Origin of the sequence: Neisseria sp. P0019.S002, assembly GCF_051957155.1 — a bacterium.
Taxonomy (GTDB): Bacteria; Pseudomonadota; Gammaproteobacteria; order Burkholderiales; family Neisseriaceae; genus Neisseria; species Neisseria perflava.
Window position 1 is genome coordinate 1 of record NZ_JBQCWS010000004.1, and the last position, 113,669, is coordinate 113,669.

The window sequence follows — 113,669 nt, forward strand, 5'->3', positions numbered from 1 at the left end:
GGCCGCCCAGCCTGCCGTGAAAAAATAACCTGACGGACGATCGTGCCGTATACGCCGCCCCGAGGCCGAACTGCTTGCCGGTTCGGGATGACGGGCGGCTTTGTTTGGGCAGTGGCAATAAAACTTGAACCAGTGGAGACTTTACATTGGGTGAAGGGATAAACGGATAGGGTACCTCTTGTTGGATAGAGATATAAAAGATAAAGGGAAGAAAGATATGTACTTAAAAACATTTGACGGAAAACGGAATAGGGCAACTGCAGAGGGGCTACTCATTGGTGCAGCTGTTGGTTGCGATGCTGTTGGTTTCGATATTGGCGACGGCGGCATTGACTGCCTATCGGGAGTCAGTCCGCTCGGCCAACTTGCGTGCGGCTCATGCCGCCCTGCTGGAAAATGCGCGCTTTATGGAGCAGTTCTACACAAAAAAGGGCAGCTTTAAGCTGACGTCGACGAAGTGGCCGGAACTGCCGGTGAAGGAGGCGGGCGGTTTCTGTATCAGGATGAGCGGTCAGGCTAAGGGCATCCTGGAGGGTAAGTTTACCTTGAAGGCGGTGGCGCTGGATAGGGAAGCGGAGCCGAGGGTGCTGCGTTTGAACGAGTCGCTGACGGCGGTGGTATGCGGGAAGATGAAGGGGAAGGGCAGCTGTACGGACGGTGAGGAGATATTTAGGGGCAATGATGCGGAGTGTAAGCCTTTTATGGGGTGACAATAGGGTGGAAAGGAGATAAGAGAGTAAAAAGGACGTGCACAGGCACGTCCTTTGGGGAGAGGGGAGTTTAATTGTTCCTGCCAACACAACCAACCTCAGTTAGCTTTAGCTAAGGAAGGAGATGAAATATTTAGTCTTGTCAGATTGGTACACTATAAATTTTCAGACGGTCCTTTGTTATAATCCTCTCTTTACCTGAATATAAAACAGGCCGTCTTATGGAAGTCATCCAATACCCAAATTCCCCCTTCAAACTCCACCAACCCTTTCCGCCCGCAGGCGACCAGCCCACCGCCATTGCCGGCCTGCTCGAAGGACTTTCAGACGGCCTTGCCTACCAAACCCTTCTCGGCGTAACCGGTTCGGGCAAAACCTACACCATGGCGAACGTAATTGCGCAAAGTGGCCGCCCCGCCATCATCATGGCGCACAACAAAACCCTTGCCGCCCAGCTCTATGCCGAAATGCGCGAGTTTTTCCCCGAAAACGCGGTGGAATATTTTGTGTCTTATTATGACTATTACCAGCCCGAAGCCTATGTGCCCAGCCGCGATTTGTTCATCGAAAAAGACAGCGCGATCAACGAACACATCGAACAGATGCGCCTTTCCGCCACCAAAAACCTGATGACGCGCGACGACGTGATTATCGTTGCCACCGTGTCCGCCATTTACGGTATCGGTGACCCAACCGAATATCAACAAATGGTATTGTCCGTCAAAGAAGGCGACACCATTGAGCAGCGCGATATCATCGCCACGCTCGTTTCCATGCAGTACGAACGCGGCGATTTGGACTTCAAACGCGGCAGTTTCCGCGTGCGCGGCGACGTGATTGACGTGTACCCCGCCGAAAGCTCCGAAAACGCCTTGCGCATCAGCCTGTTCGATGACGAAATCGACCGCCTCGATATGTTCGACCCGCTTTCAGGCAGCCTGCACCAACGCGTCGGCCGCTATACTGTCTTCCCGTCCAGCCACTACGTTACCCCACGCAACACCGTATTGCGCGCCTGCGAGTCCATCAAAGAAGAATTGCGCGAACGCATCGAATTTTTTGCCCGTGAACAACGCCCCGTTGAACAACAGCGCATCGAACAGCGTACCCGCTTCGACCTCGAAATGCTCTACGAAATGGGCTTTTGCAAAGGCATCGAAAACTACTCCCGCCACTTCTCCGGCAAAAAAGAAGGCGAACCGCCGCCCACGCTGATGGACTACCTGCCCGACAACGCCATCATGTTCATCGACGAAAGCCACGTTACCGTCACTCAAATCGGCGGTATGTACAAAGGCGACGCATCGCGCAAGCAAAACCTCGTCGACTACGGCTTCCGCCTGCCTTCCGCCCGCGACAACCGTCCGCTCAAATTCCACGAATTTGAAAAAGTCATGCCGCAAACCATCTTCGTTTCCGCCACCCCCGCCAAATACGAAGAAGAACACGCCGGACAAGTGGTCGAACAAGTCGTCCGCCCCACAGGGCTGGTCGATCCCCAAATCATCATCCGCCCCGTCGCCACCCAAGTTGATGATTTAATGAGCGAAATCAATGACCGCATCCAAAAAGGCGAACGCGTACTCGTTACCACCCTCACCAAACGCATGGCGGAGCAACTCACCGATTATTACAGCGAACTCGGCATCAAAGTGCGCTACCTGCACAGCGACATCGACACCGTCGAGCGCGTTGAAATCATTAGAGATTTACGGCTCGGATTGTTTGATGTACTCGTCGGCATCAACCTGTTGCGCGAAGGCTTGGACATCCCCGAAGTCTCCCTCGTCGCCATCCTCGACGCAGACAAAGAAGGCTTCCTGCGCTCCCACCGCAGCCTGATTCAAACCATAGGCCGTGCCGCGCGTAACGTGAACGGCGTCGCCATCCTGTACGCCGACAAAATCACCGACTCCATGAAAGCCGCCATCGATGAGACCGAACGTCGCCGCGAAAAACAAATTAAATTCAATGAAGAACACGGCATCGTACCGCAACAGATTAAAAAACAGGTTAAAGACATTATCGACGGCGTGTACCACGAAGAAGACAGCGGCAAAGGTCGTCTGAAAGGCAAAAACAAGGTTAAAGTCGGCGAAATCCACAATGAAGAAGACGCAATTAAAGAAATCGCCAAACTGGAAAAAGCCATGCAGCAGGCGGCTAGGGATTTGCAGTTTGAAGAAGCGGCAGTGTTAAGGGATAGGATTCGGGGGATTAAGGAAGGGTTGTTGTTTGGTGCGGAGTGAGATTATTATACTAGTTACGAATATTTAATAAATTTTAATGGGTTATTAAAATGAGTTCTAATGGAATTACATCACTAACAAAAGAGCAAGTGCAACATATCCGCGAATTTTGGCAGGGCGACTCATCTTTTATTGGCTATCCTGATGCAGAGCGCGATACAACTCATAATAGTTGGTTTGACAATTTGTTAGTACAGCCAAAATGGTTTAAAAAAGCAATTTCCCCTAAAACAACAGTTACTGTTGCTAGAAAAGGGGCTGGTAAATCAGCTGCAAGGTTAACCAGCATACAAAACCGTAAACAGGACTTTTCTACATTAATTGTTGAAGTGTCGGCCGATGAACTTGCCTCATTACATTCAGAACGTTTGAAAGAGGCATCAGGGCGAGGTTATGGTGCCGTTGCAGATTGGATACAGATATATGCGGATCTTATTTGTCGCAAACTTGCGCAAGGAATGAGTGGTCAGTTACTTGTTGGTGATGATGAGGCTATTTTACGTGCTTGGGCGAAAATTAAGGGGGTCACAGAAAGAGATTTTGGTGAACGGATTATAGACGTTTTGAAAACCATTATTCCATGGGTAAATAAAGTGTCTACTGAAAATTCAGAACAAGAAAAGTATAGCCCTGATAGATTTAATCGTATCATGCAAGCAACAAAATTCGTATTATATGTCGATGATTTCGATAATTTACAAGAAGAAGGTAACACTACTAGCATTCGATTAATTAGAGATGCAGTTGAAGCTGCTGATAGAATAACACATGATAATAAAGATGCAGAAGTACATTTATTTATGAGACAAGATTTATGGCTAAGTCTAAATCCAGGTTGGCATTATGCTGATAAAATAAGTGGAGTAATGTCTCTGAATTGGGATTTTTCTGAGTTAAAAGAATGGTTTCGTCAAAGATTGAGGCTTGCAATTGGATTGGCATTAGAAATTAGTCCTGCATTAATTAAAGTACCATTTAATGATATGTGGCATGTCTTTTTTGAACCTGAGGTAACTCTAAAAAATAAAGAGACAAGTGATTCATTTAGTTACATTGTTCGAAGAACAATGTATACACCTCGTAGCCTTGGCAACCTGATTAAGCATGCCTTAGATGCGGCCGAAAAACTACCAGTTTCTAATACTGAAGTCTACGAAGCTGAGTGGAGTTATTCAATAGACCAACTTGAATTCTTAAAGACGGAATTTCGATCTTTGTGTAAAGGTTTAGATATTTGCCTTCAATCTTTTACAGGAAAACCTTTGGAATGGAAGGCATCTGATTTATATCGGCACTTAAAAGGTTTAATTGGTAATGGGCAGGTAAAACTAAAGGATGGTGTTTTACATGATGCTAATGAAGCGGTTGCCCTTGCGCGTTTTCTTTTTAGAATTGGTTTTTTAGAAGTGCGTTACCCTGAAGAAGGTAGATTTGAAGTGCGTGATGTAATGAGGCATCCAGATCATTGGAAAAGTGTCCGAACTGATGATGCAGTACGATGGGCTGTCAGAAGTGCTTTTTTTAATGGTCTAAAATCTCATCGCGGATATTAAGCAAGTGTAGCAAACCGTAGCCTACACCCCCTCCAACCGCGTGCGTGGCTGCGCCACTCACCCTACCTGCGAACGGCACAAACTTTAAAAACGATGTGTAGGGTGTGTGCGGTACGTACGCACGCGTTCTTTGCCGTTCAAACCATTGTTTCAAACTTTCAGACAACCTCAAACGTTCTCTGAAAACCTCTTAGCGTAAAGGCCGTCTGAAATCCAGTTTTCAGACGGCCTTATTGTTTATATTGCTTTAAAATCTAACAGTCAAACTCGGCAATCACCGGCGCATGGTCGCTGGGGCGTTCTTGGGCGCGGGTTTCTAGGTCGACTGTGACGTCGGTAAGGGTGGCGGCGAGTTCGGGGCTGGTGAGGATATGGTCGATGCGCAGGCCGAGTTTGCGTTGGAACATGGCGCCGCGGTAGTCGAACCAGGTGTAGAACGCGCCTTCGGGGTGGACTTTGCGCAGGCTGTCGGTCAGGCCGAGGTCGAGTAGGTTTTTAAACCATTGTCTTTCGATGGAGGAGCAATGGATTTTCTCGTGCCATTTTTCGGGGTCGTAGCAGTCGGCATCGGCCGGGGCGATGTTGAAGTCGCCGAGCAGGACGAGTTTGGGGTGGACGGCCATTTCTGCGCGGACAAACTCGGTCAATGCGGCAAACCATTGTTCTTTGTATTGGAATTTTGGGCTGTCCAGGGCTTCGCCGTTGACGCAATAGACGTTGATGACGCGCACGCCGTTGATGGTGGCGGCGATGACGCGGCGTTGCGGGTCGTCGGGGAGGGCGGGAAGGCCGCAATGTACGTCTTGCGGTTCGTGGCGGCTGATGATGGCGACGCCGTTGTAGGTTTTTTGGCCGCTCCAGACGCAGTGCCAGCCCATCATTTGCAGGGCGGCGGCCGGGAATTTGTCTTGGTCGAGTTTGAGTTCTTGTAAGGCGAGTATGTCGGCTTGGTGGTCGGCCAGCCAGTTTTGTACTTGGGGCAGGCGGACGTTGAGGGAATTGACGTTCCAAGTGGCGATTTTCATGATGTTTCCGTGTGTGCTGTTGGGTGGGAAGGCGGCGGATTGCGCCTGTGGGCATGGGCGGTATTGTATAGCGGATTGGTTTATTTTTCGATATGGGCTGAAAGTGGCAGGCCGTCTGAAAGCTGATGTTTCAGACGGCCTTGATGTTGTGATGTGGAATCATTTATTTATTCGGCTTGGTCTTTGAGCGTGCGCAGGGTATTGAGGATGGTGGTGGCTTCTTCGGAGATGAGGCGGTATTCGATGATGCGGTGGTAGCGCGTGAAATCGATGATGCCTTCGGTGCGCAGGCGTGCGAGGTGGTTGGCAATGCCGGTCGGGGAGGAGTCGAGCGCTCGTGCCAGTTCGGTAATACTGCGGTCGCCGTCAAGCAGCAGAAAAAGAATGGCCATACGTTCGGGGTTGGCAATCAGTTTGAGAATGGTAGAGAGACGCTTGATTTCCATATTATTGTTCCTTTTGTCTGTTATATGAATGCTTGATTTAGGTTAAATTTGGATGATTGTAGTTTTTATTAAGATTAACCTTATAATTCAAATTCTTACCTTGCAGTGTACACGGTTTTGTAAAATTTGAGGGCATTGTTTTGCAATTTTTTTGTTCATTTTCGATATTTTGCTTCGGTTGCGAAAATGGATTGAAAAGAGACAAAAAGGCCGTCTGAAATGTTCCGTTGCAGATGATTTTGCTGACGGATGTTTCAGACGGCCTTTGATTTGGCTTTAAGTTGTTTTTTCTTTTATGTTTGTTTGGAATCAGTTGATTGATTGTTTTTAAACAAACAACAAGATTTTATGATTCTATGCTTAGGACTACACGCCAAGGCTTGTCAGACGCTTGGATGTGTTGTCGAAATGCGACTACTTTTTCTTCCAGCCTGCGGTCATGGCGAAGGTAATGGGGTCGTAGTATTTCGGCAGCTTGGACGGAATGCCGACATCGTTACGGTACACGACGCGGTAGCGGTCAGCGAACCAGTTTGGAACGATGGTGTATTGGTGGCGTATCAGTCGGTCGAGCGCGCGCGAGGTGGTTTGCAGCTCTTGGCGGTTGGTAAAGCTGTTGAAATGGGTCAGCAGTTTTTCGACCGCAGGATGACAGACGCCGGATAGGTTGCGGCTGCCTTCGGTTTTGGCGGCGGCGCAGCTGAAGTAGTCGTATTGCTCGTTGCCGGGGCTTTCGCTGTTGCCGTAGTAGCCGGTGGTCACGTCAAAATCGAAGTCGTTCATGCGTTTTTGGTACACGGCGGAATCGGCGGTGCGCACGTTCATGGTAATGCCGATTTTGGCAAGGTCGCGCTGCCATTTGGCGGTAATGCGTTCGTAGTTTTTGCTTGGGGCGAGGAATTCAAAGGTCAGCGGTCTGCCTTGTTTGTCGACTGCTTTGCCGTTTTTGTATTGATAGCCGCCTTTTTCAAGCAGGGCGCGTGCTTTGAGCAGATTCGGGCGCACGCCCAGTTTGGGATCGGTAACCGGCGGCATAGGGACGTCTTGATCCAATACGCCGTCGGGCAGCTTGGTGCCCAATGATTTGAGCAATGCGGTTTCTGCACGGTCGGGCTTGCCGGTTGCGGCCATGGTGCTGTTGGTGAAGAAGCTGTCGGTGCGGCGGTATGCGCCGTAGAAGATGCGGCTGTTGACGCTTTCGTAGTCGAAGCTTTCAATCAAGGCGCGGCGGACGTAAATATTGTCCAAAGGCTTGTGGCGCATATTGATGACGAAGCCTTGCATGCCGGCTGTGCTGTTTTGTACCCATTCGTGTTTGGACAGATTACGTTTTTTGAGGACTTCGTCGGAGTAGGCGCGCGCCCAGTTGCGGGCGACGTTTTCTTGTACGAAGTCATATTGGCCGCCTTTCAGACCTTCGATGCGGACAACTTCGTCTTTGACGTATTTGATGCGGATGTGGTCGTAGTTGTAGCGGCCTTTACGCACGGGCAGATTTTGCGCCCAGTAGTTTTTGTCGCGGACAAACTCGCTGATGCGGCCGTTTTCAGCTTTGGCAAAACGGTAGGGGCCGGAGCCGATGGGCAGGCTGTTGGGCGCGGCGGCCAGGCCTTTGGGATAGCTTTTATGCGAGAAGACGGGCAGGCTGCCGAGAATCATGTGTAATTCTGAGTTGCGCTGTTTGAAGCGGAACACGACGGTGCGGTCGTTGGGCGTTTCTACTTTGGCCACGTCGCTCCAGTAGAAGTGGTACATGGGGGCGGCGGCTTTGTCTTTGGTCAGGATGTTAAATGAAGCGGCAACGTCTTTCGCCAAAACGGGGTCGCCGTTGTGGAATTTGGCTTTGGAGTTGATTTTGAAGGTAACGGAAAGGCCGTCCGGCGCCAGGGCGATGTCTTCGGCAATCAGCCCGTAAACGACGTAAGGTTCATCCATGCTTTGCTCGGTCAGGGTGTCGAGCGTCAGCATACTGATGCCGTATTCGTGGTTGCCTTTGAGGGTAAAGGGGTTGAGCGTGTCAAAAGCACCGAGGAAAGGCGTGGTAAATGAGCCACCTTTTGGGGCGTTGGGATTGACGTATTCGAAAGCGGTGAAGTTGGCCGGATATTTGGGTGGTTGGCCAAGGCCTACGCCGTGGGCGGCGAAGGCGGCAGATGGAATCAAACCGAGCAGAGAGAGTAGGGTTGGTGTTTTCATCTATTTTTCCTTATAGGTCGAATGTAGTATTCAGTAGTGTGCCGATTATAGCAAAGGCCATCTGAAACTTGATATTTTTGGTTTCAGACGGCGTCAGGTTTAAGAGGATTGCTTTTTCGTATGGGCGCCGAACTCGGCCAGCGTCATGTTCAAGGTTTCCAAGCAGGGCTGCATGATGTGGTCAACCGTTTGATTGACCTTGTCTTTGTTGAGCGTTTGCGGACGGTAGACGAAGAGTTTGAACAGCTCTGCCAAGTCGATGGACTCCGCACCCATTTTCAAGACCCAGCCCTGACGGCCGGAATAGACATATCCGTGCCGCGCCAGTTTTTCCAAAAGCTCGCCCAATTCGTCAAAGCCCATATTGATATGCCGTCTGAACTCCTGCACCGGCAATGCCTTGCCGTTTTGTTGGGCAGAATCGAGCAACAGCAGGATTTTCAATACATCATCAAAGCGGCCGCGCGCATCCAGACTGCGGCGGAACGCTTCGCCGCGCCAGTAGGACAGGGACGAGGTCAAAACTGCGCCGCCCAATACCAGCGTCCATAATAGGTTGAGCCACAACAGGAAAAACGGTACCGCGGCAAATGCGCCGTAAATCGATTTGTAGCCGTCAAAGTTGCCCATGTACCACGCGAACAAAAAGCGTGCCGTTTCCAAGCAAAACGCCGTTACGGCCGCGCCGACCAAGGCATGGCTTGCCGGTACGAAACGGTTGGGCACAAAGCGGTATAAGCCCCACAGCAGCACCGTAATAAATGAAACCGTAGTGATAACCCTCAGCCATTCCGAGCCGCCCACTACTTGCACCTGACCGATCACGACCGACAAGCCCACGCCCAAAGACAAAGGCCCAAACGTCAGCAACGCCCAATACACCAAAAACTGCATCATCCAAGGCCGTTGCGAATTGACGCGCCAAATCCGGTTGAACGCATTGTCTATCGTCCGAATCAGCATCAGCGAGGTTACGACCAACATCACACTGCCGATGGCCGTCAGCTTGGTGGCCTTATCGCGGAACGCATTGATGTAGTCAAACACCATGTCCGCGCCCTGCGGAACGATGGTGCGGTTGATAAAAGAGACAAATTCCCCCGACCATTGGTCGAAAACGGGGAAGGCCGACGCGATGACGACCATCACCGTCAACACGGGCACCAAAGCCAAAAGCGTTGTAAACGTCATGCTTGCCGCTACCTGCGGCACGCGCTCTTCATCAAAACGGCGCACGACAAACCAAGCGAACGCCACGCCTTTACTCTTTAAAAAACCTTGCCACCATTGCGAAAACGGCATAACCTTTTCCCACTTTTAAATTGAAATTTCTTCTTTTCAGACGGCCTGAGTATTTAAAAGGCCGTCTGAAACCTGACAGCATTGTAACGGAAACCCCAAATGAACCCAAATCCCCTGAAAATCCTCGTCCTCTTTTATTCCCAAAACGGCAGCACGCGCAACCTTGCCCGCCAAATCGCACGCGGTATCGAAAGCGTGGACGGTTGCGAAGCCGTATTGCGTACCGTTCCCAAAGTTTCCACCGTTTGCGAAGCCGTTGAAAAAGCCATTCCTGACGAAGGTGCGCCATACGCGACTGCCGACGACCTCAAAAATTGCGCCGGCCTTGCGCTCGGCAGCCCGACACGTTTCGGCAATATGGCTGCCGCGATGAAATACTTTATCGACGGCACCATTCCCCTTTGGCTCGGCGCAGAACTCGTCGGCAAACCTGCCACCGTATTCACCAGCACATCTTCGCTGCACGGCGGCCAGGAAAGCACCCTGCTGACCATGATGCTGCCTCTGTTGCACCACGGCATGTTCATCAGTGGCATCCCGTATACCGAGTCCGCGCTCAGCAATACCCAAAGCGGCGGCACGCCTTATGGCGCAAGTCATGTTTCCGGCCATGACAGCAAGCCGGCATTGACTGCTGAAGAAAACGATATTGCCTTCGCACAAGGTAAACGTTTGGCAGAATTGGCACGAAAATTGGCAGACTGATAAAAAGATTAAGGCCGTCTGAAAACCTGATAATATGGGTTTCAGATGGCCTTTTAGTTAATTATGATTAGTCTTAAAGAAATATTTTTAATTAAACAAATGACTTAGAAAATAGTGGTTAGAACATAGTTTCATCGGACTACATCTTTTTGATAGAATCTGCCACCAAATTGAAACATCAGCTAATTGGAGAGGCTATGTCACTACCTGTATTTCCCTATGGCAAATTAAGCTTTGCCGTCAGTCTGGCGCTGTGTTCGGCGTATTCTTTCGCAACCGAAGTAGAAAATACCCAGCTGCAAGAACGTGTCGATTTACCGACAGTTACCGTCCAAGGTGTCGGAAAACAGACTACTTCCAACTACACTATTCCCGCTTCCTCCGCCGCGACAGGCATCCGCCTGACCCAGCGCGAAACGCCGCAGTCCCTGTCTGTCGTTACCGAAAAACAAATGGACGACCAAGGTTTGGATACCTTGCAGGACGTGTTGAAACAAACACCGGGCGTGTTCCACAGCAAAATGGGCAACAACGTCTCCGGCCACAGCCAATTTATTTCGCGCAGTCAGGCGATTGACAGCATTTCCGTGGACGGCGCGCCCAAATTCCTTTACGACGGTAAAGCCATCCGCCGCGGCACCAACAATCTGGACAGCACATTGTACGAACAAGTCGTCGTCGTGCGCGGCGCAAGCGGTTTGTCCAACGGCGGTATGGGCGAGCCGGGCGGTACGGTTGCTTTGGAACGCAAAAAACCGACTGCCAAGCCAGCCATCAGTGTGGAAGCCGGTGTCGGTTCGTGGAAACACTACCGCTTCGTCCTTGATGCCAATCAGCCTTTGAATGCAGACAATACCTTGCGCGGCCGCGCTATTTTGGTCAGCGACCATGGCGGCGATTACCTGCCGAACACTTCGCGCCACAATCACACTTTCTACGGTACGTTGTCTTACGATATCACGCCGCAAACCCAATGGCGCCTCGGTACGGAAATACACCGTTTCCGCAACAACGGCAGCTCGCGTTTCAGCTATCTGACCGCAGCAGGTTCGCGCCGTACTGGATTCATACCGTTTGAGTCTTCGCCGCGCAGTAATTCGTCCGCACGCTGGGCATATGGCAAAGACACCAGTGCCGAAGTGTTCACTTCCCTCAGCCATGAGTTTGACAACGGCTGGAAACTGACAGGCGATTACAGCCATGTTTCGGGTAAAAACGACATCGTTTCAGGCATTGCCGGTACTTTTGTCATTAATTCCGATTACTCCGCGCTCTTTACGTCTGACCGCGATCGCAGCAAATATCGCGACCAAGATTTCTCCCTGACTTTGGATGGTCACTATCCTGCATTGGGTCGCTCGCACGAGTTCAATGTCGGCATCAGCCATCAGGACAACAAAGAAAACCTATCTTTCTATGAAGAAGGCGAATCGATGATTCCTGATTTGCGTAAATTTGACGGTAACATCGCCAAACCCGATATGCCGTATCTGCGCAATGGTTTTTCACGCATGAAAAACTTGTCGGTTTACGGCTCGACCCGTTTCAAACTGACCGACAAGCTCGCCTTTATCGGCGGCAGCCGTTTTGTGGATTGGCGTTACCGTTACAGCACCAGCCGTAACAAATTCGCACACAGCAGCCACAAACAAAACGTTTTCATTCCTTATTTGGGCGTAACCTACGACATCGGCGACAATCTGACCGCCTATGCGTCTTACACCACCATTTTCCGTCCGCAAGTGCGTTACCTGACCAAAGACGGCGCAGCGCTCAAACCGCAACGCGGCAAAACCTACGAGACCGGTTTGAAAGCCTCATGGTTTGAAGGCCGTCTGAATGCTTCCGCCTCCGTCTTTATGAACAAACGCGACCATTTGGGCGTTGTCGCAGGCAAATTCGCGAATGGCGAGGAATACTACCGCGCAGCCGACAACACCACAACAAAAGGCGTGGAACTCTCTGTCGGCGGCCGCCTGAGCGATAAATGGCTGCTGAATGCGTCTTATGCACGTTCCAAAATCAAAGACAGCGAAGGTGTTCAACTGCATCCGTCTTACCCGGTTCATTTGTTCAAACTCTTTACCGCGTATGACGTGACCGACCGTTTGAACCTGGGTGCCAACGTCAACTGGCAAAGCCGCAGCCACACGCTGGATGAATACCCTGCAGACATCAATCCGGCTGCCGCGGCCGCGTTGACCCAACGTCCGTACGCAACGCTGGACTTGACCGGTCATTACAAAATCGGCAAATCCACCCGCATCAGTTTGGACTTTGAAAACGTCTTTAACAAACGCTATCGCACCATGCCGGATATTCACGTTTACGGCACGCCGCGTAGTGTGACTGCAACGGTTAAACACACGTTTTAATTGAAAAGAAAAGTAGGACAGGCCGTCTGAAAACCTGAATGATCGGGTTTTCAGACGGCCTGAATATTTCTAACATATTGTTTTTATGTCGAACCTGACTAAAAATTGCTCGGGATCTTGAGCAAAGAAATCAAAATGACAAACGCAAAAAAGACCGGAACATATCCGGTCTTTTTAATGGTTTCGCACTTACGCTTGGTAACCTTTCGCTTCGGCAAGAAGGGCCAGCAATTCTTCAGTCGTATCCCAACCGATGCAGGCATCCGTAATACTTTGACCGTAAATTTCAGGCTTATCCTGACGGCCTTCAACCAAGTGGCTTTCCACCATCACGCCCATGATGTTTTCTTCACCGGCTTTCAGCTGCGCCGCAACATCGCGCGCCACATCCATTTGTTTGCGGAAGTCTTTACGGCTGTTGGCATGGCTGCAGTCCACCATCAGTTTGCTGCTCACGCCGGCTTTTTGAAGCTGCGCAACCGCATCTTTAACGTATTCCGCACTGTAATTAGGCTCTTTACCGCCACGCAAAATCGCATGGCAGTCAGGGTTGCCACTGGTGTGGACAATCGCGGAATGACCGGCTTTGGTTACAGACAAGAAGTGGTGCGGATGATTGGCGGCGCCGATAGCGTCGATGGCGATTTTCAGATTGCCGTCCGTACCGTTTTTAAAGCCGACAGGGCAGGAGAGGCCGCTGGCCAATTCGCGGTGTACCTGGCTTTCAGTCGTACGCGCACCAATCGCGCCCCAAGAAATCAGGTCGGCATAGTATTGCGGCGTAATCATGTCCAAGAATTCAGTCGAAGCAGGCATGCCCATTTCGTTCAAAGTCAGCAACAACTGACGCGCTTGGCGCAGGCCGTAGTTGATGTCAAACGTACCGTCCAAGTGCGGATCGTTAATCAGGCCTTTCCAGCCAACGGTTGTACGCGGTTTCTCAAAATACACGCGCATCACAATCAGCAGCTCTTTCTCATATTTTTTGCGCAAGGGCAGCAATTTTTGCGCATATTCAACCGCTGCCTTAGTATCGTGAATCGAGCATGGGCCGATAATGACCAATAAACGGTTGTCGCGGCCGTGAACCAAATCCGAAATCTCATGACGTGTTTTATAAACCAAATTGGCAACCTGAGGCGTAACAGGCAGCTCATACAAATGTGCGATTGGAGGGAGTAACTCTTTGACTTCTTTTATCTTAATATCGTCGGTAGGGTGGTGTTGGGACATGATGGGCTCTCTTGTTTATTTCTGATACAGGTTACAGGTTTTAGCAGAATTAAACAAGGCTTAGTTTTTTGTTTTAGCAATTTTATTCTAAAATTTCTTTATTTTAATTATTTTATAGAATTTAAAATTAGTTTGTTTATAAAAATTAATATTTAATGCTATTTAAAAATTTCATTTATATAATAAAGGGTTTTGAGTTTTTATCAAAATACAGGCCGTCTGAAAATTTCAGACGGCCTGAAGTCTTACATAGACCAAAAAATTGAGAAGCGTGGAGACTATCGGTATTGTTCCAGCAAGGGCGAAGAAAAAGGAGTCCAATACACGCCTTTAAGGCCGCTTTCAACCAATTTGTCATTCAACCAAGTGTTACAAGTATTGAATAAATGATAGCGTCCTTTGGCTTCGTAAAAAGCATCGTTAGACTGATGATGGATTCCTTTTAGCAAGATGGGTTGCCCATTTTCTTGTTGAAAACCGGCCAAGAGCGATTTTGTTAAATTCCTGTATTGCTCAGGCGTGACTAAAAATTTGACGACGTGGCTATTTTCTCGTGGTTCAAAAGGATAATAAGTAACATGAATCAGCGTACGGTTCAGCCCGCTTAATGCACCTAAAGCATTGGAGAACGTCAAATCTTTCCACTCAGGTGTGTATAAATAAAAATTGCGTTCCCCCCAGCCTAAACCGATATGCGTTATTTGAGGATCAGCAGTGAGCGTGTCTTTTGGATTGACGACATCCGACCAATCAAAAATATCATTCTTCAGCGGCATTACTACATCAGTATGTACTCCGTTACTGACTAAAAATAAAGTAATTTCTCCTTTGGGTTGCTCTTCATTAAGCGGCAATGAAGCCATCATCCAAGCAGACAAAAAATACAATAGGGCAAAAATAGGGATAATCAGCGCTATTTTGCCGATTTTCTTAAGGATGTGAAGGAAGGAGCGCATTCGTTTTTTTAAAGGCAATTAAATTTGAAGGTGTGTATTTTCCATTAAATTTGTACTTTTTTCATTAGAAATGAATAGATGGTATCTTGCGACTAATGATAAAAATGGTTGTTTAATTTAAATAAAAGAAAGGTCGTCTGAAAATATTCAGACGGCCTTTTTCCAATTAAAACGGGATACCAAATCTCATCTCAATCTATGTTGCGAACGATTATTTTGTAGAGCTGCTGACTTGCTTCATCCAGGCAAACAGGTCGTCTAAGTCATAATCGCCGCCGTGGCCGACATCCCAAGGCAGGGCGTAGTCGACGGTTTGGCCGCTGTTTTGCAGTTTGGCGGCTAAGACGGCGGAGACTGCCAGTGAGGTGTCGCGGTCGTTGGTGCCGACACGGATGCGCCAGTTTTGCGGCAGGTTTACGCCTGGTTTGCCGATGTAGTTGAGCGGGTTCATGATTTTGATGGTTTCTTCATCTGCGATTTCGGCGTTGGAGGCGGTGTTGTGTTGCATGGAGAACGCGGTGAAGTGGCGTTTGTCGACGGTATTGGTGCCGAAGAGTTGGTTTTCGCCTGCGCTCAAATCTACGCCATCAAAGGCCGGCGGTGTTTTTTGGCGGCCGGCGGCTTTGGCGTAGGCATCGAAATCGACGGAGACGACTTTGCTTTTGCGGACGGTCAGCCAAGTGCGGTCGCTCAGGTCTTTGCCTGCATCAAGTTGGGCTTGTGCGGATTTGGCAATTAAACCGGCAATATGGTTTTTAAAGCTGCCGTTGCCTTGGACATCCAGCGTCAGGGGTTTGCCTTCGGGGGATTTCAGGTTCAGGCTGTTGAGGTATGCAGGGTATAGGGGTTTGAGGAGGTCGGACAGTTTTTTCTCTTCATCGGTTAGTGTGCCTGCGACCAGCTCGCGTTTGACGCGGTAGTCAAGCATGGAAATGTTCATTTTTTTGTAGTCGTTGATACCATTGAACTGCCATTCGTAAGCCATGTCGGCATGGTCCAAATCGGTAATCGGGCAGTAGGCGGATACGGCGAAAACTTTGTCGCTGCCGTCTGCCGCGCCTAAGGCTTTGAGGTGGTTTTCATAATCTTTTTGGTCGGCTGTTGCGCCTAAGAGGGCGGACATCGCGCCGCCTGCGCTTGTGCCGTTGGAAATGATTTTTTCGGCATCGCCGGGCATGACTTTGTCGTTGGCTTTCAGGTAACGGACGGCGGCTTTCAAATCGATAATGGCGGCAGGTGCTTTGCCGGTGGGTTCTGTTCGGCCGCGTGCGCCAGGGGAGGCGACGACGTAGCCTTTGGAGAGGGCAATCAGGGCGGCGTTGGGCGATTTTTGGCCGTCTTCAGGCTCGCCGCGTTTGCCTTCTAAAGCGGGTTTGCCCGGTTCGGCCGGCATATAGCCGCCGATTTGGTTGGGCAGGAAAATCGGTGCGGTTTCGGCGTTGAAACCGTCTATCTCGCCGCCGTTGTAATAGGCTTCGGGTACATAAATATTGATGATTTCGTAACGGGTATCGACAGGATTGCGGACGTAAACCACGCCTTCGTAAGCGCGGAATTTGACGGTTTGACCGTTCACTTCGATGCTTTGTTCGGTGTATTTTTGTTTGGAGAAGTCTAGGTCGTAGGTGTCTGCGGTTTTGACGGAAGCGCAGGCGCTCAATCCCAGCGCGACAGAAACGGATAAGAGGGTTTTGTTTAGGGCGTTCATCATCATGCTTTCTGAAGAGGTGTGAACGGATATGATAACGAATACTCAGGTCGTCTGAAACGCCAAGTCGGGTTTCAGACGGCCTGATCTCTTTGTAACGTTATGTAGTGTTGTACGTTACGTTGTAAAGTAATATTGGCTTAAATCTCATCTATTTGATAAATATGAATTTAATAAGACATTATGCCTTAAAAAATCTATTTATCCGGTATCTGTAAAAGTGTAAATCTGTCTTGTAAATCAGTAAGCAGGTGTGGCGGTATTTATGCTTGATTCGCGGATTCAACGTACTTGTCAGAATGTTTTGCTCAATTCGACAAACATTCTAGATTTGCCGTATTCGTAGAACTTGTCGTTGCTCCATGTTTTGTTGTGGGCAATGGTCAGGCGCGGGGTGATGCCTTTGAAATGGAGGGCGCGGTGCCATACGCTCAGGGAGACGGAGGCTTCTTTGTCGCGGCGGTTTTGTTCGTTGCTGAAGAAGCCGGGGGCTTGGTAACGGCGTTGGGCGGCGCTTAGGCGTAGGACGGTGGAGAGGCCTTTGGGCCATTCTTGTCCCCATGTGGTGCGCAGGGCGTAGCGGTTGAAGCTGTCGCCTTTGTCGTCGCGGTTGCGTTCGCGGTAGAGGTCGATACCGGCTACCCAGTATTGGCGCGCGTTGCGGTAGTACACGATGGAGTTGCTGAGTAGTTGGCTGGTGTTGTCGGAGTGCTCGCGGCGGCTGTTTTTCAGACGGCCTGCTTCAAATACGCTGAGGGTTTGCAGCTTGGGTTGCCACCAATGGTTGTAGTGGAGGCGTGCGCCGTTGGTGTAGGTGTAGGGGTCGTTGCCGTAGAAGCGGCGTTCGTGGAACGGGGTAATGCCGATATCGTTGCGCTGGTCGGCATAGCCGAGGCCTGCGGAGAAGCGTGTGGTGAGGTCGTTGTAGTTGGTGTGTTTGGGATAGATTTTGCCGTAATGGTCTGCGCCTACCGTGGCATAGAAGCCGCGGGGCAGCGACCATTTTTTTTCTGCGCCGATTTGGTAATGGACTGCGGTGGCATCGATGGGTTCGGGGAATGTCCAGCCTCGGAAGCAGTTGTCGTCGGGATAGGCAAGGTGCACGGCGCGGCATTGTTCATCGCTCAGGTGGTTGCCCAGACGGCGCTGGCCGGGAGCTTGGTTGATGTTTTGTTCGCGCGTGATGTTCAAGCCGGCGTTGAATTGCCATGAGTCGCGTTCGCGCAGGGCTTTGCGGTAGGTTTCGATGCGTTCTTGCAAGGCAGAGGGGAGGGATTCGGTTTGCAGTTTGTCAAACTGGTCGGCCGCGGCTTCGTTTTGTTTGTCTTCAAATAAGGCGGTTGCAAGCTGCCAGCGGACGGCAGAAGCGTCGGGTTGCTCGGCGATAAAGCGGCGGTAATGGCCGACGGCTTCGGCGGCGCGCCCTTCGGATTGGGCAAGCAAACCTTTGGCATAGCGCGCCATGGCGCGGTCGTGTTCTGGCCATTGTTCGTAAATGGGCAAAACGGCTTTGATGCCGGGGATGTTGTGGGCGACGACGGCGGAATACATGGCGCGTGCCAGTAATTCGGTGTTGGCAAGCAGGGTGTCGGCATCGACGTTGATGATTTTTTCAGACGGCCTGTTTGTCTGCTCGGCAGTGATGTTGTGCGTTTCAGGTTGCTGGGGTTCGGCTGTGTTGACTTGAAGCTCGGGTTTCACATCAGGTGGTACATCGGCGGCGTGAAGGGAAAGGGGAAGGATGGCGAGGAGGAGCAGACGTTTTTTCATGGCAATGTTTGGAATGTTATCGGTATAAGTGGGCAGATTGTACAATGTTTTGAGTCGGAAATTTTGCAAACCGATTGCCATTTTATCTGATAAAGACGACAAAAGGCCGTCTGAAACCCGATGGGATTTCAGACGGCCTTTGTTTGCGAGTCGGATTTAGTTTTTGTCCAAATCTAAATCGGCTTTGTATTCGATACGACCTTGGCCTTTGTCTTCGATGGAAACGTCCAGCTCTTGTTTGCCGCGTTTGAATTTCAGATCGGCATCGTCGTGTTTGATTTCAGACTCAACCACATGGAAACCTTTGCTGCGCGCGTGGGCGATCACTTTTTTGGCCAAGGAAGGAATGGAATTGCGTTGGCCGGAAAGTTCGGCTTCGTATTCAAATTCGCCGTTGCCTTGATGATCGGCTTTGATGGTATGCGCGCCATCCGGACGGTAGATTTCGGAAGGTAGCGGGGAGGCGAATGCCGTGGCGGAGAAAAGAGCCAAAATGCCGGTGGCCAGTAACGATTTTGCTTTGGTCATCGGTTTTCCTTTCTGAAAAGGGTTTTGAGAACGACATCATCTTATCGGCAGGTATGAGGGGCGACAAGCGGATAAACCTGATTTTACGCGCGGCTACATGATTTGTTTGGAGGGCGTTGATTCTTTGCTTTGGGCTGGTGTTTGCTTGCAGAAAAATGCTGCTGGAAAGACTTAGCCGAGGTGGAATAATTCGCCGCCGTGCGCCTTCAGCCATTGTTTGGCTTGGTCGACATGCGGCGTGAGCGAGTGGGTCAGAGTCCAAAACGCAGGGCTGTGGTCGGGATGGCGCAGGTGTGCGAGTTCGTGCAGGCAGACGTAGTCGGCGACATATTCGGGTGCGCCGATAAGCCGCCAGTTGAGGCGGATGCCGGTAGTGTGGCGGCAAACGCCCCAGAAGGTTTTGGCGTTGGAAAGGGAAATGGCACTCGGGGTCAGGCGTGTGGTTCGGATATGGCCTTCGAGGCGCGGCAGCAGATACTCGTGTGCACGTTCGTGCAGGAAGCGGCGCAAATGGGTGAGTTGGGCGGCGGTTTCTTTTTCGGGCAACAGGATTTCAGACGGCCTGATTTGGATGTGGTTTGCTGCGTGGAAGGACAAGGCCGTCTGAACGCCTTGATACCAAATCCATTCGGGAAGCGAGTCGGTAGGTGTTTGTCGGGCCGGTGTTTTGTTTAGAGTACGGCGCAGGATGGCTTCGTTGTCGTTCAGCCATTGGATAAAGGTGTGCTGGGTAACAAACGGAGGGATATTGATGCTGACAGTATCGGGGGAAACGGGGCGCAAGATGAGATTTTTCTTGGCACTGCGTTTGAGCTGGATATGAATAGTGAGGCCGTCTGAAAGGGTGTGGCTATGGAGGTGAGGCATGATATTGAGGGAAAGATTGGACGATATGAAAAGGGCGGGCATAGCGGCCCACCCGATGGAATGATTTATTTGGTTTTGGGCGCGAACGGGCCTTGTCCGGTAATCAGGGGCTGTTGGCTTTCGATCCATTGCTCGCATTGGGCCATGAGTTCGGCTTCATTGCCGTTGTTGTGGGCAATGGGTTTGCCGATGATGACGCTGACCATGCCGGGGTATTTGAGGAAGGAATTTCGCGGCCAAAACTCGCCGCTGTTGAGCGCGACGGGGATAATGTCCATCTCGAACATTTTTGCCATGCGTGCGCCGCCGAGTTTGTAGCGGCCTTTTTCGCCGGGCGGCAGACGTGTGCCTTCGGGGAAAATGGTAATCCAATAGCCTTCGTTTTTACGCGCAAGGCCTTGTTCTAAGAGTTGTTTGTTGGCTTCGCGGCTGTTGCTGCGGTCGATGCCGATGGTTTTAACCAGCTTCAAGCCCCAGCCGAAGAAAGGGATTTTGAAGAGTTCGCGTTTGGCAACATAGACTTGCGGCGGAAAAATCTCTTGCAGGGCGAGGGTTTCCCAGCCGCTTTGGTGTTTGGCGCAAATGATGGCAGGGCGGTCGGGAATGTTTTCCGCGCCGCTTAAGGTGTAGTTCAAACCGATGATGTGCTTGAGCGACCAGTTGAGGATGCGCACCCAAACTTGCGCCATTTTGTGTGCACCGCCTTGGAAGGGCAGGGCAAGCAGCATAAAGGGGAACAGTAAAATAATGCTAGAGGAAAGGATGAACCAGTAAATCAGGTTACGGATAATCAGCATATCGGGGAAAAGTCAGTCGTTTGAAGGCCGTCTGAACACCGTTGTCGGCAGTTTTCAGACGGCCTTGTCGTTTATAGGATGGCTTGCGCGGCTTCTTCGATTTGTGTGTTTTCACGCATGATGTATTGCGAGAAAGCGAGTAGGTTGTCGAAGACTTGGGTGTGTTCGGGCAGGTCTTGTTCGTGTTTGGCCAGCGTTTTTTTGCCTTTGCCGGTCAGGACGAGCGCGGATTTGCCGCCTGCGGCATCAATGGCTTGCAGGTCGCGCAGGCTGTCGCCGACCAGCCAGGTTTCGGCGGCATTGGCCTTGAAGCGTTCGATAATGTCGATAATCATGCCGGGCTTGGGTTTGCGGCATTCGCAGTTGTCGGCAGCAGTGTGCGGGCAAAACCAAATGCCGTCGATGGTGCCGCCTGCTTGAACGGCAAGGCGGTGCATTTTAGCGTGCATTTCAGTCAGGTCTTGCACGGTAAAGTATTTGCGGCCGATACCGGATTGGTTGGTAGCCACGGCGATGGTGTAGCCTGCCTGCGTTAAAAAGGCGATGGCATCCATGCTGCCTTCGATGGGAATCCATTCGTCAACGGATTTGACGAAATCGTCGCGGTCTTGGTTGATGACGCCGTCGCGGTCGAGGATGATGAGTTTCATGGTGTTCCTAAATATTGTTTTCAGACGGCCTTCAACATATTGAGAGTCTGGTCGATATGATGCGTTAAGGTGGGATTATAGGTTAATGCCTGCATAGGAGAGGTAATTTTGTGTTTTCCCTGTTGTTTGAGAGAAACCGCTTGAGTGATGGCTTGTGCCAGTGTTTCTGGGTTTTGACGTGAGAAAAAGAAGCCTGCATTTTTGTTCATGACTTCGGTACATGCCATATTGTCGGAGAAAACAACTCGGGTTCCGCACAAAATAGATTCTATGCCAACCAGTCCGAATGGTTCGTATAGTGATGCCATGATAGTGAAGTCAGCAGCTCGGTAAAGTTCAGGCATATTTTTGCAGAAACCAAGCTCAATGACGTTGTTTATCGGACGAGGTAAGGGCGATCCGGCAACAGCCAGTTTGATGGGTAAATCGGTATGCTCGAAAAATTCTGCTAATAAATCCAAACCTTTTCGGGTGTGTCCGGTTGATGGAAATAGGAAAATAGTTTCGTCGTCTTTAAATCCGTATCTCGCACGAGTTGCAGGAATTTCTTCCGGTTTGGTGTAGAAGCGTGCAGTATCGGCAGGTGGATGGATAACACGGATTTTTTCAGAAGGCACTCCATAGAGGTTGATCAACTCGTGTTGCATTAGGTGTGAATGCGCCATGATCAATTTTGCTGTTGAGTAGTTGGTACGGTTACGCCGAATGATGAGTCTATCAAGTAAGTTTGGGGTTTTACCTATGTTGTGCAGGTAACCTAAGTGTGTACCGCCGCAGACAAAGATATCAGCATAATCACTGGGATTGCAGGCAATAAGGGGAATATTTCTGTTTTGCCGAAGCTTGGCCAATTGCATACTGAAGAAAAAAGGGCGCAACTTTTTTGGAATCTTTTTTTGATTGACGTGATGCGTATCAACTTGGCGGTATTCAGGAACCGTTGTATCGATTTGTGCAGCAAAGACTGTAGGTTTGAGGCCGTGTGCGCTTAAACCACGGACAAGGTCAAAGGTGTAGCTTTCCATACCGCCACCTGGACGGAAGCAGTTAATAGCAATGTCAATAGAATAGTTCGGCTTCATTGTGTGGATTCTTTCGAATATTTTTCTGCTTTCAAACTGCTTTGCCATTTTTCAAAGGCCGTCTGAAAAACGGGTGTCAGTTTGGCGAAGGTTTCCGGGGTGTTTTTGACGTGGTAGAAGCCGCCGAGCGAGGGCGTGTCGAGGGCGAGGACGTAGTCTTCCATAAATGCGCCGTAGCCGTCTTCTTCGTCGGTGTAGTAGAACTCGGTAAACCGGTGGCCGAGTTCGGTAAAGTCATCCGCCGTTAATGCGCCGTCCATGTGTTTGAGCAGGAAGTGCCGTCCGCTGATTTTGCCTGCAGTCATGGCGGCGAAGTCGGCTGCGGTTTCGGGGGCGGTTTGCCAGACGGGGTTGACGAGGCCTACCTGTGCCGCCCACTGCCAGTACATGCCGATGTGGGTAGCGGCGTTTTCGGGCGGGAGCTGGTCGGGATAGTCTTCGTCGAGATGGAAACGGATATTGTCGTACATGGACGGTGTTCGTTGGGGGAAAGAGGGTATTGTAGCGGAAAATAATGAATTAGGCCGTCTGAAAGAGGGTGTTTCAGACGGCCTTAAGGGAATTTAACCTTTAAATACGGGAACAAGCTCCATTTGGCTCAGTATTTGGGCGGCAATGTTGATGATGCCGAAGAGGAAGACCCAAACCATCAGCCAGAATCCGCCGTAAACTTTGTAGTTTTTGCCGACGCCGAATTTATGGCGCGAACGGTAGAGCAGCATGGCGGGGATGATGCCTGTCCAGATGGTGGCGGCCAAGCCGACGTAGCCGATGGCGGTAACGAAGCCGGTAGGGAAGAGCAGACAGGAAATCAAAGGCGGCAGGAAGGTCAGCGCGGCGGTTTTGGTACGGCCGGAGATGCTGTCGTTCCATTTGAAGATGTCGGCGATGTAGTCGAACAAGCCGAGCGTTACGCCGAGGAAGGACGTTGCAATTGCCATGTAGGAGAACAGGGTCAACACTTTGTCCATATTGCCGGTTTGGGCGAACTTGGACAGCGTTTCGATCAGGACGGAAACTTGGCCTTCGGCGGCGATAACCGGTGCGAACTCGTTGCGCGGCAGGTTGCCTTGGATGGCGACTTGCCAGAGGACGTAAATTACCAAGGCAATCAGCGTACCCGACCACAGGGATTTGGCCACTTTGGGCGCGTCGCCTTTAAAGTATTTGAGCAGGCTGGATACGTTGCCGTGGAAGCCGAATGAGGCAAGGCAGACGGGCAGGGCGGTGGCGACATAAATCCAGTAGCTGGTGCCGGCAGGTGCTTGGGTGTCGAACAGGACAGGCATTTTGGCATCGGCAATCAGGCCGCCGGTTGCCCAAATAAAGGTCAATACCATGCCGCCGATGAGGATGCTGGTGAAGCGGTCAACCAAGCGTGCGGATGCCCAAACGCAAAAGGCGAGAATGCCGAAGAAGACGAGTTGGCCGATGGTGAGCGAAATTTCGCTGCCTACTGCGCTGCCGATGCCTTTGGCGGTCAGGTCGCCGCCGACGAAGATGTAGGCGTAGGTGAGCAGGTATAAAACGAAAGCGACGGCAATGCCGTTGATGACGTTCCAAGCCGGGCCGAGCAGGTCTTTAACCATGGTGTCGAAGCTGGCGCCGTGTGGATAATGGGTGTTGACTTCCAAAATCATCAGGCCGCTGGAGAGCATGGAAAACCAGGTGTACAGCAACACGGCCAGCGAGCCGGTAAACCATACGCCGGAGGTGGCGGTCGGGTTGGCAAGCATGCCTGCGCCGATAACCGTACCGGCGATAATCATCGCGCCGCCGAATAGGGAAGGGGTTTTGGTTGACATTAGTTTATCTTTCTTCTAGAAATGCGTGGCTGCCATTATGCCGTAAAGTGTAAGAAAAGGTAAAGTAAAGGCCGTCTGAAAACCTGATTGTCGTTTTCAGACGGCCTTTTTTATATCAGATTAAAATTAAAAATATCCTTGTAAATGTATCATTACTTCCCAATATAATTACTACCTTAAATTACTTCCTAGCTTTGAAAGGTAACAAAAATGTGTGTAGAGCGTGGGGTTGTTATTTCTGATATATTCGAACCAATATATAAAGTAACTTCAACCAAAGAACCTTCTAATCATATAGAAGGCCTTATATCTTATAGGAATAAACTGCTGATTCCGCCGAGGGAGACTTATTTTGAGTTAAAGGAAATTAGTGGTTTATCGTCTAAAAGGAATTTACGATCTTCAGATATTATTAAATATTTAGTTTATTGGGATAAAATTGATTATCCTGTAAATAAAATATGTTTAGTAAGATTGGCTGATCCAGACTTAATAATGTTAGAAGAACAAGGTATTCTTACTAGAACCATGTCCCCCGTTGATAATCATCGAATTGATCCTGATTTATTTTTAAAATCACAATTGTGGGCTCTAGAACAACATATAAAATCATCTAAAGGACAATGGACTCTTGCTCAAGATATTTTTGAGACAGATGATTTATACTTTCCTTTGATAAATGAAGATAATAAAAAGCAAATTATAGAGTTTAATTTAATAAATTCACTACCTGTTCCTATTGATAGTACACCAATTTATGAAATTCTTGACTTTAAATATCGAAGAAGAGATGAGTTAATTAGGCTTCGTGAACATTTAGATACTATTTATAATTCTATCATTCAATCTGAAGAGATACAAAAAACTTATCATAAAAAAATACAGGAGATTCAAAAAGATTTATATGACTTAAATAGATTATTTAATGAAAATAAAATACGTACTCGACTAGATTCGATGAAAGCACATTTTCAAAATATATTACCAACAGATAAATATAGCCTTTTTGCTACACCTCCCACTATTGCAAGCATTGCTAAAGAAATACCGCTATTAGCTCCATATATTCCTGATATCGGTGTTCAATTAGCAGCAGGAGCAATGCTTTGTTTTAGTTCTAAATGGCTAAAAAGCCCTCCGATTGTACAATCAGTAGAAAATAGTCCTTTTGCTTATACTTTTAAAATGGGACGCGAATTTAAGACAAACTCATAATATAAAAAGGCCGTCTGGAAATTTCTCAGACGGCCTTTCTGTATTACCGTGTCAACACTCAAATCAATTTTCTCAGTTTCAATTCGTTTTTCAGATACGCGTAATAAACCGGCGCGACGATGATGCCGCCGATGCCGAAAATGCGTTCAAAGACGACCATTGCCACCAGCAATTCCCATGCGCTGGATTCGATTTCCGAGCCGATGATTTTGGCGTTGAGGAAATATTCGAGCTTATGGATGACAACAAGGAAAACCAGCGAGGCGAGTGCGACGTACAGCGATGCGCCGAGGCTCAAAATAATGATGATGGTGTTGGAAATAAGGTTGCCCGCCACCGGAATCAGCCCGACGATAAAGGCGACGATCAGGACGGTCATTTTAAACGGCAGGTCAACGCCGAACAGCGGCAAAACCAAGTAGAGGTACAGGCCGGTCAGGAAGGTGTCGATCAGCGAGATTTTGACTTGGGCGAGGAACACGCGTTCAAAGCTGGTTTCAAAATTGACGATGCGTCGCATCAATTCGGCTTTAAACAGCGGCATTTTGCGGCGGTTTTTGCGCATTTCCAGGCGGTGGAAGCTGAGCATGGCGCCGATGATGATGCCGATGAGGATGTACACGAAGGACGTGATGCTGTTTTTACTGATGCGGGTCAGTGCGGCGCGGTATTCTTCAATCAGCTTGATCGCCGAAGCTTTGATTTCGGCCATATTGTTGGGCAGCATATTGAGAATGGCCGCAGGCAGGTCTTGGCTGTTTTTGGTGTCTTCCAAAATCGCCGCCAGCTTGGCTAACATAAAGCCGACATGGCCACCGTGTATCAGGTGGTAAATGCCCAAAGACATCATCGTGATGATGCTGAACACGATGGCCAGCGTCAGCGTGGTGGAAATCAGGTTGATATTGTGCGCGTTGAGCGATTTATGCAGCCGCGTGTTGCGCGGTAAAACGCGGCGGCGGAGTTTGAGGATCACGCCATTGGTGCGCGTAATAAAGATATAGGTCAGGATAACCGACAGCAGCAGCGGCAGCAAATGGTAGTGCAAGACAATCAGCAAGGCCAAACCCATCAGGATATAGGAAGCGTTGCGGAAAGTCGGGTTGTCGGTGTGTGAAGAGAGTAAGGACATGTGAAGCCAATAAGGTAAAAAGCAAAAAAAACAGGTCAGGCCGTCTGAAAAACCATGTTCAGACGGCCTAACTTAATGACAGCGATTAATCGTGCAATGAGGCCGCGTGTACCGTGTTTTCCAACAAAGTGGCAATCGTCATCGGGCCGACGCCGCCGGGAACGGGCGTAATCATGGAAGCACGTTCTTTGGCAACATCAAACTCCACGTCGCCGCACAGGCTGCCGTCGTCCAAGCGGTTGATGCCCACATCGATAACGACTGCGCCGGGTTTAACCCATTCGCCTTTAACGAAATTCGGAATGCCTACGCCGACCACCAAAATATCTGCGGCGGCAACTTCATCGGCAAGGTTTTGCGTGGCGCTGTGGCAAATGGTTACCGTCGCGCGGGACAGCAGCAATTCCAACGCCTGTGGGCGGCCGACAATATTGGATGCGCCGACGACGACGGCTTTTTTGCCTTTCGGGTCGATGCCGTAGGCTTCCAACAAAGTCATCACGCCTTTGGGTGTGCAAGGGCGCATCAGCGGCATTTTGACGACCAGGCGGCCGACGTTGTAAGGGTGGAAGCCGTCCACATCTTTATGCGGCTCGATACGCTCCAAAACCGCTTGGCTGTCGATGTGTGCCGGTAGCGGCAGTTGCACCAAAATACCGTCGACGGCAGGGTCGCCGTTCAATTCGTCCACCAGTTTCAGCAAATCGTCTTGCGTGGTTTCAGACGGCAGCTCATAAGAGCGCGATTCGATGCCGCTTTTTTGGCAGGCCAGTTTTTTATTGCGTACATAAACCGCGCTGGCAGGGTCGTCGCCAACCAATACCACCGCCAAGCAAGGCGTGTGCAAACCTTTTTCCTGACGCGCTTTTACCGCCTGCGCGACCGCCTCGATGCGTTGCTGGGAGATTTTTTTTCCGTCTATAAGTTGTGCAGCCATGATTTTTCCTCCTAAATAGGGACAAAAATTGCGTTTAAATTATCGCATTTTTCAGACGGCCTGACACAAAAGAGTGGCCCTAATTACGAAACATAAAAATAAATAACGATTAAAAATAATAAGATAACTAAAAAATGAAAAATAAAGCAAAGTAAGTGTTGACCGGGTTGAAAAGGGTCTGTATAGTTCAGGTCTTCAGTCGGGGCGTAGCGCAGCCCGGTTAGCGCATCTGCTTTGGGAGCAGAGGGTCGTGAGTTCGAATCCCACCGCCCCGACCACAAAATTCTTAGCACGAATCGGCATGAGCGCCCGTAGCTCAACCGGATAGAGCACCGACCTTCTAAGTCGGGGGTTACAGGTTCGATTCCTGTCGGGCGTGCCAATTTTTACGGTGGCTGTAGCTCAGTTGGTAGAGCCCTGGATTGTGATTCCAGTTGTCGTGGGTTCGAGCCCCATCAGCCACCCCAGATGAAAGCCTGCATATTGTATGCAGGCTTTTTTCCGTTTATACCCGAATTTTACTTAAGATTTAATTGGGTTTCAAAAAAGTATTTATCAAACCGTTTCATCATGGCATCGGCAAAAATGGCATTTGCTGTGTTATTAAATATCAATGAATACGCAGTCAAGCCCGAATATTGTACCGTTCGGTATCTTTTTATGGCGTTTCGCCGTTATCCTTTATAATACCCCGATTATTTTCTGTTTCATTCCCAAAGGAACCGCATCATGTCCGAATGGTCAGCTCCAGAATTTGAATCCAAAATTTGTCCGCCCGAAAAGCTGGCGGAGCATTTGGCGGCATTGCCCCGTCCGCTGGTGTTTACCAACGGCTGTTTCGATATTCTCCATCGAGGCCATGTAACGTATTTGGCGCAGGCGCGATCGGCCGGTGCGGCTTTGGTGTTGGCGTTGAATACCGATGCTTCGGTACGCCGTCAGGGCAAAGGGGATGATCGCCCGATTAATCCTTTGGAAAACCGCGCGGCAGTGGCAGCGGCATTGGCGAGCGTGGATTTGGTCACATGGTTTGATGACGACACGCCGGCCGCGTTGATTGAAATGGTCAAACCCGATGTGTTGATTAAAGGCGGCGATTGGCCTGTGGATAAGATTGTCGGTGCGGCTGAGACGTTTGCGCGTGGCGGCAAAGTATTTTCGATTCCGTTTTTACACCAAACTTCGACCACCAAAACTTTGGCGAAAATCCGCGAAGCCGGAGGAGGCGAATGACGGATTTGAACAGCCGCCATTGGGCCTTGCTCGCCGCGCTTTCAGACGGCCTGCCGCAACACGTTTCTCAGTTGGCGCGAGTGGTCGGTATGAAGCCGCAACAATTAAACGGATTCTGGCAGCAGATGCCGGGGCATATCCGCGGTTTGCTGCGCCAGCACGACGGGCAATGGCGCTTGGTGCGCCCTTTGGCTGTGTTTGCCGAAGAATCTCTGCAACAAATGGCCGGAAAACAGGGTTTTCGTGCGCAGTTGAAACACGAATGTTCGTCCAGCAACGATGAAATCATGGCATTGGCGCGCCAGTCGGCAGATTTGGCGCATAAGGCCTTGTGTGTGGCGCATTTCCAAACCAAAGGCCGCGGACGGCAAGGGCGAAGCTGGGTCAACCGACAGGGCGAATGTCTGATGTTCAGCTTGGGCTGGGCGTTTGACAAGCCGCAGTATGAGCTGGGTTCGCTGGCGTTGGTGGTGGCATTGGCTTGCCGCCGTGCGCTTGCCGATATCGGTTTGGACGTAAATATCAAGTGGCCGAACGATTTGGTCGTGGCCAACGATAAATTGGCCGGTATTTTGATTGAAACGGCGCGGGTAGAAAATAAGACTGTCGCCGTCATCGGCATCGGTATCAATTTTGTATTGCCGAAAGAAGTTGAAAACGCCACTTCCGTGCAGGCTTTGTTTCAGACGGCCTCTAAGCAGGGCGTAAGCGTCAAAACCTTGTTGAATGCGGTATTGGCGCAACTCGATGCGCTGTTGAACGAATACGCGCAAAACGGATTCGCGTCATGTGTCGGCGAATACGATGCCGCCAACCGCGACACAGGCAGGCCGGTATTGCTGCTTCAAGAAGGGCGCATTGTTCATGAAGGCGTAGTCAAAGGCGTGGATGCGCAAGGCGCGTTGCGTTTGTTGACCGACAATGGCGAGAAAACGATTGTCAGCGGCGAGATCAGTTTGCGTCCGGATAATCGTCCGGCACAACCTGCCGCGGCGAAACCGGAACGCTTTTTGCTGCTGGACGGCGGCAACAGTCAGTTGAAATGGGCGTGGGTAGAGAATGGCACATTTTCCGAAGTCGGCCACGCGCCATATCGTGATTTGACCCAGCTGGGTGAAGAATGGCTGCAATTTGCCGATGACGATGTGAAGATTGTCGGTTGCGCCGTGTGCGGTTCGGTCAAAAAAGCGATGGTCGAAGAACAATTAACCCGTCCGGTCGAATGGCTGTCTTCCATGCCGCAGGCTTTGGGTATCCGCAACCATTACCGCCGCCCTGAAGAACATGGCTCCGACCGTTGGTTTAATGCGCTGGGCAGCCGCCGTTTTACGCAAAACGCCTGCGTCGTCGTCAGTTGTGGTACCGCCGTAACCACCGACGCGCTGACGGAAGACAATCATTATCTTGGCGGCACCATCATGCCCGGTTTCCACTTGATGAAAGAGGCGATGGCGCTCAAGACCGCCAACCTCAACCGCCCCATCGGCAAGGTATATCCGTTCCCAACCACAACGCCGAACGCTATTGCCAGCGGCATGATGGATGCCGTTTGCGGCGCGTTGATGATGATGCATGGCCGTCTGAAAGACAAAACGGGTGAGGGCAAACCGGTCGATATTATTATCACGGGCGGCGGTGCGGCCAGAGTCGTGCAGGCACTGCCGGAGTCATTCGTTCATGACAATCAAGTGAAAATCGTCGATAATCTCGTGATTCACGGGCTCTTGCATTGGATTGCCCATCGCAACGGACAATAAAAAGGAAAACGCATCATGAAATGGCTGTTTGCGGTCTTGGTCGCACTCAACATCATTGTTTTTGGCAGCATGGTTGCCTATCGGACACAACATAAAACCGCCAAACCCGAATCTGCTTTGGAAGGCGGTACGCACGAATTATTGCGCCCATCTTCTTTGGACGCGCCTAAAGCCGAGCCTCAGCAGGCATCGCAACCCGATTGGGTGGCGGATGAATCAGACGGCCTGATTATGGCAGAACCTGAATCCGAAGAAGCAGAAGCCTTGCGTAAAAAGCAAGAAGCGCAGCAGTTGAAAGAGAAAAAAGAAAAAATGCGCCGCGAAAAAGAAGCGCAAGAACGCCGCGCCGCCGAAGAAGAGATGGGTGCGGCCGGCGTGGAACGCTTGTGTACCAGCAGCGCCACCGTGGTGATGGATGAAGACGATTACCACCGCATCAAAGGCCTGTTGGGCAAATGGCCCCATGCAGCCAGCCGCAGTATCGAAAAACGTAACGGCGCATCCGGTAGCGAGACTTCTTCCAAAACCTTCCGCGTGGTTTTGCCTGCCGACGGCGATACCTCCGCCCAGCTTGATGCCTTGGGCAGCCGCGGCTTTAGCGGCAGCATTCACAACGGCGAAATTAGCATTGACGTAACACGCAGCCGTTCTTCCGCCCAAGTTTTGATTTCACGTTTGTCCAGCGCAGGTTTCGGCGGCGCGCGCATTGTCGAACAGGAAGACAGAAGCGCACCCGATACCGGTTTGAGCGTGGCGCGCATGACCGTGGTCTTCATGGCGGTTGACGAGCGCGATGCCCAAGATATCAGAAACATTGTCGGCCGTTATGGCAAGTTGAACATGAAAACCTGCCGATAATCAGGTCTATTCGGTTTCAGACGGCCTGATCAGCAGCCGGCCAAGCCTGATAAACCGAACGCCACAAAACACGAAACCCACTGTATCGGCAGTGGGTTTCATGTTTTTCGGTTTTGAGTATCTGATATAAAGGGGAACAGGTATGTTTCGTATATGCGCACTCCGAGTATCAAGAGATAATGGGAAAGAGGGGGATAAAATCTGTTGTTTAATGGCTCGGATTAGGACGTCTTCCGAGTGGTTTTAATTATACGCTAATAATAACTATTATCAATAGCGAAATTGAAAAAATAATGGGTTTCGTTGTAATAGATTGTTTTGTATGGAAATTAAATTTCAGTATTGGCTTTGCCGTGATTGAAAAGGCCGTCTAAACGTCAAACGAACAGGCCTGTTGAAATAGGGTAAGGCAAACATTTCGACCTTATGTTTCAGACGGCCTTTTGATTTGTTTCAATCACTCATAAACCCAAGCAATCAACATATCCAAAGCCATATAAAATACCGTATAATCAAGGCCAAATTAACTTTGCCTGCTCGTCGGGCCGTCTGAAAAATTATGCAACAAACCTACGCCGCGGTACAGCGAGATTTGCTCGAAGCCAACCATCTTTCCCCCGATTTGCTCGCCCAAAGCCTGAGCATTATCGGCGCCAACCATGTCGATTATGCCGACATCTATTGCCAGCGTACTGCCTATGAAAGTTGGCATTTGGAAGAAGGCATCGTCAAATCGGGCAGTTTCCAAATCGATCAGGGTGTGGGCGTGCGTGCCGTTTCGGGCGATAAAACCGCTTTTGCCTACGCCGACAGCCTGTGTATCGATTCGATCAACCGCTCTGCCAAAGCCGTGCGCGTGATTGGTGCGGCCGGTGGCGAGGCCAGCGTCAAAGTGCCGACACCTGCTTACGGCAAGCCTGTCCACATGGCGATTGACCCTATTGCCAGCCTCGATTCCGCTGCCAAAGTCGCGCTGTTGAACAAAGTCGAAACGCTGGCCAAAGCCGCCGATCCGCGTATCGTGCAAGTGATGGCCGGTTTGACCTGCGAATACGACATGGTGTACATCGCCCGTCTGGACGGTAAACACGCTGCCGACATCCGCCCGATGGTGCGCATGAACGTTACCGTTATTGCCAAGCAGGGCGAGCGTCGCGAGCAGGGCAGTGCGGGCGGCGGCGGACGTTATGATTTGGCGTATTTCGATGAAAACTTGGTTTGTCGGTTTGTCGATTCCGCTGTCAAACAAGCGCTGACCAATCTCGAATCCCGTCCTGCGCCTGCCGGCGAGATGACTGTCGTTTTGGGCAACGGCTGGCCGGGCGTGTTGTTGCACGAAGCGGTCGGACATGGTTTGGAAGGCGATTTCAACCGCAAAGAAACCAGCGTTTTCTCCGGCCGAATCGGCGAGCGCGTGGCCGCCAAAGGCGTGACCGTTGTGGATCAAGGCGATATTGCCGACAGACGGGGTTCGCTCAATATCGACGACGAAGGCAATGAGACCCGCCGCACAGTATTGATTGAAGACGGGATTTTGGTCGGCTATATGCAGGACGAAACTAACGCCCGTCTGATGGGCACGCAATCGACCGGCAACGGCCGCCGCGAAAGTTACGCTTCCGCCCCTATGCCGCGCATGACCAATACCTTTATGGAAAACGGCGGCTATGAGCCGGAAGAAATCATCGCGTCCATCGACAAGGGTATTTACGCCGTCAATTTCGGCGGCGGACAAGTGGACATTACCAGCGGTAAATTCGTGTTCAGCGCATCCGAAGCATGGTGGGTGGAAGGCGGCAAGCTGCAATATCCTGTCAAAGGCGCGACTATTATCGGCAACGGCCCCGAAGTGCTGAAACATGTTTCCATGATTGGCAACGACACTGCGCTCGACAGCGGTATCGGCGTATGCGGCAAAGAAGGGCAGAGCGTTCCTGTCGGCGTCGGACAACCGACCCTGAGGATTGATGCCGGACTGACCGTCGGTGGTAGCGAGATTTAAACGGCAGGCCGTCTGAAAAGTTTTCAGACGGCCTTTTGCATTAGGATAAAACCATGCAGGAACAGAATCGGAAATCAAGTTTTCCCATAGTGATGTTGCTGGTGTCGGTTGCCCTGTGGATAGCGTCTTTGTCCAATGTTGCATTTTATTTGGGCAATCATGAAAGCATGAAGGGTTTGACCGTTTTGATTTTGGGGTCGATATTTGCTTCTTTAGATATCAGATATTGTGCGGCCTATGCTAATTATGTTTGGTTGGCGGCCATTGTTTTGCTGGCGTTGCGGAAGAAGGTCGTGCCTGTCCATGCTGCGCTTTGGGGCTTGGCGCTGGTGGCTTTCAGTGTGAAAGCCGTACACGTCGATGAAGCAGGGAATACATCGGATATCGTGCGCTACGGTGCAGGATTTTATTTGTGGTATGCCGCATTTGCGGTTGCCACCATCAGCACGTTTGCCGGAAAGATTAAGGAAAGAAAAGCCACAGTGATGGCAGATGGGACGAAAAATGATGCTTGATGAATGGTTGCGCCAATCGGCACTGCCCAAAAACGAAGCGCGGATGTTGTTGCAATATGCGCTGGGTTACACGCGCGCGCAGTTGGTTACACGCGGTACGGACGATTTGGCGGAATCTGACCTGCAAATCTTGGAGGCTTTGGCGCAACGCCGTCTGAAAGGCGAGCCGATGGCCTATCTGTTGGGCGAACGCGAGTTCTACGGACGACGCTTTGCCGTCAATCCCCATGTGCTGATTCCCCGTCCTGAAACCGAGCATTTGGTGGAAGCCGTGCTCAAACGCTTGTCGCCGCAAGGCCGCGTGTGGGATTTGGGAACGGGCAGCGGCGCCATTGCCGTGACCGTCGCGCTTGAATGCGTTGATGCCGATGTTCGCGCATCCGATATCAGCGTCGGTGCTTTGGATACTGCCCGTCAAAATGCGGCCGAATTGGGCGCAAAAGTCGAGTTTGCGCAGGGTTCGTGGTTTGATACCGACAGGCCGTCTGAAGGCCGATACGATGTGATTGTTTCCAATCCGCCGTACATCGAGGACGGCGATGAACATTTGTCGCAAGGCGATTTGAGGTTTGAACCGCAAAACGCGTTGACCGACTTTTCAGACGGCCTCAGCCATATCCGCCATATTACCCAAGAAGCCCCCAAATACCTGAAAGCCAACGGCTGGCTGCTGTTTGAACACGGCTACGACCAAGGCGAAGCAGTGCGGAACATTATGCTGGAGAACGGTTTTTCAGAAGTGGCAACAGAGCAGGATTTGGCTGGATTGGACAGGATAACGCTGGGGCGTTTGCCAGCTTAGTGGGCATGGTTTGTCGGAAATAAAAAAGGGCGTGTCGATCACGCCCTTTTGGTTTTTTGGTTTGTCTGTTCAGACGGTTTGGTTTAACGCCAAGCAGCGACGAACTCCGCCCAGTGTTGTTTTTCTTCGGCTTGTGCGGCCAGATAATGTTTGATGCGTTTGATTTCGACTTCGTATTCGTCGGCATCGAGCGCGCCGCTCATCATGCGAAAGCGCATGTACATCAGGTAGGTATTGGCGGCATCGGTTTCGCAATAGTCGCGGATGTCTTTCAGACGGCCTGCATGATAAGCATCCCAAACCTTGCTGCCGTCCATGCCCAGTTTGCCGGGAAAGCCGCAGAGTTTGGCCATATCGTCCAAAGGCACGCTGGCACGCGGTTGGTAGAGGGCGAGCAAATCCATCAGGTCGCAATGGCGGGAGTGGTAGCGGCTGATGTAGTTGTTCCACTTAAAGTCGCGGCTGTCGCCAAAATCGCCGTCTCCCATGTCCCAATAACGGGCGGCGCTGATGCCGTGTATCAGGGCGCGGTAGTGGAGGACGGGCAGGTCGAAACCGCCGCCGTTCCAGCTGACGAGTTGCGGCGTATAGTTTTCGATGACCTCGAAGAACTTGGCAATCATGACTTCTTCGCTGTCTTCGGGATCACCGATGGTGCTGACGCGGATTTTGTCTTGCCCCCAGCGCATACAGCAGGAGATGGCGACGACTTGGTGCAGATGGTGTTGCATAAAGTCGCTGCCGGTCTTGGCGCGGCGTTGCTGTTGGGCAAACAGGACGACTTCGTTGTCGGGTAAATCGGCAGGTAAATCGTAAAGCTGGCGGATGCCGTTTACGTCGGGGATGGTTTCGATGTCGAAGGCGAGTATCGGAGTCATGGCGTGATCGGGTTGGATAAGGGATGATGTCATTGTGGCATGACGGCGCAGATAAAAAAAGAGGCAATCCCCCACAGGATTGCCCCAATACCTCAAATCAGAGATTTACGCTTCACAAACAATACAGGCTTTCACCTGCGGCTTTACAGATGCAGCTCAACTCTGCATCGGTAAACTTTCATTTCGGGCATTGCACCGAAATCCTCTAAAATACCGCAATTTCTTGCAATATCAGAAAACTGCTTACAAAAGTATCTAAAACCGGCGAGGCCGTCTGAATGTTTTGTAATTTGATGTAGTGAAATTTACGCGAATTTTTACAGTTTGCCAAGTATTTTTTTCTGAAGGCTTGTTTTGGTATAAATTTCAGGTCTTGTCATATTTTTGCAATTATATTTCATAATTATTCAAAAGTTAGATATTTATTTTATTTTTTTAAATTTTAATTTAATTTTATTTCATATTTTGAATGATTAAAATGTATTTTTTTAGATGAACTATTTTGCAATATGTTGTTTTTAAAAGAAATTAAATTTAATATGTAAATGAAAAGAGTGTATTGGGACTGATGTTTTTCATTTTAGAAAAAATATAGGGTTGTTTGAAAGTTTCAATCACGATGAAAAAAGTTGTTTTTAAAGCATTTAAAGCGGAATATTATTTGATTGTTTAAAACCAAACATGAGTTTCGGTTTGATTCAATTAAAATGAAAAAGCGGCGAAAGAAGGATTTCGCCGCTTTTTGCATATTTAAATTGTAATTCGGTGTAGTCAATAAAAGCTGTTTTCGCCTTCGGGACGGGTTTTAAAGCGTTTGTGCAGCCAGAAATATTGTTCGGGATGCTCGCGTACCCGCTCTTCGATGAAGTCGTTCATGCGCTGGGTGTCGGCTTCGACATTTTCGGTCGGGAAATTATCCCAAGCCGGATAGAAGCGCAGGGTTACGGTATTGTCAGCTTCACGCGTGGGAATGGCGGGAATGATTTTGGCTTTGGTCATGCCGGCAATACGGCTGAGGCCGGTAATCGTGGCCGTCTGAATGCCGAAGAAATTGACGAAAATGGAATCGTTGCGGCCGAAGTCTTGGTCGGGTAGATAAAGAAAGGGCGCATCGCTTTTGCGTAGGTGTTTGATGATGGCGCGCAGGCCTTCTGTGCGGCCGATCAGGAAAACATTGTTGTAGCGGTGGCGGCCTTTCAGGATTTGCTCGTCCAGGGCTTTGTTTTTTTGGTGCGAATACATGCTGGTCAGCGGCACATCCTGATTGAGCGTGTAAACCGCCATTTCAAATGCGGTAAAGTGCGGATAGAGGATGATGACTTTTTCGCCGGCGGCGAGGGCTTCGTCGAGATGGTGTTTGTCTTGATAGCGTACCAACGAGCGCAGCTTGTCCGCAGGCGCGTACCAGTAGAGGCCGTATTCGAGCATCAGCTTGGCCATGTGTTGGAAATGGCGTTTGAGCAGGACGGTGCGCTGGCTGTCGTTCAGCTCGGGAAAGCATTTTTTGAGGTTGACCTCACCGACTTTGCGGCGCGGTTTGACCGCGTAATAAGCGAGAATGCCGATCGCGTCGGCAATCTTGTGCAACACGCAAAAAGGCAGCAGGCGGATGAGGTAGAGAAAAAGGAAGGCGGCTTTCATGAAGGCTCGCTGTATGTGGGCAAAGGGTTATTATAACCGAAAGGCCGTCTGAAAACGGGCTGGAACACTATTTCAGACGGCCTGAATGTCGGCTTACCATTGGAAACGGCCGCGCTTGACCTGCAGGCCGTTGGGATTGAGTTGCGAAGCCAATCCGTGATTGCGCAGGGCGTGGGTGAGGGCGACGGCGAGTCCGTCGGCGGCATCGGCTTGCGGCGTGCCTGAAAGTGCAAGCATTTGGACAACCATATGCTGCACCTGCTCTTTGGCGGCCTTACCCTTGCCGACCACAGCCTGCTTGACCTGAAGCGCGGTGTATTCAAACACGGGCAAATCGTGCATGACCAAAGCGGCAATCGCTGCACCGCGCGCCTGACCGAGCATTAACGTCGCGGCTGGATTGACGTTGACGAACACTTGCTCGATGGCCGCCTGATGCGGCTGATAGTGGCGGATGATTTCGTCGATATGACGGACAATCACGGCGATGCGTTCGGAAAGCGACGCGCCGGTCGGCGTTTTGATACAGCCGGAAGCAACATAATGATGCTCGCGGCCGTGGACATCGATCACGCCGAAGCCGGTCACGCGGCTGCCGGGGTCGATGCCGAGAATGCGTGTGGGTTGTGAGTGGGACATAGTGCGTGTTTAAAGTAATCGGTGTTTCAGGGCTGGCAGACGCGTGCGCACGCTTTGCAGGCGCGCAGTATCCAAATCGGCACAAATCACGCCTTCGCCTTCCGGCAGCGTGGCCAATACGTCGCCCCAAGGGTCGATAATCATACTGTGGCCGAATGTGCGGCGGCCGCTTTCATGTAGTCCGCCTTGTGCCGACGCGATGACGTAGCATTGGTTTTCCACCGCACGGGCGCGCAGCAGCAATTCCCAATGCGCCTTGCCGGTCGTGTAGGTAAACGCGGCCGGCAACAGCAAAACATCAAACGGCTGCTGGGCGCGGAAAAACTCAGGAAAGCGCAAATCGTAGCAGACGCCGGCCGCCAGCGGAACATCGTCTACGCCCAGCTTCGGCACATCGTTGCCCGCCAGTATCGTATCGGCTTCAGCGTAGCGTTCACCCAAACCGGAAAAGCCGAAAAGGTGCATTTTGTGGTAAAGCCCGATTCGGTTGCCGTTGCGGTCATACACCAGCATCGTGTTCATCACTTTGCCCGCGTTTGGGCTTTGCAGCGGAACCGTACCGCCAAACAACACCACGCCGCATTCCCTTGCCGTTTCGCTTAAGGCCGTCTGAAAACGGGTGTGGCAGGTTTCGCCAACTCGTTCATCGTCCAAAGGCTCGGCAAATGCCAGCTTGTCCGTATCGTTTTTGCCCATCAGCGGCCAATATTCGGGCAGCAACACCCAATCCGCCCCTTGTTCGACAGCCTCGCGGACGAGGCGTTTCATGGTGGCAATATTGGTTTCGGGGTCGGTAGACGACACCATTTGCACAGCAGCGGCACGTAAAGAGCGCATCATCAAAACTCCTGTCAGATTTTGCAAGAATTGTAACTTGTTTACGCACAAGGCCGATACAATCGCCTCACAATTCCTCTTCAAAAAAAGGATAAACCATGAACTTAAAACTTCTCCTCACTGCCGCACTTTCCACCGCCGCACTCGCCGCACATGCCGACGTACAGCTTTACGGCAGCATCAAAAGCGGCATCGAAACCTCGCAAACCCGTTTCGGCGGCCAAACATACAGCCGAACCGCCGTTGCCGACCAAGGCAGCCACATCGGCTTGCGTGGTTCTCATCCGATTGGCGGCGGAACGAATTTTATTTGGGAAGTCGAACAAGATACACCGGTCGGCAAAAGCGGCTCCATCCGTCAAGACTGGCGCGAACGTCGAGACAATTTTGGCCGTTAAAGGAAAAATTGGATAGTAAAGGCCGTCTGAAAAATCAGGATCACTGGTTTTCAGACGGCCTGTTTTTCATAGTGAGGTCGATTGATTTAAAGAATACACTTAAAAGGCGGCAATCAATAATATCTTAATATTTTCAAAATTTAACGGTTTTGTGTAACTTATTGATTAATTAAGAGATTAATAAGATATTTATTGGTTGATTAAAAAATCAGCATTGTCTTTGCTTGAAAATTAATAAATTATCAAGTAAGGTTAAATGTAAGCGGTTTTATCCGTGAGTTAAATATTAATCAATAAGATAGGATTATATAACTATGAATGAAGATATTATCAAAGGAAAATGGGAGCAACTCAAAGGTAAAGCCAAAGAAAAATGGGGCGAGCTGACAAACGACGATTTGGACATCATCGAAGGCAAGCGCGATCAGTTGGCTGGTAAAATCCAAGAGCGTTACGGTCGCACTAAAGATGAAGTTGAAAAAGAAATTGATGATTGGTTGAACAACTAAGACCGTTGAATTTCACAATAAACGGTCGTATCCCCCTCGACCGTTTTTATATTAAACCGAAAGGAAAAAATCATGCTTCATTATTCGATCGTTTTCTTTATAATCGCTATTATTGCAGCTGTATTAGGTTTCGGTGGTATTGCAGGTAGTGCGGCAGGCATAGCCAAAATTTTATTTGCCGGTTTCTTGATCTTGTCGGTGATATCACTGATTTTTGGCAGGAAGAAATAATACCTGTAGACCAATAAGGTTGTATCAAGCCACCATTCCGTCAAATAGACCGTCTGAACAATCAGGATAACTGGTTTTCAGACGGCCTTTGTTCTTATAATAGCGGTTTATTGTTTCCACACACACCCAGCAACGGAGTTTCCATGCAGTTTTCAGCATTCGGCGAAAAATTCACACAACACAGCGGTATTTTGCAGTTGATGGACGATTTGGGCGACGCGCTCAAAAGCGACAAGCCCGTCAATATGCTTGGCGGCGGTAATCCGGCGAAGATTGCTGAAGTCAATGCGGTGTTCGCCGATGTGTTTTCCAAGCTGGCGGCGGAACACGCTGTTGAGAATATCGGCAATTATTCCAATCCGCAGGGCGATGCGGCGCTGATTGCGGCTTTGACTGAGTTTCTCAACCGCGAATACGGCTGGAACCTGACGGCGGACAATATCGCGCTGACCAATGGTTCGCAAAATGCGTTTTTCTATTTGTTTAACTTGTTCGGCGGCAAATTCAATCTTTCAGACGGCCAAACGGCTGAGAAAGCCATTTTGCTGCCGCTGGCGCCTGAATATATCGGTTATGCGGACGTGCATGTCGAGGGGCAGCATTTTATTTCGGTAAAACCGAAAATCGAAAATGTCGAACACGAAGGCGAAGCAGGCTTTTTCAAATACCGCGTGGACTTTGACGCGCTGGAGAGCCTGACTGAATTGAAAGAGGGCAAAATCGGTGCGATTTGCTGTTCGCGCCCGACCAACCCGACCGGCAATGTGTTGACCGACGGCGAGATGGCGCGTTTGGATGCGTTGGCGCAGGAGCACGGGATTCCGCTGATTATCGACAACGCTTACGGAATGCCGTTCCCGAATATTATTTACAGCGATGTGACGCTCAACTGGCACGAAAACATCATCCTCTGCTTCAGCCTTTCTAAAATCGGCCTGCCCGGCGTGCGCACCGGCATTATTGTCGCTGCGCCGGAAGTGGTCAAAGCCGTCAGCAGTTTGAATGCGATTGTGAACTTGTCGCCAACCCGTTTCGGCGCGGCGATTGCGGCTCCGCTGTTGAACGACGGCCGTCTGAAACAGCTGGCCGACGAAGTGATTCAGCCGTTTTACCGTCAGCAGGCGCAAACGGCGGTTTCCCTGCTCAAGCGTGAATTGGGCGCGTATCCGTTGAAAATCCACAAGCCTGAAGGTGCGATTTTCTTGTGGCTTTGGTTTGAAAACCTGCCTGTTTCATCGCAAACCTTGTACGAAATGCTCAAAGCCGAAGGCACGCTGATTATTCCGGGCGAGCATTTCTTTGTCGGCATTGATAGGCAAGACTATCCGCACGCGCACGAGTGCATCCGTATGAGCATTGCGCAAGACGCGGAAACGCTGGAAAAAGGCATTGCCGCGATCGGTCGAGTGGTGCGCGGTTTGTACGATAAAAAATAAACGCTTTGAATAGGCAAAGGCCGTCTGAAACGTGGGTAATCGGGTTTCAGACGGCCTTTTTGTCGGATTTAGATATGGTGGATAACCAGTTTTTTGCCTTCGTAATCGAGGACGTTGACGTCCATATCGAATAAGGTTTTGATGTTTTCGGCGGTGAAAATATCGTTGGGCTTGCCCTGCATGGCGACTTGGCCGTTTTTCATGGCGACGACGTAATCGGCATAGGCGGCGGCCTGGTTGATGTCGTGCAGGACGACGACGGTGGTGCGTTTGTGTTCGTCGGTCAGCCGGCGCAGGATTTGCATGAGGGAGCGGGCATGATACATGTCGAGGTTGTTCAGCGGCTCGTCCAGCAAAACGTAGTCGGTGCGCTGGCAGAATACCATGGCAATCATGGCGCGTTGGCGTTGGCCGCCGGAAAGCTCGGTCAGGTAGCGGTCGGCGAAGTCTTGCAGGTGGAACTCGGCAAGCGCTTCTTCGACAATGGTTTTGTCGTTTTCAGACGGCCTGCCTTGGTGGTAGGGATAGCGGCCGAACATGAGCAGGTCGCGCACAGTAATGCGGCTCATGATGCTGTTTTCTTGGGTGAGGATGGAAAGCGTGCGGGCGAGTTCGGCGGTGGGGGTGGTTTTGATGTCTTTGCCTGCGTAGCTGATGTCGCCGTGTACCAAGGGCTGCAGGCGCGCCATAAAGGAGAGGAGGGTAGACTTGCCTGCGCCGTTCGGGCCGATTAGCGCGGTAATGCCGCCTTCGGGGATGTCGAGGCTGACGTCGTTGAGGATGGGGTTGCTGCCGATGGTGTGGCTGACGTTGCGGATGGTAATCATAGGCGGGTCCGAAAATGGGAAGTTAGGGTTTCAGACGGCCTTTCAGCATGAGGCCGTCTGAATTTTATTCCTGTATGGTGTTTTTAGATTTCGCTGACGGTAACAAATTCGGGATTGTCGGCTTGGTCAATCAGGAAGGCGCGAACGCGTTCTTGCCAAAGCTCGCCGAATTGTTTGAGTTCGTCAGCACTTGCGCTGCCGCTGACGGCTTTGGGCATGATGTCGCGCATTTGCGGCGCAAAGGGTTGGAGCGCGGCGTTGAGGCTGACGGCAACGGTTTTGCCGGTGTCGCGGCGGCGGAGCGCGAGTGTGCCGTTGATTTCGCCTGTACCAAATGACAATAGATGGCGGCGGGCAAAGCGTCCGGCTGGGCCTACGCCGCCAAAGCCGGTTTCAGGTGCCGCGCCGGTAAGGAGTTGGACGACGGAAGCGGTAACGCCGGTCGTGCCTTCGTCACGCTCGCCCTGCATAAAGGCTTCGATGTCGCCGCGTTGCGGCAGCTCTTCGCCGTAAAGGGCTTTCAGGCCTTTGACCACCATCAGGTAGGCGCCGGCGACGGTCGGGCAGGAATGGCCGCACAGGCGCACGGCATCGGCGTAGCGGTAAGTGAGGATGCCGTTTTCGGCCGCGCCGAGGAAGTCGGCCAATGCGTCTTGGACGGTAATGGTCGGGGCGTCATCGAAGAATGAAGGAAGGCGTTCTTGTGTCATGAGGGTTGTCCTTTATGGGTTTGCTTAGGCCGTCTGAAGGTTTCAGACGGCCTGAAACCTTTGCGGCATACTGTTTACTGCGCTTTGAGCGGCATTTGCATTCAGTATTACGGCAAAGGTTTCGGGCTGAAACTGCGGTGTTATTTTAGGAGTATTTTTTTGTCCTGTATAAATTTTTCCGCCAGTTTTGTCACACCGTGGGTGTTGAGGTGGTTGGTGTCAAAATATATCGGTAGGCCGTCTATGGTTTTGTCTGCCGGAATCGGACCCATGATGTTGACCCAATGCACGGCAGGCCGCTGTTTGACGATGTTTTCTATGGTTTTGTCCGCTTCGGCGGAGCGGGCAATTTCCGCTTTTTTATGCTCGGAAACGTATTGCATGTCGATGCCGAGGCGCTGTTTCAGGTAGTAATGGCGCAGGGGCAGTTGCGCGTTCATCGGCGTGTCGGCAAAGACGTAAACCTGTTTGCCCTGTTGAATCAGGGTGTCGAGCATTTTGCCGAAATGCTCCGTAAAACCGGGTTTGTCGGTATGCAGGAACCAACGTTGCGAGATAAAGACCACCGGGTAGTTTTCGACCTTTTGTGCGATAAAGCGGTTGTAAGGGTTGCAACGGTTGGCACGGCGGTCGCTTTGCGGTAGGAGGAAGCCGAAGGCAACGCCGCAGCTGTTGGACGAGATAATGTCGGCGGCAAAGCCTTCCTGTTTGCCCACCATATCGATAAAGGGCGTCAGGTGGGCGGCGTGGGAGTCGCCCATCAGCAGGACTTTGCTGCTTTGGTTTTCCGCGCCGACAGCGCAGTCGGTTTTGGTCAAGGTATCCGCGCAGATTTTACTTTCGTCAACCGTATATAGGTTTGCCTCGTATGCGGCCGGTTTGGCAGTCAGCAGGTAGCCGGCGGCAGGAATCAGCAGGGCAAAATAGGCGGCGATTACCCCGATGAATTTCTTGGTGGTGAAATTCTTTATCCGTCGCGCTGGTGTTTCGACAAAGTAATAGGACAAAACGGACAAGCCCGACATCAGCACCACTGCCAATACAATCGCGGACATCGGCAAAGCGTTGTCCATGTAAACATAGCGCATGACGGCCAAGACCACCCAATGCCACAGATACAGCGAATAGGAAATCAAACCGATAAACACAACGGGCTTGAGGCTCAACAGTTTGGCGGTATTGAAGCCGTTTTGCGTTTGCAGGGTTTTGCCCGAGTAAATCAAGCCGCCAACCGCCGTACAGCACAGCAGCCGTTCGATATTGCCTTCGCCGGGCAACACGCCGTAAGGAAGCAGCAGCATGGCGGCAATCACCGTCATCATCGCCCAGCCGACCACAGGTGTGCTGAAACGGTCGTTGTTTTGGGAAGGCGGAATAAAGGCAAAAAGCGCGCCGATCAGCAGCTCGTATGCGCGCACATAAGGCAGGAAATAAGGATCCATGCCGAAGGTGGGTAAAAAAACGGACAACAGGCTCAATACAATCAGCAAAAGGATGAATTGGCGGATGTTGCGCCCTTTGCTGAATCGGAAAAAAGCAGTCAGCAAAACCGGAAAAACAAAGTAAAACTGCTCTTCCAGAGATAAAGACCAAATGTGCTGTAAAGGTTTTTCCGCCGCATCGGCATCGAAATAGCCGCCGCGCCGTGCAAAAAACAGGTTGGCCGAAAACAGCAACGCAAACGCTGCGGATTTGACGTATTGGCGCAGGTCAAACGACAAGAAAAAGATTGCGGCGACCAAGCTCGTACACAGCAATACGCAGGAAAAAACAGGCAAAATACGCTTCGCGCGGCGTTTGTAAAACTCTAAAAACGAAAAACTGCCGTTTTGCATTTCGCGGCTGATGATGGTGGTAATCAGGTAGCCGGACAAAACGAAAAACATATCCACACCGAGAAAACCACCGGGCAGCCAAGCGGCATCAATGTGGAAAATAATGACAGCCAAGACTGCCAAAGCCCGGATGCCGTCCAAGTCGGGACGGTATTTTAATGTCGTGCTCATTTTTTGTAATTTTAGTAAATCCAGTAATGTTTACTATGAGTACATGTCAGAAATTTAGTTTCATTTCAAGGATTAAATATTTTGAAAACATGGATTTCAGACGACCTGAATTTATTTTTGCGAGCGTTTGGGCACGTTTAATTTATTTCTTTTTCAACACCAAATATAAAAATACCAATCCGCCTGCAAATTCGACGACCACGCTCAAAACGGCCTGCATGCCGAGGAAGTGTTCGAAGATGGTTTGCCCACCGACCAACAGGATGCCGCCGACACAAAAAGTCATGGGCAGGCGGACGGAATGTTTGACTGACGGAGAAAAATGGTTGGCCAGCGCGGCAACCAGCAGGCCGAAAAAGCTTACCGGGCCGACAACGGCAGTGGCGGTTGCAACCAGTGCGGCGATCCACAACAGCAGCCATAAGGTATTGCGCGTGTAGTTGATGCCCAAATTGATGGCCTGATTGCGGCCGAGCAGGTAAACATCGAGGCGATGGCGTTCGCGCCAGATCACGGCGGCGCTGATGAGCAACACGATTGCGCCGATGCCCAACAATTCCGAGTGGACGGTATTGAAGGTGGCAAACATATTCGCCTGCGCAGCGGTAAATTCTTCGGGGTCAATCATGCGCGAAAGCAGCGACGACAGACTACGGAACAAAATCCCGAAAATCACGCCGATTAAAATCATGCGCGACAAATCGCGTCCGCCCTGTTTGATGAGCGTGTAGAACAGCAGCAGCGAACCGCCCATCATGACGACCAGTTCAAAGCCGAATTTGCCCGTCAACGGCAGGGAAGCATAGCCCACGCCGCCGAGCGTAAACACCAGTAGGGTCTGCAAAAACACATACAGCGAATCGAAACCCAAAATCGAAGGGGTCAGAATCGGATTGTTGGTCAGCGTTTGGAAGAGTTGCGTGGACACGCCGACCGCATAGGCGACCATCAGCAGCGCGGCAAGCTTGGTCAGACGCAGGTGCAGGACAAAGTCCCAATCGCCTTTGACATTGAGCGTCATAAACAGGACGCAGGAAACCAGCAACAGCACAAAGGCGACCCACAACGGACGGCTGCTTCCTGCCATAAAACCGATATTTTTTTCAGACGGCATGAGCAGGTTTCCTTAATAAAAGCCACAAAAATAGAGCCGTCCCCATCACACCAAAAACCGTAGAGACCGGAATTTCAAACGGAAACACAATCACGCGTCCGACAATATCGCACAGCAACACCAAAGACGCACCCAGCAAGGCCACCGCAGGCAGGCTTTGGCGCAGCTTGTCGCCCATCAGGCGGCTGATGATGTTCGGCACGACCAAGCCGATAAACGGAATATTGCCGACCGTCACGACCACCAAAGACGTAATCAGCGCCACAATAATCAGCCCCGACCACAGAATCGCCGTCCTGTTTAGTCCCAAGTTCACGCTCACCGTTTCGCCCAAACCCAAAATCGTCAGCTGGTCGGCAATCAAATAGGCAAACAAAGCCAAAATCCCCGTTGCCCACAACAGCTCATACCGCCCGAGCAACACGCCGGAAAAATCGCCCTGTTGCCACACACCTAGCATTTGCAGCATTTCGTTTTCATACGCGATAAAGGTGGCCACCGCCTCAATCACACCGCCGAAAATAATCCCAACCAAAGGCACCATCAGTTGCGCGGTCGGCGGCAGGCGGCGGATCAGCAGCATAAAGACCAACATCCCGATCAGCGCGGCAACGGCGGCAACCGACATTTTTGCCAGCAGCGGCGCGGCCGGAAGCAGCAGGGTCATCAGCAGCAAACCCAAAGCCGCGCTTTGGCTTGCGCCCACCATCGACGGTTCGACAAAACGGTTGCGCATCAAAATCTGCATAATCATGCCGGCCACCGCCATCGACGCACCCGTCAGCACAATCGCAAACGTGCGCGGCAGGCGGCTGATGAACATGACCTGTTGACTGTCGGATAGGGAAAACAGGGCGGACCATTTGAATTCGGCCACGCCGACCGACAGGCTGACGGCAAACAATATCAGCAGCGCCACACCGTTGACCGCATTTAAAAATGAAGGTTTGTGAAACATAAAATGGTTCGGAAAAAAATAAGGCCGTCTGAACGAAGGGTTAAGGTATTTGGCAAAAAAAGGCAGGTTTGCCCATCATAAAAACAGATGCAAACAGGCAAAACTTGTCCATTTGCACCATGTATTTTCAGACGGCCTAAATCCAATGACTTCAGATCAAGCAACTTGATCCTGTGCATCATCAAACCGTTCAGGCCGTCTGAAAGAAGCGGGCGGCTATGCCCGCGCCGAATTACTTGGCTGCATTAAACGCATCGCTTACCTGTTTGGAAGCGTTCAGCAATTCTTGTGCGCCGCCAGCTGCCAGATAGGTTTCCGGTACGAGGTACACGACTTGGCCTTTTTTCCAAGCGGTCGTTTCGGCAACCAGCGGATTGTTCAACACATCTTTTGCCGCCTGACCTTCTTCGCCGATGGCCGCGCCGCGGTCCAAAACAAACAGCCAATCAGGGTTTTTCTCTTTCAGGTATTCAAAGCTGATAGGCTGGCCGTGGCTGCCTTCTTTAATCGATTCATCAACAGCAGGAACGCCGATATCTTTATGCAACCAACCGCCCAAACGTGAGGAAGGGCCGAAAGCCGACATCTTACCGCCGTTGACCAATACCACCAAACCCTTGCCTTTGCCTTGCGCAGCAGTTTTCGCCGCTTCAAACGAAGCATCGATTTCCGCTTTCAGCTTGTCCGCTTCGGCCTGTTTGCCGAAGATTTGCCCCAGCGCGTCGATGCGCTCTTTTGAGCTTTCTTTCAGATTGGCGGTTTCGGCGGTCATTTCGATGGTCGGCGCAATCTCGTTCAACTTGTCAAACGCTTTGGCTGCACGGCTGCCGATGATGATGAGCTGCGGTTTGTAAGCGTTGAGTGCTTCGTAGTCAGGTTCAAACAGTGTGCCGGCAGGTTTGGTGGTTTTGAAATATTCGTCCAAGTAGGGCAGGCGGTTTTTGTCGATGGACAAACCAGTTTTCACGCCCAATTTGTTTAAAGTATCGAGCATACCCAAATCGTAAACGGCGATACGCTCTGGATTTTGCGGCACTTTCGCATCGCCGCGCGCGGTTTTCACCGTCAGGCTTGCACCTTCGGTTTGGGCGGCAGAAGCGGAAGCAGTTTGCGCCTGATTGGAAGCAGAATCTTTCGGTGAACACGCACCCAAAGCAAGGGCGCAGCATACGGCTAAAGCGGTCAAACGTAACATAGAGTTTCTCCGTAGTCGGAAATAAAGTAAATCGAAATGATAACTTGTATCGGGCTATAAAGCTAGACGCCGTCTGAAAACTTTTGTTTTCAGACGGCCTTTTCAAGCTGATTGCTTAGAAGCGGTAGTTTACACCCAAGCGGACATCGCGGCCGATACCGGGTAAGGTTTCACCGCGTTGGCTGTGCGGATAGTAGAACTTGTTAAACACGTTGTTGACGGCAAAGTTGACATTGAGCGTGTCTTTGCCCAGAGGTTTCCAGTTGGCGAACACATCGTTCACGCCGTAGCCTTTACGTTTGACTTCACCCTTGTCGCGAACCAATACTGAACCGGAGGCTTTTTGGAGGTAACGACCACGCCAGCCGATTTCCAAATTCGGATTTTGGAAGCGGTAGGAGAGGGAGGTCGTCCAAGTGCGGCCGGTTTGTACGGCAAATTCGGGGTTTGCGCTTAACAGGTTTTCAGGATGGGTGTCGTAGATGCGCGGTTTGCTGTGGCTTACGCCGACTTTAGCCAGCAGGCCGCCTGTGCGGTAGGATGCGCCCAATTCATAGCCATGATTTTTGATGTAGCCCGCATTGACGATTTCGCGTACGCCTGCAATCGGATTGCCTGCGGCATCATGGCGTTGCTGCGGACCTGCGACGGCATCTTTAATTTTTTGCCAGAAATAGCTACCGTTGGCAGCAAAGTTGCCGTTGTTATAGTTGAAGCCGATTTCGGTATTGCGGGCGCGTTCGGCTTTGGTGTCGTCTGCAATTGATGTGATGGAATTTCCGCGTCCATGTTGGCGCATCGCATCGTAAAGACGCGGGCTGCGGGATGCGTAGTTGTGGCTGGCACTGAAACTCCAGTATTCATGCGGCTGCCAAATCACGCCGAAGCTTGGGTTGACTGTGCCGTCGGAAACGGATTTGCCGTCATGGGTTTTGATGTCGAAATGGTCGTAGCGCAAGCCGCCTGTAAGGGTAAAGTTGCCGATGTCGTGGATGGCTTCAGCGTAAATACCGGCATCACTTTTCTTCGGATTGCTCAAGGCTGAGCTGAAGAATACCGGCGGTTTGATTTCTTGATGACGGTAGTTGACGCCGTATTTGATCAATGTTTTTTCGCCAATGCGGCTGTCCAGATTGAAATTCACGCCTTTGGTTTCGATAACGGTTGTATTCGGGCCGGGCAGGTTGCCTGCATAACCGTTTTTACTGTCATCGGCCGAATAGCGTTCATTTTTCATCAGGTAGGCGTTGGCGTCCAGTTTTTCAACAAAGCCTAAGTTGTTTGCCGTCCATGCCAAGTTGGTGTTGGAGAGGCTGGTTTCGCGGTAGGTCGGGGCTTGGCGTGCCAAGGTCAGACGCGGATTGTCGGTGGCGGTAAATTCTTCACGGACGGTGCGGATGCCTCGGTGTTGATCATTCATGTGGCTTAACACTAAGCGGTGATCGCCGAAGTTTGCGCCGATTTTGGCAAGATAGCTGCGTTTGTCCAGCCCGCTGAATGGTACGGTTTTACCTCCATTGCTGTTTGTATAGCCTTTGCCGGGTTCGTAATCTTTTTCATCGTTGCGGCTGTAAGAGAATAAGCCGTCGAAGTTACCCGCTTTGCCGAACACGCTTGCGCCGTAGCTTACGCCGTCATTAGAGGCATAGCCGCTGTTGAGGCGTACACCCCAGTTTTTGTCCAAGCCTTTGAGCAAGTCTTGGGCATCGACGGTTTTGGTAATAATCGCACCGTTGGTCGCGCCGATACCGGCAGATGCGGAGCCTGCACCTTTCTGTACAGAGACGATTTTGACCAGCGCAGGGTCGATGATGAAACGGCCTTGGTGGTACAGCATTTGGCTGTCGGAATAGGCGTTGTCCACCTTAATATCCACCGAGTTTTGACCCATGCCGCGCAGCGTCAGGAATTGAGATGAACCGTTGCCGCCGCCGAAGTCGATGGCTGGTTCTTCTTTTAATAATTCGCGCAAATCGGTTGCCGTGCTTTCGTCTTTTTGACGAAGAGTGACGATATTGGTTTTGATTTTGCTACCTTGGCGGTCGCCTTTAACGGTAACGGTATCAAGTACAACATTGTCTTTGGCTTCATTTTCTGCGTGTGCAAAACCGGCCGCCAGTGTCAGTGACAGCAGGCTCAGTCGAAACAGGGGCGTATTCATTGAGAAATGTCCTTAATAAAATGACAGTAATAAAAAAATAAAAGCAAATAAAGAGAAATTATCTTTAAAATATGCAATTAAGAATAATCATCATTTATAATAATGCATATAAAAGAAACAGTTGTAAAGAGTTGTATTGAATTTGTAAAGGAAGTGGGTTGTTTTTAAACGAACTTTGCAGTTGGTATATCAGGCCGTCTGAAAAATATGTGATTGGGCATTTTTGCGTATGAAAATATTTGGAAAGACTGCATAGAAATTTTTACTTTTTCCCTTGAATTTGTCGCAAACAACCCAAATCTACCCGCCATTACGGCAGGCTTTCCATAAGCGTGCCGCTATTTCCAAGCAAACCGTGTCTGTCATGTCCGACAGACAATTGTTTTCAATCTATTTATTTATCGGAGCATTAAGACATGACCATCCGCCCTTTACACGACCGCGTAGTCGTCAAACGCTTAGAAGCTGAAGAAAAAACCGCCTCCGGCATCGTTTTGCCGGGTGCGGCTGCTGAAAAACCCGACATGGGCGAAGTAATCGCCGTGGGTGCGGGCAAAATCGGTAAAGACGGCGAGCGCCGTCCGCTGGATGTCAAAGTCGGCGACAAAGTGATCTTCGGCAAATACAGCGGTCAAACTGTAAAAGCCGACGGCGAAGAGCTGTTGGTAATGCGTGAAGAAGACATCTTCGGTATCGTTGAATAATTGTTGAATTAAGTTTCAGAACCAAAGGCCGTCTGAATCAAACATGAAGTTTTCAGACGGCCTCGAACAGATTTTTAATATTGATTTGGAGAATTTAAATGGCAGCAAAAGACGTACAATTCGGTAACGAAGTTCGCCAAAAAATGGTAAACGGCGTCAACGTATTGGCAAACGCCGTACGCGTAACTTTGGGCCCTAAAGGCCGCAACGTGGTACTCGACCGCGCTTTCGGCGGCCCGCACATCACTAAAGACGGTGTGTCTGTTGCAAAAGAAATCGAATTGAAAGACAAATTCGAAAACATGGGCGCGCAGATGGTGAAAGAAGTGGCGTCCAAAACCAACGACGTAGCAGGCGACGGTACCACTACCGCTACCGTATTGGCGCAATCCATCGTTGCCGAAGGCATGAAATACGTTACCGCCGGCATGAACCCAACCGACCTGAAACGCGGTATCGACAAAGCCGTTGCCGCTTTGGTTGACGAGCTGAAAAACATCGCCAAACCTTGCGATACTTCCAAAGAAATCGCCCAAGTCGGCTCTATTTCCGCTAACTCTGACGAACAAGTCGGCGCGATTATTGCCGAAGCGATGGAAAAAGTCGGCAAAGAAGGCGTGATTACCGTTGAAGACGGCAAATCTTTGGAAAACGAGCTGGACGTGGTTGAAGGTATGCAGTTCGACCGCGGCTATCTGTCTCCTTACTTTATCAACGACGCTGAAAAACAAATCGCTGCTTTGGACAATCCGTTTGTATTGTTGTTCGACAAAAAAATCAGCAACATCCGCGACTTGTTGCCTGTTTTGGAACAAGTAGCCAAAGCCAGCCGTCCGCTCTTGATTATCGCTGAAGACGTAGAAGGCGAAGCCTTGGCAACTTTGGTGGTGAACAACATCCGCGGTATTCTGAAAACCGTTGCCGTTAAAGCCCCTGGCTTCGGCGACCGCCGCAAAGCCATGTTGCAAGACATCGCTATCCTGACCGGCGGCGTGGTAATTTCCGAAGAAGTCGGCCTGTCTCTGGAAAAAGCGACTTTGGACGACTTGGGTCAAGCCAAGCGCATCGAAATCGGTAAAGAAAACACTACCATCATCGACGGCTTCGGCGACGCAGCCCAAATCGAAGCGCGTGTTGCCGAAATCCGCCAACAAATCGAAACCGCAACCAGCGAATACGACAAAGAAAAACTGCAAGAGCGCGTGGCTAAACTGGCAGGCGGTGTGGCAGTGATCAAAGTCGGTGCTGCTACCGAAGTTGAAATGAAAGAGAAAAAAGACCGCGTGGAAGACGCGCTGCACGCTACCCGCGCAGCCGTTGAAGAAGGCGTGGTTGCCGGCGGTGGTGTCGCCCTGTTGCGCGCACGTGCCGCTTTGGAAAACCTGCACACCGGCAATGCCGACCAAGACGCAGGCGTACAAATCGTATTGCGCGCCGTTGAGTCTCCTCTGCGTCAAATCGTTGCCAACGCAGGCGGCGAACCTAGCGTGGTTGTGAACAAAGTATTGGAAGGCAAAGGCAACTACGGTTATAACGCAGGCTCCGGCGAATACGGCGATATGATCGAAATGGGCGTACTCGACCCTGCCAAAGTAACCCGTTCTGCGCTGCAACACGCTGCATCTATCGCTGGCCTGATGCTGACCACAGACTGCATGATCGCTGAAATTCCTGAAGAAAAACCTGCTATGCCTGATATGGGCGGCATGGGTGGTATGGGCGGCATGATGTAAGGCCGTCTGAACCCTTCAGATAAAAAGCAAAACCGCACGGTAATCAGCCGTGCGGTTTTTATTTGCCAGTGGGAAGCGTGAGAGGGTGCATGAGAAGTTGTAGAGAAAGGGTAGCCAGTTCCATTGAATTAGAAGCAATCAAATAAGCTTCATCATCAAAAAAGGCCGTCTGAAACTTTATTTTGCGTTTCAGACGGCCTGCTTAATGATTTAAACCGTTACTTTTTGCCCGAACGGCTGTACCGGACAGCTTGAGACAAGATTTCTTCAATTTCTATCCACATAATGCCTCCTTACAGTAAACCAGGTTGACCTAAAGCCGGGTCGTTAGCTCGTGCAGCTTGGGCATCTTCGACAGTCAGTCCAAGGGCTTTGGCTACGCCTTCGCCGTATGCCGGGTCGCAACGGTAGCAGTTGCGGATATGGCGGTATTTGATGAAGTCTGGTGCATCGCCCATGGCTGCGGCGGTGTTGTTGAACAAAGCCTGTTTCTGTGCGTCGCTCATCAGATTGAACAAGGCGCGCGGTTGGCTGAAATAGTCGTCATCGTCTTGGCGGTAGTCCCAGTGCGCCGCGTCGCCGTTGATTTTCAAAGGCGGTTCGGCGAAGTCGGGTTGTTGCTGCCATTGGCCGAAGCTGTTGGGTTCGTAGTGCGGCAGGCTGCCGTAGTTGCCGTCGGCGCGGCCTTGCCCGTCGCGCTGGTTGCTGTGAACAGGGCAACGCGGACGGTTGACGGGGATTTGGCGGAAGTTTACGCCCAAACGGTAGCGCTGCGCATCGGCGTAATTGAACAAACGCGCTTGCAGCATTTTGTCGGGGCTGGCGCCAATACCGGGAACGAGGTTGCTTGGTGCGAAGGCGGATTGTTCCACATCGGCGAAGAAGTTTTCGGGATTGCGGTTCAACTCGAATTCGCCCACTTCAATCAGCGGATAGTCTTTTTTCGGCCAAACTTTGGTCAGGTCGAAGGGATGATACGGCACTTTTTCTGCGTCTGCTTCAGGCATGACTTGGATGTACATCGTCCATTTCGGAAACTCGCCGCGTTCGATTGCTTCGTACAGGTCGCGCTGGTGGCTTTCGCGGTCGTCGGCGATGATTTTTGCGGCTTCTTCGTTGGTCAGGTTTTTAATACCTTGCTGGCTGCGGAAATGGAATTTCACCCAAAAACGCTCGCCCGCTCCGTTCCAGAAGCTGTAAGTATGCGAACCAAAGCCGTGCATATGGCGGTAGCTGGCGGGGATGCCGCGGTCGCTCATGACGATGGTGACTTGGTGCAGGGCTTCGGGCAGCAGCGTCCAGAAGTCCCAGTTGTTTGTGGCGGAGCGCATATTGGTGCGCGGGTCGCGTTTGACGGCTTTGTTCAGGTCGGGGAATTTACGCGGGTCGCGCAGGAAGAACACGGGCGTGTTGTTGCCGACCATATCCCAGTTGCCTTCTTCGGTATAGAACTTCAGCGCAAAGCCGCGGATGTCGCGTTCTGCATCGGCTGCGCCGCGTTCGCCTGCCACGGTGGTGAAACGGGCAAACATCTCGGTTTTTTTGCCGACTTCGCTGAAGATTTTGGCGCGGGTGTATTTTGTGATGTCGTGCGTCACGGTAAACGTACCGAACGCACCTGAACCTTTGGCGTGCATACGGCGTTCGGGGATGACTTCGCGCACGAAGTCGGCGAGTTTTTCATTCAGCCATAAGTCCTGCGCCAGCAATGGGCCGCGTGGGCCTGCGGTCAGGCTGTTTTGATTGTCGGCAACGGGCGCGCCGTTGTTCATGGTCAGGTGGGTAACAGGGCATTTGGAGGTAGTCATGATGGTTTCCTTTGCAAAATGGTCAGTGGTTTATAAAACGATTTGCCGGAAGGCATATTCGTAGCCGGTTTCTTGGCATTCATAAATTTCTTGTATCGACATTTGTTTTTCCTTTTATTTAAACTATGAAAAGAACTATACAGAAAGGTTTTGACTATTGGAACTATGACTTCAATTTAATATTGTTATTATCAATTGAGATTTTATTTTTGTTAGATTTTTATTATCGAATAAACATGTTAAACAAAAAGGCCGTCTGAAACTGTTTTCAGACGACCTTTTGTATCTCCGTTCGCATTAAAGCTTGCGCATCATCATCATGAAATATGCGCCGCCTATGAGCGTGGCCATCATTCCGGCGGGGACTTCGTAAGGGAACATTACCTGCCTGCCCAGCCAGTCGGCCGTCATCATAACCGATGCGCCGATGAGTGCGGCGGCGGCGAGTTGCTGTTTGGGCAAGCGTGCGCCGAGCATACGGGCCAGATGCGGCGCAAGCAGTCCGACGAAGCTCAAGGGGCCGATAAGCAGTGTGGATAAGGCGGTTAACGCTGCGCTTGAGACGATCAGCACCAGCCGTGCGAGGGGGACGTTGATGCCGACGGAGCGGGCGATTGTTGCGTTCAGGCTGAGCAGTCCGAGCCAGCGTTGCAGCGTGAGGATGAGGAGGAGCGAGGCGGCGGCGAGGAGGCCGACGGTAAGGGCGGATTCGGGCGTTGCCTGATAGGTCGAACCTGACATCCACAATAAAAGCAGTTGTACGCGGAAATCGCCGGTTGCCATCCAAATGCGGATGGCGGCATCGGCGAGTGCGGCCAGCGCCATGCCGGTAAGCAGGATTTTTTCGGGAGTAAATCCGTTTTTGCGGTTGAACAGCATCAACAGCCCCAAGGATACGAGAGCGGAAACGATACCTGTTAGCCAAAACCAGCCGCTGCCCGAGGTAATGCCGAACAGCATCACTACCGACATTGCACCGAATGCCGTTCCAGAGCTGATGCCCAAGAGTTCGGGTCCCGCCATCGGGTTTTGCGTCAGCCTTTGCAGTATGACGCCGGTCAACGCGAGCATGGTGCCGGTGGCGGCGGCGAGCAGCACGCGCGGGTAGCGGAATACGAAATATTCCGGGTCTATAGTCAGGCGCAGGGTTTCGTCATAGCGTCCGACCGTAAACGCCAATACCGATACGGCGACGGCGATAAGCAGCAGAAAACGCAAGAGGCGCGGGACGTGCGGCGCGGCGGTTGAAATATCGGAGGTCGTCTGAAACGAAGGACGCGGAGGTGCTTTCGCCGTCAGCCACAACAAAAGCGGCGCGCCGACGAGGGCAGTTACAGCGCCGGCGGGCAGATCGGTGCCGCGGTAGTGTTTCAGCAGCATCAGGCCGTTGTCCGTCAGCATCAAAAGCAGTGCGCCGACGATGAAGGAACAAATCAGGCGCATGGACAGCGTGCGTACGCCCATTTGCCGCACCAGCGTCGCCGCCGCCAATCCGACAAAGCCCATCATGCCGACAAAGCCGACCACGCCCGCACTCAAAAATGCAGCAACCGCCAAAGACAGCAGGCGGATTTTCTTCACTGGTATGCCTGCCGATTCCGCCTGCGTGTCGCCCAGGCTCATGATGTTTAACGGTTTGATTAAAAAGGCGGTAAGTATGGCGGCAACAGCAATCCGCCACAAAAGCCCCAACGTATCGCGCCAACTGTCTTGCACCAGGGAGCCGCTGCCCCACTGCATCACGCCGCGCGTCTCTTCGCTGAAAAACAGCATCACGATACCGGTGAGGGAACCCAGATACAGGCTGACCACCAAACCAGCCAGCACGACGCTGAGCGGTTGCAGGGCGCGCCGTGCCGACAGCCGCAATACCGCGCCCAAAGCCGCCGCTGCGCCGGCAAACGCCACGGCGGACGTGCCGTAGGCAAGGAAGGAAGGGGCGAACACGGTCGCCGCCACCAAAGCCGCCTGCGCGCCGCTGCTGACTGCCAGTGTACTGTCGGATGCGAGCGGATTGCGCATCAACTGCTGCATCAGCATGGTCGCCATCGCCGTACTGCCGCCCGCGAGCAGCGCCATCGCCATGCGGGGCAGGGTGTTGTTCTGCACCATCAGCGCATCCAAAGGCAGGCTGTCGGGACGGTCAAACAGCCGCAGCCACGGCAGCGTCCATTCCAGCTTCAATATCCAAAACGCCGTCAGCGCGCACGATATTGCCAACGCAGCGGCAAGGATAGGCAGGGGTCGTCTGAAAATCTTTACCATGCGGCTTCCTTTTGTGCGGACGGGTTTTCAGACGACATCGAACGCATCAGTTGCAAAGTGAAATGCTGCATGGACGGCAGTGCGCCGTAGCTCCACGACGGCTCGAAGATGCGGCGGTTTGCAGGGCGGCAGAACGGCAGGCGTTGCCAAAGCGCGCTTTTTTCGAGCGTTGCACGTGTATTTTGAGGATGCGGTTTGATGATGATTAGCAGCGTGTCTGGCGGCAGCTTTGCCAAATCTAAAAGCGTGATGTTTTCGAAACCCCATTCGTTGCTTTTGCCCGTCCAGGCATTGTTCAGCCCCAATTTGTCGAACACGGCCTGAAACAGCGAAGTCTTGCCGTAAATCCGCAAATGCCGCCCGTCGGCAAACTGCACCACCGCAAACGGGCGGCCGCGATATGCCGAAAGCGCGGGTTTGGCGCGGGCAAACAGGTTTTCCGTACCGGCAATCAGCTTTTCGGCAGCGACAGGGTCGCCGATGATTTTACCCAGCCTGCGCGTGGCTTCGACAGTGTGGGCATATTCGATGCCTTTTGCCGTGCCGAAATCCACTTCGCGTACCGGGGCGATTTTTTCAAACTGGGACTTGGCGGCGGCATACCAGGAAGATTGCACGAAAAAATCAGGCTTTATCTGATACAGCCGCTCCAAATTCGGCTGGAAGCGCAGCCCCGCTTCCTTGACGGCAGCGGGCAGCGGCGGATGGTTCACCCAGGTATCGTACACGCGGCGGTCGGCAACGCTGACGGGCGGATGCCCCATCGCCGTCAGTGTTTCGGCGACCGTCCAGTCCGAAGTCGCCACGCGCGGTGCGGCGGGTGCAGGCAGGGAAAACAGGAGGGCAGCGGTAAAAAACAGCCGTGCGGCAAGGCGGGGAATGGCGTCTGAAAAGCGGTGGGACATGAGCTTGGAAGGTCTTTCGGTTTTTGAATAAAGGGTCGTCTGAAACATATCGGATACAGGTATTCCACAATGGTCTGTGATGTCATCCGGTTTGGATTCGGGCGGCGGATTTTATGGTCGGAACTTATACGGCGGGACGGTTTGCCTGCGTCAAGGCAATGCCACGGGGCAGCCGTTTTCAGGATGGGCGATGATGTTCATATCGACGCTGTAAATGTCTTTCAACACTTCTGCGGTCATAATGTCGGCGGGTTTGCCCGTTTTTAATAGCCGTCCCTGTTTGAGAGCGACCAGTTCATCGCAATACTGCGCCGCCAGATTAATGTCGTGGATGACGATGATGATGCCCAAACCCAAATTGCGAGACAACTTGCGCACCAGTGCCATCACGTCGATTTGGTGGGCGATGTCCAAAGCGGCAAGCGGTTCGTCCAGCAGCAAAAAGCGGCTTTGCTGCGCCAGGCACATCGCCAGCCAGACGCGCGAACGTTCGCCGCCCGACAGCGTATCGACGATTTGATCGGCAAATTTTTCCGTATGCGTCAGCCGCAACGCCTGTTCCACCGCCTGTCTGTCCGCATCGTTCGTGCGCCCTAAAAGCCCGCTCCAGGCATAACGCCCCATCATAACCAGCTCGCGCGCGGTCAGCGCGGTAGCGGCGGGCAGTTGCTGCGGAAGATAGGCGACTTCTTTGGCGTATGCGCGGGCGGAATAGGCGCGTATTTCTTTGTCGTTCAGCAATATCCTGCCGTCTGTGGGTTCATGCTGGCGGGTGAGCAGTTTCAACAGCGTGGACTTGCCCGAGCCGTTATGACCGATGAGGCCGTACACGCGGTTAGGGGAAAAGTTGACGCTGATGTCGTGCAGCAGCGAGCGGCCGGGTATGGCGAAGGTGGCGTTTTGGATTTGGAACACGTTTCAGACGACCTTTTAGTGGGTTTGACGTTATTCGGAGAAAGCGGCGGCGCAGCAAAATCCATTGCCCGTTGTCGGTGCCAATGCCGCAAAGGCGGAGTTTTACGGCGGTTGTCCGAAAGCGTAGGGCAAAGTCGGACGCCCCAGGCTCCAAGGTCGTCTGAAAACGTTTCAGACGACCTTTGGACCGTTGGAGGCCGTTTGCCGCCCGTCCCTTAAAAATCGACCGAAGCCGACAGGGTGAAGCTGCGCGGTGCGTCGGCGTTCAGGTAGCCGCTGTTAGGGTATCCGCCGACGGATGCCCAGTATTTCTTGTTGGCAACATTATCGAGGCGGGCGCGGAAGGTGGCTTCGTGCCTGCCGATTTGGGTGTGGTAGCGCGCGCCGATATCGAAGCGCGTCCAGCCGCCGACTTTAAGCGTATTGGCCGCATCGGCGTAGGAAGAACCGGTGTAAACCATGCGTCCGTCAAATGCCAAACCTTGCACTTTCGGCACTTCCCATTCCAAGCCAATGTTGGCTTGGGTTTTAGCCGCGCCGATGGTGCGTTTGCCGTCAGTTAAAGATGAGCCGGTAGATTTCTGCTTGGCATCGAGCAGGGTAATGCCGCCCAAGAGCCTCACACCTTGTGCGACTTCCCCGTAAACGGTGATTTCCGCGCCCCGGTGGCGGTCTTTGCCTTCGGAGGTGAAGCGGGCGGTGTTGTTGCTTTCGGCAACGTAAAGCGAACGCGGTTTGTCGGTGTGGAACAGGGCCAATCCCGCGCCGAAGCCGTTGGCTTCAAATTTCGTGCCGATTTCTTTTTGTTTGGAAACATAGGGTTTGAGCGATTCGCCGGTATTGCTGACGGCGTAGACCCGGCCGTTGATGGAGGCAGTCGAGCCTGCAGTCGCGCCTTGTCCCAGGCTTTCGATGTAGTTGCCGTACACCGACCAATTCGGCGTGATGCGGTACACCGCGCCGGCGGCGGGACTGAGGCGCGATTTTTTGTAATTTTCGGTTTGCGCGCCCGTATTATAGGCGTAAGCCTTGTTATGCACCTGCTGCCAGCGCGCACCGAGCATGAATTGCAGGCGTTTGTCCCAAAGGCTGAAGGTGTCACCCAAGGCGAAGCTGGTCAGGCGTGTTTTGCCGGTAACAGCAGGATTGCCCATGTCGTTGCCCGAATACAGCGGGTTGGCGGCTGCGGGTTGCGGATAGCGGGACGGGTTGTAGAGGTTGGTCGTATATTGGTTGCCCCAATCCATGATGTAAGCGTTTTTGCGCGAGGATTGGAACCGGTTAGCGGCGGCGGTCCATTCGTGCTCTACCGCGCCCGTATTGAATTTGCCGCGCAAACCGATTTCGCCCGTGTCGATTTTATCCTTACGCGCGTTGTCGAAGCGGTAAATCGATCCGTCGCCGTTGACATTGCCGACAGTCAGGTTTGCCAGAGAATTGTTTTCCTTGCTGCGGCGGAAGCCGTAGGCGGCGTAGGCAGTCAGGTTGTCGTTGAAATCGTATTCGCCGCGCATTGTGCCGAACCAGTCGCGCTCGTTGGAATACGTCCACGGCTGCGCCCAGTTGGACGAGGCATCAGGCGCGGCCGGCACGGCGGTCAGGCCTGACAGGGTAACATTGGTACGCGTGGCTTTGAGCTTGTTGTCCTGCCAGCCCAAATCGGCGGACAGGCGGGCATTTTCATTGCGCCAGTCTAGGCCGACATTGACCAGGCTGAGTTTGGACTTTTCGTCATCTATTGCGGTTTTGCCGTTATGGTGCGCCGCATTGACGCGCACGCCGAATTCCTGATTTTGTCCGAAACGGCGCGCCACGTCCGCCGCCAAACCACCGCGTTTCCCCGCGCCGTAATTGGCAGTCAGCCGGTTCAATCCTTCATTGGACGCGCGTTTGGGCAATACGGATACCGTGCCGCCGATATTGTTGCCGCCCGGCGCCATGCCGTTTAAGAAGGCGGATGCGCCGCGCTGGACTTCCACGCGTTCAAAAAGCTCGGTGGCGATGTATTGGCGCGGCAGGATGCCGTAAAGGCCGTTGTACATGGTATCGTCCGATTCGGCGGCAAAGCCGCGTATGAAATACGCTTCCTGAAAATTGCCGTAACCGCGCGCAACGCGGACGGTCGGGTCGTTTTGCAGTACGTCGCCGACGCTGCGCGCATGTTTGTCCTGAATCAGCCTATTGGTGTAAGCAGTATTAGAGAACGGCGATTCTAGGTTTTTTTTATTGCCCAAAATACCCACGCGGCTGCCGCGCGCCACCTGTCCGCCCTTAAATGCAGGAATCAAACCGCCCTTGGATGCGTCCGCGCTGGCGGTTACGGTGATGGCTTCAAGTTCGGCGGTTTCTCGGACTTGGGGTTCGTCTGAGGCAAATGCCGCCGAAACGGCAAGGAGGGAGAGGCTGAGGATGCTGAGTCTGGAAGCGGGCTTAGTCATTTGTATTTTCTTTCAAAAGTCGATCGTAACGGTTAATTTTAAAAGAAAATTAATTTCATTTCAAAAAAATAAATAAATAATAAAAGGTCGTCTGAAACTGTTTTCAGACAACCTTTTGACTGAATGGCTATCAACTTTACCGTTTACGCCGCATCGTACAAACCGCGCACCACCCTGCCGATGGCGGCGATGCCTTTTTCCAGCGTTTCCGCGTCCTGCGCAATGCTCATGCGGATGCACTCGTGCGCGTGCGGATAGTCTTGCGTATCGATGCCGACAAAGAAATGCTCGCCCGGAATAATCAGCGTGCCTTCGGCTTTGAGCATTTCGTACAAGGTTTGCGATGAAACAGGCAGGTTTTCAAACCAAAGCCACAAGAAAATCGCACCTTCAGGCTTGTGGATTTTCAACGGATACGCGCCCAATTCACGCTTGAGCAGGGAAACCGCCGTTTGCGCCTGCCGACGGTAAAACGGCTGAATCACTTCGTCGGCCAGCTGTTTCAGACGGCCGTCGTTCAACAGCGGAGCCGCAATCGCCGCGCCGAAACGGGTTGGCGACAAGTTCACAATCGCATTCAAACTGCTGACGGCTTTGACCACTTCCGGCGCAGCGACAATAATGCCGGTGCGCACGCCGGGCAGGCCGATTTTAGAAAGGCTGAAGCAGAGGATGATGTTTTCGTGCCAGTTGAGCGTCACATCACTATAAATAATATTCGGGAACGGCATTCCGTAAGCGTTGTCGATAATCAGCGGAATCCCGTGTTCCTGCGCCAAAGCGTCCAGCTGCGCCATTTCGCCGTCGGTCAGCACGTTGCCGGTCGGGTTGGTCGGGCGCGAACAGCAAATTGCACCGATTTTGCCCTCTTTCAATTCAGGCAGGCTCTCCAGAGCGTCAAAGTCCACGTGGTATTTGAAGAAGCCTGCTTCGCCTTAAAAAAGGCCGTCTGAAACTTTATTTTGTGTTTTAGACGGCCTTATTTTTAGTCAAAACAGAGGATTATTTATCCAGTTTGGCTTTGCGTTCTTCCAACCAATGTTCCAAGTAGTGGATGCTGACACCACCTTTTTGGAAGCCTGGGTCGCTGAACAAGTCACGGTGCAGCGGCGTATTGGTTTTGATGCCAGTAATCGCCAGCTCATCGAGGGCAACACGCATTTTGGCCATGGCTTGGTCGCGGTCTTTACCGACGACACAGACTTTGCCGATCAGGCTGTCGTAGTAAGGAGGGATGCGGTAGCCTTGGTAAATATGGCTGTCGACGCGGACGCCGAAGCCGCCGGGCAGGTGGCAGCTTTCAATCAGGCCCGGGCTTGGAATGAAGTTGTACGGGTCTTCGGCGTTGATACGGCACTCAAACGCGTGGCCTTCAACTTGAATGTCTTCCTGTTTGTATTGCAAAGGCAGGCCGGATGCGATGCGTAATTGCTCTTGGACAATGTCCACGCCGGTGATGAGCTCGGTAACCGGATGCTCAACCTGAACGCGTGTGTTCATCTCGATAAAGAAGAATTCGCCGTCTTCGTACAGGAATTCAAACGTACCTGCGCCACGATAGCCGATGCGTTTGCAAGCGTCGGCACAGGCTTTGCCGATTTTGGCGCGTTCTTCTTCAGTGATGAACGGAGCCGGTGCTTCCTCGATAACTTTTTGGTGGCGGCGCTGCATGGAGCAGTCGCGCTCGGCAAGGTAGATGGCGTTGCCGTGTTCGTCGGCAATCACTTGGATTTCGACGTGGCGCGGACGTTGCAGATAGCGTTCCATGTAAACCATCGGGTTGCCGAATGCCGCACCTGCTTCGGCTTTGGTCATTTCGACAGACTGGAGAAGGTCTTCTTTTTTCTCGACGACGCGCATACCGCGGCCGCCGCCGCCGCCGGAGGCTTTAATAATGACGGGATAACCGACTTTATCGGCGATTTTGAGGATTTCTTGGCCGTCGTCCGGCAATGCGCCGTCAGAGCCGGGAACGCAAGGCACGCCTGCTTCGATCATGGCGTGTTTGGCGGATACTTTGTCGCCCATCAGACGGATGGTGTCGGCTTTAGGGCCGATGAAGACAAAGCCGGATTGTTCGACTTGTTCGGCAAAATTGGCGTTTTCGGCGAGGAAGCCGTAGCCGGGGTGGATGCCGTCGGCTTCGGTTACTTCGGCGGCAGCAATGAGGGCGGGAATGTTGAGGTAGCTTTGTGCGGATGCGGCAGGGCCGATGCACACGGATTCGTCGGCGAGTTTGACGTGCAGGCTGTCTTTGTCGGCTTCGGAATGGACGGCGACGGTGGCGATGCCCATTTCACGGCAGGCACGCAGGACGCGCAGGGCGATTTCGCCCCGGTTGGCGATCAATACTTTTTTCAGCATGATAATCTTTCCGGATGGTTCAGACGGCCTATTGTCGGCCGCCTAATGCGTTGCGGATTTTCTGGTCGGTTTTGTATTGGCTCAAGGCGTAAACCGACCACATGGCTGCCGGTATCCAGCCAACCAGCGTACACTGCAGAATCAGACAGATGATGCCTGCAAACGGACGGCCGATGGTGAAAAACTGAAGCCATGGCAAGAAAATAGCCAAAATCAGACGCATGGTTTGTCCTTAATGAACAGAAAAAGGAATTTCAGACGGCCTTGAAGATAAAGGCCGTCTGAAAAAGCGGATTATTCAATGATAAAGAGCGGCTCGCCGTATTCGACCGGAGTACCGTTTTCAACCAGAATTTCTTTAACGACACCGGATTTCTCAGCTTCGATTTCGTTCATCAGCTTCATGGCTTCGATGATGCACAAAGTATCGCCGGCTTTTACTTGTTTACCTACTTCGACGAAAGCGGCGGCGTTCGGGCCGGGAGCGCGATAGAACGTACCGACCATAGGCGATTTTTGCGCGTTGGACAAATCGCGAGCGGCAGGGGCGGCGGCTGGAGCGGCTGCGGCCGGAGCAGCAGCAACAGGGGCGGCAACCGGAGCGGCTGCGGCAGGTGCCGGAGCAGCATAAATAGGAGCTGCGGCGGCAGTGGTGCGCGTAATGCGGACTTTTTCTTCGCCTTCGGTAACTTCAATTTCTGCAATGCCTGATTCTTCGACCAAATCAATCAGTTTTTTTAATTTACGCAAATCCATTGCTTTTCCTTTTTAGCGCGGCATAAAGTGCATATTGGGTATGCGCCGCTGTGGTTTTAGATGATTTCCTGAGACGTCGGAAGGCAGGTTTGCCATCCGGCGTTTAAATAATGTCGGAACAGGGCGGAGCCTGAGAAATGAATCTGGTTATTTTCCCGAACTTGTCGGTAAATGTCCAGTAAAAGATAGAAAAAAGGCGTTTTTCGACGAAAAAAGAAAGGAACGCTGATTTTTGTTAAAAAGTGATTTTTTCAAGAGCGTTTATTCTAATTTATTGGTTTTTCGACAAAACATGCCGTCTGAAAACCAACTTTGCGCGTATAATGGCGCCTGTTTTTTTAAAGTATGCGCGACAATGGATATTTCCGATTTTGATTTTGAATTGCCCGAAAAACTGATTGCCCAGCATCCGCCGGAAGTGCGCGGCAGCAGCAGGCTTCTGGTTGCCTTGCCGACATTGCCGATTGAAGACAAACATTTCGGCGATTTACCCGATTATGTCGCTCCGGGCGATGTGCTGGTGTTTAACAATACCAAAGTGATGAAGGCACGCCTGTTCGGCCAAAAAGCCAGCGGCGGCAAAATCGAAGCCCTGATTGAGCGGGTATTGGACGCGCATACCGCATTGGCGCACATCCGCTCGTCCAAATCGCCGAAACCGGGTACAGAATTGATTTTTGAAGGCGATATCCGTGCCGTCATGATGGAACGTGCGGAAGAATTGTTTTGCCTGAAATTTGAAGGCGAGCAAACCGTTTACGAACTTTTGGAGCAAAACGGCCATCTGCCCTTGCCGCCTTATATCGAACGCGCGGCCGATGATGAAGACGACAGCCGCTATCAGACCGTGTACGCCAAGTATCAAGGCGCAGTGGCCGCGCCGACGGCAGGTCTGCACTTTACCGATGAATTGTTGGGCCGTCTGAAAGCCAAAGGCGTAGAAACCGCAGAAGTAACCCTGCACGTCGGTGCCGGCACATTCCAACCCGTGCGCGTCGATAAAATTGAAGAACACAAAATGCACAGCGAGTGGTTTGACGTACCGGCCGAGACCGTTGCTGCCGTTGAAGCCGCCAAAGCGCGCGGCAATAAAGTGTGGGCAGTGGGCACAACCTCTATGCGCGCCTTGGAATCCGCCGCACGCGAAACAGGCCGTCTGAAAACCGGTCGCGGCGATACCGATATTTTCATTACGCCGGGCTACCGCTTCAATGTTGCCGACCGATTGATTACCAACTTCCACCTGCCCAAATCAACCTTGCTGATGCTTGTCAGCGCGTTTTCGGGCATGGAGCATATCCGCAGCGTTTACCGTCATGCGGTGGAACAGGAATACCGCTTTTTCAGCTATGGCGATGCGATGATTTTGGGGAAAGCGGAATAAATTTGAAGCGGATTGGAGCGTTTCAAACTGGTTATTTGGGTTGTCCCGACTCCGAATCAGTTGGAACGCTCTACTAGAATACGCGGCTTAAGTAAGTTGCCTAAGGGTCAAATTAATGGATGAGAAAAAAATAGATTTTTTGCTGTATAGCGTACCTGAAAATGTGGACTATACGACGATTCCAGAAGAGCTTGACTTGGAGGATGTGCCGCAAGAGAGGATAGATGGATTAATTGAATTGCTATCCAATGAAAATGAGGTATTGCAATTTGATTCAGCACGCCTGCTTGCTCACTGGGGTATTGATGAAGGTTTTGATACTTTGGTTTTGATGTTTGAGAAAGGGGAGACAGAGGGAATGATTGATCATCGTTTACATGGTTATGATGATACAGATCGGCATATCTTGTCTGCTTTTATCAGTTACTGGGCATCTAAAGCAGATCAGAGTCAGCAAAAAGGTGATGATGCACGTCAGAAAATCTTTCCTCCTGTGGCTAGAATTATTCGTAAAGCATCATCGGCAGATTTTTCTATCAGTGAGTTGTTTTGGCTGGTCACGAAAATGCAGTTTATAGAGTATGTGCCGCTCGTTAAAGAATATCTACAGCATATTATTGACTATCCAAGTAAACGGTATTGGGAAATCCATGATACTGTAAAATCATTATTAGAAATAGAACCACAATTTATTCATGATTTACTTGAAAGTAAACACAAAAAGTTATCGGACTTTGGATTATAAAAAGAATATTGTGAATAAAATAAAAAACAAAAAGGCCGTCTGAAAATCGTTTTTCAGACGGCCTTTTATCTTCTCATGCTTAGGCGTCGATGTTTTGTGCCAGCAGGGCGTTGTTTTCGATGAAGGCGCGGCGCGGTTCGACTTCGTCGCCCATCAGGGTGACGAACACTTCGTCGGCGGCGATGGCGTCTTCGATGCGGACTTTCAGGAGGCGGCGGACGGTAGGATCCATCGTGGTTTCCCAAAGTTGTTCCGGATTCATCTCGCCCAAGCCTTTGTATCGTTGGATGGACATGCCTTTTTGGGCAACGCTCATCAAGATGTCCAAAGCGGCTTCAAAGCTGTCGATGTCGTATTCGTTGTCGCCTTTGTAGAGCTTCGCCCCTTTGCCGACCATGCCTTTGAGTGCGGCGGCGGTTTGGGTAAGGGTTTGGTAGGCTTTGCTGTTAAGGAACTTAGGCTCGAGGTAGCTTACCATCACATTGCCGTGCAGCTTGCGTGTGATTTTGATGAACTGGTGTCCTTCGTGGCCTTCGATGCGTTCGAGTGCGATTTCTTTTTCGTCCAGGAGGCCGCTCAATTCGGCAACGGCGCGGTCTGCGCTTTCTGCTGTACTGAGGTCGACCGGCGAAGCGTGCAGCATGGCATGTAGGACGAGTTCGTCAATGATGCGGCTTTCTTGCTCGATAATCGTTTTGGCCAACAGGAATTGTTTGGCGGTATTGGCAAGCTCTTCGCCTTCGATGGTGCGGCCGTCTGAAACGATTTTGGCTTTTTCCAAGGCCAAACCGAGCAGCCATTGGTCTTTTTCCAGTTCGTCTTTGAGATAGCGCTCTTGTTTGCCGTATTTGGCTTTGTACAAAGGCGGCTGGGCAATGTAGATGTAGCCGCGTTCGACCAGCTCGGGCATTTGGCGGTAGAAGAAGGTCAGGAGCAGGGTGCGGATGTGCGCGCCGTCCACGTCGGCATCGGTCATGATGATGATGCGGTGGTAGCGCAGTTTTTCGGCATTGAATTCTTCTTTGCCGATGCCTGCGCCTAGAGCGGTAATCAGCGTGGCGACTTCTTGGCTGGCCAGCATTTTTTCAAAACGTGCTTTTTCGACGTTCAAAATCTTACCTTTGAGCGGCAAAATCGCTTGGAATTTGCGGTCGCGGCCCTGCATGGCGGAACCGCCTGCGGAGTCGCCCTCGACGAGGTAGAGTTCGGACAGGGCAGGGTCTTTTTCTTGGCAGTCGGCCAGTTTGCCCGGCAGGCCCAAACCGTCCATCACGCCTTTGCGGCGGGTAATTTCGCGGGCTTTGCGGGCGGCTTCGCGTGCGCGCGCGGCATCGACGATTTTGCTGGTGATGATTTTGGCTTCGGTCGGGTTTTCTTCGAGGAAGTCGGTCAAGGCTTGGTTGATGACTTCGTTGACGACGGGGCCGATTTCGCTGGAAACCAGTTTGTCTTTGGTTTGCGATGAGAATTTCGGATCGGGCAGTTTGACGGACAAAACGCAGGTCAGGCCTTCACGCATATCGTCGCCGGCGGTTTCCACTTTGGCTTTTTTGGCTACTTCGTTGGCTTCGATATAGTTGTTGATGGTGCGGGTCATCACTTGGCGCAGCGCGGTCAAGTGGGTGCCGCCGTCGCGTTGCGGAATGTTGTTGGTAAAACATTGCACGCTTTCCTGATAGCTGTCGTTCCATTGCATCGCGCATTCGACGCTCATGCCGTCTTTTTCGCCGAACGCGTAGAAGATTTTTTCGTGCAACGGCGTTTTTTTGCGGTTCATGTATTGCACGAAGCCAGCCACGCCGCCGGAGAGGGCGAAGCTTTCGTGTTTGCCGTCGCGTTCGTCGGTCAGCTCGATGTCCACGCCGTTGTTCAGGAAGGAAAGCTCGCGGATGCGTTTGGCGAGGATGTCGAAGCTGTATTCGACATTGCCGAAGGTTTCCGCGCTGGCGAGGAAGCGCACGGTCGTGCCTTTTTTGTCGGAATCGCCGACAACTTTCAACGGCTCTTCGGTTTCGCCGCGTACGAAGCGGACGAAGTGTTCTTTTCCGTCGCGGTAAATAGTCAGCGTTACCCAGTCGGACAGTGCGTTGACGACGGACACGCCCACACCGTGCAGACCGCCGGAGATTTTGTAGCTGTTGTTGTCGAATTTGCCGCCTGCGTGCAAGACGGTCATGATGACTTCGGCGGCGGAGCGGCCTTCTTTCGGGTGGATGCCGGTCGGCATACCGCGGCCGTTGTCGGCCACGCTGACGGAATTGTCGGCATGGATGGTTACGGTGATTTTGTCGCAATGTCCGGCGAGCGCTTCGTCAATGGCGTTGTCGAGCACCTCGAACACCATGTGGTGCAGGCCGCTGCCGTCCTGCGTGTCGCCGATATACATACCGGGGCGTTTGCGTACCGCTTCCAAACCTTCCAGCACTTGTATGCTGTCGGCGCCGTATTCTTCGTGTTTTTGGTCAGTCATGGTCTTTTCTTGCTGAATTTCAAGGAATTTTTCCGTGCACGCGATGAAATGTCAAACAGGCGCGGCGGATGTGTTCCGAAAGGTCAAAATAATAGGCAATTATACCTGATTTTGCTGGAATATTCAGCGTTTTAAGTGCAAAAAGGCCGTCTGAAAGATTAAATTTCAGACGGCTTTTGTATCGGAAAACAGGTTTAGCGTTTGACGCCGCTCAATCGCGCCCAGCCTTCTTCGATTTCGGCAGGCTCGATGTCGAACCATTGGCTGTAAATGCTGCTGAGTTCTTCGACTTGTTCGTCCAAAAGACCGGACAAGACAATGCGGCCGCCTTGTTTGGTACGTGCGGCAAGCATTTCGCCGAGCATACGCAGGGGATTGGCCAAAATGTTGGCGACAACGACATCAAATTGGCCTTGCGGCAGGCCGTCCGGCAGGTAGAACTGCGCGTCGACGTTGTTTTGCGCGGCATTGTCTTTGCTGGCGCGGATGGCTTGTTCGTCAATGTCTACGCCAATGGCGGAGCCTGCGCCGAGTTTGAGGGCGGCAATGGCCAAAATGCCGGAGCCGCAGCCGTAGTCCAATACGCTTTCACCGCCTTTGAGCTGCGTGTCCAGCCATTTGAGGCAGAGGCGGGTGGTCGGATGGCTGCCTGTGCCGAAGGCAAGACCCGGGTCGAGTTGCAGGTTGACGGCGTCGCTGTTGGGTGCTTCGTGCCAAGACGGGGTAATCCACAGGCGGTCGGAAATTTGAATCGGGTCGAATTGCGCTTGGGTCAGACGCACCCAGTCTTGATCTTCAAGGATTTCGTCGGTGTATTTCAAATCGTTCAAACCGCATTCCTGCGCGGCGGCTTCGATAATGGAAGCGGCGTCGTCGCTTTCGCCGAAAAGGGCGATAACTTTGCTTTGTTGCCAGATTTGCTCGGTCGGCATGCCCGGCTCGCCGAAAATGGCCTGTTCGTTTTCTGTACCGGCGTAGGCATCTTCAATGGCAGCGGACAATGCGCCGTGTTCCATCAGCGCGTCGGCAAGGCGTTCGGCGACGGCATCGTTGACGTTGATGGTGATTTGTTGATAGGACATGGTGGGGCTTTCTTTTTAATAAGGCCGTCTGAAAATCGACGTTGTGCTTTCAGACGGCCTTGTAAGGTATGAAACCTGATGATGCGGGCTTATCGGTTTTTCAAACCCAGTACGTCTTGCATATCGTACAGGCCTTTTTTGCCGTTTGCCCAAACTGCAGCGCGTACGGCACCGGCGGCAAAGGTCATGCGGCTGCTGGCTTTGTGGGTGATTTCCACGCGCTCGCCGTCTGTGGCGAAGAGGGCGGTGTGGTCACCGACGATGTCGCCTGCGCGGACGGTGGCAAAGCCGATGGTGGACGGATCGCGCGGGCCGGTGTGGCCTTCGCGGCCGTAAACGGCGCATTCTTTGAGGTCGCGGCCGAGTGCGTCGGCAATGACTTCACCCATACGCAACGCGGTACCGCTTGGGGCATCGACTTTGTGGCGGTGGTGGCCTTCGATGATTTCGATGTCATAGCCTTCGTTTAACACGCGGGCGACGGTGTCGAGGATGTGGAAGGTCAGGTTGACGCCGACGCTGAAGTTGGCGGCGAAGACAACGCCTATTTTCTCGCCTGCGGCTTGGATGGCGGCTTTGCCTGCGTCGTCAAAACCGGTTGTGCCGATGATGATGTTGACGCCTTTTTCCACGCATTTTTGCAGGTGTTTCAGGGTTGGCTCGGGACGGGTAAAGTCGATGAGGACATCGCTTTGAGCCAGTACGGCATCCACGTCGTCTGAAATGGCGACGCCGGTTTTGAGGCCGGAGGCGAAGCCTGCATCCAAACCCAATACTTCCGAACCGGAATGCTCGAGTGCGCCGGAGAGGACGGCATCGGGATGGTTGTTGACTGCTTCAACCAAGACGCGGCCCATGCGGCCGTTGACGCCGGCAATGGCGATTTTCAATGCGCTCATGGGGCTTCCTTATTTCGGCTTGGTTTCGGTGGTCGGAACGATGTTTTGTCCGGCTTGAACTGCTTCGATGGATTTTTGAATGGCATCGCCTTCGGCGCGTGCGAGGACGTCGTTTTCAAAGTACAGGGTCAGGTTGCTTTGTTCTTTGATGATGCCGTTGCGGCTGGTGTTGAAAGTGTAATCCCAGCGGTCGGCATGGAAGGCGTCGCGCAGGAGCGGCGTGCCGAGCAGCAGTTGGACTTGGTCGCGGGTCATACCTTGGCGCAGGGAAACCACGGCGCGGGGATTGAGCTCGTTACCTTGAATGATTTTGAGTTTGTAGGATGGAAAGTTGGATACGCGCTCGGCACTGCATGAGGCCAGACCTAAAATAGCGGCGATGGCAAGGCATAAGGCTTTATTCACGGGCTTACCTTTCTGTGTCATTTCGGGAAAGATGTTTATCATCGCTTGAATATTTTTAAAAAGCAAACGATAATCATCTTCTTAATTTTTCTTTTCGCCGATTTTCAATTGCAAGACCGGCGGCAGATTGCCGCCCTTTAACGGCCCAATAGTGGGCAAATGGGCGGAAAGTGCGTATTATAACGGTTATTACCTTACAGGGATATTGAATATTATGGAAAAATTCAGCAACATTGCGCAATTGAAAGACAGCGGTTTGAAAGTTACTGGTCCACGTTTGAAAATTTTGGACTTGTTCGAGACTCATGCCGAGGAGCATTTGAGTGCGGAAGATGTGTACCGTATCCTGTTGGAAGAGGGTGTGGAAATCGGCGTGGCGACGATTTACCGTGTGCTGACCCAGTTTGAACAGGCCGGCATTTTGCAACGCCACCATTTTGAAACCGGCAAAGCGGTTTACGAATTGGACAAAGGCGATCACCACGACCACATCGTTTGCGTAAAATGCGGCGAAGTAACCGAATTCCACAATCCGGAAATCGAAGCGCTGCAAGACAAAATCGCCGAAGAAAACGGCTACCGCATCGTCGACCACGCGCTGTATATGTACGGCGTATGCGGCGAATGCCAAACCAAAACCAAACGTTAATCAGTTTGTATATTGATTTTTCAGACGGCCTTGGGCATTTTCAGCTTGAGGCCGTCTGAAACTTTATGGGCTTTGCGATGAAGATTCCTTTTCTTGCGCCACGGGATTATCGTTTCCCCGACCCGTCTTATGCTTTGGCAGAATGCGACGGCTTGGTCGGTGTCAGCGGCGATTTGGATACGGGGCGGCTGTTGTCGGCGTATGGGCAGGGGATTTTTCCGTGGTTTAGCCGCGACGGTTGGTTTTTCTGGTATGCGGTTGCGCCGCGAGCCGTGATTGTGCCGGAAAGCCTGCATATAGGCCGTTCGCTCGCCAAAACTTTGCGTCACAAGCCGTATCGGGTAACGGTCAACCGCTGTTTTGAAAAAGTGATTGCCCATTGCGCCAATGTGCCGCGTCCGGAACAGGACGGAACGTGGATAGAACCTGCGTTTCAGACGGCCTATTTGAAGCTACACCATCAGGGGCATGCGCATTCGTTTGAATGCTGGCTGCCGGATGAACAAGGCGAAATGCAGTTGGCAGGCGGGTTTTACGGCGTGCAAATCGGCTGCGTGTTTTATGGCGAGTCGATGTTTGCCTTGCGTCCCGATGCGTCAAAAATTGCGTTTGCCTGCGCCGTACCGTTTTTGGCGGATTTGGGCGTTGCGCTGATAGACTGTCAGCAGGATACCGAACACATGCGCCGTTTCGGTTCGCAGTTGATGGGTTTTGCCGACTTTCAGACGGCCTTGAAGGATTTGAACGCGAAACCGTTAAAGCAGAATATTGAATGCGGCGTGGTGGTTGAAAATCTGCTGTAAAAGATTGGCGGCAAAGATTGATTTATCGGCACGGCGTGTCGGCAGAAGCGACAGTCTGTATATCGTAGCTGGAAAATTAGTTAGAAAATAATTCACTTAAGCAGGCTGTCTGAAAATCTTGGCTTTAACCGAAATCCAGCCGTGTAACGCTCGGCGCTAATCATGTTAATAGCTGACGAAATCGCTTTTACATGGCAAAATAACAAGTTAAATATTTGTAATAGGGCGGCCTGAATAGGTTTCAGACGGCCCTGATCTCTTGAAGGAATCAACATGTCTTTGCAAAACATCATTGAAACGGCTTTTGAAAACCGTGCCGAAATCAATCCGAATACCGTTACCCCGGAAGTGCGTGAAGCGGTTTTGGAAACCATCCGCCAACTTGACTCCGGCAAACTGCGCGTTGCCGAGCGTTTGGGTGTGGGCGAATGGAAAGTCAACGAATGGGCGAAAAAAGCCGTATTGCTGTCTTTCCGCATTCAGGACAATGAAATCCTCAACGACGGTGTAAACAAATACTTCGACAAAGTGCCGACTAAATTTGCCGATTGGTCTGAAGACGAATTCCGTAGCGCAGGTTTTCGCGCAGTTCCGGGTGCCGTTGCCCGCCGCGGCAGCTTTGTGGCGAAAAATGTCGTGTTGATGCCTTCTTATGTCAATATTGGCGCATACGTTGACGAAGGTGCGATGGTCGATACTTGGGCGACTGTCGGCTCTTGCGCGCAAATCGGTAAAAACGTGCACTTGAGCGGCGGCGTCGGCATCGGCGGCGTACTCGAGCCTCTGCAAGCCAGCCCGACCATTATTGAAGACAACTGCTTCATCGGCGCGCGTTCTGAAATCGTCGAAGGCGTGATTGTCGAAGAAGGCAGCGTGATTTCTATGGGCGTATTCATCGGTCAATCCACTAAAATCTTTGACCGTACTACCGGCGAAATCTATCAAGGCCGCGTACCGGCTGGCTCTGTTGTCGTATCCGGCAGCATGCCTTCCAAAGACGGTAGCCACAGCCTCTACTGCGCGGTTATCGTCAAACGTGTGGACGCGCAAACCCGTGCGAAAACCAGCGTGAACGAATTGTTGCGCGGTATCTAATCGGAGAAAGATGACGCCGACTGAGGGTGGGTGGTAAAGCCTGCTTTACGGTCGGATGTGAACACAAAACAGGTAGAATGTTCTGCCTGTTTTTTTATGGCTTAAAGGCCGTCTGAAACGATTTCAGACGGCCTTTTGTTTTTGATGATGGGTTGTTTTAAGGTCAATTGAGGCAAGGGAAGGGTATTTCCTGTCTGAGACTACGCTTCCGGCCAGTCGGCGCAATAGTATTGCCAATAGATTTCTTCAAAAGGAATCTTGCCGTAATCGCACAACCACGGTTTGGCGCGTGTGGTGTAGTGGATAACGGGCGGGACGGTGTCAGGTTTGGGGAATATTTCGCCGAGATTTCGTTTTTGGAAATATTGGACTGCGCCTGTTTGAAAATTCCAAGATTCTTCCAATTGCAGCCAATTTTTTTGAAATACGGTGTTTAGAAAGCATTGGTCGCCGTAGGGAACGGATTTATCAATGGTGGTAGCAGTTTGCAGCAGTTGCGCTGCGATATTGTGTTCCCGCCATTGCGCCAGGTCGACCAACAACATACCGGAATTGAAATAGGGCGTAGTGTGCAGGCCGGTCGGGTGATTCCATTCGGTACGGGCAAGAAAGGAGTCTTGTACCGCCGCAACGGGATAGCCGCGCATATCGAGGCTGAACAAATCGTGTAGGGATTGGGTAATCACCATATCGCTGTCGAGATACAGGGCGCGGTCGACAGGCAGGTGCTGCATCATCAGGCGGAAAAATGCGGCATCCGAAATATGGGGTAGGCGGTGATATTGGCTGAAGTCCATCTCGATTTTGACATCATTCAGACGGCCGCCGCTGGCTGCGAGCTTTTGGTTGGTATAGTCGATCCATTCCCGTCTGAAGGTATTGTGCATGAGGTAGAAATTGACATTTGTGTTGTGGGTACAGATGGATTTCATCAGGGTATGAACCTGCTCGGCATAGCCGGTATCGGCGGCAAGGACGATGGTGATGTTGCTCATTGGTTAAATTCCCTTTGTTTGCAATGTCTTAAGTTTTATCAGTCATTTTCTTGGTCTTGCGCGGTCGGCAAGGCGGCGTGGTCTTCGTTTTCCGACACGGCCTTTTCTACTAAATCCCGTTGCAGTTGTTTGCCGGCTTTGATGCCCAATTTGCGCAGTTTTTCAGTACTGCTGATGAGGTTACCCCTGCCGGAAACCAAGCGGCCATAGGCCGTCTGAAACTGAGATTGTGCCTGACCAAGCGCTTTATTGATGCCGTCCATGCTTTCGACAAAGCCAACAAATTTGTCATAGAGTTTGCTGCCTGCTTCGGCAATCGCCAGTGCGTTTTGGTTTTGTTGCTCGTTGCGCCAGATGTTGGCAACGGTGCGCAGGGTGGCGAGCAGGGTGCTGGGGCCGGTTAGCATGATGCGTTTGTCGAAACACTCTTGGAAGAGGTTCGGATCGTGTTGCAGGGCGAGGAGGTAGGCCGGTTCGACAGGGACGAACATAAAGACGAAGTCCAGCGTTTTGACGCCTTCAAGGTCGGTGTAATCTTTTGCTGCCAAGCTTTTGATGTGGGCGCGGATGCTGGCGACGTGGTTAGCAAGCTCGCGCTCTGCTTCTGCACCGGTACTTTGCGTATAGCGGACGTAGGCGGTCAGCGATACTTTGGAGTCGATGACGATTTGTTTGTTGTCGGGCAGATTGATGAGGACATCGGGCTGGAGGCGGCGTTGGGTGCCGTCTGCTTCGTGGCGGACGCTGGAAGCTTGGACGATGTATTCGCGGCCTTTTTGCAGGCCGGAATTTTCCAATACGCTTTCCAAAATCATCTCGCCCCAGTTGCCTTGGGTTTTATTTTGTGTGCCGGTCAGCGCAGTGGTCAGCGCTTTGGCATCGTGGTGGAGCTGGGTGTTGAGGGTTTGCAGGCGTTTGAGTTCGTTTTCTATAGTCAGGCGTTCTTTGGCTTCTTTTTCATAAGTCTGCTGAACCAGCTCGCTGAAGCCGTGTATGCGTTCGTTGAGCGGATTGAGCAGTTGTTGGAGATGGTCGTGGTTTTGTTCGGTAAAGCGGCGGCTTTTCTCTTCCAGAATAGTGTTGGCGAGGTTTTGGAACTGGTCGCTCAGGTTTTTACGCGCATCTGCCAATAGAGCCAATTTTTCTTCGGCAGCCTGACGGTCTTTTTCCGATTGGGTGTTGAGGCGCTCGTTTTGGACTTGAAGCGCATGGTTTTGCTCTAAAAGGGCGGCGTATTCTTGTTTCAGACGGCCTTTTTCAGCTTCCTGTTGCTGTAAAAGGCTGTTTTTGTCGTCGATATTGGCTTTTTCTTGCGTCAGTTGTGTGGAGAGGCGCTCGTTTTGGACTTGCAGCGCATGGTTTTGCTCCAAAAGCGTGTCGTAGTCTTGTTTCAGACGGCCTTTTTCCGTTTCTTGTTGTTGCAAAAGCGTATTTTTATCCGCACTCAATGCCTGTTCTTGAACCAGTTGCGTGTTTAATCGCTCATTGTTGATTTGCAGGTTTTGCGCGCTTTGCTGCCATTTTGCACATTCGTGTTTTAAAGCTTCGGCTTCGGCCTCGCAATCTTGCAGATAGGCAATCTGTTTTTCGGCTGCGGCAAAGCGGTTGCCCGTCTCCTGCAATTCGTCTTGCAATTCCTGCACGGTATGGCGGCTTTGCGCCAAATCCGCCGCAGTTTGAGCTTGAACCTGTTCGGCAAACTCATGCAGGCGGCGGCTTTCGGCCAATTCTTGCAAAACAATAAAGTGTCGGCTTTGGGCTTGGTAGCGTGTTATCAGCCAAGCAAACAGCGCGCCGATAAAAAATGCGGCCGCGCCGGTCAGGATTAGGGTGTTGTTCATGCTGGAAATAGTCAATACGCAGAATGTTTCACTATATCATATATTTGTAGCGCATTTTATGGTCGGATATGCGCTAGAAACGTGTGTGTTCTTTAAAAGAAGCTATCAAAGGTATTGGTTTTGACTAATTTAAGATTTGGGCTGCGGAAAGGATAAATTTTTAACATTTTGAATTTAAAAATATATTTAATTTATAGTGCGATTTTGCAACAAAAAAAGAGGGATTTTATGGGCGCGGAAAGATACGTTTGTAGTGTGTATGTAATTAAGACATCGGTGTCATTGAGAAAGACATCGGTGTCATTTTCAAAACAAAATATAAATTAACTATAACCATTATTATGTATATTTTTATTATTTTATCTTTACGGAAAAGTTGTATTAATTAACGATTAACACGGTATGATTCGTCCTGTCGGCAGCGCAGATGCCGGCGAAAAAATGTATATGTTGTTAAATAACATTTTGTATCTATGAAAAAGGACTACTTAAAATGGGACATTTAATAACGCTTTCTGCCGCTTCTTTAATCGGCATGTCGGGATACCGGCCTCCGCCCTCGGCGTCGCCTACAATATCGAAACGGTAGTACACAAATAATTCAATTATAAACGAATCAATTACAATACCTCAGAAAACGCAACTTAGGCCGTTTCTCGGCCGACAGACAAGAAAGTGAGATAAACAATGAAAACTTTAATCAAACTGGCAGCAGCCTCTTTAATCGGTATGTCCGGCCTGACCGTCGGTGCAACCAATATCGCCCACAATATGGCTGATGCCGATAAATAAAAAATACACAACACACCCTTAAATACACAGAAAAGAGTTAAAATGAAAACATTAATCAAATTGGCCGCGGCTTCTCTGATCGGCATGTCCGGTTTGACAGTTGGCGCAACCAAAATCGCAAAAAATATGGCAGAAGCTGCCAATAAATAAACGCAAGTGAAATTAAGCTTGTTTTGGTGATAAAAAAGGCCGTCTGAACATTCAGACGGCCTTTGTATTTGATGGTAAACCGTTTTATTTGCCGATACAGAAGCGCGAGAAAATCACGCCCAGCAAATCGTCGGCGGTAAATTCGCCGGTGATTTCACTGCACGCATTTTGGGCGAGGCGCAGGTGTTCGGCGAAAAGCTCGATTTGGTTGTTGTTGCAGAGGGCGGCGTTTTCCAGCTCGGCTTCGGCTTCGTGCAAGGCGTTGAGGTGGCGGCTGCGGGCGAGGAACAGGCTTTCGCTTTCGCCCTGCCAGCCGACTTCCTGCAACAGCGCGTGTTTGAGCAAATCGAGACCCGCGCCGGTTTTGGCAGATAGGCTGATGACACTTTCCGCACCGGTTTGCGCGAGGCCGTCTGAACGGACGGCGACGGGTTCGCCGATCAGGTCGGCTTTGTTGTGGATTTCGATTTTTTTCAAACCTTCGGGCAGGCTGTTCAAAATGGCTTGGGTTTTGGCGTTCACACCTTCGCGCGGGTCAATCAGAATCAGGGCGACATCGGCTTCGGAGACGGCTTTGCGGCTGCGCTCGATACCGATTTGTTCGACCACGTCGTCGGTTTCGCGCAGACCGGCGGTGTCGATGATGTGGACGGGCACGCCGTCGAGGGTGATTTGTTCGCGCACGGTGTCGCGGGTGGTGCCGGCGATGTCGGTTACGATGGCGATGTCGTCGCCAGCCAAGGCGTTGAGCAGGCTGGATTTGCCGACGTTGGGTGCGCCAACGAGGACAACGTTCATGCCTTCGCGCAAAATCGCGCCTTGTTCCGCACTGGCAAGCACGGTTTTCAGACGACCTTGCAGGGCTTGGAGCTTGCCGCGCGCGTCGGCGGCTTCGAGAAAGTCGATGTCTTCTTCGGGGAAGTCCAGCGTGGCTTCGACCAGCATCCGCAAAGTAATAAGGTCGTCCACCAGCTCGTGTATGTGTTGGGAAAATGCGCCTTTGAGTGAACGCAACGCCATGCGTGCGGCGGACTTGCTGGAGGCATCGATGAGGTCGGCGACGCTTTCGGCTTGGGCAAGGTCGAGTTTGTTGTTGAGGAAGGCGCGTTTGGTAAATTCGCCCGGCTCTGCCATGCGCGCGCCCAGTTCGAGGCAGCGCGAGAGCAGCATGTCCATCACGACGGGGCCACCGTGTCCCTGCAACTCAATCACATCTTCACCGGTAAAGCTGGCTGGCGCGGCGAAATAGAGCAGGATGCCGTTGTCTATCGGCTGTCCGTCGCCGCCGAGAAAGTCGGTGTAAAGCGCAGTGCGCGGCTTGGGCGTTTTGCCGCCGCTGAGGGTTTGCGCCAAAGGCAACAGGTTTTTGCCGGAAAGGCGGATAACGCCGACTCCACCGCGTCCGGGTGCGGTGGCGATGGCGGCGATGGTGGGTTGGGTTACGGACATGGTTGGCTCGTATCTGGAATTTAATAGACGGTATTATATAGTGATTTCACGATGATGCAGGCCGTCTGAAAACCTTGATTTCGGTTTCAGACGGCCTTTGACTTTGATGGAATTAAAATGATGAACCTTCCTGCTTCAGAAATTCTGCTTCTTCTTCCGTGGTTTTACGCCCCAATACGGCGTTACGGTGCGGATAGCGTCCGAAGTGGTCGATGATGACTTTGTGTTTGATTTCAAAGGCCAATGCGTTTTCATTGGTATAGCGTTCAAACAGCGGTACGGCTTGTTCATGGATAACTTGGCTTTCGCTGTGCATCAACGGCATCAGCATGAAATGGCGTTCATGCGGAAGGAGGTCGGCGAAGCCGGGTTGGCGAACGGCTTCTTGGGCAAGAATGAGTGCAGCAGTATCTTGGGCAAACGCTTGAGGGCTGTCGCGGAACAGATTGCGCGAGAATTGGTCAAGAATAATGATTTCGGCGAGCCTGCCTTGCAGAGTATCGCGCCAGTGTGAAAGTTCGCCGCGAGCTGCCTGCTGCCAGATATCGAAAAATTGAGCGCGAATTTGGGCATCGAATCCATTGTTGCGGGCAAATTGGAAAGGGTGGTTTTCTTCGGTAAACCAGAAATCTAAGACAGTTTGAGGTGTCATGAAAATTCCTTGAAATAGAGTACAGGGAAAATTGAGGCCGTCTGAAAAATTAGAGAGATGCTTTCAGATCATCTTAACCATCAGCGCTTGCGTGAGAAAAGATCGGTAGCGGAGCGGATTGTTGCTCACAATATGCAATTTATGATCTACATCTTTTCAGGATGGGCTCCTTACTACTCTGGTACAGTTCCTTCACTTTGTTCAAAATATTTTTGTAATTTTGATATAAATTGCCGACAGATTTTATTCGTATGTGGAGACGACGACAATATTTTGCACTTGGAAAACTTTGCTTGCGTTGCCGACATAAGCTGTTGCACCAATCACTGCGATTTTCATGTGTGACTTCTTGTTGAGATTCGATTGATGAGATGAGCGCATGCAAAGGCCGTCTGAAACTTTTAGTTTCAGACGGCCTTTAAATTAAGATGATTAAACAGCGGCGACGGTAAAACGTTCAAACAAATGCGCTTTGTTTTCCACATCGTCGGCGATGGCGACTGCCAAATCGGCCACGCTGATGCCTGCCGGAATTTCACCGTCCATCAGCAAATCGTCTTTGCCCAAGCGGTATTTGCCGGTTTTGTCTTCGCTGAAACCGCCGTCCGTGCCCAGTCGTGCCGGAGGGGAAACGAAAGACCAGTTCACGTCGCGGCGCGGCAGGAGTTCTGCCAAGAGATGGCGTGCGGCATTGGCGCCGTCGAAAATTTCTTTCGGGAAGTCGGGCGTATCGATAACTTGCAAACCGGGTGCCACATACAGGCTGCCCGCGCCGCCGACGAGCAATAAATAAGGCACTTGCGCTGTTTTTGCCGCTTCGACGATGCTGTTTGCGCCGCGTGTGAAATCCGCGCCGATGTTGGGATTGGTCCAGCCCGGGTTGAAGGCGCTGACTACGGCATCAAAACCGACCAGTTTGTCTGCAAAATCTGCTGCGTTGACATCTGCAGAGACTGCGGCAACATTTTGCGCTTGGAAAACTTTGTCTGTGTTGCGAGCGAAAGCGGTCACTTCATGACCGCGGCCTGCCAATTCTTGAACGACTGCGTTGCCGACATAACCAGTTGCACCGATAACTGCGATTTTCATGTTTGACTCCTTGTTGGGATTCGATTGATTAGATGAGTGCATTGTAAGGCCGTCTGAAACGCTTGATAATCCCTGATTTACTGTTATTATTGTGAAGTTTAACTAAATAATAGATAGAAAAAGGCCGTCTGAAACGGGGGCAAGTTTCAGACGGCCTGTTGTTAGTGTCAGGAAGTGATTCCGGTAATGTTACCCTTTGTATCAAATGAAACATAAAAATAGTATTCATCGTCGGGTATCAATGCATCGTCATCATTGTGAAACACGATATAGAGATTCTGATCGACAAAATTCAATGCTTTCGGCTTTAAATCTTGAAGGAAGCTTTCCTCTGTCGGATGCGGATTGGCAAAAAATTCGTTTTTGGTGCGGATGCCGTTGTGTTTACGGATATGTTCGAGCAGGTATGCGTTTAGGGTGGAATAGAGTTACGCCTGTTGTGCAAATGCTTCCGTTAAGCGTTTGAGTGCCCTGCTTGCCGGTTTTTTGCCGTCTGCGTTCAAAGATAATTCCACAGGCAGCCCTGCCCATTTTAAAGATGCCTCGATGGTGCCCATAAATGTGTCTAATCTGAATGTTGCTTCAGATATTCTCGGCGTAAATTTTCCAATTTTTGATTGTGTGCGCCAGTTTCAAGTACTTCAACTAAAAGTATATTGCTTAACCAATCACTTCCGAATGGCTCCCAATCCATGCCTAACTTGCTATGGGTACGGTATATAGTCAGTGGTTTGAGTGTCTGAAATAAGCAGTTTTTAAAGGGGTTGTTTGCATCATCTTCTGCCCAGGTCAGATTGTATATGGGTTGATCCATGAACGTACCGCTTCCAACATGGATATAGCCCAAAATTGGGCAGCTTTTGCCTTGGAATTGTTTTTTACCTCCACCTATGCCTGCATTAACCTTAAATGTTCCCATTTCAGGGTCGAAATCTGAAGTCAAAATCAAAAATTCATCTGTTTTATTGAAGAATAAGTCGGCATAAACCGTTGTATTCAAATCTAAAGCTGCCAAACGTTCATATACATATTCATCTTCGGCAGAATAACTAAGACCTAAAAATCGCATCAGACGCTGCAGTAGTCCTTTGGGTCTGTAAGGGTTAGATGTGTCGAAATCAGCCATTTAATCATCCTTTTAAAATATAAACATCAGTAGGCGGTATACCTTAAAAAGGGTAAATATGCAAATGGCTATAAATAAATATTATTCAACCGCCCAATCAGTTCCGCGCCGATTTTTCATCCGCGCTATATAATCCGCAGTATTCCTAACAGGCCGTCTGAAAACACCAATTTCAGTAAAGTAAACATCATGCAAGACATCAAACCCCTGCTTGTTTTCGCTACCGTCCTCGAACACGGCAGCATGAACGCCGCTGCTGCCGTGTTGGGCATGACGCCGTCTGCCGTCAGCCAGCACATCAACCGCCTCGAAACCCTGCACGGCATCAAGCTGTTAAACCGCAGTACGCGCAGCCTTGCGCCTACCGATGCAGGCCGCGCTTTGGGCGAATACTGCCGCCGTCTCGCCGCCACGCTTGCCGATACGCGTACCGTTATCGACAATCTGAAAACCGAACCTGTCGGCGAATTGCGCATTTCTCTGACTTCTACGGTCATCGAATCTCGCGCTTTTCAGACGGCTTTTTCGCGATTGCAAACTGAGTTCCCAAAAATCCGTCCTGTCCTTAATTTCAGCGATACTTTGGACGACTTGCAACACAATCAGACCGACATCGCCATACGCGGCGGTGACCGGGCTTTGGACGATCCCAACTTGGTTGCGCGCCATCTCGTGACTTGGCCGTACATCATTTGCGCCGCACCCGATTATCTCGACCGGTATCCGCCCATTACCCATCCCTCTCAGCTTCATGCACACCGCTGGCTGCATTTTTTATCTGTCCGCACGACCTTGCAACATGGCGGCGAAAGCTATTTTCTCGATATCGCCAACAGCATTGCCTGTACGCATCTTGCCGCCGTGTGTAGTCTGACCGAAAGTGGTTTCGGTTTGTCTTTACAAGTGGGCGGCGAAGTGAGGGAGAAAATTGTACAAGGCCGTCTGAAAGCGGTTTTGCCTGAATGGACATTACCACCGGTCAGCCTTTATTTGGTAACGCCTTATCGTGTGCAGTCTGCCAAAACCGAGGCTGCCGTGCGCATTTTTACCGAGAGTTTTGCCAAAGAGGGGGATTTATGAACGCGGACAATTGGAGCGTTTACCTGATTTTGTGCGAAAACGGCGCGTTTTATTGCGGCATCAGCAACCATCCGCAAGAACGATTTGCGGCGCACTTGTCAGGAAAAGGTGCGAAATACACGCGGTTGAACAAGCCTGTCGAGATGCGCATCGTTTCAGACGGCTTGAATAAAAGTGAGGCGCTGAAACGGGAAATCGGCATTAAGAAATTGATGGTAGAGCAGAAGCGGAGATTGTGGGCTGAAGCTGAAACAATGGCAAAAGGTTAATGGCGGCAATGGATTAAATTGTCGTCGGGATATGAATAACCACATAAATAGGTAAGTCTGCTGGTATCTTTTGCATGGCCAAGCGGCAAATGTTTATTAACATAATTCAAAAAGGCCGTCTGAAACCTGATTGGGATTCAGACGGCCTTTTGGGGATGGGGATGGCTTTCAGGTTGACACTACTCATGGAGAAATCGGTAAAAAGTTGAATTCTAAAAGAAACTTTGAAAATAAAATAAGTAACTGCTTGAACAATAAAATGAAAATTATCGCGATTCATGACAAATGGGGTGAATTTCTATCCGAGTAGAGAGGTGGTGTCAATATGTTTTTCAGTTTTTGAAACAAAATCTGATTTATACCAATATTTATTATAGTGTAGGTCAAAAGTATTAGTTTCTATGCTAGAATTTTTAAGCTGTTTATATAAAACAGTGATTTAAACTAAAACTAACGAAAGACCGAACATGAACAAATTACTGATTGCCGTAATGATGATGGCTGGTTTGACAGCTTGTTCCCAAGAGGCTAAACAGGAGACTCAAGAGGCTGCTCAAGCCGTTGCATCTGAAGTTAAAACCGAAGCCGCTTCTGCTGCCGATGCGACTGCATCTGCCGCTCAAGAAGCCGCCGATAAGGTTGAAGCCGCTGCCAGCAAAGCAGAGGAAGCCGCGAAACCTGAAGAAGTTGCCAAGCCTGAAGAGAAAGCCGAAGCGCCTGCCGCTGAAGCCAAGCCTGCCGAATCCGCCAAAGTGGACGGCAAAGCTGTTTTTGAAGCGAACTGTAAAGCATGCCACAGCGGCTTGATTCCCGGCGCTCCTGCCGTAGGCAAAAAAGAAGACTGGGCGCCTCGCATTAAACAAGGCAAAGACACCTTGCACAAACACGCCCTAGAAGGTTTTAATTCCATGCCTGCCAAAGGTGGCAACGGCAGCTTAAGCGACGACGAAGTGAAAGCCGCAGTTGACTACATGGCCAACGAATCCGGCGCTAAATTCTAAATCGTACCGATTGAAACGCACCTTGCCACAAGGTGCGTTTTTTATGGGCAGACGGATGAAAGTTGAAATAGGGCCGATAAACAGGCAAAGGCCGTCTGAAACATTTTATTTTGAAGCACAATCGGCTAAAATCAGGCGAATGATTTTATGCAGGAGCAAACCATGAGCAATCAACACGACAACGTAGATGCCGGCGAAATCGCCAAGTTCAGCCAAATCGCCGACAAATGGTGGGATAAAAACGGCGAATTCAAGCCCCTGCATGACATCAACCCCTTGCGCCTCGACTATATCGACGGCTATGCCGGATTGGCAGGCAAACGCGTGCTGGATGTAGGCTGCGGCGGCGGTATTTTGTCGGAAAGCATGGCCAAACGTGGCGCAGAACACGTGACCGGCATCGATATGGCAGAAAAATCCCTGCAAACCGCCGCTGCCCATGCGGCCGCTCAACATGTTGCCAATATCGATTACCGTTGCATCCGCGTCGAAGACCTCGCCGCCGAGCAGCCGCACAGCTTTGACGTGGTAACGTGTATGGAAATGATGGAACACGTTCCCGATCCGTCCGCCATCGTTCAAGCCTGCGCGAAACTGGTCAAACCCGACGGCATGGTGTTTTTCTCCACCATCAACCGCAATCCCAAATCTTATCTGCATCTGATTGTCGGCGCGGAATATCTGTTGAAATTCGTCCCCAAAGGCACGCACGACTGGAAAAAATTCATCACGCCGGCAGAACTCGCACGCATGTGCCGCCAAGCCGGATTGGATACCGTCGGCAGCAAGGGCATGACCTACAATTTGTTGAGCGGCCGTTATTCTTTGTGCGACTCGACCGAGGTCAACTATATGGTTGCCTGCCGTCCGGCGTAAGGTTCCACGGATAAAACACACAGGCTTGCCCGATATTTGAAACGGTATGTCAAAAGCAGCTCGATACAAATATCGGTAAGGTAAATCAGGCCGTCTGAAAAGAAAAAAGGCATGTGCGATACATGCCTTTTTTGTATGTGGGTTGTACTCGTTATTCCGTCCAAGACGAATACGGATGTTTGCTCAAATACGCATTGGTGAATTTACCATCTGCCGTGATTTCCTTGCCCAGCCAAGACGGTTTGGAGAACTCAGTATCTTCAGAAGGCAATTCGATTTCCGCCACAATCAATGGCGCATTGTCGCCGAAATATTCGTCGATTTCATACACAAAGCCTTCAAATTCGACACGATAGCGGTATTTTTCCATTTTAAACGGGCACATATCCGCCATCATCGCTTGCGCGTGAGCCAGCGGGATTTCGTATTCAAACTCGCTGCGCGTCATGTCGGAAATATAGCCTTTCAGGGTCAGCCAGGCTTGCGAACCGATAATCCGTACACGGATGGTGCGCTCTTTTTCCACGCTCAAATAGCCCTGTTGCAACACCAGCGGCTCGCTTGCCGCTTCGCGCCAACTGTCATCCGCCAGCAAAAAGCGGCGTTCGATTTCGACCGTCATGAATTCTTTCCTTATTTACCAAAAAAGCCGTCTGAAGATCAAAACGGTTTGAAAACCACCATATAAAGCGCGGCCACCATCATCAATACGGGGAGTTCGTTGAATACCCGATACCAGCGGTGAGAATACATATTGCTGCCGTTTTGAAAACGGCGCAGCAGCAGACCGCAATAAAGCTGATAAGCCAAGAGCAGCAGGCCGCACAATAATTTAACCGCCAGCCAGCCGTTGCCCCACCAATTGTTTACAAACCCGATGGCCGCGCCAAATATCAGTGTTCCCCAGCCCAAAGGCGACATAAAGCGGTACAGCCTGCGCGACATATCCGTCAGCCGTACATATTCCACGCTGCCAGGCTCTAATTGCGCCAGATTCACATAAATCCGCGGCAGATAAAACAGTCCCGCAAACCAAGAAATTACAAAAAACACATGCAGCAGCTTAAACCACAAATACATTTCAGACGGCCTCAAAACCTAAAACCATTATTTTATCCGCAATACTGCTTAAGCCAAAACAAAATAGTCAAAACAATCCGATTTAGTGCGCCGCAACAATGTGTTGCAGGCGCGATTTTACCCAAAAACCAAATTGTAAATTCCGCAACAATATGCAAGTTGAGATATGCACAATGCAAAAAACTTGTTAAAATCCTATGCTAATTAATTATAAAAACATTATGGACGGAAAACATGAAACAATTCGAAATCAGCAACAGCGTCAGGAAAGAGCTTAGCAACTACCTGAATACGCACAACCTAAACCTCAAAGCCGCCATGGACAACGAAACAACCAATGGCGAAGTCGCGGCCATCGTTCACGCAGGATTGCCGGCGATGATTCGGAAAATCTATTCTTTGGAAAAAATGAAAACCTTTTTCTGGACGAAAAAAGATTTGATGATGGAGTTTATCAATATGCGCTTGAATGCCGGCGATAAAAAGGGCAAAAACTAATTTTAGCGATGGGTAGGAGGAAGATAGGAGTTTGAAATGCGGACTTCAGTTTCTCCCGAAAAAATTGTTAGAGATTTGATGTATTTATTGTTCCTCATTAATTGCGTCAACCGAAAGGCCGTCTGAAACATTTCAGACGGCCTTTAACTTTGAATCAGCAACCGTTCTGTTTAAAACGGTCGATTTTCAAATCAAGCTGCGTTGTCGAAACCGCTGTGGCGGAGCAGGGCATCTAGGCTTGGTTCGCGGCCGCGGAAGGCTTTGAAGGATTCGGCTGCGCTGCGCGAACCGCCGACTGCCAGTATTTCTTCCCAGAAGCGGCGGCCGGTTTCGGCAACGTCGTCGCTTTCTTCAAAAGCGGCGTAAGCGTCTGCGCTCAAAACTTCCGCCCATGCGTAGCTGTAATAGCCTGCGGAGTAGCCGCCGGCGAAGATGTGGCTGAAGCTCAAGGCAAAGCGGTTGTATGCCGGCGGTTGGGTCACGGCGACTTCTTGACGCACTTTGTCCAAGATTTGCGGCCATTCTTTCAGACGGCCTTCATCTTCCTGATGGTAGATTTCCATGTCGAAGAGGGCAAATTCCATTTGACGGACGAGGAATATACCGCGTTGGAAGTTTTTAGCCGCGTGCATTTTGTCGAACAGCTCTTTCGGCAATACCGCGCCGGTTTCTTCGTGCGAGGACATTTGCGCCAATACGTCGTATTCCCAAACGAAGTTTTCCATGAATTGGCTGGGCAGCTCGACCGCGTCCCATTCGACGCCGTTGATGCCGGATACGCCCACTTCGTCAACTTGGGTCAACAAGTGGTGCAGGCCGTGGCCGGTTTCATGGAAGAGGGTGATGATTTCGTCGTGGCTCAAACGCGCTTCTTTGTCGCCAACCGGCGGGGTGAAGTTACAGACGAGGTAGGCGGTTGGCAGTTGCAGCGTACCGTCGGCGAAACGACGGCGGCTTTTGTAGCCGTCCATCCATGCGCCGCCACGTTTGCCTTCGCGTGCGTACAAGTCCATGTAAACGCCGCCGATGGTTTGGCCGTCTTGTTTCAGCTCGAAATAGCGCACGTCTTTGTGCCAAACGGGGACGGTTTTTTCAGCCAGCTCGATGCCGTAGAGTTTTTTGATTTGGGCAAACAGGCCTGCTAATACTTTGCTGATAGGGAAGTATTTTTTCACTTCGGTTTCGCTGAAGGCGTATTTGGCTTGGCGCAGTTTTTCGGCGGCGTAGCTCAAATCCCAAGATTGCGGATCTTCGATATTCAGGCTCTCGCGTGCAAAGGCTTTGATTTCGGCAAAGTCTTTTTCGGCAAATGGTTTGGCGCGGCGGGCAAGGTCGTGCAGGAAATTCAGAACCTGTTCGGGCGTATCCGCCATTTTGGTTGCCAGTGACAGCTCGGCGTAGTTTTTGAAGCCGAGCAGTTTGGCGGTTTTCAGCGCGTTTGCAAGCGTTTGTTCGACGTTGGCCGTGTTGTCGAATTTACCTTCGTCAGACAATTCGCTGGCACGGGTAACGTAAGCGCGGTAGATTTGTTCGCGCAGTTCACGGTTGTCGGCGTATTGAATAACGGCGAGGTAGTGCGGAATCTGCAGGCCGATTTTGTAGCCTGTTTTTCCTTCGCTTTGCGCGGCGGCGGCAAACATGGCGATGGAGTCTTCGGGAATGCCGGCAAGCGGCGCGGCATCGTCAAAGTAAATGCCGAAAGCGTCGGTCGCGTCTTGGATGTTTTGTGCGAATTTGGCACCCAGTTGCGCGCCTTCGGTTTGCAGTTGCGCCAGTTCTGCCTGCTGTTCGGGTGGCAATTCGGCACCGCTGAGGACGAAATCGCGCAAGTCGTGGTTGAGCTTGGTTTGTTGCGCCGGGGAGAGGGTGTCGAATTCGGCAGAATTTTTGATGATTTTGAAGCGGTTGTACAACTCGATGTCTTGACCGATTTCGGTGAAGAAAATGGTGATTTCGGGCATCAATTCGTTGTATACGGCACGCAGCTCGGGCGTATCGACCACGGAGTTGAGATGGGAAACCACGCTCCAAATGCGGCCGACGCGTTCGGTAATGTCGGTCAGTTTTTCGACGGTGTTTGCCCAGTCGGTGTGCGTTTGCGCTTTGATGGCGGCGATTTGTTCGCGCGCTTCGGCAATGGCGGTTTGCAGGGCGGGTTTGATGTCTTCGGTTTTGATTTGGTCGAAACGGGGTTCTTCGCCCAAGTGGAGCAGGACGTTGTCGCTCATATGGTTTCTCCTGAATAAGATGGATTCAGACGGCCTTGTGGCCGTCTGAAAAAACGATAGGCGTTATATGGTGGCAGACAGGCAGAATTAAAGTGTCCCGCCTGCCTGTCGGCCAATCTTATTCTGCGCCGCGCGGATTGGCGTGCAATGGCGCAGCCAGCTCGAGGCGCATGGTGGTGCCTTCGGGGGCGTAAACTGCATTAGCAAGATTGGTTTGCAGGGATTCGGCAAACGAGCCGCGATACACTTTTGCGCCTTGGTGGGTCAGGTTGGATTGCACGTCGACGTACACTTCTCCGCCGATTTGACGCCAGAGATGGCAGAAGGTGTAGTCTTCGGACAGGTAGCGTTTGCTTTCAGGATCGACCATGCAGTCGAAGAAGCGGTAGTGCAGGCCTTTGTTTTCCGGGCTGTAGTCGCTGTCGGAGACGTAGTTCAACTCGGGGTAGGCCTCTATCATTTTTTCAAATACGCTGCGTTTGATAACCATGAAGCCGGTTGGCGCGTCATGGACTTTCATAAAACCGTCTTCATCGACTTTCAATACGATTTCACCGTTTTCATCTTTGTCGTTGGTGTTGACGGTGTAAGAAGTGTACATACGCTCAAAATCGGCTTGGGTCATGCCGGCCGGAAGGCCTGCTTTCGGCCAGTTTTCGCGTTTGAGCGGATAAACGCCGGCTACAACGTCTTTATCGGCCAAGAGCAGGCGGTAGAATGAGTCGGGAGAGAAGCCGATGTCGGAGTCAATCCAGAATAAATGCGTCCATTCTTTGTTTTCCAAAAATTTGGCCACGCAGTTGTTGCGCGCGCGCGTAATCAGGCTTTCGCCGCGCTGCATCATTACTTGCAGCGGCAGGCCGAGGGAGGCGTTGGTGTGGACGATGTTCAGAAGCGAGAGGGTGTAGTTGTGGAAATATTTGCCGTCATGGCTGGGGGTCATAATGACGGGATACATTTCGGCAAGGGCTGATTCGGGCAACATGACTTTTCCTTATTGTTGATTGTGAACTTCATTATTGTAAGGGATTTAATTGTATCAATAAACAAACCGTACTATTTTGTTTGGTTGATCAGTCGGTATTGCGTGCGCAAAAATTCGTCTAAGACGGCCTGTTGTATTTCCAGCCGTTTGGAAACGGGGGAGGCGAAGCGTACGATGATGTGGTACACCTTGTCATCATGCGGCACGCGGGACACGCGCGGCTGGGCGGCGGGGGTAATAAAGAGTTTTTGCGCTTGAACGTTTTCCAAATATTGTTGGATAACGGGAACATAGGCTGCGCACAAGGGCTCAAGAACGGCTTTCAGACGGCCTATGATTTCGTCCGAATCCAAATGAATCGGCACGGGGATTTCCACCGTATGAATCACATAATTGCCCAAAATATTGTCGCGGCGCACGGTGTGGCTCAGAAGCAGGCTGTTGGGAAACGAGAGCGTTTTGCCGGAAAGTTGGCCGATCAATGGATTAGGGCCGATTTGCATCATCAGCGTGTTCAGCATATTGATATCGACCACCCGTCCGCGCAGGCCGTTGATTTCGATGTAGTCGCCGATGGAGTATTGTTTGGTTACCGAGCGCAGGATGCTGCCGGACAAACACATAATCAGCTCTTTGGTTGCCACCACAATCGCCGCGGCCACTGCAAACATCGACAAGGCCAAAGTTTGAATCTGCGCCGCCCAAATCATCGCCAGCCCGAGCAGGATCAGCAACATGGTCACGTTGCGGCTGAACACCAGCGAGCGGCGTTTGTTTTCAATGCTCAAATCCGGATGGCTGCGAAAATGCGCCGAGAGCAAAATGCTGCGCCCGGCAATGACGGCCACAATCATCAATACCGACATCAATGCCGATTTAATGATTTCTTCACTGACAGGCAAAGCGTTCAGCCATTCATGCATGGTGTTCCACATAATCCTGTTTCCTTTCCCTTCTTAGGCCGTCTGAAAACCCACGCGTTCAAAAATTTCTGCCGCACACGCTTCCGATACCGCAAACAAAGTTGCTACGCTGCCCAAAGCCCGTTGCGTGGCCGCACTCAAATCATCACGGTACACTTCGCCCAGCCACTCAACCGGCCGCACTAGCGACATTTTTTCATTGTCCCATTGCGGACAATGCACCGCGCCGCCCGTAATCCTGCCGACCCGATAACGGCGCAGGGTAGGCGAGTAGGTCAGTACGGCATCTCCATCGGCCAACTCGTTGACAAACCGCCACATCTGAGCCGCACCCGATTGCGCCGTTCTCAATTTCACATCCGGCACGGCCGAACGGTAAATATCCGTCAGTTCCTCACGGCCAAAACCCTTGGCCGCCGCTTCGGCCAGCATGGGCCAGGCCAATGCTGCCACACCGCGTTCAAAAAATACATCATAAAGCGCACCTTGCGTGCTGCGAACCATATAAAGTCTGGCTTGTTTTCCCATTGCAGTACCTGTTTGTTTGAAGAACCCATCCCTTTGTTTCCATGTTACCCGTTACGGCTGAAAAATTCGATATTTTGAATTATCGGAAGGGTTTTAAGTTCTCGCTGAAAATAAATGAATGATGAATAAAAGGCCGTCTGAAAAACAAAATAGTCTGATATATCAATAGATGATATATCGTAACAATATATTAATAACTGTAAAATTTTTTACGTTTGCATCAAAAAAAGATAAGATAAAAAATCAATCGCGAAAGATTGCTATTCACTGAACATTAGGAGAGAAAAAATGACCTGTAAAACCCACGAACATCATGACCACGTCCACGGCGCAAACTGCGGCCACACTGCCATCAAACACGAAGGCCACGTCGATTATCTGCACGACGGCCACCTGCACCATGAGCACAACGGCCACTACGACGAGCATGCCCTGAACGTCAATGAAACCAACCCTGACGGCTGCCATCCGGTTGACACCTGCCACGGCCACGTTCACGGCGAAGGTTGCGGCCACGAAGCCGTACCGCACGGCGATCACGTCGACTACATCGTCAACGGCCGTCTGCATCACCAACACGGCGACCACTGCGACGACCACGGTCCGGTTGAAATCGTTAAATAAAACTGTTTTTCAGACGGCCTTTAATATGGGGCATCTGTAGGGAAAGGGGGTGTATTTTCACCCCCTTTTCATATATATTGTCGTACCCTACACTAAAACAGCCATTATTATGTTTGACATCATATTTGTATTGGTATTCGGCAGGCTCCAAGCCTCCGGAACACTGAATTTCCCCGATAGGCTTTATCCCATCTGGAAATGGGCGCTAGGCGCAGGCATGCTTTATGCCGCGATAGGGACAATGCTGGGATACGCTTTCTCCGGTTCCTTCTCCCTAGTCAGCTTTTTGCTGATTATTGCCTTGTCATCCGCCTGGTTCTCTCTGTATTTCAAACTGTTGCGGCTTACCACCTCAAAAACTGTACTGAACCAATGTATTTACTGGGTGCTGGGTATTGTTTCGGCATTGTCGTTCCCCTTTATTGTGGGCTACCTTTCCCTATTGGCCAAAGGCTTTGTATAATAAACTTTTCAGATAACCACTCTATCCAATAAGGCCGTCTGAAAGCCTGAATCTTTATCTGATTTATGTTTTTAAAGCGCTTTTTAAATTAAAGGCCGTCTGAACGTATAGTTTCAGACGGCCTTTAGTTTTACCAATTCACGCGGACAGCCCTGCTGCCGAGCAATGTTTCCAGTTCGTCAAACAAGGCGGTGCTTGGCGTTACCATCCATTTGGGCGCAATTTTCAATTTGCCTGATGCTTTGCCGTTGCTGTACGACAGTTGCAGTGGGATGTGCGACGTGTCGGGCAGGCGGTGGGCGGTGAGGATGGCGGCGAGGCGCGTGATGTCGTGGCCGGGGGCGAGGGCGAGGCTGAGGCTGCGGGCGTAGCGTTCGCGCGCCATTTGCAGGGTCATAACTTGGTTTGCCATAATGCGCAGACCGTCGCCGCTGCCGTAGTCGTCGCGGCTGACTTTGGATTCGATAATCAGCACTTGGTCGGATTTGAGGTAGTCGGCGCAGTTTTCCAGCGTCTGGCCGCTGACCATGATTTCAATCTGTCCGCTCAAATCTTCGAGGCTGACGAAGGCGATTTTGCCACGTTTGCCCATCATGGTGCGCACGGCGGTCACGAATCCGGCGAGGCGCACGCTGTCTTGCGGTTTCAGACGGCCTAACTTGGTCGGGGCGATTTGGCGGACTTCTTGGGCATATGGGCCGAACGGGTGTCCGGACAGATAAAAGCCGATGACGGTTTTTTCTTCGGCGAGTTTTTCCGACTCGCTCCACATGGGCACGTCAACGAGCTGCACCGGTTCGATGGCGTCTTCCATCATGTCGAAAAGTCCGCCCTGATTGGCGTTGGCGGCTTTTTGGTCGGCGTTGTTCATGGCTAGGTCGATGTTCGCCAAGAGCATGGCGCGGTTGGGTTCGATGCTGTCGAACGCGCCGCCGCGTATCAGGGCTTCGAGGGTGCGGCGGTTCATGTGTTCTTTGCCGACGCGCTCGCAGAAGTCCAACAGGCCGGTAAACTTGCCGCCGCTTTGCCGCGCGGCGATGATGGATTCGACGGCGGCTTCGCCTGTGCCTTTAATCGCGCCGAGTGCGTAGCGGATTTTCATGTTCGGATACGGCGTGAAGCGGTAGTCGGATTCGTTGATGTCAGGCGGCAGGAACTCGATGCCGTTGGCGCGGCAGTCATCGTAGAAATGCTTGAGCTGGTCGGTGTTGTCCAATTCAGACGACATAGTCGCCGCCATAAATTCGGCGGGATAGTGGGCTTTGAGCCATGCGGTCTGGTAGGAAATCAGGGCGTAGGCGGCGGCGTGGGATTTGTTGAAACCGTAGCCGGCGAATTTTTCCATGTAGTTGAAGATTTCGTCGGATTTTTCGCGCGAAATGCCTTGTTTTGCCGCGCCTTCGGCGAAAATTTCGCGGTGTTTCACCATTTCTTCGGGCTTTTTCTTACCCATGGCGCGACGCAGCAAGTCCGCGCCGCCGAGCGAGTAGCCGCCGATAATTTGCGCCGCCTGCATCACTTGTTCTTGATACACCATAATGCCGTAGGTCGGCGCGAGGATACCTTCGAGCAGCGGGTGGATGTATTGGAATTCCTGACCCTTCATACGCGCGACGAAGTCGGGAATATTGTCCATCGGGCCGGGTCGGTAGAGCGACACGAAGGCGATAAGTTCTTCAAACTTGGTCGTATGCGCCGTTTTCAGCATTTTTTTCATGCCGGTCGACTCGAACTGGAAGACGGCGGTGGTGTTCGCATCGCGGAAGATTTGGTAGGCGGCCTGGTCGTCAAGCGGAATCTTGCCGACATCGACGATATCGCCGGTGGTGTTTTTGATGTTGTTCTGCGCCATTTCGATAATGGTCAGGTTGCGCAGACCCAAAAAGTCGAATTTCACCAAGCCCACGTCTTCCACGTCGCCTTTGTCGTACATGGATACGGGCGAGGCGGATTCGTCCGCCTGATACACGGGGCTGTAATCGGAAATCTTGCCCGGCGCAATCAACACGCCGCCTGCGTGCATACCCAAACCGCGCGTCAGGTCTTCCAGCTTTTTCGCTAGCGTAATCAGTTCGTCCGCTTCTTCCGCTTCAATCAATTCCTGAATCTGTGGCTCGGCCTCCATGGCTTTTTCTAAACCCAGGGGTTTGTTGGCTTCCAACGGAATCAGCTTGGACAGTTTGTCGCACAGCATAAACGGCAGTTCCAGCACACGCCCCACGTCGCGGATGACCGCTTTGGACGACATCGTGCCGAAGGTAACAATCTGGCTGACCGCTTCCGCGCCGTATTTCTCGCGCACATACTCAATCACGCGGCCGCGGTTTGCCTGACAGAAGTCCACGTCAAAGTCGGGCATGGAAACGCGTTCAGGGTTTAAGAAACGTTCGAACAGCAGCGCGTATTTGAGCGGATCAAGGTCGGTAATCTTCAATGAATACGCCACCAGCGAGCCTGCGCCCGAACCACGGCCCGGCCCTACCGGACAGCCATGCGTTTTCGCCCAGTTGATAAAGTCTTGTACGATAAGGAAATAGCCGGGGAATTTCATCTGGATGATGATGTTCAACTCAAAATCCAAACGTTCCTGATATTCCGGCATTTTTGCCGCACGCTCCGCCTCGTCGGGATAAAGCTGAACCATGCGTTCCTGCAAACCCTCGTTGGACAGTTTCACCAAATAATCATCCAGCGACAGGCCGTCCGGAGTAGGGAAGAGCGGCAGAAAGTTTTTGCCCAATGTGATGTGCAGGTTGCAGCGTTTGGCAATTTCTACCGTGTTTTCCAAGGCTTCAGGCAAATCGGAGAAACGTTCGGCCATCGTTTCCGGCGGAATGAAAAACTGGCTCGGCGTGAAATCGCGCGGACGTTTTTTGTCTGTCAGTACCCAGCCGCCTGCGATACACACCCGCGCCTCGTGTGCGTTGAAATCGTCGCGGCTCATAAACTGTGTCGGATGCGTCGCTACCACCGGCAAACCCAGTTCCTCTGCCAGCTTCACGCTGCCGGAAACGCAAGCCTCCCATTCAGGGCGTTCGGGCAGGCGTTGCAGCTCTAAATAAAACGCATCGGGAAACCACGCCGCATATTTCAACGCCGCCGCACGTGCCGCGTCTTCATTGCCGTTTAAGAGATTCACGCCCACTTCGCCGTAATGCGCGCCGCTCAAACAAATCAAGCCGCTGTTGTCGCCATTTTCCAGCCATTCGGAATTGAGTTCCGCATGATGGATATTGCGGTCTTTGCCGACATACGCCTCCGTCAAAAGCTCGCTCAAGCGCAGATAACCTGCATCGTTGCGGATAATCAGCATGGCGCGAAACGGCTTGTCAGGTGCATTCGGATTGCCTATCCACACATCCGCCGCGCCGATGGGCTTAATCCCTGCGCCGCGGCAGGCTTTATAGAATTTCACCAAGCCGAATTCATTCATCAAATCGCTGATGCCCAAAGCAGGCAAACCGTATTCCTGCGCTTTGGCAATCAGTTTTTTAATCCGCACCATACCGTCGGTAATCGAGAATTCGGTATGCAGGCGCAGGGGGATGTAGGTCGGCTCGGTCATGGCAAAATCGGCGTGAACAATAAAAGGCGTATTGTAGCAGGGTTGGCAGCGAAAGGCCGTCTGAAAACCAAATGTAATGGGGTTGGATAAAGCAAATAAAACAGAAGTGGGCTTTCTTTCAGACGGCCATGTTAAAATATCGCCATTATTGAAAAGGATTAAATGATGGAAGCAACCGTCTATCTTGAAGACAACGAATACATCGCCTTATGCGACCTGTTGAAACTGGCCGGTCTTGCCGAAAGCGGCGGACAGGCAAAAGCGTTTATCGCCGAAGGGCTGGTGTTGCGCAACGGCGAAACCGAAACCCGTAAAACCGCCAAAATACGCGGCGGCGAAGTGATTGAATTTGACGGCGCACGCTTGGAAATTGCCGATGGATACGACCCTGAAGAATAAAGCCGAAGCCATCTTGGGCGAACCGCTTTTAGACGAACCTATCCGCCCCGAGTCGTGGGAATGTTGCGGCAGCGAGTGCGGCGATGCCTGTATCCAGACAATGTATTGGGCGGAAAAAGCCCGCTATGATGCACAACGGCGGAAATTGAAAGAAGCAGGTTGGGTAGGCGGCGAAGATGAGACAAAGGCCGTCTGAAAACGATTGGCTTGATGTAAATCGTGTTTTAAATAATGCTGCATTAAAGCCAATGCCGTCTGAAAGTTTCAGACGGCATTGGCTTTTTTAAAGTTTAAATTAAGATTTTGTTACCTCGGAAGTGGTTGCATTTTCAGGTGTGCCAGGTGCAGCATCGGCAGGAGCCTGATAATCTGTATTTTGCGATGAAGAGGGCTCAGCATTGTCATGTTTATGATGCTTATCATGTTTACCAAAGTGTCGTTTGTCTTGATCGTCATCTTGTGCTACTGCCAATACTTTGCCGTTTTGAGCATCAACCAAAGCTTCGTATTCAACGCCGTCTTTCAAGATTTCTACTTTGTAACGGCCGCCCAAATGTTGTTTGTATTTGTAATCGACATCTTTAACGACGCCGCCCACTTCTGCTACCGCTGCTGCGGCTGCTTGCTGGCCGGAAACCTTTGCAAACATACCTTCTTTGAAAGCCATGGTACCTGCCGCACCGGCAACGCCCAAACTTGAAGCAATAATACCGGCAATGATGAGTTTTTTTGAAATAAAAGCGTTAATGCGTTTCATGATTTTCTTTCCTACTGTGTTGTTGAACGATGAATGCATTCTATGCCTCAACAATTAGCTGAACATGAGCAAAACGCTAAGATGTGTAATGGGTTGCAATACTAAAATTAACACTTTAATAATGGAGATCGAAGCCGCGTTTTCAGACGGCCTTGCTGATATGTTGTGATGGCATATTTGGCGCAGATTGTGGTTTGCGTGTGAAAACAAAAAAAGCGTGATGAAAAAAAGGGCATGTGTGAGACATGCCCCCGGATTAAATGGTAAATGCGATGGTGAGAAACCAAATGACAGAATAAGATTTGCGGTTGGTCAACTTATCTCATTCCGCCTTGTTTTACAATCACTCAGGCGATGTTTCGCCTGCAAGATTTTCGATTTCTTCGCGATGCGCGTCAAACCATGAGCCGACCACTTGATTGACTTCGTCCATACCTTGCTTTTTCAGGCTGGAGAACAGTTGAACGCTGATTTTTTGGCGTTCGGTGTAGGGTTTGAGTGATTTTTTTACTGCCGCCAAAGTTTTAATCTGGTCGTTTTTAGACAGCTTGTCTGCTTTTGACAGCAGGATATGCACAGGGCGGCCGGTGATGTGGAAGAAGTCCAGCATTTGAATGTCTAAAGCCTTGAGTGGATGGCGCGAGTCCATAATCAAAATCAGGCCGATCAGTTGGCGGCGTTGTTGCAGGTAGTCGCCCAAGAGTTTGACCCAGTGCGCACGAATGGCCTCCGGTACTTGCGCGTAGCCGTAGCCGGGCAAGTCGACCATGAAATTGCCGTTTTCCAGTTCAAAGAAATTGATGTGTTGGGTACGGCCCGGTGTTTTGGAAACGTAGGCAAGGCGCACATGATTGGTTAAAGTATTGATGGCACTGGATTTTCCTGCATTGCTTCGGCCGACAAAGGCAATCTCGGCCGGCGTGTCGGGCAGGTCTTTCAGATGGTTGACCGTTGTAAAGAATTTGGCGTTTTGAAAAAGATTCATCAGTATTTCCTTGCATGGAAACAAAACTGCAACATCATAATTTGTATCGGGCATTTATGTTGCAGCAGTTTGGTAATTTGAGTAGTAATTTAATGTAAACTTGGTATAGAATAGCACGTTTATAGAATTATCGGTTTTAATCGGGAAAATTCCCCGGTATTTGAGTATAAAAAAGGCATTGACGCGGTACGCAATGCTGTAATCAGGAGCACTCCATGAAACGATTGACTTTATTGGCCTTGGTATTGGCTGCCGGTGCGGTTTCCGCTGCCCCTAAAGCAGATGCTGAAAAAGGCAAACAGGTAGCGACTACTATCTGTGCGGCGTGTCACGCAGCCGATGGTAACAGCGGTATCGCAACTTATCCTAAACTGGCAGGTCAGGCTGCGGCCTACACCTACGGTCAAACCATGGCCATCAAAGACGGTACCCGTACCCACGGTGCTGCCGGCGTGATGAAACCGATGGTGATGAACTTGTCCGAACAAGACATCCGCGACGCTGCCGCCTACTACGCTAAACAACAAGGCAAACCGGGCGAAGCCAATCCTAAAGAAAACCCAGAGCTGGGCGCGAAAATCTATCGCGGCGGCCTGAGCGCTAAAAAACTGCCGGCATGTATGTCTTGCCACGGTCCTAGCGGCGCAGGCATCCCTGGCGGCGGTACTGAAATCCAAGCCTATCCTCGTCTGGGCGGCCAACACAAAGCTTACGTTGTCGAGCAAATGAAAGCTTACCAATCCGGCCAACGCAAAAACGCCATCATGGCCGATATTGCCAACCGTCTGAGCGAAGAAGAGTTGAACGCAGTAGCCAACTTCATCCAAGGTTTGCACTAATTTCGTTTTGAAACGAGCTTATTGATACAGGCCGTCTGAAAACCCTTCAGACGGCCTTAGCCAATATAGGCCGATAAGCCTGATTGTTTTTTTCAAATAGCGACAGAAAGATTTTTACTACAATATGCAGTATTCTTCCTTTCGCATCACACGTCATTGCAGTCCGTTCTACCGATCGGGTTGCCCCAAGCCGACATTTGAGACATGAGTAAATCTTCATCATCCGTCCCACTTATCCGTAGACCATGGTTTGCCTTTTTCAGCTCCATGCGCTTTGCCGTTGCCCTGCTTAGCCTGTTGGGCGTGGCTTCGATTATCGGTACGGTCTTGCAACAAAATCAGCCACAAGTTGATTATTTGGTGAAATTCGGCCCGTTTTGGTCGCAGATTTTCGGCTTTTTGGGCCTGTACGACGTGTATGCCTCGGCGTGGTTCGTTGTCATCATGATGTTTTTGGTGATTTCCACCGGATTGTGCCTGATTCGCAATGTTCCGCCGTTTTTGCGCGAGATTCGTTCCTTCCGTGAAAACGCCAAGGAAAAATCACTGGCGGCAATGCGCCATTCCATCGTTTTAGACGGACAAGTAACACCCGAAGTTGCGCAACGTTATTTGGAAGTGCAGGGCTATGGCTGCAAAACCGTTACGCGTGAAGACGGTTCGGTTTTGGTGGCGGCAAAAAAAGGTGCGATGAACAAATGGGGCTATATCTTTGCCCATGCCGCGCTGATTGTGATTTGTTTGGGCGGTTTGATAGACAGCAATATCCTGCTGAAAATCGGTATGCTTACCGGCCGGATCGTGCCGGACAATACGGCGGTTTACGCCAAAGACTTTAAGCCCGAAAGCGTGTTGGGTACGTCTAATTTGTCGTTTAGGGGCAATGTCAATATTTCGGAAGGTCAGAGCGCGGATGTGGTATTTCTGAATGCGGATAACGGCATGCTCGTGCAAGACTTGCCGTTTTCCGTCAAATTGAAGAAATTCCATATTGATTTTTACGATACCGGTATGCCGCGCGATTTCGCCAGCGACTTGGAAGTCACGGACAAGGCGACCGGCAAAGTCAGCGAACACACCATCCGCGTCAACCATCCTTTGACGTTGCACGGTATCACGGTTTATCAGGCAAGTTTCGCCGACGGCGGCTCTGACTTGACGTTTAAAGCCTGGAATCTGGCTGATGCCGACCGCACTCCGGTCAAACTCAAAGCAACTTCCATGCGCGAGTTTCCGCTGGATTTGGGTAAAGCTTCTTATAAACTGGAATTTGACCAGTTTACTTCGATGAACGTCGAAGACATGAGCGAGCCATCTGAAAAAGAGCAAAACTTGAAATCTGCCATCAATGATGTTCGTTCCGTTCGTCAGGAAGGCAAAAAATACACCAATATCGGCCCGTCTATCGTTTACCGCATCCGCGACAAAGCAGGGCAGGCAGTCGAATATAAAAACTATATGCTGCCGGTAAAACAAGATGAAGACTATTTCTTCATTACCGGCACACGCAGCGGCTTGGCGCAGCAATACCGCTGGTTGCGCATTCCAATGGATAAAAACGGTAAAATCGATACCTTTATGGCTTTGCGCCAATATTTGAAAGACGACGCGGCACGCCGTAAAACCGTTGCCAACGCTGTCAAAGGCGCACCCGCCGAAATCCACGAGCAATTCATGGCGGCGGCGGAAAATACTTTGTCGATTTTTGCCAAAGGCGGCTATTTGGCTTTGGACGAGTTTGTTACCACCAACATTCCCAAAGATCAGCAGGAAAAAATGCAGGGCTATTTCTATGAGATGCTCTATGGCGTGATGAATGCCGCTTTGGAAGATACGATCAGTACATACAACCTGCCGGCTTGGCCGCAAGATGAAAAACGCAACCGCTTCCTGCTGCATGCAATGGACGCGTACACCGGTTTAACCGAGTATCCTGCGCCGATGTTGCTGCAATTGGACGGCTATTCCGAAGTGCGCTCTTCCGGCCTGCAGATGACCCGTTCTCCGGGGGAATTCTTGGTGTATTTGGGTTCGGTATTGCTGGTGTTGGGCACGGTATTTATGTTCTATATCCGTGAAAAACGTGCTTGGCTGCTGTTTTCAGACGGCCGTATCCGTTTTGCCATGTCTTCCAGCCGCAACGAACGCGACTTGCAGAAAGAATTTCCGCAACACACACGGCAATTGCAGCAGCTTGCCAAGGATTTGAACCATGAATAACAAACATCAGGCCTTGCCCGAGCATGAGCTTCTGACACACAAATCATTTATCCGAAACCTCAACCTCTTCGACTGGGCATTCGCACTGCTGATTGCCATCGGTGCGTTTATTGCCCAAACCCAAGCCGGTCTGCACATGGACATCTACGAAATGGTGATTTTGTGGGCGAGTGCCGGTATTGCCGTTTTTCTGGGTTGGTTTTTCAAACCGATGCGCTGGTTTATCCCTGTGGGTGTGTGCCTGGCGTATTTTGCCGTTGATTTGTATGGCGGCGATATCAAACATGCAGACGGCTTCTTGCTCAAATACCTGTTAAGCAGCCAGTCGGCGATTATGTGGCAATGCGCGTTTGTGTTCTTTGCCTTGTTTGCTTATATCGTCGGCGCGATAGCGGCGGTGCGCAAGAATGTGCCGACCAACACGCTTTTGGGCATGGGTACTGTGTTTGCGTGGGTTTCCGCGATGGCGGGCTTTGTCGGTTTGCTGGTACGCTGGCATGAAAGCTATCTGCTGCGTCCCGATGCCGGTCATATTCCGGTTTCCAACCTTTACGAAGTATTCATCTTGTTCTTGGTCATTACGGCACTGATGTACCTCTATTACGAAGGCCGTTTTGCCGTACAAAAACTGGGTGGCTTTGTCTTCAGCTTTATGGCGATTGTGGTCGGATTTGTCTTGTGGTACAGCGTTTCACGCGAGGCTCATGCCATTCAGCCGCTGATTCCGGCTTTGCAGTCTTGGTGGATGAAAATCCACGTTCCGGCCAATTTTATCGGCTACGGCGCATTCTGTATCGCCGCCATGCTGGGTATTGCCGAACTGCTAGCACTCAGAAAAGAAGATGCAGGCAAAAAATCATGGCTGCCGCACTCGCAAGTCATTGAAGAAGTCATGTACAAAGCGATTGCCGTCGGTTTCTTGTTCTTTACTATTGCCACCATTCTCGGCGCATTGTGGGCGGCTGACGCGTGGGGTCGCTATTGGAGCTGGGACCCGAAAGAGACTTGGGCATTCATCGTTTGGCTGAATTACGCTATCTGGTTGCATTTGCGGCTGGTGGCAGGCTGGCGCGGCAAAGTGTTGGCTTGGTGGGCGGTCATCGGCCTGGTCATTACCGCCTTTGCCTTTATCGGCGTGAATATGTTCTTGAGCGGCCTGCATTCTTACGGCACTTTGTAAGTAGCTTATCCCGCACTTTATTTCAGACGGCCTTTTTCCGTTTTCGGGGAAAACGCCGTCTGAATCGTTTTTAATCATTTTTTCAGACGGCCTCAAACCATGTTGGTATTAGGAATTGAATCATCTTGTGACGAAACCGGCGTTGCGCTCTACGATACCGAGCGCGGCCTGTTGGCGCATCATTTGCACACACAAATGGCGATGCACGCCGAATACGGCGGCGTTGTCCCCGAATTGGCCAGCCGCGACCATATCCGCCGTGTCGTGCCGTTGACGCAAGGTTGCTTGAAGGAAGCAGGCGTAGGCTATGCCGACATCGACGCGGTTGCCTTTACGCAAGGCCCGGGTTTGGGAGGTGCATTGCTGGCTGGTTCGGGCTTCGCCAACGCTTTGGCATTTGCCATCGGCAAGCCCGTTATCCCTGTCCACCATCTTGAAGGCCATTTGCTCTCGCCTTTATTGGCAGACGATAAACCTGAATTTCCATTTGTCGCTTTACTGGTGTCGGGCGGACATACGCAATTTATGGCTGTACGCGGTATCGGCGATTACACCTTGCTGGGTGAAAGCGTGGACGATGCGGCAGGCGAAGCGTTTGATAAAACGGCCAAGCTTTTGGGCCTGCCTTATCCCGGCGGTGCCAAATTATCCGAGCTGGCTAAACTCGGCACGCCTGATGCTTTCACGTTCCCACGCCCCATGCTCCATTCGCACGATTTGCAGATGAGCTTTTCCGGTTTGAAAACCGCCGTTTTGACCGCTGTCGAAAAAGTCCGCGCCGAAACCGGCAGCGATGAAATTCCCGAACAGACGCGTAACGACATTTGCCGCGCTTTCCAAGATGCGGTGGTTGACGTATTGGCGGCCAAAGCCAAAAAAGCGTTGTTGGATACCGGTTTCAGAACTTTGGTGGTTGCCGGCGGTGTGGGTGCAAACTGGAAACTACGCGATGAATTTTCGCGCTTAACCGTCAAAATGCCGTCTGAAAAAGGCAAACCCAAACCGCAGGAAGAAAAAATCAACGTCTATTTTCCGCCGATGGCATACTGTACCGACAACGGAGCAATGATTGCCTTTGCCGGCGCGATGCGTCTTGCCGAGCGTCAGGCTGTCGGCGCATTCAATGTCAAGCCGCGCTGGCCGCTGTCGGATATTGTGAAGCAGGGCTGATGTATTAGACTGCTTCGATGCAATGAAAGGCCGTCTGAAAACCTGAAGACAGGGTTTTCAGACGGCCTTTAATGAAACGGATGTTTGCGGTAAAACTTCATTCAAAAAGATGAGTAATTTTTTCATCCGATTTTTCTACAATATTAACTTTGATTGATTGCAAAAGGCCGTCTGAAATGACGAATTTATCCAAAGGTTTGCTGGCTGCGATAGCGTCCAATTTGTTGTTTTCCATGCTGTTTCTGTATGGTATGTGGATGCGGCCGATGACGGGGACGGAGGTGTTTGCCTGGCGCATGGTCGCCATGCTGTCGGCTTTGTGCGTGCTGATGACGATGGTCAACGGTTGGCAGGCGGCAACGCGTTTTGCTTATGGCGTCGGCCGGGATTGGAAACGATGGCTGCTGATTGTATTGCCGACGCCGATATTTGCCAGCCAGTTGTGGCTGTTTGTCTGGGGGCCGGTCAATGGGGAAGGGGTAAACATTGCCATGGGTTATTTCCTGTTTCCTTTGGCAATGATGCTGGGCGGACGGATTTGGTTTAAAGAGCGTTTGAACCGGTTGCAGAGGGTGGCGGTAATCTTGGCGTGTGCAGGCGTGGCATGTGAATTGGTGCGGTCGGGCGCGTTTTCGTGGACGACTGTATGGGTGTTCGGTACTTATCCGTTTTATTATCTGCTGCGTCGCAAGCTGGGCGTGCCTTCCTTAATCGGGCTGACCTTTGATTTGATGATGATTACGCCGTTTGCGTTGGCGTATATTTTGCTAGCAACGGATACGCCGGCGATGATTGCGGCCAAACCGGTTTTAATCTTTTTTATCGTGTTGCTGGGCTTCAATAGTGCAATATCCATGCATTTGAATTTGAAGGCAAATCAGTTGCTGCCGGTGGCGGTGTTCGGCATGTTGAGCTATTTGGAGCCTGTATTGCTTTTTATTGTATCGATTGTGTGGCTGGACGAGCCGGTGCAAGGCGGCGCATTGATCGGCTACGGACTGATTTGGTCGGGATTGTGCGTGATGATTGTCAATGGCTTGTTGGGAATGAAGAAAGAAAAGAGAAATTGGCTAAAGCTTGATTGATGGATTAAGGCCGTCTGAAAATGGTTTGATCAATGTTTTCAGACGGCCTTGAATATTAAAAGGGACGTATTGGATACGTCTCTTTTGTCTTACCAGCTTTGGGCGATACGGTCGGCTTCTTGCAGGCGTTCGATGGTGCCGACGTCCAACCAAAGGCCGGTGTGGTGTTCGCCGCTGATTTGGTTTTGGCTCATGGCTTGACGCAACAGAGGGGCAAGCTTAGCAGCCTGGTGTGCCGGGGTGTCTTTGAAAAGCGCGGGATGATAAACGCCCACACCGCTGAAAGTCAGGGCTTGGCCGTCTGCGGATGAGGCGGATACCAGGCCGTCTGAAAGCAGGCCGAAGTCTCCTTCGGGATGATGGGGCGGATTGTCCACCAGCCACAAATGGGCGAGAAGGTTGTGTTCCTGTATGCGCTGAGCAGCCAGTCGTGCAGCTTGGAAATCAATGTTGGTCAACACGTCGCCATTGACGACCAAAAACGGCTCGTCGCCCAAAAGAGGCAGGGCAGTGGCAATGCCACCCGCGGTTTCCAGGCCTCCGGCACGTTCGGGAGAATAGGCAATGCGCACGCCGTAGTCCGAACCATCTTTCAAGGTGTCTTCGATTTGCTGTCCAAGCCAGGCATGGTTGATGACGATTTCAGTAAAACCGGCCTGCTGCAGGCGGCGCAAGTGCCAGCCGATAAGCGGTGTACCTGCTACTTCGAGTAAGGGTTTGGGCGTGTGGTCGGTCAGCGGGCGCATGCGTTCGCCGCGACCGGCGGCTAGTATCATTGCTTTCATGGGTGTGCCTATAATGTGTGAAACAGAAAAAGTCTCAGGCCGTCTGAAAAATGAAACCGATGTTTCAGACGGCCTGAGACCTTTATTTATGCCAAAGATTTGAATTGCCTACGGAAATACAGCAATGCCGGCGCTTGCGTGTCGGTATTGCGGATTTCGTTGATCTGAACGAAAAAGACGTAATGCGTGCCGATTTCGCGTTGATCGACAATGCTGCCGTGCAGGTGCGCCAGCGCGCCTTCGACTTCTAGCTGTCCGGTTTGTCCTCTATGCCAAATATGGTATTCAAAGCGCTCTTCGGGCGAGAGGTCGGTCAGTCCGGCAAAGTGTTCGGCGACATCCTGCTGGCCGTCGTTGAGTGTGTTGATACACAAATCACGGTTGCCTTGCAGGATGGGAATGATGGCGGATTGGCGGTTGATGCACAGCATGACCGTTGGCGGCTCGTCGGTAACAGCAGTTACGGCAGTCATGGTAATGCCATAGCGTCCTGCTTCACCGTCTGTCGTGATAACGTGTACACCGGCGGCACAGGAGGCCATGGCATCTCGGAAGGATCTCTTGAGTGTGTGTGTTGAATCTGTCATCCGGCTCGCTTTATTTTAATGCCTGTTCGATTTTTGCCAGCTCTGCCAAGAGTTCTTTGAGTTGTGCCATTTTTTCTTTGGTGAGGACTTTTTCAATTGCGTCATAGCGCTCGTCAACCAATGCGCCGGTGGATTCATAGAGTTTCTCACCTTCGGGCGTCAGTTTCAGGTAAACACGGCGTTGGTCGTTGGAAGGCTTCAGGCGGACGGCCAAACCTGCTTTTTCCAAGCGGGTCAGAATGCCGGTCAGGCTGGGGCGAAGGATGCAGGCCTGATTGGCCAAATCTTGGAAGTCGAGTGTGCCGTTTTCCGCTAAGAGCCGGATGATACGCCATTGCTGGTCAGTAATATTGGCTTGGTTCAGAATAGGGCGGAATTGGGTCATCAATGCTTCCCGTGCCTGAATCAGACCGATATTGATAGATGCATGTTTAGATTGGTTGGGCATTACTAAGTCTCCGGTGTTATCAAAAATCAAACCGTTGAAGCGTGAGGTAGATTGATAAAGGCGAATATTGCTGTTTTAAGGCTGCCGTCGGCAACCGGGTTTATGGGAACAAAAGCATCACTGCCACAATATTAGATGAAGATCTCTAACAGTTTGTTTTGATAATAATGTTTCCAATTGTTCTTATGGTTATATCTTAGTCTATTTTCTTTATAATCTCAACAAAATCATATGTTATTGGGAAAGAGATAGTTTATTTATTTATGAAGTGGAATAGGGTAAATATATTCGGCGGAGATGATTCTTTGGGTTTGCTATTTTTAGTGGATTTTCAATGAATTTAGCCGAAGATGTCTGCTAAGTAAATTCTGATTTTTAAGCCGATGTAGCTAGAAAGTCCGGATGTGTGATGAATCATTTTTCCATCTTTTAATATGATAATGGTTGGTGTGACGGCGATATTCCATTTTTGGGCCATCAGGCCGTCTGAATCGTTGACGTTTGGAAAGGATAGATTGTTTTGTTGCATATGGTGGGCAATGTCTGCGTTGCTTCCGGAGCGCAAGGCTACGCCCAGTGTTGGGATATTGTCTTGGTGCAGCTTTTCTATGGTTGATGATGTGTATGAACAAATACGACACCAGCTGCCCCAAAAATAAACGACGGCAACCCGATTTTGGCTGAAGGATTGAAGGGAAGTGGTTTGCCCATCAGTTAAAGTGATGGTTTGTGCTGCCGACTGCAAGGGTTGCTCAGGCTTGCGCACCCAGTCGACAATCAGGGATAAGAAGATGAAGAGAATCACAGCCTGAAGCAATGATTTGGCGTAGTGGAGCAGGGTTTTCATTATATATTACGGGGGATATTGGATTATCGTTTTATAAATGAAAAAAGCCTTGCAAAGCAAGGCTTTTTGATTCGATTCTGAAAACGTATTAACGTTTGGAGAATTGTTTTGCGCGACGTGCTTTGCGCAAACCTGGTTTTTTACGTTCAACTTCACGAGCATCGCGAGTAACGAAGCCTGCTTGAGACAGGGCTGGTTTTAGGGCTGCATCGAAGTCGATCAGGGCGCGGGTGATACCGTGACGGATAGCGCCGGATTGACCGGTTTCGCCACCACCGGTTACGTTAACTTTGATGTCGAAAGATTCGGCATTTTCAGTCAGAACCAGAGGTTGACGTACAACCATGCGGCTGGTTTCACGTGCGAAGAATTCGTCAACGGGACGGCCGTTTACGATGATTTGGCCGGTACCTTTAGTCAAGAATACACGAGCCACTGAACTTTTGCGGCGGCCTGTGCCGTAGTAGTATTTACCGTTCATGTCGTGTCCTTATTATTTCAGTTCCAAAACTTTAGGTTGTTGTGCAGCGTGGCCGTGTTCGGCACCGGCGTACACTTTCAGTTTTTTGATCATGGCGTAGCCCAGAGGACCTTTAGGCAACATGCCTTTTACGGCTTGTTCCAAAGCACGACCTGGGAATTGCTCTTGCATTTCGCGGAAGGTACGCTCGTAGATGCCGCCTGGGAAACCAGAGTGACGGAAGTATTTTTTGTCTTCGAATTTAGCACCGGTCACGCGCAGTTTGTCTGCGTTGATGACGATGATGTAATCGCCGGTATCAACGTGAGGGGTGTATTCGGGTTTGTGTTTGCCGCGCAGACGGTGTGCGACTTCGGCTGCGACACGACCCAGAACTTTGTCTTCTGCGTCAATGACGAACCATTCGCGCTTCACCTCGTGGGGTTTTGCAGAGAAGGTTTTCATGGTTGGAATCCAGATATATATAGAAAGTTATGGATTTTAAAGAGGAGATTGGCTTTTGTCAATCTTAATTGAGTGTGTTTGATGCATGAATATGCGGTTTTTTCAGACGGCCGGAAATCTTTACGAAAGTCTTTACTTGGAAAGGGAAAAGCCACACCTGTCGGCATGGCTTTTTTTAGGGAATCCCCACGAGTGCCGTTTAGGCTGAATCCGCTTGAACCTTGCTGACAAGGCGGTCACCTCGGGTAGTTTCGGGTGCGTCCGATAAACGGACGCTCGCGCCCACTACAGCTCCCGGCAACCTAAAGCGAACGTATTGGTTCAAAGGAATATATGCCTTCGCGAACACCGCAGGGAAAAGGGGAAAATCAGTTTTGTTCCAAGCGCGCCAGTGCTTTTTGGCACGCGTTGTTCATGTCGGTTATTTTACGCTCAAATTCACCGATTGCCAAATCGTCGTTGAGAGTGGTTTTCAAGAGGTCGTGTACGACGTTGAGGGCTGCCATGACGACAATTTTGTCTGTGCCGACGATGCGGCCGCTTTCTTTAATCGCATCGCTTTTCTTGTTGAGCATTTCAACGGCTTGCAGAAGGGTGGCTTTTTCTTCACTCGGCGTGTTGATGGTGAAGTTGACATTCATGATGTCGAGATTGACTTGTTCGATACTCACGGGGCGTCCTTTTATTGTTGTGTTTCTTGGGGCAATCGGGCAATGAGGCTGCGGATTTGGTCTGCACTTTGGGCCAGCGCGTTGCGGTAGTTTTCTTTTTCGGCAGTCAGGTTGTCAATTTTGCTTTGCAGGTCTTCTTTGAGTTTGCCGACTTGAACCAGCAAGGCTTCGCTGAGTTCGTCAATGGCCGCATCGTGTTGGCGTTTTTGTTGCTCTTGCTCGAGTTTGAGTCTGTCGATTTCTTCGTTGAGACGGCGGTTTTCTGAAACCAGCGTTTCAAATTTTTGGACAAGTTGGTAAACGTTGATTTCCAGATTGTTCAGTGATTGGTTCATGTGTTTCCCTTCAGACGGCCTTATGGCCGTCATATTGTGCGTCAGGCCGTCTGAATGGCAGACGGCGCGACAGTTTATTCGAAGCGAGCGCTTCGTTCCATCAGTCGTTCAACGACTTGCTGCGGGGTCATTTCTTTGCGGATGAGTTGCAGCAGGGTTTGAGTGATGGGCATATCGATTTGGTATTTGGCGGCGGTATTGAAGACTTCTTCAATGGTGCTGACACCTTCGGAAACGTGGCCGATTTCAACAAGCACTTGATGCAACTCTTTGCCTTCTGCGAGGCCGAGGCCGACGCGGCGGTTGCGCGAGAGTGCACCGGTACAGGTCAGGATAAGGTCACCGATGCCTGCCAAACCCATCATGGTTTTGGGTTGTGCGCCCATGGCGATGGCAAGGCGGGTGATTTCGGCAAGGCCGCGGGTTACTAAGGCTGCACGTGCATTGAGGCCGTATTCGAGGCCGTCTGAAAGGCCGGTGGCAATCGCCATGACGTTTTTAACGGCACCGCCCACTGCGACACCGATGACGTCGGTGCTGCCGTACAGGCGCATTACGTTGGTGTTCAGTTGGGCAGTAGTTTCTTCCACCCAGTCTTTGTTTTCGGAAGCAAGAACGACGGCGCAAGGCAGTTGGGCGGCCAGTTCTTGGGCAAAGCTCGGGCCAGAGAGAACGCCGATTTTTTTATTGTTAGGCAGGACTTCTTTCAGTACTTGGAAAGTCAAAAGGCCAGTATCTTGTTCAAAACCTTTGCAGGCGGCAAGAACGGGAATATCGGCGGCGTTATGCTGTTTGAGCAGCTCGGCGCTGCTTCTGAGGCCGGCTACGGAGGTCACGATCAGGGCAAGTTGGCTGTCTTTCAGCGCTTCGCCCAAATCGGCGTGAACGGTCAGGGACTCAGGGAAAGGGAAGCCGGGCAGGCCGCGTTTGTTTTCGCGATCTGCTTGCAGGGTGCGGATTTGGTCGGGATTGCGTGTCCAAAGGGCAACTTCATTGTTGTGGTGCGCAAAGTGCAACGCGAGAGCTGTACCCCACGAACCTGCGCCGATGACGGTAATTTTCATGTTTCTCTTCCATATGGGAACGGGGCTTACTTTAAAACAAACGGCTTTGGGGTGCAAGGGCGGAGTTTGTGAAAAATATTTTGTGCCGTTTAAAAAGCCTTAGGCCGTCTGAAAGTTCAGACGGCCTGCTTCGGTTTATGATTTATTGTTACCGGAATGGTAGGCATCGTAGGCGTAGTAGTCGTAGCTGTTGTTGGCTTCGCGCTTCATGCCGTTGAGGACGACACCTTTGATGTTGATGTGGTTTTGTTTGAGGCGTTCGACGCTGGCCTCAAGCTCTCGTGCACGCGTGTGCGCATAACGGCTGATCATCAGGACGGTGCCTGCATGTTGGCCGATGATGACGGCGTCGGTCACGGCCAATACGGGCGGCGTGTCCAAGATGACGTAATCGTAGCGTTGGCGCGCGTGGGCGAGCAATTCGTTGAAACGGTTGTCCATCAAAAGCTCGGACGGATTGCTAGGATAGCTGCCGCTGCTGATGAGGTGGAGGTTTTCAATGCTGGTCTCTTGTACGGCTTTGGCCGGAGCCGCTTTGCCGCTTAGGATGTCAGACAAGCCGAACTCGGGGGTAAGGCCGAAGAGTCGGTCGAGGTAGCCTTTGCGCATATCGGTATCGATAAGCAGGACGCGTTTGCCCGATTGCGCCATTACGGCGGCGAGGTTGGCGGAGATAAAGGACTTGCCTGCCTCAGGCGCGGCACCGGTAATCATGAGGACGTTGTTAGGCGCGTCCAGCATGGAAAAGTAGATATTGGTGCGCAGGGCGCGGATGGCTTCGACTGCCGTGTCGGCACGGTCTTCGCTGGCCAGCAGATAGTTGGAACGGCCGCCGGTTTTCTTGAATTTGCTTTTGAAGAAGTCGCGTTTTTGCTGGGTTTTGGAGTGCGGAACAAGAGCGACGACTTCCAAATTGAGGTTTTCGATTTCTTCGGATGAAGTAATGCCGTTTTTCATGCGGTTACGAATCATCAGCCACAAAGCGGTCAATGAGCCTGCGGCAAGTGCGCTCAGAAGTGTGATGACGGCTTTGCGCGGTGCAACGGGGTTTTCAGGGACATAGGCATAATCGACGATGCGGACATTACCTTGCGCGCTGGCTTTCATGATGTTGAGTTCTTGTTGTTTGCTCAACAGTTGGACGTAGGTAGCCTGGTTGGTTTCTACGTCGCGGGTCAGGCGGATGACTTCTTGTTGGGTATTCGGCAACTCGGCAATTTGTTGGTTGATTTTGTTTTTAGCGCGCTCGAGGACAGCAAGTTTGTCCAATACGGCTTTATAGGAAGGGTGTTCCGGCGTGTACAGCTCGGCCAAACCTGCTTCTTCGGTTTTGAGCAGGGTGATTTGGGTTTCGATGCCGGTCAGGCTTTCCAATGCGCCTTTAGACTCGAGCGGAATGTCGAGGGAGCCTGATTGTTGGCGGTAGGCATTGAGTTTGTTTTCAGCGTCTTGCAAGGTTTCTTTCAAGCGTGGTAATTCTTCGCTGATGAAGGCCAAACCGCTGGATGCAACTTGGACGTCACGTTCGCGGTTTTGCGCAACGTAGTTGTCGGCAATGCTGTTGAGGATGACGCTGGTACGTTTAGGGTCGGTGCCGGTAAAGGTAAGGTTGATGATGGGGCTGGTTTTACCTTTGCTGATAACGGCCAGTTTGTTTTGGATGTTTTCGATGGCGCTGATGCGGGAGAACTTGGTCAATGCAAATTCTTGACCCGGATTAGCCAGGATTTGATCGATTTTGAGGGTGGTTTGATTGTTGATTTTCAGAGGTACGCCAACCTTGCCTTCTACGACGCGTTTGTCAGGCAGGGTAAGAGTATAGGCTTTGTTGCTCTTGGCGGTCAGTGTGAAGGTTTTGTTGAACCATTCGTCTTGTACGGTAAAGCTGCCGACGGTCAATTTAGGATCGGGGTCTCCGTTGATGTTGTGCATCAGGCTGCCGATAACAGGTGTGTATTTGGCTTTGACTTCTTGGTCAAGCTGAAGGTCGTCAACGGTTTTACCCAGCACCAAGCGTGATTGAACCAGCTCGACTTCTGCTTCAGACGGCGTGGTTTGGTTGTTGAAGATGCTGTTGATTTCGGTCAGGATTTGGTTTTGTCGCGTTTCAATTTCCAGCATGGCGTCGGCACGGTATTGCGGAGTGGATGCCAGGCTGAAGGCTGCGCCAAGAATGCCGCCTGCAAGCAGGGCGGCGAGGATTTTGTATTTATTTGTCCAAATTACTCGCAGCTGTTGGCCGAAGTCGATTTCGTCGTTGTCTGCGCTGTAAGGTGTGTAGGTCGTTTTTTTCATTGCTTGCTTTCTTGTTCATGCCGGTTTTATACCGGTTGAGTTTTTCCGTTTAGTTTGGTTTTCCAAGTGTCTGCGGCAGCATTGAGCTGTTCAAAAACGGCTTCAAACATTTCGCTGCTTTGTTTGTATGGGTCAGGTACGGTTTTTTTAGGCAACCATTGGGCAAACAGCATGGTTTTGCTGCGTGCCGGCGGATGAATGTCGGCCACCATGTCGATTTGACAGGGCTCCATGACGAGAATCAAATCGGCCTGTTCGCACATTTGGGCGGTCAGTTGGCGTGCCGTATGGCCTGCAACGATAACGCCGTGTTTGAGTGCGGTTTTGATGGCTTGGAAATCGGCATCCTTACCTGCCAGTGCTTTTATGCCGGCGCTGCTGATGCGGTGGCCGGGTAGTTTTTTCTGCATAATCCGCTCTGCGGTGGGGGAGCGGCAGATGTTGCCTAGGCAGACGATGAGTATGTTGTGGTACATGATATTGTTTTCGGTTTATGGTCTGAAAAAAAGCGTGAGTCAGACTATAAGATACTGCTTTTCCGTTTGTGCGGTGTGTACGGCTTTTATATGCCGTTTATGTAATTTGGTCGGATTGTGCGTGATTTTGTATCCTGCTGTCAAACAAGGGTCTGACAGCAGGAACCACTGCTTATTTAAACGTATTGTCGAGGGTATTGACGTTGCTGATGGAGTTGGTAATTTGTGACATTACGCGGTTCCAACGGGTAACCGGGGCTGCGGTAACGTAAACGGTGTCTTCCGAACGCAGTTTGAATTCGCTGCCCAGTGCGTAAGAAGTCGCATCTTTCAGGTTGAGCTGGTAGATGTGGATAGGTTTGGCCGCATCCTCAGGTACGCGGCGGATGACGAATACGCCGGTTGCATCCGCATAGGCTTGGTTCATGCCGCCCACTTCGCCAAGCGCTTGGGTCAGGTTGAGGCCGTGGTTGCCGATCGGCAGGGTCGCTTGTTTGCCGACTTCGCCCATGATGTAGATTTTGTTGTTGCTACTGTTAGGAACGTAAACGATGTCGCCATGGCTTAGGAGGTGGTTTTGCAACATATCGCCGTATTGCAGCATGTCTTGCAGGGAAATGGTGCGGTCAACGCCGTTGTGCGTCCATTTGATGTGTTGGGTGTCGGCACTTTGGGTGACGCCGCCTGCTTGGTTGATGGCATCCAAAATGGTCATCGGGATATTGGTAATCGGCAGCTGACCTGCTTGGTTGATGGCACCGGATACTGAAATGCGTTGCGAACGGAATTCGGTAACGTTGATGGCTACTTGAGGGTTTTTGATGTAGCGTTTCAGAAGGTTGGTCAGGGTGTTTTGCAATTCGTCCAAAGTTTTGCCTTTGGCTTGAATTTTGCCTGCCAACGGGTAAGTGATATAACCGCCCTCATCTACCCAGGCACCGCGGCTGACTTGGTTGGTTTGCGGGTTGCTTTGCTGGATAGGGGAGTTAAGGTCGGAGTGCGCCCAAACCATGATATTG

General features: G+C 51.2%; 105 protein-coding genes, 3 tRNA genes, 1 other RNA gene and 1 pseudogene (1 of these 110 running past the window's edge). 40 read left to right on the forward strand and 70 right to left on the reverse strand.

Annotation, left to right across the window (positions count from 1 at the left end; all coding sequences use genetic code 11):
• Window positions 1–296: 296 nt before the first annotated feature.
• From ACTHTY_RS07170 to ACTHTY_RS07180, 3 genes are all read left to right on the forward strand, one after another.
• On the forward strand, window positions 297–710 hold the full coding sequence (locus ACTHTY_RS07170) for a type IV pilin protein (protein WP_440367232.1): 414 nt from the start codon (window positions 297–299) through the stop codon (window positions 708–710).
• A gap of 221 nt (window positions 711–931) precedes the next feature.
• Window positions 932–2,959, forward strand: a complete 2,028-nt coding sequence (gene uvrB / locus ACTHTY_RS07175) for an excinuclease ABC subunit UvrB (protein ID WP_440367041.1) — start codon at window positions 932–934, stop codon at window positions 2,957–2,959.
• Between the two features lie 50 nt (window positions 2,960–3,009).
• The gene (locus ACTHTY_RS07180; protein ID WP_440367042.1) at window positions 3,010–4,512 is read left to right on the forward strand and encodes a P-loop ATPase, Sll1717 family; all 1,503 of its coding nucleotides are present in this window, start codon (window positions 3,010–3,012) and stop codon (window positions 4,510–4,512) included.
• A gap of 254 nt (window positions 4,513–4,766) precedes the next feature.
• Here the strand turns inward: ACTHTY_RS07180 and xth are convergent, their stop codons facing one another.
• The 4 genes from xth to ACTHTY_RS07200 all read right to left on the reverse strand — a co-directional run bounded on the left by xth (window position 4,767) and on the right by ACTHTY_RS07200 (window position 9,481).
• On the reverse strand, window positions 4,767–5,537 hold the full coding sequence (gene xth / locus ACTHTY_RS07185) for an exodeoxyribonuclease III (RefSeq protein ID WP_440367043.1): 771 nt from the start codon (window positions 5,535–5,537) through the stop codon (window positions 4,767–4,769).
• Window positions 5,538–5,704: 167 nt separating this feature from the next.
• Window positions 5,705–5,983, reverse strand: a complete 279-nt coding sequence (locus ACTHTY_RS07190; RefSeq protein WP_308887010.1) for an ArsR/SmtB family transcription factor — start codon at window positions 5,981–5,983, stop codon at window positions 5,705–5,707.
• Window positions 5,984–6,397: 414 nt separating this feature from the next.
• Window positions 6,398–8,179 (reverse strand): extracellular solute-binding protein, encoded by a 1,782-nt coding sequence (locus tag ACTHTY_RS07195; protein WP_440367045.1) that lies wholly within the window; start codon window positions 8,177–8,179, stop codon window positions 6,398–6,400.
• 99 nt (window positions 8,180–8,278) lie between these two features.
• Window positions 8,279–9,481 carry a YihY family inner membrane protein gene (locus ACTHTY_RS07200; protein ID WP_070607346.1) on the reverse strand — a complete coding sequence of 401 codons (1,203 nt, stop codon included), beginning with the start codon at window positions 9,479–9,481 and terminating at the stop codon, window positions 8,279–8,281.
• Between the two features lie 99 nt (window positions 9,482–9,580).
• On the opposite strand from ACTHTY_RS07200, the gene wrbA reads away from it, so the two are divergent.
• Together wrbA and ACTHTY_RS07210 are read left to right on the forward strand one after the other, a co-directional pair.
• Window positions 9,581–10,186, forward strand: coding sequence for an NAD(P)H:quinone oxidoreductase (gene wrbA / locus ACTHTY_RS07205; protein ID WP_440367046.1), 606 nt, complete (start codon window positions 9,581–9,583; stop codon window positions 10,184–10,186).
• Between the two features lie 197 nt (window positions 10,187–10,383).
• A complete protein-coding gene (locus ACTHTY_RS07210; RefSeq protein WP_440367047.1) occupies window positions 10,384–12,561 on the forward strand; it encodes a TonB-dependent siderophore receptor in 2,178 nt (725 codons plus the stop codon).
• Between the two features lie 189 nt (window positions 12,562–12,750).
• Here ACTHTY_RS07210 and aroG read toward each other — a convergent pair whose 3' ends face one another.
• The 11 genes from aroG to ACTHTY_RS07265 form a co-directional block, all read right to left on the reverse strand.
• Entirely contained in the window at window positions 12,751–13,794 is a 1,044-nt protein-coding gene (gene aroG, locus ACTHTY_RS07215) for a 3-deoxy-7-phosphoheptulonate synthase AroG (RefSeq protein ID WP_440367048.1), read from the reverse strand.
• Window positions 13,795–14,072: 278 nt separating this feature from the next.
• The gene (locus ACTHTY_RS07220) at window positions 14,073–14,750 is read right to left on the reverse strand and encodes a TIGR02117 family protein (protein WP_049332207.1); all 678 of its coding nucleotides are present in this window, start codon (window positions 14,748–14,750) and stop codon (window positions 14,073–14,075) included.
• A gap of 211 nt (window positions 14,751–14,961) precedes the next feature.
• Window positions 14,962–16,458, reverse strand: coding sequence for a subtype B tannase (locus ACTHTY_RS07225; protein ID WP_440367049.1), 1,497 nt, complete (start codon window positions 16,456–16,458; stop codon window positions 14,962–14,964).
• Window positions 16,459–16,752: 294 nt separating this feature from the next.
• Window positions 16,753–18,228 (reverse strand): surface lipoprotein assembly modifier, encoded by a 1,476-nt coding sequence (locus tag ACTHTY_RS07230; protein ID WP_440367234.1) that lies wholly within the window; start codon window positions 18,226–18,228, stop codon window positions 16,753–16,755.
• Between the two features lie 156 nt (window positions 18,229–18,384).
• Window positions 18,385–18,756, reverse strand: a complete 372-nt coding sequence (locus tag ACTHTY_RS07235; protein ID WP_049329501.1) for a hypothetical protein — start codon at window positions 18,754–18,756, stop codon at window positions 18,385–18,387.
• Window positions 18,757–18,927: 171 nt separating this feature from the next.
• Window positions 18,928–19,623, reverse strand: a complete 696-nt coding sequence (locus ACTHTY_RS07240) for a M48 family metallopeptidase (protein WP_314459515.1) — start codon at window positions 19,621–19,623, stop codon at window positions 18,928–18,930.
• A gap of 65 nt (window positions 19,624–19,688) precedes the next feature.
• Window positions 19,689–20,420, reverse strand: a complete 732-nt coding sequence (locus ACTHTY_RS07245) for a lysophospholipid acyltransferase family protein (protein WP_440367050.1) — start codon at window positions 20,418–20,420, stop codon at window positions 19,689–19,691.
• A gap of 71 nt (window positions 20,421–20,491) precedes the next feature.
• Entirely contained in the window at window positions 20,492–21,070 is a 579-nt protein-coding gene (gene gmhB, locus ACTHTY_RS07250; RefSeq protein WP_039862535.1) for a D-glycero-beta-D-manno-heptose 1,7-bisphosphate 7-phosphatase, read from the reverse strand.
• Between the two features lie 20 nt (window positions 21,071–21,090).
• Window positions 21,091–22,152: a glycosyltransferase family 4 protein gene (locus tag ACTHTY_RS07255; RefSeq protein WP_440367236.1), complete on the reverse strand. Its 1,062-nt coding sequence runs from the start codon at window positions 22,150–22,152 to the stop codon at window positions 21,091–21,093.
• A complete protein-coding gene (locus ACTHTY_RS07260; RefSeq protein ID WP_440367051.1) occupies window positions 22,149–22,622 on the reverse strand; it encodes a DUF7832 domain-containing protein in 474 nt (157 codons plus the stop codon). The genes ACTHTY_RS07255 and ACTHTY_RS07260 overlap by 4 nt, the downstream gene beginning before the upstream one ends.
• A 93-nt stretch (window positions 22,623–22,715) precedes the next feature.
• On the reverse strand, window positions 22,716–23,957 hold the full coding sequence (locus tag ACTHTY_RS07265; RefSeq protein WP_314512874.1) for an aromatic amino acid transporter: 1,242 nt from the start codon (window positions 23,955–23,957) through the stop codon (window positions 22,716–22,718).
• 210 nt (window positions 23,958–24,167) lie between these two features.
• Between ACTHTY_RS07265 and ACTHTY_RS07270 the strand changes: the two genes are divergently transcribed.
• Window positions 24,168–25,172, forward strand: a complete 1,005-nt coding sequence (locus ACTHTY_RS07270) for a DUF6236 family protein (RefSeq protein WP_049333661.1) — start codon at window positions 24,168–24,170, stop codon at window positions 25,170–25,172.
• 58 nt (window positions 25,173–25,230) lie between these two features.
• On the opposite strand, the gene ACTHTY_RS07275 is transcribed toward ACTHTY_RS07270, so the two are convergent.
• Together ACTHTY_RS07275 and folD are read right to left on the reverse strand one after the other, a co-directional pair.
• Window positions 25,231–26,304 (reverse strand): AI-2E family transporter, encoded by a 1,074-nt coding sequence (locus ACTHTY_RS07275; protein WP_440367052.1) that lies wholly within the window; start codon window positions 26,302–26,304, stop codon window positions 25,231–25,233.
• An 85-nt stretch (window positions 26,305–26,389) separates the two neighbouring features.
• Window positions 26,390–27,241 carry a bifunctional methylenetetrahydrofolate dehydrogenase/methenyltetrahydrofolate cyclohydrolase FolD gene (gene folD, locus ACTHTY_RS07280; RefSeq protein ID WP_049336906.1) on the reverse strand — a complete coding sequence of 284 codons (852 nt, stop codon included), beginning with the start codon at window positions 27,239–27,241 and terminating at the stop codon, window positions 26,390–26,392.
• Between the two features lie 200 nt (window positions 27,242–27,441).
• Here folD and ACTHTY_RS07285 point away from each other — a divergent pair.
• The 9 genes from ACTHTY_RS07285 to prmC all read left to right on the forward strand — a co-directional run bounded on the left by ACTHTY_RS07285 (window position 27,442) and on the right by prmC (window position 34,408).
• Window positions 27,442–27,519: transfer RNA gene (locus tag ACTHTY_RS07285), tRNA-Pro, on the forward strand.
• A 27-nt stretch (window positions 27,520–27,546) separates the two neighbouring features.
• Window positions 27,547–27,623 (forward strand) — tRNA-Arg (locus tag ACTHTY_RS07290).
• Between the two features lie 9 nt (window positions 27,624–27,632).
• A tRNA-His gene (locus ACTHTY_RS07295) sits at window positions 27,633–27,708 on the forward strand.
• 259 nt (window positions 27,709–27,967) lie between these two features.
• Window positions 27,968–28,474 (forward strand): adenylyltransferase/cytidyltransferase family protein, encoded by a 507-nt coding sequence (locus ACTHTY_RS07300; RefSeq protein ID WP_156474281.1) that lies wholly within the window; start codon window positions 27,968–27,970, stop codon window positions 28,472–28,474.
• A complete protein-coding gene (locus ACTHTY_RS07305; protein ID WP_440367053.1) occupies window positions 28,471–30,231 on the forward strand; it encodes a bifunctional biotin--[acetyl-CoA-carboxylase] ligase/type III pantothenate kinase in 1,761 nt (586 codons plus the stop codon). The genes ACTHTY_RS07300 and ACTHTY_RS07305 overlap by 4 nt, the downstream gene beginning before the upstream one ends.
• A 15-nt stretch (window positions 30,232–30,246) precedes the next feature.
• On the forward strand, window positions 30,247–31,089 hold the full coding sequence (locus ACTHTY_RS07310; RefSeq protein WP_440367054.1) for a cell division protein: 843 nt from the start codon (window positions 30,247–30,249) through the stop codon (window positions 31,087–31,089).
• A gap of 559 nt (window positions 31,090–31,648) precedes the next feature.
• A complete protein-coding gene (gene tldD / locus ACTHTY_RS07315) occupies window positions 31,649–33,091 on the forward strand; it encodes a metalloprotease TldD (protein WP_371509063.1) in 1,443 nt (480 codons plus the stop codon).
• 53 nt (window positions 33,092–33,144) lie between these two features.
• Window positions 33,145–33,606: a hypothetical protein gene (locus ACTHTY_RS07320; protein ID WP_440367055.1), complete on the forward strand. Its 462-nt coding sequence runs from the start codon at window positions 33,145–33,147 to the stop codon at window positions 33,604–33,606.
• Window positions 33,596–34,408, forward strand: coding sequence for a peptide chain release factor N(5)-glutamine methyltransferase (gene prmC / locus ACTHTY_RS07325; RefSeq protein ID WP_440367056.1), 813 nt, complete (start codon window positions 33,596–33,598; stop codon window positions 34,406–34,408). Before ACTHTY_RS07320 ends, prmC begins: the two co-directional genes overlap by 11 nt.
• Window positions 34,409–34,491: 83 nt before the next feature.
• On the opposite strand, the gene ACTHTY_RS07330 is transcribed toward prmC, so the two are convergent.
• The 4 genes from ACTHTY_RS07330 to ACTHTY_RS07345 all read right to left on the reverse strand — a co-directional run bounded on the left by ACTHTY_RS07330 (window position 34,492) and on the right by ACTHTY_RS07345 (window position 38,406).
• Window positions 34,492–35,286, reverse strand: coding sequence for a 3'-5' exonuclease (locus tag ACTHTY_RS07330; protein ID WP_440367238.1), 795 nt, complete (start codon window positions 35,284–35,286; stop codon window positions 34,492–34,494).
• Window positions 35,287–36,057: 771 nt separating this feature from the next.
• Window positions 36,058–36,942 carry a lipid A biosynthesis lauroyl acyltransferase gene (locus ACTHTY_RS07335; protein ID WP_440367239.1) on the reverse strand — a complete coding sequence of 295 codons (885 nt, stop codon included), beginning with the start codon at window positions 36,940–36,942 and terminating at the stop codon, window positions 36,058–36,060.
• Window positions 36,943–37,020: 78 nt separating this feature from the next.
• The gene (gene ruvC, locus ACTHTY_RS07340; protein ID WP_440367057.1) at window positions 37,021–37,566 is read right to left on the reverse strand and encodes a crossover junction endodeoxyribonuclease RuvC; all 546 of its coding nucleotides are present in this window, start codon (window positions 37,564–37,566) and stop codon (window positions 37,021–37,023) included.
• A 9-nt stretch (window positions 37,567–37,575) separates the two neighbouring features.
• Window positions 37,576–38,406, reverse strand: a complete 831-nt coding sequence (locus tag ACTHTY_RS07345) for a carbon-nitrogen hydrolase family protein (RefSeq protein ID WP_440367058.1) — start codon at window positions 38,404–38,406, stop codon at window positions 37,576–37,578.
• A gap of 95 nt (window positions 38,407–38,501) precedes the next feature.
• On the opposite strand from ACTHTY_RS07345, the gene ACTHTY_RS07350 reads away from it, so the two are divergent.
• The 4 genes from ACTHTY_RS07350 (at window position 38,502) to ACTHTY_RS07365 (ending at window position 40,977) form a co-directional block, all read left to right on the forward strand.
• The gene (locus ACTHTY_RS07350) at window positions 38,502–38,801 is read left to right on the forward strand and encodes a porin (protein ID WP_004520970.1); all 300 of its coding nucleotides are present in this window, start codon (window positions 38,502–38,504) and stop codon (window positions 38,799–38,801) included.
• A 314-nt stretch (window positions 38,802–39,115) separates the two neighbouring features.
• Window positions 39,116–39,310, forward strand: coding sequence for a CsbD family protein (locus ACTHTY_RS07355; protein ID WP_049350814.1), 195 nt, complete (start codon window positions 39,116–39,118; stop codon window positions 39,308–39,310).
• A 72-nt stretch (window positions 39,311–39,382) separates the two neighbouring features.
• Window positions 39,383–39,541, forward strand: a complete 159-nt coding sequence (locus ACTHTY_RS07360; protein WP_039862543.1) for a DUF1328 domain-containing protein — start codon at window positions 39,383–39,385, stop codon at window positions 39,539–39,541.
• A gap of 143 nt (window positions 39,542–39,684) precedes the next feature.
• Window positions 39,685–40,977 (forward strand): valine--pyruvate transaminase, encoded by a 1,293-nt coding sequence (locus tag ACTHTY_RS07365; protein ID WP_314511866.1) that lies wholly within the window; start codon window positions 39,685–39,687, stop codon window positions 40,975–40,977.
• 68 nt (window positions 40,978–41,045) lie between these two features.
• On the opposite strand, the gene ACTHTY_RS07370 is transcribed toward ACTHTY_RS07365, so the two are convergent.
• From ACTHTY_RS07370 to ACTHTY_RS07400, 7 genes are all read right to left on the reverse strand, one after another.
• Entirely contained in the window at window positions 41,046–41,804 is a 759-nt protein-coding gene (locus ACTHTY_RS07370; protein WP_003684210.1) for an iron ABC transporter ATP-binding protein, read from the reverse strand.
• A gap of 83 nt (window positions 41,805–41,887) precedes the next feature.
• Complete coding sequence (locus ACTHTY_RS07375; RefSeq protein WP_070734975.1) at window positions 41,888–42,514, reverse strand: FmdE family protein; 627 nt, start codon at window positions 42,512–42,514, stop codon at window positions 41,888–41,890.
• Between the two features lie 140 nt (window positions 42,515–42,654).
• On the reverse strand, window positions 42,655–44,520 hold the full coding sequence (locus tag ACTHTY_RS07380; protein WP_440367059.1) for an acyltransferase family protein: 1,866 nt from the start codon (window positions 44,518–44,520) through the stop codon (window positions 42,655–42,657).
• Between the two features lie 142 nt (window positions 44,521–44,662).
• A complete protein-coding gene (locus ACTHTY_RS07385) occupies window positions 44,663–45,634 on the reverse strand; it encodes an iron chelate uptake ABC transporter family permease subunit (RefSeq protein ID WP_440367060.1) in 972 nt (323 codons plus the stop codon).
• Complete coding sequence (locus ACTHTY_RS07390) at window positions 45,624–46,592, reverse strand: ABC transporter permease (protein WP_036472618.1); 969 nt, start codon at window positions 46,590–46,592, stop codon at window positions 45,624–45,626. The genes ACTHTY_RS07385 and ACTHTY_RS07390 overlap by 11 nt, the downstream gene beginning before the upstream one ends.
• Window positions 46,593–46,824: 232 nt before the next feature.
• Complete coding sequence (locus ACTHTY_RS07395) at window positions 46,825–47,787, reverse strand: siderophore ABC transporter substrate-binding protein (protein ID WP_440367061.1); 963 nt, start codon at window positions 47,785–47,787, stop codon at window positions 46,825–46,827.
• A gap of 115 nt (window positions 47,788–47,902) precedes the next feature.
• Window positions 47,903–49,948, reverse strand: coding sequence for a TonB-dependent siderophore receptor (locus ACTHTY_RS07400; RefSeq protein ID WP_440367062.1), 2,046 nt, complete (start codon window positions 49,946–49,948; stop codon window positions 47,903–47,905).
• Window positions 49,949–50,364: 416 nt separating this feature from the next.
• On the opposite strand from ACTHTY_RS07400, the gene groES reads away from it, so the two are divergent.
• Together groES and groL are read left to right on the forward strand one after the other, a co-directional pair.
• Complete coding sequence (gene groES / locus ACTHTY_RS07405) at window positions 50,365–50,652, forward strand: co-chaperone GroES (protein ID WP_003684150.1); 288 nt, start codon at window positions 50,365–50,367, stop codon at window positions 50,650–50,652.
• 98 nt (window positions 50,653–50,750) lie between these two features.
• Window positions 50,751–52,385, forward strand: coding sequence for a chaperonin GroEL (gene groL, locus ACTHTY_RS07410; RefSeq protein ID WP_049322649.1), 1,635 nt, complete (start codon window positions 50,751–50,753; stop codon window positions 52,383–52,385).
• A 293-nt stretch (window positions 52,386–52,678) separates the two neighbouring features.
• Here groL and katA read toward each other — a convergent pair whose 3' ends face one another.
• The 9 genes and pseudogenes from katA to accB all read right to left on the reverse strand — a co-directional run bounded on the left by katA (window position 52,679) and on the right by accB (window position 63,836).
• Complete coding sequence (gene katA / locus ACTHTY_RS07415; protein ID WP_440367063.1) at window positions 52,679–54,193, reverse strand: catalase KatA; 1,515 nt, start codon at window positions 54,191–54,193, stop codon at window positions 52,679–52,681.
• A 297-nt stretch (window positions 54,194–54,490) separates the two neighbouring features.
• On the reverse strand, window positions 54,491–56,458 hold the full coding sequence (gene fhuB / locus ACTHTY_RS07420) for a Fe(3+)-hydroxamate ABC transporter permease FhuB (RefSeq protein ID WP_440367064.1): 1,968 nt from the start codon (window positions 56,456–56,458) through the stop codon (window positions 54,491–54,493).
• Window positions 56,452–57,363 (reverse strand): iron-siderophore ABC transporter substrate-binding protein, encoded by a 912-nt coding sequence (locus ACTHTY_RS07425; protein ID WP_440367065.1) that lies wholly within the window; start codon window positions 57,361–57,363, stop codon window positions 56,452–56,454. Before ACTHTY_RS07425 ends, fhuB begins: the two co-directional genes overlap by 7 nt.
• A 150-nt stretch (window positions 57,364–57,513) precedes the next feature.
• Window positions 57,514–58,278 carry an ABC transporter ATP-binding protein gene (locus ACTHTY_RS07430; RefSeq protein ID WP_440367066.1) on the reverse strand — a complete coding sequence of 255 codons (765 nt, stop codon included), beginning with the start codon at window positions 58,276–58,278 and terminating at the stop codon, window positions 57,514–57,516.
• Window positions 58,279–58,493: 215 nt separating this feature from the next.
• Window positions 58,494–60,716: a TonB-dependent receptor gene (locus ACTHTY_RS07435; RefSeq protein ID WP_440367067.1), complete on the reverse strand. Its 2,223-nt coding sequence runs from the start codon at window positions 60,714–60,716 to the stop codon at window positions 58,494–58,496.
• Between the two features lie 143 nt (window positions 60,717–60,859).
• Window positions 60,860–61,651: pseudogene (locus tag ACTHTY_RS07440) on the reverse strand (aminotransferase class I/II-fold pyridoxal phosphate-dependent enzyme); the annotation flags it as partial.
• Window positions 61,652–61,718: 67 nt separating this feature from the next.
• On the reverse strand, window positions 61,719–63,080 hold the full coding sequence (gene accC, locus ACTHTY_RS07445) for an acetyl-CoA carboxylase biotin carboxylase subunit (protein WP_440367068.1): 1,362 nt from the start codon (window positions 63,078–63,080) through the stop codon (window positions 61,719–61,721).
• Between the two features lie 28 nt (window positions 63,081–63,108).
• Complete coding sequence (locus tag ACTHTY_RS07450; RefSeq protein WP_039862547.1) at window positions 63,109–63,303, reverse strand: YqaE/Pmp3 family membrane protein; 195 nt, start codon at window positions 63,301–63,303, stop codon at window positions 63,109–63,111.
• Window positions 63,304–63,374: 71 nt separating this feature from the next.
• A complete protein-coding gene (gene accB, locus ACTHTY_RS07455; RefSeq protein WP_314595667.1) occupies window positions 63,375–63,836 on the reverse strand; it encodes an acetyl-CoA carboxylase biotin carboxyl carrier protein in 462 nt (153 codons plus the stop codon).
• A 355-nt stretch (window positions 63,837–64,191) separates the two neighbouring features.
• Here accB and queA point away from each other — a divergent pair, with 355 nt between their 5' ends.
• Both queA and ACTHTY_RS07465 read left to right on the forward strand, forming a co-directional pair.
• Entirely contained in the window at window positions 64,192–65,220 is a 1,029-nt protein-coding gene (queA, locus tag ACTHTY_RS07460; protein WP_314459434.1) for a tRNA preQ1(34) S-adenosylmethionine ribosyltransferase-isomerase QueA, read from the forward strand.
• A gap of 115 nt (window positions 65,221–65,335) precedes the next feature.
• The gene (locus ACTHTY_RS07465; RefSeq protein WP_440367069.1) at window positions 65,336–65,965 is read left to right on the forward strand and encodes a hypothetical protein; all 630 of its coding nucleotides are present in this window, start codon (window positions 65,336–65,338) and stop codon (window positions 65,963–65,965) included.
• A gap of 79 nt (window positions 65,966–66,044) precedes the next feature.
• Here ACTHTY_RS07465 and gyrB read toward each other — a convergent pair whose 3' ends face one another.
• From gyrB to ACTHTY_RS07485, 4 genes are all read right to left on the reverse strand, one after another.
• The gene (gene gyrB, locus ACTHTY_RS07470; protein WP_440367070.1) at window positions 66,045–68,435 is read right to left on the reverse strand and encodes a DNA topoisomerase (ATP-hydrolyzing) subunit B; all 2,391 of its coding nucleotides are present in this window, start codon (window positions 68,433–68,435) and stop codon (window positions 66,045–66,047) included.
• 194 nt (window positions 68,436–68,629) lie between these two features.
• Window positions 68,630–69,517 (reverse strand): 50S ribosomal protein L11 methyltransferase, encoded by an 888-nt coding sequence (gene prmA, locus ACTHTY_RS07475; protein WP_440367071.1) that lies wholly within the window; start codon window positions 69,515–69,517, stop codon window positions 68,630–68,632.
• Between the two features lie 89 nt (window positions 69,518–69,606).
• Window positions 69,607–70,416: a 4-hydroxy-tetrahydrodipicolinate reductase gene (gene dapB / locus ACTHTY_RS07480; protein WP_003684215.1), complete on the reverse strand. Its 810-nt coding sequence runs from the start codon at window positions 70,414–70,416 to the stop codon at window positions 69,607–69,609.
• A 9-nt stretch (window positions 70,417–70,425) separates the two neighbouring features.
• Window positions 70,426–70,821: an outer membrane protein assembly factor BamE gene (locus ACTHTY_RS07485; RefSeq protein ID WP_003749079.1), complete on the reverse strand. Its 396-nt coding sequence runs from the start codon at window positions 70,819–70,821 to the stop codon at window positions 70,426–70,428.
• 151 nt (window positions 70,822–70,972) lie between these two features.
• Between ACTHTY_RS07485 and fur the strand changes: the two genes are divergently transcribed.
• From fur to dapD, 3 genes are all read left to right on the forward strand, one after another.
• Window positions 70,973–71,470 carry a ferric iron uptake transcriptional regulator gene (gene fur / locus ACTHTY_RS07490; protein ID WP_094192831.1) on the forward strand — a complete coding sequence of 166 codons (498 nt, stop codon included), beginning with the start codon at window positions 70,973–70,975 and terminating at the stop codon, window positions 71,468–71,470.
• Between the two features lie 77 nt (window positions 71,471–71,547).
• Window positions 71,548–72,273 (forward strand): leucyl/phenylalanyl-tRNA--protein transferase, encoded by a 726-nt coding sequence (aat, locus tag ACTHTY_RS07495; protein ID WP_440367072.1) that lies wholly within the window; start codon window positions 71,548–71,550, stop codon window positions 72,271–72,273.
• A 273-nt stretch (window positions 72,274–72,546) separates the two neighbouring features.
• Window positions 72,547–73,368 carry a 2,3,4,5-tetrahydropyridine-2,6-dicarboxylate N-succinyltransferase gene (gene dapD / locus ACTHTY_RS07500; RefSeq protein WP_003684212.1) on the forward strand — a complete coding sequence of 274 codons (822 nt, stop codon included), beginning with the start codon at window positions 72,547–72,549 and terminating at the stop codon, window positions 73,366–73,368.
• A gap of 200 nt (window positions 73,369–73,568) precedes the next feature.
• Here the strand turns inward: dapD and ACTHTY_RS07505 are convergent, their stop codons facing one another.
• The 7 genes from ACTHTY_RS07505 to ACTHTY_RS07535 all read right to left on the reverse strand — a co-directional run bounded on the left by ACTHTY_RS07505 (window position 73,569) and on the right by ACTHTY_RS07535 (window position 81,462).
• Entirely contained in the window at window positions 73,569–74,363 is a 795-nt protein-coding gene (locus ACTHTY_RS07505) for a glycosyltransferase family 8 protein (RefSeq protein ID WP_440367074.1), read from the reverse strand.
• Window positions 74,364–74,401: 38 nt separating this feature from the next.
• Window positions 74,402–76,204: a DNA recombination protein RmuC gene (gene rmuC / locus ACTHTY_RS07510; protein ID WP_440367075.1), complete on the reverse strand. Its 1,803-nt coding sequence runs from the start codon at window positions 76,202–76,204 to the stop codon at window positions 74,402–74,404.
• Between the two features lie 1,026 nt (window positions 76,205–77,230).
• Window positions 77,231–78,595 (reverse strand): tRNA uridine-5-carboxymethylaminomethyl(34) synthesis GTPase MnmE, encoded by a 1,365-nt coding sequence (mnmE, locus tag ACTHTY_RS07515; protein ID WP_440367076.1) that lies wholly within the window; start codon window positions 78,593–78,595, stop codon window positions 77,231–77,233.
• Window positions 78,596–78,707: 112 nt separating this feature from the next.
• A complete protein-coding gene (locus tag ACTHTY_RS07520) occupies window positions 78,708–79,247 on the reverse strand; it encodes a DUF924 family protein (protein ID WP_004520918.1) in 540 nt (179 codons plus the stop codon).
• A 432-nt stretch (window positions 79,248–79,679) separates the two neighbouring features.
• Window positions 79,680–80,336, reverse strand: a complete 657-nt coding sequence (locus ACTHTY_RS07525; RefSeq protein ID WP_440367078.1) for an NAD(P)-dependent oxidoreductase — start codon at window positions 80,334–80,336, stop codon at window positions 79,680–79,682.
• A gap of 428 nt (window positions 80,337–80,764) precedes the next feature.
• Entirely contained in the window at window positions 80,765–80,893 is a 129-nt protein-coding gene (locus tag ACTHTY_RS07530) for a hypothetical protein (protein ID WP_440367079.1), read from the reverse strand.
• A gap of 8 nt (window positions 80,894–80,901) precedes the next feature.
• Entirely contained in the window at window positions 80,902–81,462 is a 561-nt protein-coding gene (locus tag ACTHTY_RS07535) for a DUF7021 domain-containing protein (RefSeq protein ID WP_440367081.1), read from the reverse strand.
• Between the two features lie 189 nt (window positions 81,463–81,651).
• On the opposite strand from ACTHTY_RS07535, the gene ACTHTY_RS07540 reads away from it, so the two are divergent.
• From ACTHTY_RS07540 to ubiG, 4 genes are all read left to right on the forward strand, one after another.
• Window positions 81,652–82,542, forward strand: a complete 891-nt coding sequence (locus ACTHTY_RS07540) for a LysR family transcriptional regulator (RefSeq protein ID WP_440367083.1) — start codon at window positions 81,652–81,654, stop codon at window positions 82,540–82,542.
• A complete protein-coding gene (locus ACTHTY_RS07545) occupies window positions 82,539–82,811 on the forward strand; it encodes a GIY-YIG nuclease family protein (RefSeq protein ID WP_440367085.1) in 273 nt (90 codons plus the stop codon). The genes ACTHTY_RS07540 and ACTHTY_RS07545 overlap by 4 nt, the downstream gene beginning before the upstream one ends.
• A 467-nt stretch (window positions 82,812–83,278) precedes the next feature.
• Window positions 83,279–83,812, forward strand: coding sequence for a c-type cytochrome (locus ACTHTY_RS07550; RefSeq protein WP_440367086.1), 534 nt, complete (start codon window positions 83,279–83,281; stop codon window positions 83,810–83,812).
• Between the two features lie 162 nt (window positions 83,813–83,974).
• Complete coding sequence (ubiG, locus tag ACTHTY_RS07555; RefSeq protein ID WP_070584652.1) at window positions 83,975–84,688, forward strand: bifunctional 2-polyprenyl-6-hydroxyphenol methylase/3-demethylubiquinol 3-O-methyltransferase UbiG; 714 nt, start codon at window positions 83,975–83,977, stop codon at window positions 84,686–84,688.
• Window positions 84,689–84,839: 151 nt separating this feature from the next.
• Here the strand turns inward: ubiG and ACTHTY_RS07560 are convergent, their stop codons facing one another.
• Both ACTHTY_RS07560 and ACTHTY_RS07565 read right to left on the reverse strand, forming a co-directional pair.
• Window positions 84,840–85,310, reverse strand: a complete 471-nt coding sequence (locus ACTHTY_RS07560; protein ID WP_070822779.1) for a CYTH domain-containing protein — start codon at window positions 85,308–85,310, stop codon at window positions 84,840–84,842.
• A gap of 38 nt (window positions 85,311–85,348) precedes the next feature.
• Window positions 85,349–85,768 (reverse strand): CopD family protein, encoded by a 420-nt coding sequence (locus ACTHTY_RS07565; protein ID WP_049328323.1) that lies wholly within the window; start codon window positions 85,766–85,768, stop codon window positions 85,349–85,351.
• 234 nt (window positions 85,769–86,002) lie between these two features.
• Between ACTHTY_RS07565 and ACTHTY_RS07570 the strand changes: the two genes are divergently transcribed.
• Complete coding sequence (locus ACTHTY_RS07570) at window positions 86,003–86,266, forward strand: hypothetical protein (protein WP_049333596.1); 264 nt, start codon at window positions 86,003–86,005, stop codon at window positions 86,264–86,266.
• A 191-nt stretch (window positions 86,267–86,457) separates the two neighbouring features.
• Here the strand turns inward: ACTHTY_RS07570 and ACTHTY_RS07575 are convergent, their stop codons facing one another.
• The 4 genes from ACTHTY_RS07575 to ACTHTY_RS07590 form a co-directional block, all read right to left on the reverse strand.
• Window positions 86,458–88,494: a M3 family metallopeptidase gene (locus ACTHTY_RS07575; protein ID WP_440367089.1), complete on the reverse strand. Its 2,037-nt coding sequence runs from the start codon at window positions 88,492–88,494 to the stop codon at window positions 86,458–86,460.
• Window positions 88,495–88,612: 118 nt separating this feature from the next.
• Complete coding sequence (locus ACTHTY_RS07580; protein WP_440367091.1) at window positions 88,613–89,479, reverse strand: hypothetical protein; 867 nt, start codon at window positions 89,477–89,479, stop codon at window positions 88,613–88,615.
• Window positions 89,480–89,550: 71 nt separating this feature from the next.
• Complete coding sequence (locus ACTHTY_RS07585) at window positions 89,551–90,414, reverse strand: mechanosensitive ion channel family protein (RefSeq protein WP_004520900.1); 864 nt, start codon at window positions 90,412–90,414, stop codon at window positions 89,551–89,553.
• 21 nt (window positions 90,415–90,435) lie between these two features.
• On the reverse strand, window positions 90,436–90,930 hold the full coding sequence (locus ACTHTY_RS07590) for a restriction endonuclease (protein ID WP_440367092.1): 495 nt from the start codon (window positions 90,928–90,930) through the stop codon (window positions 90,436–90,438).
• Between the two features lie 288 nt (window positions 90,931–91,218).
• Between ACTHTY_RS07590 and ACTHTY_RS07595 the strand changes: the two genes are divergently transcribed.
• A complete protein-coding gene (locus tag ACTHTY_RS07595) occupies window positions 91,219–91,554 on the forward strand; it encodes a hypothetical protein (RefSeq protein WP_128580243.1) in 336 nt (111 codons plus the stop codon).
• Between the two features lie 109 nt (window positions 91,555–91,663).
• On the forward strand, window positions 91,664–92,017 hold the full coding sequence (locus ACTHTY_RS07600) for a hypothetical protein (protein WP_440367093.1): 354 nt from the start codon (window positions 91,664–91,666) through the stop codon (window positions 92,015–92,017).
• A 130-nt stretch (window positions 92,018–92,147) separates the two neighbouring features.
• On the opposite strand, the gene dnaE is transcribed toward ACTHTY_RS07600, so the two are convergent.
• A complete protein-coding gene (dnaE, locus tag ACTHTY_RS07605) occupies window positions 92,148–95,582 on the reverse strand; it encodes a DNA polymerase III subunit alpha (protein WP_440367095.1) in 3,435 nt (1,144 codons plus the stop codon).
• Between the two features lie 165 nt (window positions 95,583–95,747).
• Between dnaE and ACTHTY_RS07610 the strand changes: the two genes are divergently transcribed.
• Window positions 95,748–95,981 (forward strand): RNA-binding S4 domain-containing protein, encoded by a 234-nt coding sequence (locus ACTHTY_RS07610; protein WP_002221492.1) that lies wholly within the window; start codon window positions 95,748–95,750, stop codon window positions 95,979–95,981.
• Window positions 95,959–96,177 carry a hypothetical protein gene (locus ACTHTY_RS07615; RefSeq protein WP_049336941.1) on the forward strand — a complete coding sequence of 73 codons (219 nt, stop codon included), beginning with the start codon at window positions 95,959–95,961 and terminating at the stop codon, window positions 96,175–96,177. The genes ACTHTY_RS07610 and ACTHTY_RS07615 overlap by 23 nt, the downstream gene beginning before the upstream one ends.
• A 99-nt stretch (window positions 96,178–96,276) precedes the next feature.
• Here the strand turns inward: ACTHTY_RS07615 and ACTHTY_RS07620 are convergent, their stop codons facing one another.
• A complete protein-coding gene (locus ACTHTY_RS07620) occupies window positions 96,277–96,738 on the reverse strand; it encodes a PepSY domain-containing protein (RefSeq protein ID WP_225905463.1) in 462 nt (153 codons plus the stop codon).
• 343 nt (window positions 96,739–97,081) lie between these two features.
• Complete coding sequence (yihA, locus tag ACTHTY_RS07625; RefSeq protein WP_049336942.1) at window positions 97,082–97,723, reverse strand: ribosome biogenesis GTP-binding protein YihA/YsxC; 642 nt, start codon at window positions 97,721–97,723, stop codon at window positions 97,082–97,084.
• A 215-nt stretch (window positions 97,724–97,938) separates the two neighbouring features.
• On the opposite strand from yihA, the gene ACTHTY_RS07630 reads away from it, so the two are divergent.
• The 5 genes from ACTHTY_RS07630 to rarD all read left to right on the forward strand — a co-directional run bounded on the left by ACTHTY_RS07630 (window position 97,939) and on the right by rarD (window position 104,217).
• Complete coding sequence (locus ACTHTY_RS07630) at window positions 97,939–98,562, forward strand: c-type cytochrome (protein ID WP_003684518.1); 624 nt, start codon at window positions 97,939–97,941, stop codon at window positions 98,560–98,562.
• A gap of 267 nt (window positions 98,563–98,829) precedes the next feature.
• Window positions 98,830–100,782, forward strand: coding sequence for a cytochrome c biogenesis protein ResB (locus ACTHTY_RS07635; protein WP_440367240.1), 1,953 nt, complete (start codon window positions 98,830–98,832; stop codon window positions 100,780–100,782).
• Window positions 100,775–101,962, forward strand: a complete 1,188-nt coding sequence (gene ccsB / locus ACTHTY_RS07640) for a c-type cytochrome biogenesis protein CcsB (RefSeq protein ID WP_440367097.1) — start codon at window positions 100,775–100,777, stop codon at window positions 101,960–101,962. Before ACTHTY_RS07635 ends, ccsB begins: the two co-directional genes overlap by 8 nt.
• Window positions 101,963–102,061: 99 nt before the next feature.
• A complete protein-coding gene (tsaD, locus tag ACTHTY_RS07645; protein WP_204788774.1) occupies window positions 102,062–103,132 on the forward strand; it encodes a tRNA (adenosine(37)-N6)-threonylcarbamoyltransferase complex transferase subunit TsaD in 1,071 nt (356 codons plus the stop codon).
• 176 nt (window positions 103,133–103,308) lie between these two features.
• Window positions 103,309–104,217, forward strand: a complete 909-nt coding sequence (rarD, locus tag ACTHTY_RS07650; RefSeq protein WP_440367099.1) for an EamA family transporter RarD — start codon at window positions 103,309–103,311, stop codon at window positions 104,215–104,217.
• Window positions 104,218–104,306: 89 nt separating this feature from the next.
• On the opposite strand, the gene murU is transcribed toward rarD, so the two are convergent.
• From murU to ACTHTY_RS07715, 13 genes are all read right to left on the reverse strand, one after another.
• A complete protein-coding gene (gene murU / locus ACTHTY_RS07655) occupies window positions 104,307–105,002 on the reverse strand; it encodes an N-acetylmuramate alpha-1-phosphate uridylyltransferase MurU (protein WP_440367100.1) in 696 nt (231 codons plus the stop codon).
• An 86-nt stretch (window positions 105,003–105,088) separates the two neighbouring features.
• The gene (gene hpaC / locus ACTHTY_RS07660) at window positions 105,089–105,589 is read right to left on the reverse strand and encodes a 4-hydroxyphenylacetate 3-monooxygenase, reductase component (protein WP_049336944.1); all 501 of its coding nucleotides are present in this window, start codon (window positions 105,587–105,589) and stop codon (window positions 105,089–105,091) included.
• 10 nt (window positions 105,590–105,599) lie between these two features.
• Entirely contained in the window at window positions 105,600–106,037 is a 438-nt protein-coding gene (hpaR, locus tag ACTHTY_RS07665; RefSeq protein ID WP_004520883.1) for a homoprotocatechuate degradation operon regulator HpaR, read from the reverse strand.
• Between the two features lie 340 nt (window positions 106,038–106,377).
• The gene (locus ACTHTY_RS07670; RefSeq protein WP_440367102.1) at window positions 106,378–106,884 is read right to left on the reverse strand and encodes a protein disulfide oxidoreductase; all 507 of its coding nucleotides are present in this window, start codon (window positions 106,882–106,884) and stop codon (window positions 106,378–106,380) included.
• An 88-nt stretch (window positions 106,885–106,972) separates the two neighbouring features.
• The gene (gene rpsI, locus ACTHTY_RS07675; protein ID WP_003681515.1) at window positions 106,973–107,365 is read right to left on the reverse strand and encodes a 30S ribosomal protein S9; all 393 of its coding nucleotides are present in this window, start codon (window positions 107,363–107,365) and stop codon (window positions 106,973–106,975) included.
• Window positions 107,366–107,377: 12 nt separating this feature from the next.
• Entirely contained in the window at window positions 107,378–107,809 is a 432-nt protein-coding gene (gene rplM / locus ACTHTY_RS07680) for a 50S ribosomal protein L13 (RefSeq protein ID WP_003684605.1), read from the reverse strand.
• A gap of 179 nt (window positions 107,810–107,988) precedes the next feature.
• Window positions 107,989–108,169, reverse strand: a non-coding RNA gene (gene ssrS / locus ACTHTY_RS07685) — 6S RNA.
• A gap of 8 nt (window positions 108,170–108,177) precedes the next feature.
• The gene (locus tag ACTHTY_RS07690) at window positions 108,178–108,480 is read right to left on the reverse strand and encodes a cell division protein ZapA (RefSeq protein WP_003681511.1); all 303 of its coding nucleotides are present in this window, start codon (window positions 108,478–108,480) and stop codon (window positions 108,178–108,180) included.
• 11 nt (window positions 108,481–108,491) lie between these two features.
• Window positions 108,492–108,815: a hypothetical protein gene (locus ACTHTY_RS07695; RefSeq protein WP_036494022.1), complete on the reverse strand. Its 324-nt coding sequence runs from the start codon at window positions 108,813–108,815 to the stop codon at window positions 108,492–108,494.
• A gap of 74 nt (window positions 108,816–108,889) precedes the next feature.
• A complete protein-coding gene (locus ACTHTY_RS07700; protein WP_107810433.1) occupies window positions 108,890–109,879 on the reverse strand; it encodes an NAD(P)H-dependent glycerol-3-phosphate dehydrogenase in 990 nt (329 codons plus the stop codon).
• 135 nt (window positions 109,880–110,014) lie between these two features.
• Window positions 110,015–112,174: a polysaccharide biosynthesis tyrosine autokinase gene (locus ACTHTY_RS07705; RefSeq protein ID WP_440367103.1), complete on the reverse strand. Its 2,160-nt coding sequence runs from the start codon at window positions 112,172–112,174 to the stop codon at window positions 110,015–110,017.
• Between the two features lie 26 nt (window positions 112,175–112,200).
• Window positions 112,201–112,650 carry a low molecular weight protein-tyrosine-phosphatase gene (locus ACTHTY_RS07710; RefSeq protein ID WP_004520878.1) on the reverse strand — a complete coding sequence of 150 codons (450 nt, stop codon included), beginning with the start codon at window positions 112,648–112,650 and terminating at the stop codon, window positions 112,201–112,203.
• Between the two features lie 172 nt (window positions 112,651–112,822).
• Window positions 112,823–113,669, reverse strand: partial view of a polysaccharide export protein gene (locus tag ACTHTY_RS07715; protein ID WP_440367105.1) — the 3' portion only. The gene runs 281 nt beyond the window's last position; only the last 847 of its 1,128 coding nucleotides appear in the window; its start codon lies off the right edge, out of view; its stop codon occupies window positions 112,823–112,825.

What these genes read in the sequence shown, in the direction of transcription:
- gmhB (WP_039862535.1), bottom strand. Translation starts at nt 21,070, where the DNA reads ATGAAACTCATCATCCTCGACCGCGACGGCGTCATCAACCAAGACCGC.
- ACTHTY_RS07530 (WP_440367079.1), bottom strand. Translation starts at nt 80,893, where the DNA reads ATGGGCACCATCGAGGCATCTTTAAAATGGGCAGGGCTGCCTGTGGAA.
- ACTHTY_RS07600 (WP_440367093.1), top strand. Translation starts at nt 91,664, where the DNA reads ATGTTTGACATCATATTTGTATTGGTATTCGGCAGGCTCCAAGCCTCC.
- accB (WP_314595667.1), bottom strand. Translation starts at nt 63,836, where the DNA reads ATGGATTTGCGTAAATTAAAAAAACTGATTGATTTGGTCGAAGAATCA.
- ACTHTY_RS07245 (WP_440367050.1), bottom strand. Translation starts at nt 20,420, where the DNA reads ATGCTGATTATCCGTAACCTGATTTACTGGTTCATCCTTTCCTCTAGC.
- ACTHTY_RS07200 (WP_070607346.1), bottom strand. Translation starts at nt 9,481, where the DNA reads ATGCCGTTTTCGCAATGGTGGCAAGGTTTTTTAAAGAGTAAAGGCGTG.
- ACTHTY_RS07620 (WP_225905463.1), bottom strand. Translation starts at nt 96,738, where the DNA reads ATGAAACGCATTAACGCTTTTATTTCAAAAAAACTCATCATTGCCGGT.
- ACTHTY_RS07585 (WP_004520900.1), bottom strand. Translation starts at nt 90,414, where the DNA reads ATGTGGAACACCATGCATGAATGGCTGAACGCTTTGCCTGTCAGTGAA.
- ACTHTY_RS07635 (WP_440367240.1), top strand. Translation starts at nt 98,830, where the DNA reads ATGCGCTTTGCCGTTGCCCTGCTTAGCCTGTTGGGCGTGGCTTCGATT.
- ACTHTY_RS07580 (WP_440367091.1), bottom strand. Translation starts at nt 89,479, where the DNA reads ATGTTGCCCGAATCAGCCCTTGCCGAAATGTATCCCGTCATTATGACC.
- mnmE (WP_440367076.1), bottom strand. Translation starts at nt 78,595, where the DNA reads ATGTCCGTAACCCAACCCACCATCGCCGCCATCGCCACCGCACCCGGA.
- ACTHTY_RS07365 (WP_314511866.1), top strand. Translation starts at nt 39,685, where the DNA reads ATGCAGTTTTCAGCATTCGGCGAAAAATTCACACAACACAGCGGTATT.
- gyrB (WP_440367070.1), bottom strand. Translation starts at nt 68,435, where the DNA reads ATGACTGACCAAAAACACGAAGAATACGGCGCCGACAGCATACAAGTG.
- ACTHTY_RS07705 (WP_440367103.1), bottom strand. Translation starts at nt 112,174, where the DNA reads ATGAAAAAAACGACCTACACACCTTACAGCGCAGACAACGACGAAATC.
- ACTHTY_RS07425 (WP_440367065.1), bottom strand. Translation starts at nt 57,363, where the DNA reads ATGTCCCACCGCTTTTCAGACGCCATTCCCCGCCTTGCCGCACGGCTG.
- ACTHTY_RS07330 (WP_440367238.1), bottom strand. Translation starts at nt 35,286, where the DNA reads ATGACTCCGATACTCGCCTTCGACATCGAAACCATCCCCGACGTAAAC.
- ACTHTY_RS07355 (WP_049350814.1), top strand. Translation starts at nt 39,116, where the DNA reads ATGAATGAAGATATTATCAAAGGAAAATGGGAGCAACTCAAAGGTAAA.
- queA (WP_314459434.1), top strand. Translation starts at nt 64,192, where the DNA reads ATGGATATTTCCGATTTTGATTTTGAATTGCCCGAAAAACTGATTGCC.
- murU (WP_440367100.1), bottom strand. Translation starts at nt 105,002, where the DNA reads ATGAAAGCAATGATACTAGCCGCCGGTCGCGGCGAACGCATGCGCCCG.
- ACTHTY_RS07275 (WP_440367052.1), bottom strand. Translation starts at nt 26,304, where the DNA reads ATGTCCTTACTCTCTTCACACACCGACAACCCGACTTTCCGCAACGCT.
- ACTHTY_RS07265 (WP_314512874.1), bottom strand. Translation starts at nt 23,957, where the DNA reads ATGTCAACCAAAACCCCTTCCCTATTCGGCGGCGCGATGATTATCGCC.
- groES (WP_003684150.1), top strand. Translation starts at nt 50,365, where the DNA reads ATGACCATCCGCCCTTTACACGACCGCGTAGTCGTCAAACGCTTAGAA.
- ACTHTY_RS07370 (WP_003684210.1), bottom strand. Translation starts at nt 41,804, where the DNA reads ATGATTACCATCCGCAACGTCAGCCACACCATCGGCAGCAACCCCATC.
- groL (WP_049322649.1), top strand. Translation starts at nt 50,751, where the DNA reads ATGGCAGCAAAAGACGTACAATTCGGTAACGAAGTTCGCCAAAAAATG.
- ACTHTY_RS07400 (WP_440367062.1), bottom strand. Translation starts at nt 49,948, where the DNA reads ATGAATACGCCCCTGTTTCGACTGAGCCTGCTGTCACTGACACTGGCG.
- tsaD (WP_204788774.1), top strand. Translation starts at nt 102,062, where the DNA reads ATGTTGGTATTAGGAATTGAATCATCTTGTGACGAAACCGGCGTTGCG.
- prmC (WP_440367056.1), top strand. Translation starts at nt 33,596, where the DNA reads ATGATGCTTGATGAATGGTTGCGCCAATCGGCACTGCCCAAAAACGAA.
- dnaE (WP_440367095.1), bottom strand. Translation starts at nt 95,582, where the DNA reads ATGACCGAGCCGACCTACATCCCCCTGCGCCTGCATACCGAATTCTCG.
- ACTHTY_RS07540 (WP_440367083.1), top strand. Translation starts at nt 81,652, where the DNA reads ATGCAAGACATCAAACCCCTGCTTGTTTTCGCTACCGTCCTCGAACAC.
- ACTHTY_RS07595 (WP_128580243.1), top strand. Translation starts at nt 91,219, where the DNA reads ATGACCTGTAAAACCCACGAACATCATGACCACGTCCACGGCGCAAAC.
- tldD (WP_371509063.1), top strand. Translation starts at nt 31,649, where the DNA reads ATGCAACAAACCTACGCCGCGGTACAGCGAGATTTGCTCGAAGCCAAC.
- rarD (WP_440367099.1), top strand. Translation starts at nt 103,309, where the DNA reads ATGACGAATTTATCCAAAGGTTTGCTGGCTGCGATAGCGTCCAATTTG.
- ACTHTY_RS07520 (WP_004520918.1), bottom strand. Translation starts at nt 79,247, where the DNA reads ATGACACCTCAAACTGTCTTAGATTTCTGGTTTACCGAAGAAAACCAC.
- hpaC (WP_049336944.1), bottom strand. Translation starts at nt 105,589, where the DNA reads ATGACAGATTCAACACACACACTCAAGAGATCCTTCCGAGATGCCATG.
- ACTHTY_RS07260 (WP_440367051.1), bottom strand. Translation starts at nt 22,622, where the DNA reads ATGTACGACAATATCCGTTTCCATCTCGACGAAGACTATCCCGACCAG.
- wrbA (WP_440367046.1), top strand. Translation starts at nt 9,581, where the DNA reads ATGAACCCAAATCCCCTGAAAATCCTCGTCCTCTTTTATTCCCAAAAC.
- ACTHTY_RS07590 (WP_440367092.1), bottom strand. Translation starts at nt 90,930, where the DNA reads ATGGGAAAACAAGCCAGACTTTATATGGTTCGCAGCACGCAAGGTGCG.
- ACTHTY_RS07525 (WP_440367078.1), bottom strand. Translation starts at nt 80,336, where the DNA reads ATGAAAATCGCAGTTATCGGTGCAACTGGTTATGTCGGCAACGCAGTC.
- ACTHTY_RS07575 (WP_440367089.1), bottom strand. Translation starts at nt 88,494, where the DNA reads ATGAGCGACAACGTCCTGCTCCACTTGGGCGAAGAACCCCGTTTCGAC.
- ACTHTY_RS07535 (WP_440367081.1), bottom strand. Translation starts at nt 81,462, where the DNA reads ATGGCTGATTTCGACACATCTAACCCTTACAGACCCAAAGGACTACTG.
- ACTHTY_RS07210 (WP_440367047.1), top strand. Translation starts at nt 10,384, where the DNA reads ATGTCACTACCTGTATTTCCCTATGGCAAATTAAGCTTTGCCGTCAGT.
- yihA (WP_049336942.1), bottom strand. Translation starts at nt 97,723, where the DNA reads ATGAATCTTTTTCAAAACGCCAAATTCTTTACAACGGTCAACCATCTG.
- ccsB (WP_440367097.1), top strand. Translation starts at nt 100,775, where the DNA reads ATGAATAACAAACATCAGGCCTTGCCCGAGCATGAGCTTCTGACACAC.
- ACTHTY_RS07710 (WP_004520878.1), bottom strand. Translation starts at nt 112,650, where the DNA reads ATGTACCACAACATACTCATCGTCTGCCTAGGCAACATCTGCCGCTCC.
- ACTHTY_RS07170 (WP_440367232.1), top strand. Translation starts at nt 297, where the DNA reads ATGCTGTTGGTTTCGATATTGGCGACGGCGGCATTGACTGCCTATCGG.
- ruvC (WP_440367057.1), bottom strand. Translation starts at nt 37,566, where the DNA reads ATGTCCCACTCACAACCCACACGCATTCTCGGCATCGACCCCGGCAGC.
- ACTHTY_RS07385 (WP_440367060.1), bottom strand. Translation starts at nt 45,634, where the DNA reads ATGCCGTCTGAAAAAAATATCGGTTTTATGGCAGGAAGCAGCCGTCCG.
- ACTHTY_RS07310 (WP_440367054.1), top strand. Translation starts at nt 30,247, where the DNA reads ATGAAATGGCTGTTTGCGGTCTTGGTCGCACTCAACATCATTGTTTTT.
- ACTHTY_RS07560 (WP_070822779.1), bottom strand. Translation starts at nt 85,310, where the DNA reads ATGACGGTCGAAATCGAACGCCGCTTTTTGCTGGCGGATGACAGTTGG.
- ACTHTY_RS07435 (WP_440367067.1), bottom strand. Translation starts at nt 60,716, where the DNA reads ATGACTAAGCCCGCTTCCAGACTCAGCATCCTCAGCCTCTCCCTCCTT.
- rplM (WP_003684605.1), bottom strand. Translation starts at nt 107,809, where the DNA reads ATGAAAACCTTCTCTGCAAAACCCCACGAGGTGAAGCGCGAATGGTTC.
- ACTHTY_RS07360 (WP_039862543.1), top strand. Translation starts at nt 39,383, where the DNA reads ATGCTTCATTATTCGATCGTTTTCTTTATAATCGCTATTATTGCAGCT.
- hpaR (WP_004520883.1), bottom strand. Translation starts at nt 106,037, where the DNA reads ATGCCCAACCAATCTAAACATGCATCTATCAATATCGGTCTGATTCAG.
- uvrB (WP_440367041.1), top strand. Translation starts at nt 932, where the DNA reads ATGGAAGTCATCCAATACCCAAATTCCCCCTTCAAACTCCACCAACCC.
- ACTHTY_RS07565 (WP_049328323.1), bottom strand. Translation starts at nt 85,768, where the DNA reads ATGTATTTGTGGTTTAAGCTGCTGCATGTGTTTTTTGTAATTTCTTGG.
- xth (WP_440367043.1), bottom strand. Translation starts at nt 5,537, where the DNA reads ATGAAAATCGCCACTTGGAACGTCAATTCCCTCAACGTCCGCCTGCCC.
- ACTHTY_RS07390 (WP_036472618.1), bottom strand. Translation starts at nt 46,592, where the DNA reads ATGTTTCACAAACCTTCATTTTTAAATGCGGTCAACGGTGTGGCGCTG.
- ACTHTY_RS07395 (WP_440367061.1), bottom strand. Translation starts at nt 47,787, where the DNA reads ATGTTACGTTTGACCGCTTTAGCCGTATGCTGCGCCCTTGCTTTGGGT.
- prmA (WP_440367071.1), bottom strand. Translation starts at nt 69,517, where the DNA reads ATGTCCTATCAACAAATCACCATCAACGTCAACGATGCCGTCGCCGAA.
- aat (WP_440367072.1), top strand. Translation starts at nt 71,548, where the DNA reads ATGAAGATTCCTTTTCTTGCGCCACGGGATTATCGTTTCCCCGACCCG.
- ACTHTY_RS07190 (WP_308887010.1), bottom strand. Translation starts at nt 5,983, where the DNA reads ATGGAAATCAAGCGTCTCTCTACCATTCTCAAACTGATTGCCAACCCC.
- ACTHTY_RS07670 (WP_440367102.1), bottom strand. Translation starts at nt 106,884, where the DNA reads ATGAAAACCCTGCTCCACTACGCCAAATCATTGCTTCAGGCTGTGATT.
- ACTHTY_RS07350 (WP_004520970.1), top strand. Translation starts at nt 38,502, where the DNA reads ATGAACTTAAAACTTCTCCTCACTGCCGCACTTTCCACCGCCGCACTC.
- ACTHTY_RS07570 (WP_049333596.1), top strand. Translation starts at nt 86,003, where the DNA reads ATGAAACAATTCGAAATCAGCAACAGCGTCAGGAAAGAGCTTAGCAAC.
- folD (WP_049336906.1), bottom strand. Translation starts at nt 27,241, where the DNA reads ATGGCTGCACAACTTATAGACGGAAAAAAAATCTCCCAGCAACGCATC.
- ACTHTY_RS07380 (WP_440367059.1), bottom strand. Translation starts at nt 44,520, where the DNA reads ATGAGCACGACATTAAAATACCGTCCCGACTTGGACGGCATCCGGGCT.
- ACTHTY_RS07465 (WP_440367069.1), top strand. Translation starts at nt 65,336, where the DNA reads ATGGATGAGAAAAAAATAGATTTTTTGCTGTATAGCGTACCTGAAAAT.
- ACTHTY_RS07255 (WP_440367236.1), bottom strand. Translation starts at nt 22,152, where the DNA reads ATGAAGCCGAACTATTCTATTGACATTGCTATTAACTGCTTCCGTCCA.
- ubiG (WP_070584652.1), top strand. Translation starts at nt 83,975, where the DNA reads ATGAGCAATCAACACGACAACGTAGATGCCGGCGAAATCGCCAAGTTC.
- rmuC (WP_440367075.1), bottom strand. Translation starts at nt 76,204, where the DNA reads ATGAACAACACCCTAATCCTGACCGGCGCGGCCGCATTTTTTATCGGC.
- katA (WP_440367063.1), bottom strand. Translation starts at nt 54,193, where the DNA reads ATGACTACCTCCAAATGCCCTGTTACCCACCTGACCATGAACAACGGC.
- ACTHTY_RS07695 (WP_036494022.1), bottom strand. Translation starts at nt 108,815, where the DNA reads ATGAACCAATCACTGAACAATCTGGAAATCAACGTTTACCAACTTGTC.
- ACTHTY_RS07450 (WP_039862547.1), bottom strand. Translation starts at nt 63,303, where the DNA reads ATGCGTCTGATTTTGGCTATTTTCTTGCCATGGCTTCAGTTTTTCACC.
- aroG (WP_440367048.1), bottom strand. Translation starts at nt 13,794, where the DNA reads ATGTCCCAACACCACCCTACCGACGATATTAAGATAAAAGAAGTCAAA.
- ACTHTY_RS07180 (WP_440367042.1), top strand. Translation starts at nt 3,010, where the DNA reads ATGAGTTCTAATGGAATTACATCACTAACAAAAGAGCAAGTGCAACAT.
- ACTHTY_RS07240 (WP_314459515.1), bottom strand. Translation starts at nt 19,623, where the DNA reads ATGCCTCACCTCCATAGCCACACCCTTTCAGACGGCCTCACTATTCAT.
- ACTHTY_RS07610 (WP_002221492.1), top strand. Translation starts at nt 95,748, where the DNA reads ATGGAAGCAACCGTCTATCTTGAAGACAACGAATACATCGCCTTATGC.
- ACTHTY_RS07195 (WP_440367045.1), bottom strand. Translation starts at nt 8,179, where the DNA reads ATGAAAACACCAACCCTACTCTCTCTGCTCGGTTTGATTCCATCTGCC.
- fhuB (WP_440367064.1), bottom strand. Translation starts at nt 56,458, where the DNA reads ATGGTAAAGATTTTCAGACGACCCCTGCCTATCCTTGCCGCTGCGTTG.
- dapB (WP_003684215.1), bottom strand. Translation starts at nt 70,416, where the DNA reads ATGAGCGCATTGAAAATCGCCATTGCCGGCGTCAACGGCCGCATGGGC.
- ACTHTY_RS07375 (WP_070734975.1), bottom strand. Translation starts at nt 42,514, where the DNA reads ATGACACAAGAACGCCTTCCTTCATTCTTCGATGACGCCCCGACCATT.
- ACTHTY_RS07220 (WP_049332207.1), bottom strand. Translation starts at nt 14,750, where the DNA reads ATGCGCTCCTTCCTTCACATCCTTAAGAAAATCGGCAAAATAGCGCTG.
- rpsI (WP_003681515.1), bottom strand. Translation starts at nt 107,365, where the DNA reads ATGAACGGTAAATACTACTACGGCACAGGCCGCCGCAAAAGTTCAGTG.
- dapD (WP_003684212.1), top strand. Translation starts at nt 72,547, where the DNA reads ATGTCTTTGCAAAACATCATTGAAACGGCTTTTGAAAACCGTGCCGAA.
- ACTHTY_RS07235 (WP_049329501.1), bottom strand. Translation starts at nt 18,756, where the DNA reads ATGACCAAAGCAAAATCGTTACTGGCCACCGGCATTTTGGCTCTTTTC.
- accC (WP_440367068.1), bottom strand. Translation starts at nt 63,080, where the DNA reads ATGCTGAAAAAAGTATTGATCGCCAACCGGGGCGAAATCGCCCTGCGC.
- ACTHTY_RS07630 (WP_003684518.1), top strand. Translation starts at nt 97,939, where the DNA reads ATGAAACGATTGACTTTATTGGCCTTGGTATTGGCTGCCGGTGCGGTT.
- ACTHTY_RS07320 (WP_440367055.1), top strand. Translation starts at nt 33,145, where the DNA reads ATGCAGGAACAGAATCGGAAATCAAGTTTTCCCATAGTGATGTTGCTG.
- ACTHTY_RS07700 (WP_107810433.1), bottom strand. Translation starts at nt 109,879, where the DNA reads ATGAAAATTACCGTCATCGGCGCAGGTTCGTGGGGTACAGCTCTCGCG.
- ACTHTY_RS07550 (WP_440367086.1), top strand. Translation starts at nt 83,279, where the DNA reads ATGAACAAATTACTGATTGCCGTAATGATGATGGCTGGTTTGACAGCT.
- ACTHTY_RS07615 (WP_049336941.1), top strand. Translation starts at nt 95,959, where the DNA reads ATGGATACGACCCTGAAGAATAAAGCCGAAGCCATCTTGGGCGAACCG.
- ACTHTY_RS07345 (WP_440367058.1), bottom strand. Translation starts at nt 38,406, where the DNA reads ATGATGCGCTCTTTACGTGCCGCTGCTGTGCAAATGGTGTCGTCTACC.
- ACTHTY_RS07545 (WP_440367085.1), top strand. Translation starts at nt 82,539, where the DNA reads ATGAACGCGGACAATTGGAGCGTTTACCTGATTTTGTGCGAAAACGGC.
- ACTHTY_RS07305 (WP_440367053.1), top strand. Translation starts at nt 28,471, where the DNA reads ATGACGGATTTGAACAGCCGCCATTGGGCCTTGCTCGCCGCGCTTTCA.
- ACTHTY_RS07230 (WP_440367234.1), bottom strand. Translation starts at nt 18,228, where the DNA reads ATGAAAAAACGTCTGCTCCTCCTCGCCATCCTTCCCCTTTCCCTTCAC.
- ACTHTY_RS07225 (WP_440367049.1), bottom strand. Translation starts at nt 16,458, where the DNA reads ATGAACGCCCTAAACAAAACCCTCTTATCCGTTTCTGTCGCGCTGGGA.
- ACTHTY_RS07270 (WP_049333661.1), top strand. Translation starts at nt 24,168, where the DNA reads ATGTGTGTAGAGCGTGGGGTTGTTATTTCTGATATATTCGAACCAATA.
- ACTHTY_RS07505 (WP_440367074.1), bottom strand. Translation starts at nt 74,363, where the DNA reads ATGAGCAACATCACCATCGTCCTTGCCGCCGATACCGGCTATGCCGAG.